Annotated in this window: 101 protein-coding genes, 4 tRNA genes, 1 other RNA gene, 3 pseudogenes and 1 riboswitch (1 of these 110 running past the window's edge); of the genes and pseudogenes, 26 read left to right on the top strand and 83 right to left on the bottom strand. The window is 58.9% G+C overall.

Annotated features, from left to right (window positions below; genetic code table 11):
• Positions 1-1,332 carry the 3' portion of a transglutaminase domain-containing protein gene (locus DXC90_RS04975; protein ID WP_117735015.1) on the top strand. It extends 393 nt beyond the left edge of the window, so the window shows 1,332 of its 1,725 coding nt (coding positions 394-1,725); its start codon lies off the left edge, out of view; it ends in the stop codon at positions 1,330-1,332.
• A 68-nt stretch (positions 1,333-1,400) separates the two neighbouring features.
• Here the strand turns inward: DXC90_RS04975 and DXC90_RS04970 are convergent, their stop codons facing one another.
• The 13 genes from DXC90_RS04970 to DXC90_RS04910 form a co-directional block, all read right to left on the bottom strand.
• Entirely contained in the window at positions 1,401-2,447 is a 1,047-nt protein-coding gene (locus tag DXC90_RS04970; RefSeq protein ID WP_255413367.1) for an NAD(P)H-binding protein, read from the bottom strand.
• Between the two features lie 18 nt (positions 2,448-2,465).
• The gene (locus DXC90_RS04965) at positions 2,466-4,205 is read right to left on the bottom strand and encodes a thiamine pyrophosphate-binding protein (RefSeq protein WP_117735013.1); all 1,740 of its coding nucleotides are present in this window, start codon (positions 4,203-4,205) and stop codon (positions 2,466-2,468) included.
• Positions 4,206-4,218: 13 nt separating this feature from the next.
• Positions 4,219-5,730 (bottom strand): lipopolysaccharide biosynthesis protein, encoded by a 1,512-nt coding sequence (locus DXC90_RS04960; RefSeq protein WP_117735012.1) that lies wholly within the window; start codon positions 5,728-5,730, stop codon positions 4,219-4,221.
• Entirely contained in the window at positions 5,723-6,778 is a 1,056-nt protein-coding gene (locus tag DXC90_RS04955) for a polysaccharide pyruvyl transferase family protein (protein WP_117735011.1), read from the bottom strand. Before DXC90_RS04955 ends, DXC90_RS04960 begins: the two co-directional genes overlap by 8 nt.
• Before the next feature lie 230 nt (positions 6,779-7,008).
• Entirely contained in the window at positions 7,009-7,983 is a 975-nt protein-coding gene (locus DXC90_RS04950; protein ID WP_158550222.1) for a glycosyltransferase, read from the bottom strand.
• Entirely contained in the window at positions 7,968-8,927 is a 960-nt protein-coding gene (locus tag DXC90_RS04945) for a glycosyltransferase family 2 protein (protein WP_158550221.1), read from the bottom strand. Before DXC90_RS04945 ends, DXC90_RS04950 begins: the two co-directional genes overlap by 16 nt.
• Before the next feature lies 1 nt (position 8,928).
• Positions 8,929-10,074: an EpsG family protein gene (locus tag DXC90_RS04940; RefSeq protein ID WP_117735008.1), complete on the bottom strand. Its 1,146-nt coding sequence runs from the start codon at positions 10,072-10,074 to the stop codon at positions 8,929-8,931.
• Positions 10,075-10,076: 2 nt separating this feature from the next.
• Entirely contained in the window at positions 10,077-11,318 is a 1,242-nt protein-coding gene (locus DXC90_RS04935; protein ID WP_117735007.1) for a glycosyltransferase family 4 protein, read from the bottom strand.
• A gap of 18 nt (positions 11,319-11,336) precedes the next feature.
• Positions 11,337-12,422, bottom strand: a complete 1,086-nt coding sequence (locus DXC90_RS04930; protein ID WP_117735006.1) for a glycosyltransferase family 1 protein — start codon at positions 12,420-12,422, stop codon at positions 11,337-11,339.
• Complete coding sequence (locus tag DXC90_RS04925) at positions 12,423-13,124, bottom strand: sugar transferase (protein ID WP_199406621.1); 702 nt, start codon at positions 13,122-13,124, stop codon at positions 12,423-12,425.
• An 84-nt stretch (positions 13,125-13,208) separates the two neighbouring features.
• Entirely contained in the window at positions 13,209-13,799 is a 591-nt protein-coding gene (locus DXC90_RS04920; RefSeq protein ID WP_117735005.1) for a hypothetical protein, read from the bottom strand.
• Between the two features lie 326 nt (positions 13,800-14,125).
• The gene (thrS, locus tag DXC90_RS04915) at positions 14,126-15,889 is read right to left on the bottom strand and encodes a threonine--tRNA ligase (protein WP_117735004.1); all 1,764 of its coding nucleotides are present in this window, start codon (positions 15,887-15,889) and stop codon (positions 14,126-14,128) included.
• Positions 15,890-16,106: 217 nt separating this feature from the next.
• Positions 16,107-16,538, bottom strand: a complete 432-nt coding sequence (locus tag DXC90_RS04910; RefSeq protein ID WP_055251579.1) for a zinc ribbon domain-containing protein — start codon at positions 16,536-16,538, stop codon at positions 16,107-16,109.
• Positions 16,539-17,103: 565 nt separating this feature from the next.
• Here DXC90_RS04910 and DXC90_RS04905 point away from each other — a divergent pair.
• The 4 genes from DXC90_RS04905 (at position 17,104) to DXC90_RS04890 (ending at position 21,827) form a co-directional block, all read left to right on the top strand.
• A complete protein-coding gene (locus DXC90_RS04905; protein ID WP_117735003.1) occupies positions 17,104-18,558 on the top strand; it encodes an NAD(P)/FAD-dependent oxidoreductase in 1,455 nt (484 codons plus the stop codon).
• Position 18,559: 1 nt separating this feature from the next.
• The gene (locus DXC90_RS04900; protein WP_233502177.1) at positions 18,560-19,939 is read left to right on the top strand and encodes an NAD(P)/FAD-dependent oxidoreductase; all 1,380 of its coding nucleotides are present in this window, start codon (positions 18,560-18,562) and stop codon (positions 19,937-19,939) included.
• 4 nt (positions 19,940-19,943) lie between these two features.
• The gene (locus tag DXC90_RS04895; protein WP_117735002.1) at positions 19,944-20,336 is read left to right on the top strand and encodes a DUF1667 domain-containing protein; all 393 of its coding nucleotides are present in this window, start codon (positions 19,944-19,946) and stop codon (positions 20,334-20,336) included.
• 402 nt (positions 20,337-20,738) lie between these two features.
• Positions 20,739-21,827, top strand: a complete 1,089-nt coding sequence (locus tag DXC90_RS04890) for a Xaa-Pro peptidase family protein (protein ID WP_117735001.1) — start codon at positions 20,739-20,741, stop codon at positions 21,825-21,827.
• A 151-nt stretch (positions 21,828-21,978) separates the two neighbouring features.
• On the opposite strand, the gene DXC90_RS04885 is transcribed toward DXC90_RS04890, so the two are convergent.
• The 19 genes from DXC90_RS04885 to DXC90_RS04800 form a co-directional block, all read right to left on the bottom strand.
• Positions 21,979-23,322, bottom strand: coding sequence for a folylpolyglutamate synthase/dihydrofolate synthase family protein (locus DXC90_RS04885; protein WP_117735000.1), 1,344 nt, complete (start codon positions 23,320-23,322; stop codon positions 21,979-21,981).
• 276 nt (positions 23,323-23,598) lie between these two features.
• Positions 23,599-26,295, bottom strand: coding sequence for a valine--tRNA ligase (locus tag DXC90_RS04880; RefSeq protein WP_117734999.1), 2,697 nt, complete (start codon positions 26,293-26,295; stop codon positions 23,599-23,601).
• A gap of 287 nt (positions 26,296-26,582) precedes the next feature.
• On the bottom strand, positions 26,583-27,992 hold the full coding sequence (clpX, locus tag DXC90_RS04875) for an ATP-dependent Clp protease ATP-binding subunit ClpX (protein WP_117734998.1): 1,410 nt from the start codon (positions 27,990-27,992) through the stop codon (positions 26,583-26,585).
• A 1-nt stretch (position 27,993) separates the two neighbouring features.
• Positions 27,994-28,614: an ATP-dependent Clp protease proteolytic subunit gene (locus DXC90_RS04870; RefSeq protein WP_022095182.1), complete on the bottom strand. Its 621-nt coding sequence runs from the start codon at positions 28,612-28,614 to the stop codon at positions 27,994-27,996.
• Positions 28,615-28,777: 163 nt separating this feature from the next.
• Complete coding sequence (tig, locus tag DXC90_RS04865) at positions 28,778-30,079, bottom strand: trigger factor (protein WP_233502175.1); 1,302 nt, start codon at positions 30,077-30,079, stop codon at positions 28,778-28,780.
• A gap of 89 nt (positions 30,080-30,168) precedes the next feature.
• Positions 30,169-30,252 (bottom strand) — tRNA-Leu (locus DXC90_RS04860).
• Positions 30,253-30,309: 57 nt separating this feature from the next.
• Complete coding sequence (locus tag DXC90_RS04855; RefSeq protein WP_255413366.1) at positions 30,310-30,846, bottom strand: FAD binding domain-containing protein; 537 nt, start codon at positions 30,844-30,846, stop codon at positions 30,310-30,312.
• A 254-nt stretch (positions 30,847-31,100) separates the two neighbouring features.
• A complete protein-coding gene (gdhA, locus tag DXC90_RS04850; RefSeq protein WP_117734995.1) occupies positions 31,101-32,456 on the bottom strand; it encodes an NADP-specific glutamate dehydrogenase in 1,356 nt (451 codons plus the stop codon).
• A gap of 263 nt (positions 32,457-32,719) precedes the next feature.
• Positions 32,720-32,817 (bottom strand) — tRNA-Sec (locus DXC90_RS09525).
• 62 nt (positions 32,818-32,879) lie between these two features.
• Positions 32,880-33,314: a SelB C-terminal domain-containing protein gene (locus DXC90_RS09520; RefSeq protein WP_158550219.1), complete on the bottom strand. Its 435-nt coding sequence runs from the start codon at positions 33,312-33,314 to the stop codon at positions 32,880-32,882.
• A 391-nt stretch (positions 33,315-33,705) separates the two neighbouring features.
• A complete protein-coding gene (locus tag DXC90_RS04840; protein WP_117734993.1) occupies positions 33,706-34,473 on the bottom strand; it encodes a GTP-binding protein in 768 nt (255 codons plus the stop codon).
• On the bottom strand, positions 34,470-34,835 hold the full coding sequence (locus DXC90_RS04835; protein WP_117734992.1) for a hypothetical protein: 366 nt from the start codon (positions 34,833-34,835) through the stop codon (positions 34,470-34,472). Before DXC90_RS04835 ends, DXC90_RS04840 begins: the two co-directional genes overlap by 4 nt.
• A 78-nt stretch (positions 34,836-34,913) precedes the next feature.
• Complete coding sequence (locus tag DXC90_RS04830; RefSeq protein ID WP_117735101.1) at positions 34,914-35,750, bottom strand: formate/nitrite transporter family protein; 837 nt, start codon at positions 35,748-35,750, stop codon at positions 34,914-34,916.
• A 323-nt stretch (positions 35,751-36,073) separates the two neighbouring features.
• Positions 36,074-36,147: transfer RNA gene (locus tag DXC90_RS04825), tRNA-Gly, on the bottom strand.
• Between the two features lie 6 nt (positions 36,148-36,153).
• Positions 36,154-36,230: transfer RNA gene (locus DXC90_RS04820), tRNA-Pro, on the bottom strand.
• A gap of 91 nt (positions 36,231-36,321) precedes the next feature.
• Positions 36,322-37,680 (bottom strand): branched-chain amino acid transport system II carrier protein, encoded by a 1,359-nt coding sequence (brnQ, locus tag DXC90_RS04815; RefSeq protein WP_117734991.1) that lies wholly within the window; start codon positions 37,678-37,680, stop codon positions 36,322-36,324.
• Between the two features lie 118 nt (positions 37,681-37,798).
• A complete protein-coding gene (locus tag DXC90_RS04810; protein WP_117734990.1) occupies positions 37,799-38,299 on the bottom strand; it encodes an MBG domain-containing protein in 501 nt (166 codons plus the stop codon).
• A gap of 5 nt (positions 38,300-38,304) precedes the next feature.
• Positions 38,305-38,643: a molybdenum cofactor biosynthesis protein B gene (locus tag DXC90_RS09715; RefSeq protein ID WP_233502172.1), complete on the bottom strand. Its 339-nt coding sequence runs from the start codon at positions 38,641-38,643 to the stop codon at positions 38,305-38,307.
• A gap of 10 nt (positions 38,644-38,653) precedes the next feature.
• On the bottom strand, positions 38,654-38,965 hold the full coding sequence (locus DXC90_RS04800; RefSeq protein ID WP_233502170.1) for a hypothetical protein: 312 nt from the start codon (positions 38,963-38,965) through the stop codon (positions 38,654-38,656).
• 312 nt (positions 38,966-39,277) lie between these two features.
• Between DXC90_RS04800 and DXC90_RS04795 the strand changes: the two genes are divergently transcribed.
• Positions 39,278-40,699, top strand: a complete 1,422-nt coding sequence (locus DXC90_RS04795; RefSeq protein ID WP_117734989.1) for a chloride channel protein — start codon at positions 39,278-39,280, stop codon at positions 40,697-40,699.
• Between the two features lie 87 nt (positions 40,700-40,786).
• Entirely contained in the window at positions 40,787-41,749 is a 963-nt protein-coding gene (locus tag DXC90_RS04790; RefSeq protein WP_117734988.1) for a diacylglycerol kinase family protein, read from the top strand.
• 21 nt (positions 41,750-41,770) lie between these two features.
• Here the strand turns inward: DXC90_RS04790 and DXC90_RS04785 are convergent.
• The 5 genes and pseudogenes from DXC90_RS04785 to DXC90_RS04770 form a co-directional block, all read right to left on the bottom strand.
• Positions 41,771-42,079, bottom strand: a pseudogene (locus DXC90_RS04785) (peptide chain release factor-like protein); the annotation flags it as partial.
• Between the two features lie 156 nt (positions 42,080-42,235).
• Positions 42,236-42,814, bottom strand: a complete 579-nt coding sequence (locus DXC90_RS04780; RefSeq protein WP_022095227.1) for a xanthine phosphoribosyltransferase — start codon at positions 42,812-42,814, stop codon at positions 42,236-42,238.
• Between the two features lie 156 nt (positions 42,815-42,970).
• Entirely contained in the window at positions 42,971-43,444 is a 474-nt protein-coding gene (locus DXC90_RS09710) for an MFS transporter (protein WP_370446331.1), read from the bottom strand.
• Positions 43,378-44,274 carry an MFS transporter gene (locus tag DXC90_RS04775; protein ID WP_233502163.1) on the bottom strand — a complete coding sequence of 299 codons (897 nt, stop codon included), beginning with the start codon at positions 44,272-44,274 and terminating at the stop codon, positions 43,378-43,380. Before DXC90_RS04775 ends, DXC90_RS09710 begins: the two co-directional genes overlap by 67 nt.
• A 142-nt stretch (positions 44,275-44,416) precedes the next feature.
• A complete protein-coding gene (locus DXC90_RS04770; protein ID WP_117734987.1) occupies positions 44,417-45,700 on the bottom strand; it encodes an O-acetylhomoserine aminocarboxypropyltransferase/cysteine synthase family protein in 1,284 nt (427 codons plus the stop codon).
• A gap of 233 nt (positions 45,701-45,933) precedes the next feature.
• Here DXC90_RS04770 and DXC90_RS04765 point away from each other — a divergent pair, with 233 nt between their 5' ends.
• Positions 45,934-46,380 (top strand): C-GCAxxG-C-C family protein, encoded by a 447-nt coding sequence (locus tag DXC90_RS04765; RefSeq protein WP_117734986.1) that lies wholly within the window; start codon positions 45,934-45,936, stop codon positions 46,378-46,380.
• A 67-nt stretch (positions 46,381-46,447) separates the two neighbouring features.
• Here the strand turns inward: DXC90_RS04765 and DXC90_RS04760 are convergent, their stop codons facing one another.
• From DXC90_RS04760 to rpsA, 3 genes are all read right to left on the bottom strand, one after another.
• A complete protein-coding gene (locus DXC90_RS04760) occupies positions 46,448-47,086 on the bottom strand; it encodes a YigZ family protein (RefSeq protein WP_195403962.1) in 639 nt (212 codons plus the stop codon).
• 81 nt (positions 47,087-47,167) lie between these two features.
• Positions 47,168-47,529: RNase P RNA component class A (gene rnpB / locus DXC90_RS04755), an RNA gene on the bottom strand.
• Positions 47,530-47,872: 343 nt separating this feature from the next.
• Entirely contained in the window at positions 47,873-49,039 is a 1,167-nt protein-coding gene (gene rpsA, locus DXC90_RS04750; RefSeq protein ID WP_022095232.1) for a 30S ribosomal protein S1, read from the bottom strand.
• Positions 49,040-49,354: 315 nt separating this feature from the next.
• On the opposite strand from rpsA, the gene DXC90_RS04745 reads away from it, so the two are divergent.
• Complete coding sequence (locus DXC90_RS04745) at positions 49,355-50,113, top strand: HAD family hydrolase (protein ID WP_117734985.1); 759 nt, start codon at positions 49,355-49,357, stop codon at positions 50,111-50,113.
• An 87-nt stretch (positions 50,114-50,200) separates the two neighbouring features.
• On the opposite strand, the gene DXC90_RS04740 is transcribed toward DXC90_RS04745, so the two are convergent.
• Positions 50,201-50,590 (bottom strand): hypothetical protein, encoded by a 390-nt coding sequence (locus tag DXC90_RS04740; RefSeq protein ID WP_118098410.1) that lies wholly within the window; start codon positions 50,588-50,590, stop codon positions 50,201-50,203.
• 298 nt (positions 50,591-50,888) lie between these two features.
• Here DXC90_RS04740 and trpS point away from each other — a divergent pair.
• The 3 genes and pseudogenes from trpS to DXC90_RS04725 all read left to right on the top strand — a co-directional run bounded on the left by trpS (position 50,889) and on the right by DXC90_RS04725 (position 53,494).
• Positions 50,889-51,937 (top strand): annotated as a pseudogene (trpS, locus tag DXC90_RS09820) (tryptophan--tRNA ligase).
• A 124-nt stretch (positions 51,938-52,061) separates the two neighbouring features.
• Complete coding sequence (locus DXC90_RS09815) at positions 52,062-52,937, top strand: HAD-IIB family hydrolase (RefSeq protein ID WP_117734983.1); 876 nt, start codon at positions 52,062-52,064, stop codon at positions 52,935-52,937.
• A gap of 194 nt (positions 52,938-53,131) precedes the next feature.
• A complete protein-coding gene (locus DXC90_RS04725) occupies positions 53,132-53,494 on the top strand; it encodes an MGMT family protein (protein WP_195838530.1) in 363 nt (120 codons plus the stop codon).
• Positions 53,495-54,901: 1,407 nt separating this feature from the next.
• On the opposite strand, the gene DXC90_RS04715 is transcribed toward DXC90_RS04725, so the two are convergent.
• Positions 54,902-56,152 carry an MFS transporter gene (locus DXC90_RS04715; RefSeq protein WP_117734982.1) on the bottom strand — a complete coding sequence of 417 codons (1,251 nt, stop codon included), beginning with the start codon at positions 56,150-56,152 and terminating at the stop codon, positions 54,902-54,904.
• 394 nt (positions 56,153-56,546) lie between these two features.
• Between DXC90_RS04715 and DXC90_RS04710 the strand changes: the two genes are divergently transcribed.
• From DXC90_RS04710 to DXC90_RS09800, 5 genes and pseudogenes are all read left to right on the top strand, one after another.
• The gene (locus tag DXC90_RS04710) at positions 56,547-57,566 is read left to right on the top strand and encodes an SPFH domain-containing protein (protein WP_117734981.1); all 1,020 of its coding nucleotides are present in this window, start codon (positions 56,547-56,549) and stop codon (positions 57,564-57,566) included.
• A gap of 64 nt (positions 57,567-57,630) precedes the next feature.
• A complete protein-coding gene (locus DXC90_RS04705) occupies positions 57,631-57,822 on the top strand; it encodes an Arc family DNA binding domain-containing protein (RefSeq protein WP_117734980.1) in 192 nt (63 codons plus the stop codon).
• Between the two features lie 346 nt (positions 57,823-58,168).
• Positions 58,169-58,789 (top strand): helix-turn-helix domain-containing protein, encoded by a 621-nt coding sequence (locus tag DXC90_RS04700; protein WP_117734979.1) that lies wholly within the window; start codon positions 58,169-58,171, stop codon positions 58,787-58,789.
• Between the two features lie 100 nt (positions 58,790-58,889).
• Positions 58,890-59,243: a hypothetical protein gene (locus tag DXC90_RS04695; protein ID WP_117734978.1), complete on the top strand. Its 354-nt coding sequence runs from the start codon at positions 58,890-58,892 to the stop codon at positions 59,241-59,243.
• Between the two features lie 196 nt (positions 59,244-59,439).
• A pseudogene (locus tag DXC90_RS09800) lies at positions 59,440-59,574 on the top strand (helix-turn-helix transcriptional regulator); the annotation flags it as partial.
• Positions 59,575-59,976: 402 nt separating this feature from the next.
• Here DXC90_RS09800 and DXC90_RS04685 read toward each other — a convergent pair.
• Positions 59,977-61,290 (bottom strand): serine dehydratase subunit alpha family protein, encoded by a 1,314-nt coding sequence (locus DXC90_RS04685; RefSeq protein ID WP_117734977.1) that lies wholly within the window; start codon positions 61,288-61,290, stop codon positions 59,977-59,979.
• 267 nt (positions 61,291-61,557) lie between these two features.
• Between DXC90_RS04685 and rpiB the strand changes: the two genes are divergently transcribed.
• A complete protein-coding gene (gene rpiB, locus DXC90_RS04680; RefSeq protein WP_055251633.1) occupies positions 61,558-62,025 on the top strand; it encodes a ribose 5-phosphate isomerase B in 468 nt (155 codons plus the stop codon).
• 234 nt (positions 62,026-62,259) lie between these two features.
• On the opposite strand, the gene ndk is transcribed toward rpiB, so the two are convergent.
• The 4 genes from ndk to DXC90_RS04665 all read right to left on the bottom strand — a co-directional run bounded on the left by ndk (position 62,260) and on the right by DXC90_RS04665 (position 66,230).
• Positions 62,260-62,664 (bottom strand): nucleoside-diphosphate kinase, encoded by a 405-nt coding sequence (gene ndk, locus DXC90_RS04675; RefSeq protein WP_055251725.1) that lies wholly within the window; start codon positions 62,662-62,664, stop codon positions 62,260-62,262.
• A 386-nt stretch (positions 62,665-63,050) separates the two neighbouring features.
• Positions 63,051-64,481 (bottom strand): argininosuccinate lyase, encoded by a 1,431-nt coding sequence (gene argH, locus DXC90_RS04670; protein ID WP_117734976.1) that lies wholly within the window; start codon positions 64,479-64,481, stop codon positions 63,051-63,053.
• A gap of 118 nt (positions 64,482-64,599) precedes the next feature.
• Positions 64,600-64,770 (bottom strand): hypothetical protein, encoded by a 171-nt coding sequence (locus DXC90_RS09515; RefSeq protein WP_158550218.1) that lies wholly within the window; start codon positions 64,768-64,770, stop codon positions 64,600-64,602.
• Positions 64,771-65,003: 233 nt separating this feature from the next.
• Positions 65,004-66,230, bottom strand: a complete 1,227-nt coding sequence (locus DXC90_RS04665; RefSeq protein WP_117734975.1) for an argininosuccinate synthase — start codon at positions 66,228-66,230, stop codon at positions 65,004-65,006.
• A 553-nt stretch (positions 66,231-66,783) separates the two neighbouring features.
• On the opposite strand from DXC90_RS04665, the gene DXC90_RS04660 reads away from it, so the two are divergent.
• Positions 66,784-67,611 carry a Cof-type HAD-IIB family hydrolase gene (locus DXC90_RS04660; protein ID WP_117734974.1) on the top strand — a complete coding sequence of 276 codons (828 nt, stop codon included), beginning with the start codon at positions 66,784-66,786 and terminating at the stop codon, positions 67,609-67,611.
• 343 nt (positions 67,612-67,954) lie between these two features.
• On the opposite strand, the gene polA is transcribed toward DXC90_RS04660, so the two are convergent.
• The gene (polA, locus tag DXC90_RS04655) at positions 67,955-70,705 is read right to left on the bottom strand and encodes a DNA polymerase I (protein WP_117734973.1); all 2,751 of its coding nucleotides are present in this window, start codon (positions 70,703-70,705) and stop codon (positions 67,955-67,957) included.
• A 166-nt stretch (positions 70,706-70,871) separates the two neighbouring features.
• On the opposite strand from polA, the gene DXC90_RS04650 reads away from it, so the two are divergent.
• Both DXC90_RS04650 and DXC90_RS04645 read left to right on the top strand, forming a co-directional pair.
• Positions 70,872-72,269 (top strand): aminopeptidase, encoded by a 1,398-nt coding sequence (locus tag DXC90_RS04650; RefSeq protein WP_117734972.1) that lies wholly within the window; start codon positions 70,872-70,874, stop codon positions 72,267-72,269.
• A 103-nt stretch (positions 72,270-72,372) separates the two neighbouring features.
• A complete protein-coding gene (locus DXC90_RS04645; protein WP_117734971.1) occupies positions 72,373-73,182 on the top strand; it encodes a YaaA family protein in 810 nt (269 codons plus the stop codon).
• Positions 73,183-73,221: 39 nt separating this feature from the next.
• Here the strand turns inward: DXC90_RS04645 and DXC90_RS04640 are convergent, their stop codons facing one another.
• Entirely contained in the window at positions 73,222-73,743 is a 522-nt protein-coding gene (locus DXC90_RS04640) for a hypothetical protein (protein ID WP_117734970.1), read from the bottom strand.
• A gap of 62 nt (positions 73,744-73,805) precedes the next feature.
• Positions 73,806-73,922: riboswitch (TPP riboswitch) on the top strand.
• Between DXC90_RS04640 and thiC the strand changes: the two genes are divergently transcribed.
• Together thiC and thiD are read left to right on the top strand one after the other, a co-directional pair.
• On the top strand, positions 73,914-75,248 hold the full coding sequence (thiC, locus tag DXC90_RS04635; RefSeq protein ID WP_117734969.1) for a phosphomethylpyrimidine synthase ThiC: 1,335 nt from the start codon (positions 73,914-73,916) through the stop codon (positions 75,246-75,248). It overlaps the preceding riboswitch by 9 nt.
• A gap of 180 nt (positions 75,249-75,428) precedes the next feature.
• Positions 75,429-76,259, top strand: a complete 831-nt coding sequence (thiD, locus tag DXC90_RS04630) for a bifunctional hydroxymethylpyrimidine kinase/phosphomethylpyrimidine kinase (protein ID WP_117734968.1) — start codon at positions 75,429-75,431, stop codon at positions 76,257-76,259.
• A gap of 61 nt (positions 76,260-76,320) precedes the next feature.
• Here thiD and DXC90_RS04625 read toward each other — a convergent pair whose 3' ends face one another.
• The 5 genes from DXC90_RS04625 to DXC90_RS04605 all read right to left on the bottom strand — a co-directional run bounded on the left by DXC90_RS04625 (position 76,321) and on the right by DXC90_RS04605 (position 80,138).
• The gene (locus DXC90_RS04625; protein ID WP_233502162.1) at positions 76,321-76,926 is read right to left on the bottom strand and encodes a pentapeptide repeat-containing protein; all 606 of its coding nucleotides are present in this window, start codon (positions 76,924-76,926) and stop codon (positions 76,321-76,323) included.
• A gap of 85 nt (positions 76,927-77,011) precedes the next feature.
• Positions 77,012-77,671 carry an SGNH/GDSL hydrolase family protein gene (locus tag DXC90_RS04620; protein WP_158550217.1) on the bottom strand — a complete coding sequence of 220 codons (660 nt, stop codon included), beginning with the start codon at positions 77,669-77,671 and terminating at the stop codon, positions 77,012-77,014.
• A 75-nt stretch (positions 77,672-77,746) separates the two neighbouring features.
• On the bottom strand, positions 77,747-78,883 hold the full coding sequence (locus tag DXC90_RS04615; protein ID WP_117734965.1) for a TIGR02452 family protein: 1,137 nt from the start codon (positions 78,881-78,883) through the stop codon (positions 77,747-77,749).
• A gap of 138 nt (positions 78,884-79,021) precedes the next feature.
• Positions 79,022-79,717 carry a Bax inhibitor-1 family protein gene (locus DXC90_RS04610; RefSeq protein WP_117734964.1) on the bottom strand — a complete coding sequence of 232 codons (696 nt, stop codon included), beginning with the start codon at positions 79,715-79,717 and terminating at the stop codon, positions 79,022-79,024.
• Positions 79,718-79,799: 82 nt separating this feature from the next.
• Positions 79,800-80,138 carry a hypothetical protein gene (locus DXC90_RS04605; RefSeq protein WP_147351590.1) on the bottom strand — a complete coding sequence of 113 codons (339 nt, stop codon included), beginning with the start codon at positions 80,136-80,138 and terminating at the stop codon, positions 79,800-79,802.
• Positions 80,139-80,387: 249 nt separating this feature from the next.
• Between DXC90_RS04605 and DXC90_RS04600 the strand changes: the two genes are divergently transcribed.
• The 3 genes from DXC90_RS04600 to DXC90_RS04590 all read left to right on the top strand — a co-directional run bounded on the left by DXC90_RS04600 (position 80,388) and on the right by DXC90_RS04590 (position 83,028).
• Positions 80,388-81,437 (top strand): inorganic phosphate transporter, encoded by a 1,050-nt coding sequence (locus DXC90_RS04600; protein ID WP_117734962.1) that lies wholly within the window; start codon positions 80,388-80,390, stop codon positions 81,435-81,437.
• A gap of 67 nt (positions 81,438-81,504) precedes the next feature.
• Positions 81,505-82,128, top strand: a complete 624-nt coding sequence (locus DXC90_RS04595) for a DUF47 domain-containing protein (protein ID WP_117734961.1) — start codon at positions 81,505-81,507, stop codon at positions 82,126-82,128.
• Positions 82,129-82,497: 369 nt separating this feature from the next.
• The gene (locus tag DXC90_RS04590) at positions 82,498-83,028 is read left to right on the top strand and encodes a nitroreductase family protein (RefSeq protein ID WP_117735098.1); all 531 of its coding nucleotides are present in this window, start codon (positions 82,498-82,500) and stop codon (positions 83,026-83,028) included.
• Positions 83,029-83,203: 175 nt separating this feature from the next.
• Here the strand turns inward: DXC90_RS04590 and DXC90_RS04585 are convergent, their stop codons facing one another.
• The 29 genes from DXC90_RS04585 to argF all read right to left on the bottom strand — a co-directional run bounded on the left by DXC90_RS04585 (position 83,204) and on the right by argF (position 115,205).
• On the bottom strand, positions 83,204-83,878 hold the full coding sequence (locus DXC90_RS04585; protein WP_117734960.1) for a DivIVA domain-containing protein: 675 nt from the start codon (positions 83,876-83,878) through the stop codon (positions 83,204-83,206).
• A 61-nt stretch (positions 83,879-83,939) separates the two neighbouring features.
• Positions 83,940-84,185, bottom strand: coding sequence for a YggT family protein (locus DXC90_RS04580; RefSeq protein WP_199406628.1), 246 nt, complete (start codon positions 84,183-84,185; stop codon positions 83,940-83,942).
• 57 nt (positions 84,186-84,242) lie between these two features.
• The gene (locus tag DXC90_RS04575) at positions 84,243-84,968 is read right to left on the bottom strand and encodes a cell division protein SepF (RefSeq protein ID WP_117734958.1); all 726 of its coding nucleotides are present in this window, start codon (positions 84,966-84,968) and stop codon (positions 84,243-84,245) included.
• A 60-nt stretch (positions 84,969-85,028) separates the two neighbouring features.
• Complete coding sequence (locus DXC90_RS04570; RefSeq protein WP_117734957.1) at positions 85,029-85,766, bottom strand: YggS family pyridoxal phosphate-dependent enzyme; 738 nt, start codon at positions 85,764-85,766, stop codon at positions 85,029-85,031.
• 120 nt (positions 85,767-85,886) lie between these two features.
• Positions 85,887-86,744, bottom strand: coding sequence for a PhoU domain-containing protein (locus tag DXC90_RS04565; RefSeq protein ID WP_117734956.1), 858 nt, complete (start codon positions 86,742-86,744; stop codon positions 85,887-85,889).
• Positions 86,745-86,836: 92 nt separating this feature from the next.
• The gene (gene pstB / locus DXC90_RS04560; RefSeq protein ID WP_117647229.1) at positions 86,837-87,640 is read right to left on the bottom strand and encodes a phosphate ABC transporter ATP-binding protein PstB; all 804 of its coding nucleotides are present in this window, start codon (positions 87,638-87,640) and stop codon (positions 86,837-86,839) included.
• Positions 87,641-87,652: 12 nt separating this feature from the next.
• Positions 87,653-88,558 (bottom strand): phosphate ABC transporter permease PstA, encoded by a 906-nt coding sequence (gene pstA / locus DXC90_RS04555; RefSeq protein ID WP_117734955.1) that lies wholly within the window; start codon positions 88,556-88,558, stop codon positions 87,653-87,655.
• Between the two features lie 3 nt (positions 88,559-88,561).
• Entirely contained in the window at positions 88,562-89,488 is a 927-nt protein-coding gene (gene pstC / locus DXC90_RS04550; RefSeq protein WP_117734954.1) for a phosphate ABC transporter permease subunit PstC, read from the bottom strand.
• A gap of 1 nt (position 89,489) precedes the next feature.
• A complete protein-coding gene (locus DXC90_RS04545; RefSeq protein ID WP_117734953.1) occupies positions 89,490-90,326 on the bottom strand; it encodes a phosphate ABC transporter substrate-binding protein in 837 nt (278 codons plus the stop codon).
• Positions 90,323-91,123, bottom strand: a complete 801-nt coding sequence (locus tag DXC90_RS04540) for a polyphenol oxidase family protein (protein WP_117734952.1) — start codon at positions 91,121-91,123, stop codon at positions 90,323-90,325. Before DXC90_RS04540 ends, DXC90_RS04545 begins: the two co-directional genes overlap by 4 nt.
• Positions 91,124-91,332: 209 nt before the next feature.
• Entirely contained in the window at positions 91,333-92,487 is a 1,155-nt protein-coding gene (gene ftsZ, locus DXC90_RS04535; RefSeq protein ID WP_117734951.1) for a cell division protein FtsZ, read from the bottom strand.
• A gap of 199 nt (positions 92,488-92,686) precedes the next feature.
• A complete protein-coding gene (locus DXC90_RS04530; protein ID WP_233502158.1) occupies positions 92,687-93,943 on the bottom strand; it encodes a cell division protein FtsQ/DivIB in 1,257 nt (418 codons plus the stop codon).
• On the bottom strand, positions 93,900-94,811 hold the full coding sequence (gene murB, locus DXC90_RS04525) for a UDP-N-acetylmuramate dehydrogenase (protein WP_006234257.1): 912 nt from the start codon (positions 94,809-94,811) through the stop codon (positions 93,900-93,902). The genes DXC90_RS04530 and murB overlap by 44 nt, the downstream gene beginning before the upstream one ends.
• Positions 94,812-94,816: 5 nt before the next feature.
• A complete protein-coding gene (murC, locus tag DXC90_RS04520; protein WP_117734949.1) occupies positions 94,817-96,235 on the bottom strand; it encodes a UDP-N-acetylmuramate--L-alanine ligase in 1,419 nt (472 codons plus the stop codon).
• Between the two features lie 97 nt (positions 96,236-96,332).
• Positions 96,333-97,448, bottom strand: coding sequence for an undecaprenyldiphospho-muramoylpentapeptide beta-N-acetylglucosaminyltransferase (gene murG / locus DXC90_RS04515; RefSeq protein ID WP_117734948.1), 1,116 nt, complete (start codon positions 97,446-97,448; stop codon positions 96,333-96,335).
• The gene (gene ftsW, locus DXC90_RS04510; RefSeq protein WP_117734947.1) at positions 97,438-98,931 is read right to left on the bottom strand and encodes a putative lipid II flippase FtsW; all 1,494 of its coding nucleotides are present in this window, start codon (positions 98,929-98,931) and stop codon (positions 97,438-97,440) included. Before ftsW ends, murG begins: the two co-directional genes overlap by 11 nt.
• 36 nt (positions 98,932-98,967) lie before the next feature.
• Entirely contained in the window at positions 98,968-100,374 is a 1,407-nt protein-coding gene (gene murD, locus DXC90_RS04505) for a UDP-N-acetylmuramoyl-L-alanine--D-glutamate ligase (RefSeq protein ID WP_117734946.1), read from the bottom strand.
• Positions 100,375-100,383: 9 nt separating this feature from the next.
• A complete protein-coding gene (gene mraY / locus DXC90_RS04500; protein WP_089571579.1) occupies positions 100,384-101,403 on the bottom strand; it encodes a phospho-N-acetylmuramoyl-pentapeptide-transferase in 1,020 nt (339 codons plus the stop codon).
• Between the two features lie 3 nt (positions 101,404-101,406).
• Complete coding sequence (gene murF / locus DXC90_RS04495) at positions 101,407-102,831, bottom strand: UDP-N-acetylmuramoyl-tripeptide--D-alanyl-D-alanine ligase (protein WP_117734945.1); 1,425 nt, start codon at positions 102,829-102,831, stop codon at positions 101,407-101,409.
• 127 nt (positions 102,832-102,958) lie between these two features.
• On the bottom strand, positions 102,959-104,659 hold the full coding sequence (locus tag DXC90_RS04490) for a peptidoglycan D,D-transpeptidase FtsI family protein (protein ID WP_369831393.1): 1,701 nt from the start codon (positions 104,657-104,659) through the stop codon (positions 102,959-102,961).
• A gap of 182 nt (positions 104,660-104,841) precedes the next feature.
• Positions 104,842-105,312: a hypothetical protein gene (locus DXC90_RS04485; RefSeq protein WP_022094483.1), complete on the bottom strand. Its 471-nt coding sequence runs from the start codon at positions 105,310-105,312 to the stop codon at positions 104,842-104,844.
• A gap of 90 nt (positions 105,313-105,402) precedes the next feature.
• Positions 105,403-106,368, bottom strand: a complete 966-nt coding sequence (gene rsmH / locus DXC90_RS04480) for a 16S rRNA (cytosine(1402)-N(4))-methyltransferase RsmH (RefSeq protein WP_117734943.1) — start codon at positions 106,366-106,368, stop codon at positions 105,403-105,405.
• A gap of 20 nt (positions 106,369-106,388) precedes the next feature.
• Positions 106,389-106,823, bottom strand: a complete 435-nt coding sequence (locus DXC90_RS04475) for a division/cell wall cluster transcriptional repressor MraZ (protein WP_006234269.1) — start codon at positions 106,821-106,823, stop codon at positions 106,389-106,391.
• Between the two features lie 462 nt (positions 106,824-107,285).
• Positions 107,286-108,227, bottom strand: a complete 942-nt coding sequence (gene xerD, locus DXC90_RS04470) for a site-specific tyrosine recombinase XerD (RefSeq protein WP_199406619.1) — start codon at positions 108,225-108,227, stop codon at positions 107,286-107,288.
• Positions 108,228-108,229: 2 nt separating this feature from the next.
• Entirely contained in the window at positions 108,230-109,891 is a 1,662-nt protein-coding gene (locus DXC90_RS04465) for a CTP synthase (protein WP_117734941.1), read from the bottom strand.
• A gap of 178 nt (positions 109,892-110,069) precedes the next feature.
• Positions 110,070-110,408, bottom strand: coding sequence for a hypothetical protein (locus DXC90_RS04460; RefSeq protein WP_117734940.1), 339 nt, complete (start codon positions 110,406-110,408; stop codon positions 110,070-110,072).
• 212 nt (positions 110,409-110,620) lie between these two features.
• Positions 110,621-112,102, bottom strand: a complete 1,482-nt coding sequence (locus tag DXC90_RS04455; RefSeq protein ID WP_117734939.1) for a DUF1846 domain-containing protein — start codon at positions 112,100-112,102, stop codon at positions 110,621-110,623.
• A 481-nt stretch (positions 112,103-112,583) separates the two neighbouring features.
• The gene (locus tag DXC90_RS04450) at positions 112,584-114,071 is read right to left on the bottom strand and encodes a YfcC family protein (RefSeq protein ID WP_369833992.1); all 1,488 of its coding nucleotides are present in this window, start codon (positions 114,069-114,071) and stop codon (positions 112,584-112,586) included.
• A gap of 138 nt (positions 114,072-114,209) precedes the next feature.
• Positions 114,210-115,205 carry an ornithine carbamoyltransferase gene (gene argF / locus DXC90_RS04445; RefSeq protein ID WP_006234279.1) on the bottom strand — a complete coding sequence of 332 codons (996 nt, stop codon included), beginning with the start codon at positions 115,203-115,205 and terminating at the stop codon, positions 114,210-114,212.
• Positions 115,206-115,343 lie beyond the last annotated feature (138 nt).

The following is a 115,343-nucleotide window of genomic DNA, read 5'->3' as shown; positions in this document are numbered from 1 at the left end:
AGCGGCCTCACGCGCCACCAGGGCACCTGCGAGAGCTACCAGCGCATCTACTCCAAGCTCCTTGACGCCGCGGGCATCGCCAACGGCCGCATCACCGGCAACGGCCACACCTGGAACGCCGTAAAGATCGACGGCAAATGGTGCCAGATGGACCTAACCTGGGACGACACCAGCGACAACTGGTACGGGGACCTGGACCAGCGCCATCTGTACTTTGGCCTGACCGACGAGCTCATGGCAATCGCCCACTCCGACCACACGGCCAACTACCAAAAGGCCGACTACGCCTACCGCTCGACCGACCTTTCCAACAATTACTTTGTGCGGGATGGCAAGGCCGATGAATGGGCCGAGAAGTATGCCGACCGCATTCAGCAGCACCTGGATGCCAAAGAAGAGAGCTTTTCCATCGATGCCGACAATCAATCCTTACCGCCGAGCATCTCGGGGATTCAAAATGGGATCGTTGCCTATGCGATGAACCAGAGAGAATGGAAGACCGATGGATACAAGGCCAACCTGACGGCCACGTCAAAGGTCGAGATGACGTCGAGTAAAAGCTGGACAGCGAAGTATATGTTCAAAGCGAAACACGCCGAGTCGGTCGAACCATCGCAAACAAACTATTCAAATACTCCCGAAGGCTATGCGCGGATGCTATATGCAGAGTGCTTTAACACGCCAGAGCCAACAACGCATCAAATAAGTTACTGGACAGGCGTACTCAAGCAGGAGGATGGGCCGCAAAGAGCAGTAAAGGAGTTCTTTACCAGCAGCGTTATAAAACAAAAGAATGCAGTGGAAATTACTCGTTTACTATATCGAGTAGTCGCCGGAATCAATAACCCTACAGAAGCGCAGCTTGCATACTGGACGCAACACATCAAAGCAAATGGGGTTAACGGAGCGATTGCCGAGTTTAGCAACAGCAAGTTCTTTATATCTCAATGCATGAACTATGGGCTATGCAACAAAAACAGCCAAGGTTCGCAATCACCCTCTGTCTATGCCTGGCTACTCTACGAAAAGTGTCTCGATACTCCCGATCCAGGACAATGGAGAATTGATTATTGGGCAAACGTGCTAGCTAATAACGGTGGATCGGAAAAGGCAATCAAGGAGTTCTTTACCTCAAGCACATTTAGGGCAAAGAAACCAGAAGCGCAGGCGAGGCTCCTTTACAACATTGTCGCAGGCGTTTCCAATCCAACGGAATTCCAAATCGCCTATTGGACAAATATCATCAACTCAAATGGACTCATTTGCGCGATAGAAAATTTCCTAAATAGCGACCTATTTACCAAACAAAAGCTTGCCTACAACATTCTTTAAGCAAATATTCCCAACGATTTGACAACGGGCCTACCGATGAATCCTCAATCGATAGGCCCGCCTGATATTTACTTAAGCACCCTTCTTACCAGGTACTTAGAAGCGCCCACGAATCCTGAAGTCGCTGCAACAGCGGCAAAAGACGGGACGCCTCCGGTAAGGCGATCAAGCTTCCCCTGAAATCCCGGTCTACTGGGAAGCGAAGGCTCAGAAGCAAGATAAAGCGCAAGCTCTTCGGGCAATGTTTCGCGCATTCCCTTCAAGCCTTCCTGCGTCATCCCCGTAACAGATAGGATTTTCGAATTATCAATAACCCTATTAAACATACGGTCATAGCGAATCTGATAGACACCGCCTCTATGACGTTCAAACTCACTAAGTTCACAAGGAACAACTTCAAGCGACGGTAAAACCTCCCGATACGCATCGGCAACTTGGCTCCACGTCATATGGTCAGATCCAGAGACAGTAAAGACCTCGCCTAGCGCCATAGAGTTACCAACGAGACGAGAAATCATCTCGGCAACATCGCCGCCCCAACTCATAGTCGATTGCTTCTCAAGCATTGCCGCGGGAAGCGGAACGGAAATCTGATGAAGGGCCCTCCAGAGCCATTCATCAGATTCCAAGACCGCAAGCTGCAATCTGCCAACCGCGCCATCGTAAGTTACCGCAGGGCGAATAATTGTCCAGTTACAGCCGGGCTCAGCCAAAAGGAGGTTTTCGCAACGTGCTTTGGAAAGCGCGTACTCATCGGTCGCAAGATATTCATCATCGTCAACGGCATCAAGCAAGCGAGGAGACTCTTCTGTAATAACGGAGGAGTCAGCATAAACGCGATATGAAGAAGTAAAAACGTATTGCTCAGCCGCCGAAAGAAGCTTTTTATATCTCTCGCTGAATTCAGCAGTCGACCAAACCATGAAATCAACAATGGCGTCCCATTTAGAATCAAGTAAGCAGTCCAAAAATACCTGATCATGCGCATTGCCGACAGCAAAAGAGATGTGCGGGCTACCGGACTCCCTCGGTCGCCGTGTGGTAACAGTGATGTCCCAACCACGATTCGCTAGCTTTTCGCACACATGAGAGCCCATGGCCCCCGTGCCTCCCAAGACAAGCGCCTTCAACGTCTACCTCCCCAGCAATTTTTTGACTGCCGAGACGCCTTTGTCTCCAAGGGCGCCTTTGATTGCCGCCTTAGCAGCATGTTTTACATCAACCTCGATTTGCGAGACAGCCTTAAGAGCATCGCTCTCGGCTTGGCTGTCGGTAAAAACCTCCAAAAGAAGCGGGCGGTCGTGCATCTCAGAATCCGTAAAACGATCAACAACCGACGCAAACTCTTCCTTGTTTGATGCGCTTAGATACTCAAAACCTAGATCCTCGGCATAATGATGCATGAGATCGGGAGATTGGGCACCAAAATGACCGCGCGCAGCCATAAAGGCATCGGCGTCTTCGCCAAACTGCGCAGCCTTGTGGCTATAGTTTTTAAACTCTGTGCCAACACCGTTATTAATCAGCATGATGCGCAAGTTTGAACCGACATGACGATTGCCCATGGAGTTAAGGTCGTAGAAGCACGCGAGGTCTCCCACAACGCCAAAGAACAACTTTTCAGGCGAAGCAAGCGAAGCGCCTATCAAAGTGGAAACGCAGCCATCGATACCAAATCCGCCCGTGTTGCAAAAACAAGAAACGCTGTCTGGCGTCTCAAAGAAATTCCAGCTCCGCAGCGTGTTAAGAATGCCAAGATGAAGCACCGAATTCTCCGGAAGCCTAGGCGCCATCTGTTCAGCGCACCAGATGTTGGAAAAAGGAAACTCCGGCATACGTTCACGAAGAGATGCGTCTGCAGCGTTCCATTCATCAGAAACGTTGAAGGTTGCCACCGAATCGACCTTCGCGGCATAAGACTCAAAGAACTCTTGCTCGTTCATCTCGAAGACATAGCGCAGGGTGCCAAAGGGCTCACGAATCCGCCCATCAGGGTTAACACGCCACACTTCACAGGCGGGAAGATTGAGATATGCACCAGAGATATCGCCGATGTAGACAATCACATCGGCATGGTTGCAGGCAATCTGGCCGCATTCTTGCTTTGAAACAAGCGCTGCAAGAACACGATAAGCGCCACGATAGTTACTCGTTTGATCGCATAGCACAGCAGCGCCATACGTAGCGCAGAACGAATCAACAGCAGCGGCCAACTTTTCGCTCCACGGGCGATGGGCGCCAACAAATACCTCTACCCGCTTGCCCTCGAGTGACGGAAGGGCATCGCCCGGGAAGATACGATCGATTTTGCGTGCAACAGGCAAACCGTCAGCAGAAAAACCATCGCTATAGGTAGTGACCAAATCGATATGAACCGGTCCACCTCCGTGGCGCGTGAGCTCCAGAAGAGCCTCATTGGTGCAAAGTTCGCACTCAAGACGATCGTCCGCAGATGCGATAGAACGCGACTGGAAGCTATAAACACACACATCGTTAAGCGGGCTGCGTCGATCCATCACCTGGGGAACGTTGCGTCCGATACGGCCAGGATGCTGAGTAGACGTAACAGCTAGAACGGGAAGTTTGCGGTAAAAGGCCTCAGTCAAACCAGGCAGGTAATTACGAGAAGCGGTGGCTCCCGTGCATGAAAGAACGACGGGTTCTCCGCTCTCCGCGGCCATGCCGCAGGCCATATAAGCAGCAGATCGTTCGTCAACGGATGAAAACACTTCAAAGAACGGGTCGCTCTGAAGACACTCGACAAAAGTAATGTTAGTAGTGCCGGGGCTTGCGATAATCCGTTTAATGCCATACTGCTTTAATAGCGAAACAAGAATTTGAACATTACGTTCATCGGTGTATATATTTTTCATTATCAACCTTCCTTTATTGGCGATGCAAATAGGGCAATCTCGCAAAAACGGCTTTGCGCTCTCGAGAATCGAGAAGGAACTTCCAGAAACAAACGACCATTGCAAAACTATATAGCGCACCCCAGAGCAAAAAAGATAGCCAGCTGGATACCGGCACCAAGGATGTTCCCGCAAGGCAAACAACAACAACAAGCACAGTGACAAACACAACCGGAAGGATCCTCTTCCAAAACTTGAACATATCAAGCCCGATACAGCGTTGGTAATACCAGTTCATAAATACACCGCAGCCAAGAAATATGTAAGTCACATAACCAATAGCGGGCGCCCAATAGCCAAAAGATCCAGCTAGCACCGCTGTCAAACCGAGATTTATGGCCGCCATACAGAGGTAGGCAACGCTTCTGGCCTTGTGTCTGTTTTTAGCTCGTTGAATCTCGATTCCTGTATTCTGAGTCAAAGGGATAATCAACGGCGCAACCATAAGCATGATGAGCCAATATGCATCGGAGAAACCCTCTCCAGCCCATTTAACGATAAAAAACCGCCCCAATAGGACAAAACCGCCAAAGACGTAACAAAACAACAACGCCTGGTATCTACCGACACGCGTCATAAGAGAAGTTAGCTGATTGTTATCGTCACTTTCCGCAACGATACGGTTGATAAGCGGAACAAACACGTTAGACATGGTGGTAGATAAAGAATAAAAAACTTGCCTTATCTGCAAAGAAACGGCAAAGACGGCAACAGTGCTTGCGCCCGACAGCGCGCCGAGCAGCATGTTTGGAACACTCTGATTAATGAGTTCACAGACCTGATTAGAAAAAATCCAAGCACTAAAAACTGCAATAGCAGCAAATAGTGAAAAGTCAAAGCGACGAACATCAAATCTCATGTCAAGCTTAAAGATGGCAAATCTCGCATTGAGCACTAGCAACGTCAAAGTAACGCCCAGCTGGGCAAAAGCAACGCCAACTGCACCCAGACCAAGATTAAGAAGGACGAATGCCACACCGGGCGTAGCTAATGAAGTAAACATCTGTCGCGTCTGCTGAAACTTAAACTGCTCATGGGCGAGAATATAGGCGTCGAAGACCGTGGAGAAAAGGGTGGCCGTAACATTGAACGCCATAATCCCCATAAGCTGCCCAGCAAGGCCAACCTGCTCGGACGTAAAGCTCCCGGAGAAGAAGAAATCAACGTTACCTGCAAATAGAAGTCCGAGAAACAGAGCAATAGCGCTGACTATAACGTAAAGAATTAGATACATGCCGTTAAGCCTGCGAATATCAGACTCATCCCCAGTCGCACGCCTTTGGGTATAGAAGCGAATATACGCCTCGGAAAAACCAAAGGTCAAAAGCGTCAGCGAAAATACAAACGAGTTAGACGTTTGGTAAACGCCATAGTCAGCCTGACCGACAAATGCCAGGAGCATGGGCGTATAGACCAGGTTGACGAGGTTTTTAACAACAATATTGAGGTAACCGAGCATTACGCCGGCCTTGCGCTGGCTAGCCACGAGTCTCCACCTTAGACATAGAATTTTTAAGCCAGTTAAGCGAATCCTCACGCAGCAAGGTTAAACGAGACTCAAAATCATCCCAATCAGTTCCAAAAATGGTCCCTTCGCTAAAAATGTCCTCAGACGAACGATGCCCAACCAAGCCAAAAGACGTGCACAGGGCATCAAAACGAGAAGACATATCAGCATCAGAGCTAACACGCTCAAAGATTGCCAGCGGTTTATGATGAAGAAGGGCAAATACACTTGCATGGAACGAATCGGTGCATACAAGCTCACCATGGGCAGCAAGCCAAACAAATTCTGCTGGGCCGAGAACAAGCGATTCGTCCATCACATCGACTATCGCAAGCCCATGATAATCCGCAAGTTTCTGGATTTTTGCCTCGTTAACGTCGTTGCCAAGGACATATTTGAAAACAAAAGGAGCATCGCAGTTAATCTCCTTGGGTTTCTTAGCAACCTTGGACCAATCTGAAGCAGTAAGGAGCATAGTCGGATCGAGCACGACAGGGACATCTCGACCAGTAAGGTCTTTTACGATTTGTGCGCCCGCATACTCGCGCACAGAGATAAACGGAATGTCATTTAACAATTCGGCCGTACGACAGCGATTAACCGTAATCTCAGAAATGCCAAAACTAGCGGCATAAGCGATTTTCTTATGGTTGGGCACCATTGGTAAATATTCAAGCTCACTATTAAAATCGAAATCTGGATTCCAGACTTGATCGGAACCGATTACAAACAGGTCATACTTAGAAAGATCGTTAGAAACATATTCTTTGGACACAGTGGAACTGGAAAAGATAATATTCTCCCGATCAAAACGATCGAAAGCTCCGATACTGTCATTACGGTGTTTTACCCGGCCGAATTGATGTTTAACAGCCCTCAAGCGAGATTTTAAAGGGCCATTAAAACTGTAACCTCGCCGAAGAGACTCAACATTATTATTAAGACCACTCAATACCGTTTGCAGAGCATAATTCTGAAGACGATTTCCGTAGTTAATGCTCTGAATTGTCATTATTGCTGAATTCATAAGGAATCTATCCAATCAATATAGCTCAGGGGAAAGCCGGAGATGATTAAACATAACTCAATGCGGGTCTTCACAATGGAAACCCCCTGCAGATTTTCAGAGCAGCAATACATTAATGCAGCAAGGAACAATAAGCAGGACAAGCATAAGTATGATTTGGCCGGCAATTAGACAATAAGAGTCGATGACATAGACTCGGCAGTCATAGTTCTCACCCCACAGCAGAATTATTAACGTTTCAAAAGGTGCAACACGCGACACGAAGTTATGAAAATGCTCTCACTGGCATAGAGGAGCATGTATTTTATTAGAACAGCACCACGTAAGCAATGGCGTAAGGAGTCATAACGTAAGACGCGTTTCCTTAGATCCTGAAACAAGCCGCACGAACACCCCTCGTTCACAATCCTCGCAAGCAGACTAATCGAACGCTGAATAAAAATTACATAAGCCTCGGTAGGACGATTTAATTCGATTTCCTTTTTAAGGATATACTCATGAACACTAAGGGAGGCAATATCATCAGCCAGACTTAATGTATTTACAGCCGAATCAGATCGGGTAAATAAATAGCGGTAATAAAAATCACCTGATACTAAAATGTTGTCTGACGAAACGTCAAAAACCCGGTAAGCAAACAAGCGATCTTCACACATGTTTAGAGACACATCAAATCTGATATCGCCAATTTTGCTACGCTTAAATACATGAGAGAACAGGTACAGCTCATCACCGCACTGAATGGGACCACGGGAAGCAGAAAAATTATCCGAAGGCGACGAAATTACACCAATCTCAAAATCATTTTTATCAACTTTTATAGCACCAAAACATAAGATATCTGGAGAACAGTTTTCGAGCGTCTTACAGATAGCTGTTGTAGCTCCGCTTACGACACAATCGTCACTATCGCAAAACCAAAGATAATCCCCTTGTGAATTATTAATACCCGTATTGCGAGCGCTAGATACGCCTTGGTTTTTTTGATGGTAGCATCTGACTCTCGAATCGCTCAAAACCCATTGATCACATTTTATTGAAGACGAATCAGTTGATCCGTCGTCAATAAGAATGATTTCAATATTTGATTCACTGCCGTCCAATATACTCTCAAGACACTGATCAATATAACCAGCTGTGTTGAATACAGGAATAATTATTGAGAGCAACGGACGAGATCTATGATTTGCTATTTTTTCAGACAAGCTAGAATCCTTTTCCCAAAACCTGTGCGCCTCAATAGGAGCTTAATTGACATAATCAAATTCTTAGAAAAATTTATTGCTCGAAGATTAAACAGATTGTTAAATTCTGCTTCTAGCTCTTTGCGTATGGCAAGAGATTCTTCCGTGGGGTCAAGCTTATTCACAAGACGAATGAGAGAATATAAGATCGAGAGAACATAGAAGAGCTGAGCATCAGACATACCCAGGCCCTGCATTGATATATGCACTTCGCGATAACTCGCATAAAAATCCTCAACATTTTTAAGGCTAAAAGTACGCGAGATTCCGCTTAAATTTTGCCTATAAAAGTAGAAAGGATATTCGGTATATGAAATATGATTTGCATTCAGCATCAACTTATAAGTTGTTGCTACATCTTCATATGCGCGGCCTACGGGAAACCGAATAGCGTTATCTTCAAACAGTGAGCGTTTATACAGCTTCGCACAACTGTGGTTCGATACAATTTGATAGTAGAAATCATTAATAGTTAAGTGTTTAAATCCATTAAAGACACGTTTACGTTTAAATTCGATCCATTCGTTTTCAGAGAAAAAAGAGCCGTAACTCGAGACAACGATGTCGGATGAAGATTGAATAGACTCACGAACCAGCTCCTCAATTGTTTCAGAGGAAATCAGGTCATCAGAATCAAGGAAGAATACATAGTCCCCGCGAGCACAATCTAGCCCCGCATTTCGAGCAGCAGATAATCCTGCATTGCTTTGATTAATAATCTGGGCACGGACATCTGAAGATAAAAGATGATTGGCAATATCAGCACTCTTATCAGTGGAGCCGTCATTCACACAGATAATCTCAAGATTTCTATAAGATTGATGAAGCACACTTTCTATTGCGCTTGCTACATAATTCTCTACATTGTAAATAGGGATTATGACAGAAACGACTGTATTCTGCATATCAGTTCCACCAATACAGCTTGTGAACGTAACGATAATCGAATCCCGAATAGGGACTGGGATTACGACCGACAATGGTCGAATATGGAATAACCTGGTGATCCTTAAGGACAGATATGTCATAAAAGGAATAAATTGTAAAAATTATCAATATTGCAGATACAGCAACCAATCGAAAAGATTGAGAATCAATCTTTTCGATAACTAGCGGCAAACCTATCATTGAATGAAATGAAAAACTCCAGTAAATTCGCTCAGCATTCGGAATAAACGGCAAGAAAAACGTAACACCCACAGCCGCAATCTGTAGATACAGAAAGCATCTATACCACCACTCATTTTTACATTTGAGATAATTTTGATAATAGAGACTGAGGATGAATAGATTTAGACAGATTGTTCCAATAATAAACAAACTTCCTGCCGTGCTAAAGCCATTCAAAATTGCAGCGTATTTAGATGATCCCGGGAGTAGCTTTGCCACAACTGGAAAAGAAACGGTGCCAATTGCAGCCATTAAAACCAACAGCCCTGTCGCTCGTTTTGGATTCCATTCAATATTCATCAGCCAATATGTGGGAAACAAGACAATAGAAGAATAGTGGAAAGAAAAAGCAAGAAAACAAAGTAAAAGATATGGACGCAGCTCACGTTTAATTGCGAAATAAATCGCAAGAGAAAAAATTGAGCATGCAAGCATCTGTCGAATTGCATTCATGCTAATAAAATAATAACGAAATAAAAACAAGAGAAGAATACTGAAAGGAATATTAGGCGACATCTTCTTGAATGAAGCAAATACAAAAAAGATAAAAATTGCACTTGTCACGAAAAATAAAAGAAAGACGTTTGTAGAAAAAAATTGAATAAATTTATTTAATAAAACATATCCAAACTCAAAGCCATCGAAGTAGTTATTTTCGTAAATTCGATAAAATCCCGAATAGTACGTCGTGAAATAATCAGTACCGACGTTGTATCGAATTCCAGACACAATAATAAGGGGAATAGCCGAAAGAAAAAAAGGAAGAACTGAACGGGCCCTATCACCTGAAACCAGGACAAGATCGGATGATGCATGAACTCCGCGGCTAAAAACCAAATACAATCCAATTGACAGGCCAAAAGCTAATACGTAGACAAGCATCCCTAACCCACCTTTAAACACTTTATAAAGTTATCTAAATAAACGCATGAATCAAACTGTTTAGCTCTCAATTGAGCATTGGCCCCTAAATCAGAACGAAGAACGTCGTCATCAAAGAGTAATGACATTGCCCTTGCAATCGACTCGACAATATTCTCATCGCGTTCAACAAAAATCGAAGTTGAATTACTTGCATATTCCGGCATTCCGCCTGAATTTGTAACAATAGTAGCCTTACCTGCAGCCATAGCCTCTAATAATGAGAGGCATGCAGGTTCTTCCCAAATTGAGGGAATTACGCAAACATCAGCTATACCGTATATGTATTGAATTGCATCATGGGGGATAAATCCCGTGAATACAACCTTGTCACCAAGCAATGCGGCAAGGTCTTTAACCTTTGCCTCGTATTCGCTAGTAATATCGGAATCAAAAAATGCTGAACCGGCAATAAGCAGTTTTGACTTTGGCACGACATCTTTTATTAACGAAAAGGCTTCAAGTAGCTCCAATACACCCTTTTCGGGAGTAATCCTTCCATTAAACAAATACACAAAAGAGTCTACTTCGACCCCAAGATCATCTTTAATTTTAGATTTATCCGCATCTGATAATCGCGCGTCAAGAGCACTACAGTCAACACAATTCTTAAAAACAGAAATCTGGCCGGCTTTTAGCCCTTTAACCTGATTCACATATGAATCGGCAACAAATTCAGAAATGCAGAGAGCTGAGTTTACATTTGCGGCAATTTTTTCACATCCGTATAGCTCAGAAAAGACATTATGGAGATGATAGTAGTATCTACCGCGATACTTTCCAGCATTTCCGTAGCTTTTAAGCGCTAAAAAAATACTAGGATGATTCTCAACAATGAGAGTGCCAAAATCATCAGAATGAAGCAAATGACCCATTCGCTTCAAAAACCACATGCGTTGAAAAACAAAACGACATGAAGAAATATTTCGACTAAGCGTTAGCTTTTTTGCAATAGCAAATACAGCCTTATCCAATTCTTCGATCATCTTAGGAGGTTTAAGAAATATGCAATTACAATGCTTATAAGAAACGGACTTGCGATATGCCGATTCACTCCAAATTGAAATGACATTAAACTCAAAACATGGGTTTAATTCATTATTTTCAATTAAAGTTTCAACAAGTGCCTCTACAGCACCGCCTTCAGTTGCTGGAACAGGCAAAATTCCCGTTGTAAGGAAGGTCACCTTCTTTAGCTTTTTCAACCTACGCTCCTCTCCAAGCTAAAGCGACTCATAAAAAGCAGATAGTGCTTTTGCCGCAAATTCGATGTCATAATTCCTAAATCTAGACAAGTCAATAGACCTATCAACTTTTGGATGAATAGCAGAAATTTCTTTAACCCAGACATCCGACTTCTCTATTGACAGGAATTTGCTTTCGCCTGTAACATCAACCTCACGTGTGATCGCATCACTAAACAGGCATGGCAAACCCGCCACCTGTGCCTCGACGCCGACGAGGCCCAGGCCTTCGTAAAGGCTTGGCAGAACGAACGCATCAAACGCCTGGTACAAACGACTGACATCACTTCTCTGTCCCAGAAATTTAACGCGATCCGTGAGACCGCGTTCGTCCACCAAGGCCTTTACGGAGGCCCCGGCTTCGCCGGTACCGACAAGCAACAGGACGGCGTCGTCGCGGCGCTTCGCGACCTCAGAAAAAACATCAATCAAAAACGAATGGTTCTTCTGGGCAGTAAAGCGCCCCACATGTCCAATGGCAAACTGGTTGCCGACGAGGCCCAGGTCGGCTCGCGCCTTCGCGCGAGCCTCCGCATTGAAGCTGAAGCGAACCAAATCAATTGCGTTATATACAACCTCGAAGTTTGCATCTTTACCGAAAAGCCATTCACCGGCGAATTTACTGCATGCAAAACGATGCGTTGGATAACGATTTGACTGCGTTTTTAGCACGGCCTTCAGAATATTCTTGGCATACTCGCCCTTACCACTCGTAGAGTGGCTATGGGCAATCCGCACTGGAACACCCGCCTTCTTTGCCGCACGGAGCGGAAAAACTGAAAGCGCGTTAATGTGACTGTGCACAACCTTCCAACCCTCTTGTTTAAAGAGGCGCTGAAGCTCTCGCTGGTATTCAACTACATGCTGATAGGGCGGTATTTCAAAGACCCTGCCACCGAGCGATTCGATTTCTTCTCGCGGAATAAGCGTCGAATCTGAGTCGACAAGGAAATCGAACTGCACCTTGCTACGGTCAATATGACGGTAGTAGTTCATAACAACAGCCTCGACGCCGCCGCCATTCATTTTTCCGACTATCTGAGCGACACGAATCGAATTAGCCATTTATCGCCCCGTCCTCTTCTTGCCGAACATGGCACCAAAAGTGCCGGTGAAACATTTCCAGTCCATGCGGAAGCAGCGATTACGCACATAGCGAAGCTCAATCTTCTGTCGTAAGCCACTGTTGAAGGTTGCCTCGTTACGGTCAGTCGCCTGCCACAGGCCAGTAATACCGGGCTGGACAGAGAGCAGCTCAGCTTTTTCCTCGTAGGAAAAATGCTGCTCAAGCTCATCCCTTGTAATGGGACGGGGGCCAATGACTGAAAGATCGCCGTTCAGCACATTGAGAAACTGAGGCATCTCATCGATGGAGCATTTACGAATGAATTGACCAATCTTGGTAATGCGGGGGTCGTCGTCAACCTTGCGCTCGACTTCCCACTGATGCAGCTGCTCAGGACTCAAATACTTCTGCACATCACCCGCATCGGCGACCATACTGCGAAGCTTAAAAATCCTGATTGTCTTTCCGCCCTTACCAACGCGCTCTTGCGTATACATAGGACTGCCAGGCGATTCAAGGCTAATGAGCGCACACACGATGGCGATAGGGATAAGCAGCAGCACGCTCATCAAAAGACTGAATACAAGGTCAAACAGTCTCTTAATAAAGCGGTAGCCAAGCGTACCGCTCGGTTTAATCTCTTTAATAGCCAGTGCATCCCCCACAGATACACAGCTCTCTGTTACTTCTTTAGCAGCCACAATAAAACTTACGTCCCTGTCCCCAGGAACCCCCCCCCGTCTATGAATCCAAAATGCGAACGAATAGCTGGCGCAACGTCTCCCTTACGTTTTGCTGGGAACGTCGAGCGCAAGCAGCTCCCTAAATGTGGAGTCACCCTCGCCCACGTCTACCAGGCACCAGCGCTTATGACGGTCGATCTTTTTTACGCGGGCCTCTTGCCCCACCAAGGGCCCCTGTTCTATGTGCAACACGCCGTCTTCTATGCGCGCAACGCTGTTGCGCACCACGCCGTCGTCGTCCAGCACGCTGCGGTACCAATCCTGCGCATCGTCCGGCATGGGCATGTACGCCCGGTCCCTACTACCGGCGATGCGACAGCCAAAGCTCAACTGGGCCAGGGCCCTATCGAGCGCGGCGGCATCGTGCGTGGCGACGAAGAAATATTCCTTGTACATGGGTTTGGTTTGGAGCGACCAAGCGCCGTCCCGCTTAAACCAGAACTCCTTTTGCATTACAAAAGCGTCCTGCATAAGGTTGTGCGGGATAATGCGGCGGACCTTTTCGCAGGTCTCGCGCTCTTTTCCATTGGGGGTGTGGACCAGATACCAGCGGACGCGGCCGTGCTGGCTGTTGGTGGTGGCGCCGTTAAATGCGCCCGGCAGTTGCTCTTGGCGCCGTGCCGTCTGTTCCAAGTTCTCGCCCCCTCTTTTGGCTTTGCGATGCACGCAAATGCAGGGGCGTTTAGAACAGGCTTCTCGCTCGCAGCTAGGCGCAGTCGCAAAAGTACAGGTTTTTATAGAGGGGTATGGAGATGTACCTACTAGCAGTACATTTTGCGTAATCTGGGCAAACGCTGATTAATTGCTCGTATAATATCGTCTGTCGAAAGATACAAAAACCTGTACCTTTTTGTGCAACAAAAAAAGCCGCTCAACCAGCGGCTTTTCTTATTTCGGTATGAAAAAAGGCAACCGCCCATTGTGGACGGTCGCCTTTGTAAGTAGTTGTGAAGTTTGCCTTAGGCGCGAGTCTTGATCTCCTCGAACACCTTGGCAACAAACTCGTCAACGCTCATCTGAACGGTCTCGTTGGAGCGATCGCGGACGGAGATGTTGCCGGCCTCGACCTCCTTCTCGCCCAAGATAAGCATGTAGGGTACGCGATCGATGCTGCGGGCCTCGCGGATCTTGTAGCCGATCTTCTCGTCGCGATCGTCGCAGACCACGCGAATGCCGGCCTCCTCCAGCTTGGCGCACACCTCGTGGGCGTAGTCGCGGCTCTTCTCAGAGACGGGAAGTGCCTTGACCTGCACGGGAGCCAACCAGGTGGGGAATTTGCCCGCAAAGTGCTCAATCAGAATACCGATGAAGCGCTCGATGGAGCCAAAGCATACGCGGTGCAGCATAATGGGGCGCTTCTTGGTGCCGTCGGCGTCCACGTACTCCAGGTCAAAGTTGAGCGGCATCTGGAAGTCGAGCTGAACAGTACCGCACTGCCAGGTACGACCGAGCGAATCCTCCAGGTGGAAGTCGATCTTGGGGCCGTAGAAGGCGCCGTCGCCCTCGTTGACCTCGTAGTCCATGCCCAGCTTCTCCAGAGCGGTGCGCAGGCCCTCCTCGGCGCGCGCCCAGTCCTCGTCCGAACCCATGGAGTCCTCGGGGCGGGTGGAAAGCTCAACGTGGTACTTAAAGCCAAACTTCTGGTACACGGAGTCGATGAGGTTGACCACGCCCACGATCTCGTCGGTCAGCTGGTCGGGGCGCACAAACAGGTGGGCGTCGTCCTGGTTAAAGCAGCGCACGCGGAACAAGCCGTGCAGGGCGCCGCGCAGCTCGTGGCGGTGCACCAGGCCAATCTCGCCGGCGCGGATGGGCAGCTCGCGGTAGGAGTGCGGCTTGGAGGCATACACCAGCACGCCGCCCGGGCAGTTCATGGGCTTAATGCAGTACTCTTCGTCGTCAATGACGGTGGAGTACATGTTGTCCTTGTAGTGGTCCCAGTGGCCCGAGGTCTTCCACAGCTGTTTATTCATGATGAGCGGCGTGGAGATCTCCACGTAGCCGGCCTTGTGGTGGATCTCGCGCCAGTAGTCCAGCAGCGTATTCTTAAGAATCATGCCGTTGGGCAGGAAGAACGGGAAGCCGGGAGCCTCGTCGCGCATCATAAAGAGGTCCATCTCGCGGCCGATCTTGCGGTGGTCGCGCTTCTTGGCTTCCTCCAGCATGTGCATGTGCTCGTCGAGCTCTTCCTTGGTGGCAAAGGCGACGCCGTTGATGCGGGTGAGCATCTTGTTGTCCTTGTCGCCCTTCCAGTAAGCGCCCGAGACGCCGGTGAGCTTAAAGGCCTTGAGCGCCTTGGTGTAGCAGATGTGGGGGCCGACGCACATGTCGATGTAGTCGCCCTGCTGGTAGAAGGTGATACGGGCGTCGTCGTCCAGGTCGCCGATGTGCTCGACCTTGTACTTCTCGCCGCGCTCCTCCATAAGGGCGATGGCCTCGGCGCGGGGCTTCTCGTACACGGAGAACTTGAGGTTCTCCTTGACGATCTTCTTCATCTCGGCCTCGATCGCGGGGAAGTCGTCCTCGCTGATCTTGACGCCCTCTGGCAGGTCGACGTCGTAGTAGAAGCCGTTGTCGGTCGCGGGACCGTAGGCAAAGTCGGCCTGGGGGTACAGGCGCTTGATGGCCTGCGCCATGATATGCGCGGCAGAGTGGCGGATGACGTGCGTGACCTCGTCCTGCGGGAGCTCGGCCACCGAACCGTCATTGTAGAGTGCCTTCATGGGTATGTTTTCTCCTCTCGGATGCCTGATGCAAGTGCGTGCGATGCGCTCGGCGTTTTAACTTGCATCATTATAGGCAGGTTGCCATGGTATACAAGCGCCCGCCGCACCTTAATGGTACGGCGGGCGATTTTCTACGCATGCTTCATCGTGTGGGGGCGGGGTGCGCGTGTTTGCGGCGTGCCCGTGGCTTGCGGCCGGCCCTGCGATGGATGCGTTACTGGATGCGAGTTCGGCAGTAGGGGCAGACCTTCCAGTGCGCATCGAGCGGGCGATGGCAGCTGGGGCAGACGTTGCGAACCTGAGTGTCGCACACCGGGCAGACAACGAAGTCCTTCTCGATGGGCGCGCCGCACTGCGGACAGGTGCCGTACTGGGCAAGCTGGCGCTCGCGCAGAGCCATGTCCAGCTCCTGCTCCTCGCGGTCGGACGCATAGGAGTGCGGGCGCAGAACCAGGTAGGCGATGAGGCCTACAAACGGGATGAGGGCGATGATGCCCCATGCCACGTAGGCGCTGGCGCCGCGGCGGCGAGCGTCGATGAACACATAGACGACCGACAGCACATACAGGGCGATGATAAAGCCAACGAAGGCATAGACGACGCCCATAAGCTGCGGCGACATGAGTTCGGAGATGTACTTGGACATTACGGGTACCTTTCGGGATATTAACACTCCGGTCAAGTTTACCACGGGGTTTGTTTATATGGGACTACGGCTGGGTACGGGGCCGGCGCGGACACAAACATCTCAATCTGTAACAGGTGGGAGCGGAATCCGGGTCTAGATGTTACAGAACGAGACACAGGGGGCCCTCCCCGACTTCAATCTCGATCTGTAACATCTTGGGCCCCAAAACCCCTCTTACTGTTACAGATCGAGACATTCAAAATCCGCCGGAAGGTTTGTCTTGATCTGTAACATCTAAAACCCAAATCATCAGCTAACTGTTACAGATCGAGACGTAGAAAACCGTCCGAACCGAATATCTCAATCTGTAACAGTTACTCGGCAAAAACAGTCCCAGGTGTTACAGAACGAGACAAACCTCTGACGCCAGGGGCGGCAGACGAGGTTATCGACGTTACTGGGTCTCCCCTCGCCTGCCGTTGGCGGGTGTTGCGGGGCTGTTCGCCGCATTGCCGCCGCACTGGGGGTGTGTAGACCATAGGATAGTCCTATTGACAGCCTGTCAACTCGTCTGGGAGGCACTGTGGCAGAAACGTTTGATATCGCGATTGTCGGCGCGGGCATCACCGGATGCGCTATCGCGCGGCAGCTCGCGAGGTTTGACCTTTCCATTTGCGTGGTCGAGGCGGCTAACGACATCGCGCTGGGCGCGTCGAAGGCCAACGGCGGCCTGGTGCACGCCGGCTACGATCCGGCGCCGGGCACGGTAAAGGCGCAGGTCAACGCCCGTGGCTGCGAGTTGTACAGTACATGGGCGCAGGAGCTGGACTTTCTGTTCTGCCGCACCGGGTCGATGGTATTGGGCTTTAACGACGAGGACCGCGCGCATCTGGAGCAGCTGCGGTGCAACGGCCATGTCAACGGTGTGCCCGAGCTGTCGATCGTCGGACCCGACCGCATCCACGAATTAGAGCCGCGCGCCAGCGCCGATGCAACGTGCGCGTTGTGGTGCCCCTCGACTGGATTTGTCGACCCGTTTGAGGTTGCCATCGCCGCGCTGGAAAACGCCGTGGCCAACGGGGTGACGTTTATGCGCTCCGCCCCGGTGGAAGCGATTGAAGTCGCGGGCTCGGGCGACGACACGTGCTTTACGCTGGCGACCCCCGCTGGCAACGTGCGCTGCCGCTACCTGATTAACGCCGCGGGCAACGGCGCCGCGAACATCTCGCATATGGCAGGCGCCGAGGAGTTCCAGATGGTCTGGCGTCAGGGCAACATCGTGGTGCTGGATAAGGAACCGCGCACGCTCATGCCGCTCTACCCTGTTCCCACGCCAGTGTCCAAGGGCGTTATCGTCACGGGTACCGTACATGGCAACACCGTGATTACCGCGACGGCTGCCGTGCGCGAGCCAGGCGACACGCAGACCTACGCGACCGATGTCAACGCGCTCTTGACCGGTGCGCACAAGCTGGTGCCCGATCTGGACACGCGTCGCGTGGTGCGCGCGTTTGCCGGCGGTCGACCGGTCATTAAGGGAACGAACGACTTCTTTATTGGGCAGTCGGCCGTGGTGCCGGGGCTGTTCCAGGCGGCAGGTATTCAGTCGCCGGGCGTGGCGAGCGCGCCGGCCATTGCCGAGCGCATGGAGCGCGTGATGCGCGAGGCGGGCGTTGCTTTGCGCGAAAGGGCCGATTGGGACCCGATTCGCCGCGCGCCGGACGACTTTGACCGCGTGCCGCTTGCGCGCAAGGAAGAGCTCATTGAATCCGACCCCGCTTGGGGGCAAATCGTCTGCCGCTGCGAAACGGTGCCCGAGGCCGAGATTGTTGCCGCGATCCGACGCCACCCGGGCGCGGTTTCGGTCGAGGGCGTCAAGCGCCGCTGCCGCGCCGGCATGGGTCGGTGCCAGAGCGGCTTTTGCCAGAGCCGCGTGGTAGCGATCCTGGCGCACGAACTGGGCTGCGACCCCAGCGAGGTGTTGTTGGAGGATGCCGGATCTTGGCTGGTCCAGGGACCGCTGAAGGGGGTACGTTAGGATGGCGACGTTTGATATGCGCGACGAACGCGCGGAGGCTCGAACCGCAGAGGTCGGAGCCTCAGCGCCCGTGCAAACGCAGGCGTTCGACGTGGTCGTTATCGGCGGCGGACCTGCCGGCATGGCGGCCGCGCTTGCCGCTCATAAGGCCAGAGCACGCGTGGCCATCGTGGAGCGCGAGCAGCACCTGGGCGGCATCCTCCGCCAGTGCATCCACCCCGGCTTTGGCCTGTCGCACTTTAAGCAGGAGCTCACCGGTCCCGAGTACGCGCAGCGCTTTATCGACCAGGTTCGCGCGACCGACATTGCGCTGTTCCTGAACAGCATGGTGCTTGGGATTGATTCAGGCGAGCCTGCGGAAGACACCGCGGTCCATACCGTCACGCTCATGAGCCGTGCAGGTATGCTACAGCTCACCGCACGCGCGGTCGTCCTTGCTATGGGATGCCGCGAGCGCACACGCAGCGAGATCAAGATCCCCGGCAGCCGTCCCGCCGGCGTGTTTACGGCGGGCCTGGCGCAGCGATACATCAATATCGAAAACCTCAAGCCCGGCTCGCGCGCTGTCATTTTGGGCTCGGGCGACATCGGTCTTATCATGGCGCGCCGCTGCACGCTTGAGGGGATTTCCGTCGAGGGCGTGTACGAGCTCATGCCGTACGCCAACGGTCTGCGCCGCAACGTCAAGAACTGCCTGGACGACTTTGGAATTCCGCTGCACCTGTCCACCACGGTCACGCGCGTGATCGGGCACGACCGCGTGAAAGCCGTCGAGGTAAGCCAGGTCGACGAGCGCCTGGCGCCCATTCCGGGGACCGAGCGCATTGTTCCGTGCGACACGCTGCTGCTTTCGGTGGGATTGATTCCCGAGAACGAGCTTTCGGTTGCCGCAGGCGTAGAGCTTGACCCGCGCACGCGCGGTGCCGTAGTTGACCAGAGCCTCCAGACAGGCGTGCCGGGCATCTTTGCCTGTGGCAACGTGCTGCACGTGCACGACCTGGCCGACAACGTGACGACCGAGTCCGAGCGCGCCGGTGCAGCCGCGGCGGCGTACGCGCTGGGTGGCGGAGCCGAAACGAACGCGGTCGCGGACACGAGCTGCGAGCTCACGGTCTCCCCTGCCGGCATTGCGGGCTACGCGCTGCCGGGACGCATTACGGCTGTGGCGCTCACCAAGCTCAACTTCCGCGTACGCCGACCGGTCGATACCGCTCGAGTACGCATCTTGGCCAACGGCGAAGAAGTGTTTGCGGGCAAAGTCCGCGCGTTTAAACCGAGCGTCATGGAAAGCTTCCCGCTGCCGGCAAAGGTGATTCAGCAAGCGCTCGACCTAGGTGTAAGCGAAATTATCCTGTCCGTCGACCCCGTTGAGGAGGCGTAAAGCCATGAGCATGAACGCGATCGAGACGCTCAAGTTCAACTGCACCACCTGCCCATCCGAATGCCTTCTGACCGTAGAAATCGAGCGCGACGCCAATGGCGCCGTGGTGGAAGTGCGCTCCGTAACCGGCAACAACTGCCCACGCGGTGATAAATTCGCACATCAGGAGCTCACCTGTCCCATGCGCGTGCTCACGACGACCGTGGCCGTCTCCGGCGGCGACGAAGCCCTGCTCCCCGTGCGCACCGCCGAAGCCATCCCGCTAGAACTCCACGCCCAGGCCATGGACCTCATCCGCGGCGTGGTCGTCGAGGCCCCCATCCGCATGGGCGACATCGTTCTGAAGAACCTCCTCAACACCAACATCGACCTCATCGCCAGCATAGACATCGAGTAGCTAATTTGGGACGGGCTCTTTTATCTGGCCCTTCCCTTCCCCTCGCTAGCGAAAATGCTCTCTCGGCCACTATCGGATTTGTGCCATTTCAAAACTACCCCGGATTACGGGGCTGATTCGGAGGCCCCCATCCATACCGGCAATTTTCGATTTTTGATAAGCCGTCTACCTGCGGTTTTAATTTCGCGATTTTTCCCATGGTCAAGTAATACAGGTCCAGCCCCGTAATCCGCCATACTATTGAAACCAGCCCATTTGGGGCGGGCCTCTTATGACTACTTTTGCCAGAACGTCCGCTAGACTGGCCATACCATGGAGTGTCCCGAAGTGTCGGCATAAAAGGAACGTCCCTATGTGCCGGGCTTGGGATACCATGGTGGCAGCCTAGCGAAAGGATGTTTCATGGCACATGTCGATGACCAGCGTGTGGCGCGCGTGCTCGATGCGCTCGAGGCTCAGCACCCCGGCGCACAGCTGCTCGTAAACGACCCGTGGTCGATCTATTACCTGACCGGCTTTTATGCAGATATGTTCGAGCGTTTTTGCAGTGTGCTGCTCGCGCGCGATTGCGAGCCAGTGATCTTGGTCAACGCGCTGCATCAGCTGCCCGAGTATGACAATGCCCGCGTCGCCTATCACACCGATACCGATGTCGTGACCGACGCCATCGCGCGCGAGGTCAATCCGACCAAGCCGCTTGGCATCGACACCGTCATGCGCTCCGGCTTTTTGATGCCGCTTATGGAGTGCCACGCCGCCAGCGAGTTTTTCCTGGGTGACTTTGCCGTCACCGCCGCGCGCACCTACAAGGATGCCGCCGAGCAAGAGCTCATGCGCGCGTCCTCGGCCGCTAACGACGCTGTGATGGCCGACGCCATCACGCACGTCCACGAAGGTGTGACGGAGCGCGAAATTGCTGACCAGATGCTCGGCCTGTACCGCAAGCACGGCTGCGAGGGCTTTAGCTTTCCGCCCATCGTGAGCTTTGGCGCCAACGCCGGCGACCCGCACCACGAGCCCGACGGCACCGTGCTCAAGCGCGGCGACGTGGTGCTATTCGACATTGGCGGACGCCATCGCAACTACTGCTCGGATATGACGCGCACGTTCTTTTGGGGCGAGCCGGACGAGGAGACGGCACACATCTACGAAATCGTGCGCCGCGCTAACGAAGCCGCCGAGGCGCTGATCGCACCGGGCGTTCGCATGTGCGACCTGGACCGTGCCGCGCGCGACGTTATTGAGGATGCGGGCTACGGTAAGTACTTTACGCATCGCTTGGGCCACTCGATTGGTCTGCAGGACCACGAGCCGGGCGACGTCTCACTGGTCAACGAGCAGGTCGTAGAGCCGGGCATGACGTTCTCCATCGAGCCGGGCATCTACCTCCCCGGCCGCACCGGCGTCCGCATCGAGGACCTGGCCCTGGTGACCGAGAACGGCGTCGAGATTCTCAACGCCTACCCCCACGACGCCATGCGCCTGGACTAGGCTCATCCCCAACTGAAGAGGAAACTTGGGTAGCTAATTTGGGACGGGGCTTTTTTAGCTGCCCTATGTCAAATGTGGTTTCCTGCTTCGAAGACTCCGGGTAGGGTAGCTAAATTAGCCCCGTCCCAAATTAGCTACCCTCCAGGATGGGTTAACGGAGCAGACCGGCTACTTCGCCGGCTAGGGTGATGGTGCCGGCTGCTACGAAGGACTCGCCCGCGGCATCGAGGGCCGCGAGGGCCTCAGGCACGCTCGCGTACACGCCCGCGAGCTTATCGGCGTCCACCAGGGCGGCAAGCTCCTCCGCCGGCAGGGCGCGATCGGAATCGGTCTGGGTCACGACCACGCGGGGGAACGCCGGAACCAGAACGTCAACGATGCCCGCCACGTCCTTATCGGCCAGCGCGGCACACAGCAGCGTGGGGCGGTTCTCCACGCACGGATCGATCTCGTCCAGCGCGCTCACAAAGTTCTCGCAGCTCTGGGGATTATGGCAGGCATCAATCAGCTTGAGCGGATCGGTTCCCAGCACATCAAAGCGACCCGGTGTGGGGCAACCCATAAGCGACGCATCAAGCGCATCGTGGTCAAGCTCGCGGCCCAGATAGCCCTCGCACAGCATAATCGCGCACGCGGCATTCTGCGGCTGGTATGCCGGCTTGACCATAGTCGACGTATAGATCGCACGCGGCGTGGTGCAGCTGAACTCCACTGTATCGCCAACGTGCGCCGGCACCTTAGTCGTGGCGTGGCTCACCACGAGCGGCACGATGCCGCACTCGCGGCAACGGGCATCCATCACGCGCTGAACGCTCGCCTCGTGCGTGCCCTCGCCCAAAACAACCAAGCGCCCGGGTTTGATAACCGCAGCCTTCTCACCCGCAATGGCCTCAAGCGTATCGCCCAGAATGCGTGTATGGTCGAGCCCAATGCCCGTAATGGCAACGGCGACGGGATCGGTCGCACTCGTGGCGTCCCAACGTCCGCCCATGCCGACCTCGAGCACGGCAACATCCACCGCGGCCTCGGCAAACACCACAAGCGCAGCAGCCGTCAGCAGGTCAAACGGCGTGATGGTATAGGCGCGCTCCCCCGCCGCCACACGGTGCGCATTCACCCGACGCCCCGCCTCGACAGCCGCCGAAACGCCACGGGCAAAGGCCTCGTCGCTCACAACGCGCCCGTCAACCTCCATGCGCTCGGGATAGCGAATAAGCTGCGGCGACGTATACAGTGCGGTTTTAAGCCCTTCGCCACGAAGAATAGCAGCCGAAAAACGCGTGGTCGAAGTCTTGCCATTGGTACCAGCAACCTGAATGCAATCGTAATACTCATCCGGACGCCCCAACTCATCGAGCATATCGATGACCGTCTCGAGCAACGGACCAGCATCCCCCGAAATCCGCCCTGTATCAGCAGCCAGCCCAACAGCCTCACCAAACGAAAGCAACTCAAACGAGAAAGGAACGACATACGACCCAGAACGCTTAGCCATAACCCAAAGTCCCCCATAACAGAAAAAGAGGCTCATCAAAAAGAATGAGCCCCTCGCGTTGACAATTTCAGCCTTTACCCGCTTGCAGCAAGATCAAGGCCACAACCAAGTGACCTCACCAGGCAGCGGACGCCCCCGTAACCGCTATGGGAGCGGTTTGGGGCTTTGCTCGATACAAGTTCCGCACGCAAAGGACAGCACTTAATGTGCTGTCCGTCTTGCGCAGGACTGTCCGCAGTAGCGAGCAAAGCCCCAAACCGCGTCCCCCAGTACCGCCTACGAGAAGTCAGCAACCTGAGCAGTCAGCGCCGCCAGGGTCTCCTTGAGCTCAGCTGCACGGTCCCTCTTCTTCTGGACCACCGCAGGCGCGGCCTTAGCCACAAAGCCCTCGTTGGCGAGCGTCTTCTCGCAGCCAGCGAGCTCCTTCTGCGCCGCGGCGATCTCCTTCTCCAGGCGTGCCTTCTCGGCCGAAAGGTCAACCTTGCCCTCGAGCACCACAAAGACCTCGACGCCGCTATCGACCACGGCGATGCTCGCGGCCGGCTTCTCAACGTCGGTACCCATGACCAGCGAGGTGGTGTTGGCCAGCGGCTCGATGGTCGAGCGCAGGCTCTCGAGCTTCTCGATATCCTCGGCACCGGCGCGCACGACCACGTCGAGCTCGGCCTTGGGGCTCAAGCGATAACGCGAACGGGTGGCGCGGGCGGCGGAAACGACGGTACGGCACAGCTCAAACGCGCGCTCGGCAGGCTCGTCGACGTACTTGGCGTAGTCGGCGGGCTCCGGCCACTTGGCGATCATGAGCGCCTCGGCGCGGTTCACATTGCCCTCGGCGTCCAGATCGAGCACGCTCGCCGGCATGTTGCCCCAAATCTCCTCGGTGACAAACGGCATAAGCGGGTGCATCAGGCGAATGGAGGTGTCGAGCACAAAGATCAGGTTGCGCTGGGCCTGCAGACGGCCTTCGCCCTTCAGGCGGGCCTTGGTGACCTCGACGTACCAGTCGCAGACCTCGTTCCAGAAGAACTGCTGCACGCCGCGGGCCATATCACCAAAGGTGTAGTTCTCAATACCCTCGGTGACCATCTTCACGGCCTTTGCCAAGCGACTGAACATCCAGGCGTCGGCCGGCGTCTCAACGACGGGCTCGCCGGGCGTGTAGCCCTCCATGTTCATGAGCAGGAAGCGGCTGGCGTTCCAGATCTTGGTCACAAACGACTTGGCCTGGTCGGTACGCGGGCTGTCGATAAGCTGCTTGGTCTTCTTGTCGATGTTCGCGTCGAACTTGACGTCCTGATTGTTGGTGCACAGCGTGAGCAGGTTGTAGCGCATGGCGTCGGCGCCGTACATGCCAATAAGGTCCATGGGGTCAACGCCGTTGCCCTTGGACTTGGACATGCGGCTGCCGTCCTTGGCAAGAATCGTCGGGTAGATGACGACGTCCTTAAACGGCACCTCGTCCAGGAAGTACAGCGAGCTCATGACCATGCGGGCAACCCACAGCGCGATGATGTCGCGTGCAGTGACGAGCGCTGTCGTGGGGTGATGGCCCTCGAGCAGCTCCGGCTTTTGCGGCCAGCCCTGCGTGGCGAAGGTCCACAGCTGCGAGCTGAACCAGGTGTCCAGCACGTTCTCGTCCTGATGCACGTGATGGCCGCCGCACTTGGGGCACACATCGGTGTCCTCGGTGAGGGCGTCCTCCCAGCCGCAGTCCTCGCAGTAGAACACGGGGATGCGGTGGCCCCACCACAGCTGGCGGCTGATGCACCAGTCCTTGAGGTTCTCCATCCAGGTAGTGTAGGTCTGCGTCCAGCGCGCGGGGTGGAAGGTGACCTTGCCGGAGTTGACGGCGTCGAGCGCCGGTCCCTTGAGCTTGTCGACGGCGACGAACCACTGCTCGGACAGCCACGGCTCCAGGGCGGAGTCGCAACGGTAGCAGTGCATGACGGAGTGATCGTGCTCGTCGACGTGGTCGAGCAGGCCGTGCTCGTCGAACCACTTGATGACGGCCTCGCGGCACTCGTCGCGGTTCATGCCGGTGAACTCGCCGTAGCCCTCGACGACCACCGCGTGCTCGTCGAAGATATTGATCTGCGGCAGGTCGTGGGCCTGACCCATGGCGTAGTCGTTGGGGTCGTGGGCCGGGGTGACCTTAACGAAGCCGGAGCCAAAGTTGGCGTCGACGTGCCAATCCTCAAAGATGGGGATCTCGCGGTCGACGATGGGGAGCTTGACGGTCTTGCCCACAAAGGCGGCCTTCTCGGGGTCCTTCGGGGAGACGGCAACGCCCGTGTCGCCGAGCATGGTCTCGGGGCGCGTGGTGGCGACGACGATGTAGTCCTGGCCGTTGACCGGCTCGGTCAGCGGGTAGCGCAGGTGCCACAGGTGGCCCTTCTCGTCCTTGTACTCGGCCTCGTCGTCCGAAATAGCGGTGGTGCAGTTGGGGCACCAGTTGACGATGCGCTTGCCGCGGTAGATCAGGCCGTCGTGGTACCAGTCGCAGAACACCTTGCGCACGGCCTGGGCGTAGTCCTCGTCCATGGTAAAGCGCTCGTTGTCGAAGTCGACGGAGCAACCCATGCGCTTGATCTGCTCGACGATGATGCCGCCGTACTCGTGGGTCCAGTCCCAGCAGGCGTCGACAAACTTGTCGCGGCCAATCTCCAGGCGGCTAATGCCCTCGCTCTTGAGCTTTTTGTCAACCTTGGTCTGCGTGGCGATACCGGCGTGGTCGGTACCCAGCACCCAGCGCGTGGACTTGCCGCGCATGCGGGCCATACGGATGATGGCGTCCTGGATGGAGTCGTCGGTAGCGTGGCCCATGTGGAGCTTGCCGGTCACGTTGGGAGGCGGAATGGTGACGGTACAGTCGCCCACGCCCTCGCGGCGCTTGTAGTAGCCGCCGTCGAGCCACTTCTGCAGGATCGCCGGCTCGTTGGTCGACGGATCGTAGTTCTTGGGCATCTCTTCCATATATCTCTCCCTGTCCCGCCGGGGAGGAATGTAGGCCCGATTTTCGTTCGGTCAGGTCCTGGGCTCGCTCGAAGACCACATTAAGTGGTCTTCGGCTCGTGCGGAATCTACGAAAAACGGGCCTACATTCCTCCCCTTAGGTATCGATTACTTCAGTCTGAATTGACTTCGCTTTGGCTTAAACAAACACACAGAATAGCACAGGTAGTTGGGGTTATTGCGTATATATAAAATAGCCTCCGACCGCGGGTGGTCGGAGGCTATTTGCAAGCACGTATTTGGCTGGTTTAGCCGTAGATGCGCTGGGGTTGCTCTTCGCCCTTTACGGAGGCTTCGGTCACGATGACCTTGGAAACGCCCTCCTCGCTGGGCAGGTCGAACATCGTCTGCTGCAGCACGTCCTCGCAGATGGAGCGCAGGCCGCGGGCGCCGGTCTTGCGGGCGAGCGCCATGCGGGCGATCTCATGCAGGGCCGCATCCTCAAACTCAAGCTCAACGTCCTCGAGCTGAAACATCTTGCGGTACTGACGCACCACGGCGTTCTTGGGCTCGGTCAGGATCGACACCAAGTCGTCCTCGTCAAGCGCCTGCGTCTGGGTGACGACGGGCGTACGTCCCACAAACTCGGGGATCATGCCAAAGGCGTTGAGGTCCTGCGGGAGCACCTGACGCAGCAGGTCATTCTCGTCGACCGAAGTGGGGCCGGCGATCTCGGAGTTGAAGCCCACGCCCTTGTTGCCCACGCGATCGGCGATGATCTTATCCAGACCCACAAAGGCACCGCCGCAGATGAACAGGATGTTGGTCGTGTCGATCTGCAACAGCTCCTGCTGGGGATGCTTGCGGCCGCCGGTGGGCGGAACGCTGGCCACCGTGCCCTCAAGGATCTTCAGCAGCGCCTGCTGAACACCCTCGCCCGAAACATCGCGGGTGATGGACAGGTTCTCGGCCTTGCGGGCGATCTTGTCGATCTCGTCCACATAGATGATGCCCACCTGTGCGCGCTCGATATCGCCATCGGCAGCGTTGATGAGCTTGAGCAGGATGTTCTCCACGTCCTCGCCCACATAGCCGGCCTCGGTGAGCGCGGTGGCGTCGGCGATGGCAAACGGCACCTCGAGAATACGCGCGAGCGTCTGGGCAAGCAGGGTCTTACCGGTACCGGTGGGACCGAGCAGCAAAATGTTGGACTTGGCGAGCTCCACCTCGTCCATATCGTCGTCGAGCTGCGCGTCCGAGCCGTCGTCATAGGCCGAAAGCGCAGCGCCGCCCTCAATCACGCGGCGGTAGTGGTTGTACACGGCAACCGACATGGCGCGCTTGGCGTCTTCCTGGCCCATGACATAAGCCGAAAGCTCGGCATAGATCTCGTGCGGCGTCGGCACGCGCGTAATGACCTGACGCATATCGTCCTCGAGCTCAAAGCCCTCGGCCTCGGTATCCACAGCGGGCTGAGACGCAGCCTGGCCGTGGTCGTTGAGGAAGCCCGGCAGCTTGCCGTTGCGGGCGGCGTCCATAAAGTCCGAAGCCAGCGACTCCTCCAAAATCTCGGAGCAGGCGGCAACGCACTCGTCGCAGATAAAGATGTTGGTCGGACCCTTAACAAGTCGGCGAACCTGACCCTGCTCTTTTCCACAGAAGGAGCAGCGGATGGGGTTTCCGTTCTCGTCGAAGTTATCCTGCATGTTACCTGCCATCCTAGGCATCCTTCGCGGCGAGATCGCGCGAGGTGACGATACGATCGATCAGACCGTAGTCGAGGGCCTCGGCAGCGGTCAGGTAGTTGTCGCGCTCGGTATCGGCCTGGACCTTCTCGATGGGCTGGCCCGAGGCATCGGACAGGATCTGGTTGAGCTCGCGACGGGTCTTCTTGATCTCCTCGGCAACGATCTCAATCTCGGTCTGCTGGCCCTGGGCGCCACCGCTGGGCTGGTGAATCATGACCTTGGAGTGCGGCAAGCAGAAGCGCTTGCCCTTGGCGCCGGCAGAAAGAAGCACGGCGGCCATAGACGCGGCCATACCGACACAGATGGTGGAAACCTGCGGCTTGATAAAGTTCATGGTGTCAAGAATCGCCAGGCCGGAGTATACCTCGCCACCGGGCGAATTGATGTAGAGCGAGATATCCTTCTCGGCATCCTGGCTCTCAAGATGCAGCAGCTGGGCAACGACCAGGTTGGCACTGACAGAGTTGATCTCCTCGCCCAAGAAGATGATGCGGTCGTTGAGCAGGCGCGAATAGATATCGTAGCTGCGCTCACCGCGCGGCGTCTGCTCGATAACGTATGGCACGAGGGCGGAATCGAACTTAGCGATCATACGCATCTCCATTTCTCTCTTGCGGACCAAATTGGTTCTAGATAAACGTACGGTGCCCGCATGCTATGCATTGGCTGGCACCGTACGAAGCAACCGGATAACCGGTGTATAACTTTACCCCATCACGGGCACACGCATGCGCTCGCGGACAAGGTGGCGAGAATTACTCGGCGTCCTTGGCGGTCTCGTCGACCTCGGTCACCTTGGCGTTCTCGACCAGGTGATCGACGGCCTTGGAGCGACGGATGGACTCGCGGACGGCGGGCATGCGGCCATCGGCGATGAACTCGGCCTTGGAAGCCTCGACGTCCTTGACGCCAGCCTTCTCGAACTCGGCGTTGATGTCGTCCTCGGTGACCTCGATCTTGAGCTCACGGGCGAGGGCGTCGAGCGCCAGGGACTCACGGGCAACGTCGTTGGCCTGCTTGTGCAGGTCGCCGATGAACTGCTCCATGGTCAGACCGGAAGCGGGCAGCCAGGTGTCCAGGGTCATGCCGCGGGCAGCGAGGTTGGACAGGAAGTTCTGGCCAAGCTCCTCAAAGACGGATTGCTCGTAGTCGGCGTCCATCTCCTCGAGCTGCAGACGCTCGGCGAGAGCGGAGACGCAACGGTTCTCCTTCTCGGCCGGGAGGCGGGAAGCCTTGTCCTGCTCGATCTCGATCTTGATGGCGTCGTGCATGGCGTCGATGCTGTCGAAGCCAAAGTCGGACTTGACGAGCTCGTCGGTGAGCTCGGGGGTGTTGCGGACCTTGATGCCCTTGACGGTGACCTCGACGGTGTGGGTCTCGGCCTCCTCGCCCTCCTCGACCTCGTCGGTCCAGGTGACGGTCTTGACGTCGTCAACGTTAGCGCCGATCAGGGCCTCGTTGAACTCCTTGGGATTGCTGTCGCTACCGGCGATGAGCATACGGCCCTCGGCGGCGAAGTTATCAGCGTTCTCGACGGCCTTGAGGTCGACGGTCACATAGTCGTCAGCCTCGACGGCGCGGCCCTCGACGTCCTCGAAGGTGGCGCGGTAGTTGAGGAGCATCTCGACCTGGTTGTTGATCTCGGACTCGGTGACCTCCGCGGGAGGCATCTCGATCTCGACGGCATCGAAGGAGGAGAGCTCAGCGGCAGGACGCAGGGAGAACTCGACAGTGTAGGTGTAGTCCTCGTGATCCTTGGCGAGGTCGAGCTCCTTGTAGTCACCGTTCTTGGTGGGGACGATGTCCAGCTCGTTGAGGACGGCGGGCTCGTTGGCGGCGATCAGGTCGTTAGTGGCCTGAGCGAGGGTAGCCTCGGCGCCAAGAGCGGAGTCGATAACCGGACGGGGAGCCTTGCCGGCACGGAAGCCCGGGAAGCGGTACTTCTTGGCGGTGTCCTTGTAGGCCTTCTTGATCGCGGCGTCGACGTCGGCGGCCGGGATGGTGACCGTAGCGGTGAGCTTGGCGTCCTTGACGTCAGAAGCGGTGATGTTCAACACGTTCCTCCTCATACTGCCCAGCTTATCTGAGGTGCTGGTACCTTTTATGCAACAAAGAGTCGCGACGGCGGGAGCCGACGCAGGTACGTTGGTGCGGGCGAAAGGACTCGAACCTTCACGGGAATCCCACCAGAACCTAAATCTGGCGCGTCTACCAATTCCGCCACGCCCGCATGAACGCACAGACTAGGAATGATAGCAGATACGAACGGCAAGCGCACGCACACGTTTTACAGGCTCACGACCTCACCACGAGTTGCCGATGGCTCAGGGTAGCTAATTTGGGACGGGGCTATTTTAGCTACCCCACCAAGGCGTTCGAGCTCGGAGCCGAATTCGAAGTGTGGGTAGCTAAAGCGTAAGGCCTCGTAGCTCGCGCGGTAGTCGTGTTTGACGACCACGATGTGCTCGATCACGTCGCGCACGTAACCCATGTCCACGAACTCGGCGAGCGGCACGCGGCCGGCACCCGTCAGCTCAACATAGGAATCGAGCGCGAGGAAGGCGGAGAGCACGTCCGAGAAGCCAAAGCGGCCGTAGATGCTGCCACCCACCGTGGCGGTATTGCGCAGCTGCACGCCCACAATGTCGTGGACGGCAAACTCAAACACATTGTTGACGAGCGCGTTGAGCTCGGCATGGCGCTCGAGCTGGCGCAGGGTGCACATGGCACCGATGCGAAACTCGGTCTCGGTCTCCTCGATCTGGTCGAATCCGCAGGCCGAAAGGTCAATCGCCGTCGCCACGTGACGCGATCCCAGGCGCATCCAGATGCCGCCGCCCACAATCTTGTTGTTGCGGTTTTACTGCAAGAGCTCATAGGCTTCGGCCGCGTTTCCAACACGGACGTAGGTACCGAACTTGAGCAAGTTCTCCCCCATCTCTTTACTTGTCCAGTACCTCTAAGTGTACCAAACGAGGGCGCACGACCCTCGCCACCATAGAAAAAGGCTCCCGGCCGATATGGTCGAGAGCCTTAGGTGCATCAGCTGGTGCTGAACGGAGCTATGTTGAGCTGGATTTAGCAGACGCCCTGAGCGAGCATGGCGTCGGCGACCTTCAGGAAGCCGGCGATGTTGGCGCCCATGACAAAGTTGCCCTCCTGGCCATACTCCTTGGCGGTGTCGTCCACGTTGTGGAACATGCCGCGCATGAGCTGCTCGAGCTTACCGTCGACCTCCTCGAAGGTCCAGGACAGGTGCTCGGCGTTCTGGCTCATCTCCAGGCCGGACACGAGCACGCCACCGGCGTTGGCAGCCTTACCAGGCATAAAGGCGACGCCGTTCTCCTGGAAGTAGGTCGTGGCCTCGATGGTCGTGGGCATGTTTGCGCCCTCGCCGACCACCTTGCAGCCGTTGGCGACGAGCGCCTGGGCGTCCTCGAGCAGCAGCGTGTTCTCGCGAGCGCAGGGCAGCGCGATGTCGCAGGGCAGCTGCCACACGCCGCGGCCGTCGCCCTCGTGCCACACGGCGTTGGGCTTCTCGTCAACATACATGGCGAGCGTGACGCCCTTATCGTGACCGGAACGCTTCTGGTTGTAGACGTGCTCGAGCACGGAGTAGTCGATGCCGTCGGGATCCTCGACCCAGCCGTGAGTATCGGAGCAGGCCAGCACCTTGCCGCCGAGCTGGGAAACCTTCTGGACGGCGTAGATAGCGACGTTGCCGGAGCCGTGAACGACGACGTTCTTGCCCTCGAAGGAGTCGCCGCGGCTCTTGAGGTACTCGTCCACAAAGTAGACCAGGCCGTAGCCGGTGGCCTCGGTACGGGCGAGCGAGCCGCCAAAGGAGAGGCCCTTGCCGGTGAGGACGCCGGTCCACTCGTTGGTCAGGCGCTTGTACTGACCGAACATGTAGGCAACCTCGCGGCCGCCAACGCCCAGGTCGCCGGCGGGAACGTCGGTGTTGGGGCCGATGTGGCGATAGAGCTCGGTCATGAAGGACTGGCAGAAGTGCATGATCTCGTTGTTGGACTTGCCCTTGGGGTCAAAGTCGGAGCCGCCCTTGCCGCCGCCCATGGGAAGGGTGGTCAGGCTGTTCTTGAGGATCTGCTCCAGACCCAGGAACTTGAGCATGCCCAGGGTGACCGTGGGGTTAAAGCGCAGGCCGCCCTTGTAGGGTCCAATGGCAGAGTTGAACTCGACGCGGTAACCGCGGTTGACCTGAACCTTGCCCTGGTCGTCGACCCAGGGAACACGGAACATGACGATGCGCTCGGGCTCGACAAGGCGCTCAAGCAGGGCGGCCTCCTCGTACTCGGGGTGGGCGTCGAGCGCCGGCTGGATGGTGCCGAGGATCTCGGTCGCGGCCTGGATGAACTCAGGCTGCTCGGGATAGCTGGCCTTGAGCTCTTCGAGAACTTTCTGCGTGTAGCTCATGCTTCCTCCAATGATGGGAAACGAAAAGTGTCGGTCGCGGCACCCTATGCGCCGCGAGCTTTATCGTGTATGGATAATATCGCACTGTTGCGGCAAAGTTACGAATAAGACCGCGGGCGGATGTTTCATTTTGATTACGATGCAGGTAGATGGGTTTTTGACCGCCTGACGTGCAAATCGCGTGTTTCAAAGCTGTTTCTCGCACGTTTCGAAACCACCACAAAGGGGACAGGCACCTTTGTGGTGGTTTTGGCCCGATGCGTTGGCGGGAACGTATGTGAATCGAACACATCCAAGACGTTTTGCACGCCTCGCAACGGTTTTGAGGACCGCGGGGCCCACCGGGGGCACATCCGTTCCCAAGCGTGGCGGTATTTTACCAAACCGAACAGACCATAACCGAAAAGAGCGATGCGGAGGCCGCTAGCGCAGCGATCTCAGACCGCCGGCCTCCTTGTCGAGCACTGTAAAGCGCACGGCATCCAGATGCTCCAAGATGCTGATGGTTCGCTTGCGAGACACGCCCAGAGCTTCACGCAGCACACTCGTGGTGGCGGCACCGCCAGCAGCCTCGATAGCCGTCGCAACAACCTCACGCGCATGAGCCTCGGCGGCGGCGGACAAGGCAACGTCACGCTCGACCTTAACGATCGAGCGGTTGAGCGAAAGCTCGCGCAGGGCGCGCGTCATGGTGTCGCGATCGAGCTGAAGCTGCTCGCCCACCTCGGGAAGCGTCGGCGCATTAAGACCAGCCTCGTCCAGCAGGGCAACGATACGCTGGCCAGCCTCGCGTACCACGCGTATCGCCGCAGCAGCGGAATGCGGGTCGAACACCTCGGCGCCGTCGACGGCGCACACGCCGCGCGCTCCCCCGCCGACAGAGCCCGCGCGCGGCGACAGTGCGAAAGCAGGACGCGTCCGCCACCAAGCAGCGAAACTGGCGAATACGACAGAATGACGGCCTGATCGCCGACGCGCAACGGCAGCGGCCGTTCCAGGCGCACCTGCACCACACGCGTCTCGCCGACCGCGAGGGGCGGCTCGTCGTCCAAAAGCATAATGCGGCCGAGCACCTCGGCCGTGCCCGCCATGACGTGCATGCGCGTACCCGAAGCAAGAACGCCGGATCGCACGCCATCGCGCCCCACATATGTCAGTTGCATCAAAAAGCGCAGCGTCTGGCCCACGCGACCCTCGACGCCGAGCATCTCGCCGCGCTTGAGGCCCGCCACGCCATCGCCCACCAGGTTCAGGGCGACGCGCTGGCCGGGAACCGCGCACTGGGTATCCCCGTGAACCTGCCCCCGCGCACGCGACAGCGCGTTTGCGACGGCAGCGCAACGAGCTCATCGCCAACCGAAACGGGACCGTCGTGCAGCGTACCCGTCACGACGGTTCCGATGCCGCGGATGCTAAAGCAACGGTCGATGGGAAGACGGGGCGCGGCGCCCGAGCCAGTGGTCGCCTCCAGGCGATCCGACCAGCACGAGCAAACCGCGTTATCGAGCGCCGTAAGCAGCTCGTCCAGGCCCTCGCCCGTCTTGGAGGACACCGGCACTATCAACGCCCCCGCAAACACGGTCCCGTCCAGAAACGCCTCGACATCGAGCTCCGCCAGCGTGGCAATCTCGTCGTCGGCCAAATCGCGCATCGTGAGCGCGACGACCATGCGCGTCACACCCAACAGCTCCAGAACCCGAACGTGCTCGCGGGTCTGCGGCATCACGCCCTCAACGGCCGAAACCACCAGCAACGCTACGTCCACGCCGGTGGCGCCCTGCACCATGGCGCGCAGATAGTGCGCATGCCCGGGCACGTCGACCAGGCCGACAATCTTGCCACCGGGAAGCTCGAGCTCGCCAAAACCGAGCTCTGTAGTCATGCCTCGGCGGCGTTCGACCTCCAGACGGTCGGGATTTTTGCCGGTCAGTGCCTCGATAAGGGCCGACTTTCCGTGGTCGACGTGTCCTGCTGTTCCAACGACAACGGGACACTCGACAAGCTCGCTCGCAGTCATCGACGCAAACCTGCCCGCACGGCATCCACCAACGCAGACGCACACAGATCAAGGTCGGTGTCGCGCAAAAGCGTGCGAACGTCAAACAGCACCTGGTCGTGGCGCACGCGCGTCACAACCGGCGTATCGGGCTCCTGAACCAAGGCGCGCTTTAGGCCATCGGCGGATAGGCGCCCATCGACAGGGCAGACGGCAACGCAAAATGTTGGGGGCTCGACAGTCGGCAGCGATCCGCCGCCGGGAGTAGAGGCGCCCTCGACAACCTGCAGCTCCACGGCCTCTTCGCACTGAGACTCGCGAAGCTTGCGCAGCAGACGCGCGGTGCTCTTTGCGGCCCCCACGGGCACAGGTCGCGACGTCATACTCAAGCGTGCTGTAGCCTCGTCCAAAACCTGCCAAAATAAACCTGTCCCTTTTTGGTCGGTTATGGCTTGGGTCCTTTAGGCCTCTTTATTGGCGTAAATAAACCAGTAGCCCAGCGCCACGATCAGGGCGCCGCCCACGATATTGCCCAGCGTGGCGACCGAAAGGTTGAGCGCCAGCCCAGCGGCGTTGAGGGCATCGGCGCCGGCGACATCGGCTCCATAGCCGCAGGAATGCATCAAAATGCCCATGGGCAAAAAGTACATGTTGGCAACGCAGTGCTCAAAACCGCAGGCCACAAAGGCAGCGATAGGCAGCAAAATGCCCACGACCTTATCGACCACGGTCTTGCCGGCAGTGCCGATCCATACGGCCAGGCAGACAAAGATGTTGCACAGAATGCCGCGGAAGAAGATGGTAACGGCGTCGATCGTAACCTTACCGGCGGCGACGCTCACCATGGTGTTGGCGACGGCCTCGCCGTTGAGCTTATAAATAGCTGCCATGTAGATCAAAAAGACAACGAACAGGGCGCCGGCAAAGTTGCCGATCCACACAATAGCCCAAGCCTTGAGCATCTGGACGAGCGTGATCTTTTTGCTCTTAAGCGCGCAGACCATAAGCGAGTTACCGGTAAACAGCTCCGCGCCGCAAATGAGCACGAGCACCAGTCCCAGGCAAAAAGCAAGACCGCCCACGAAGCGCTGGGCGCCCCAGCCAAGCGTGGGGTCGCTCAGAAAGACCGTGAAGAACAGGCCGCCGAAGGCGATAAACGCGCCGGCGAACATGGCGAGCAAAATGGCCTTCGAGACCGGCAGGCTGGCCTTGGCAACACCGGCAGCCTCGGTCTTGGCCTCGATCGCGGCGGGCGCCAGGCAGTCGGGAGTGGGATATTCTGCCTTACTTTGTGCCATGGCAATCACTACTTTCGTACGATGTGGGACAAACGCTCCTGGTTCATTTGCCCCGCGAGGTCGGACGGTATAAAAATAAACGCGAGCCAAATTAGCATATTGGCCTGCGATTATATAGCTTGGAGCGGGCGACGGGAAGTCCAAGGATTTGCTTCGCAAATCCTTGTTTCGCTGCGGGCCTTCGGCCCTTGCGTGCTGCGCTGGAAAATGCTCACGCATTTTCTCAGCTCCGCACCCTGACGGGTTCGATTCCCGTCGCCCGGCGCGTAAACGAAAACAGCTCTGATTCCCAAAGGAAACCAAAGCCGTTAAAACAATTCTTATGGAGCGGGCGACGGGAATCGAACCCGCGTCATCAGCTTGGAAGGCTGGGGTTCTACCATTGAACTACGCCCGCAAGATATGGTCGGGACGACAGGATTTGAACCTGCGACATCCTGCTCCCAAAGCAGGCGCGCTACCAAACTGCGCCACGTCCCGAAGGTGTTGAGCAGCTAAGGTCTAAACCTTGCGTGTCCCAAAGCGAAGGAAATTATAGGGGAGACTCCCCGCCTGTGCAAGTGACGATACCCTAGCTCCTCGAATGTGCGACAAACCGGCTGTGGAGCAGGCCGATCACAAACGCCACCACGGCAACCGGCGTCCACGCGGCTCCAATGTCTGCCAGCGGCAGCGCATCGAACGGCAGCCACGCGCCCGTAAAGAACGCATCGCGGACCGAGGTGATCACGCTCTGGACCGCGACAACGCCGCCGACCCAGACCCACACCTGCGGATGCGCGTCGCAAAAACCGTGCACCAGACCCATAAGCACCAGCACGATGGCGACGGGGTACAGGGCGTTGAACATGGGCACCGAGAACATGAGGATCATGTCGAGACCCACGTTGGAGAGCACGCACGAAAACGCCGCGAACACAAAGGCGAGAACCGCAAAGGGACGGCGCATGGCCTCCTCGGAAGCCTCCGCTCCCCCTTTGACCACATACGTCTCGCAGAAATAGCGCGAACAGCAGCTGATGAGCCCGATGCACACGTTCATGCAAGCGAGGAAGAAGATCGCAAAGACCACGACCGTGCCGGCAAGGCCAAAATGCATGGAGGCAGAGCGAGCGAGGATGGCGGCGCCATTGGTGGCATCGGGCATCACGGTGCTGAGTTGCGTGCCGGCAAGTGCTAGGCCGCAGTAGATGATGGCCATGAGCACACCGGCGATCACGCCGGAGCGCGAAATCTCGAAGGCAACGCGCTTGTCATCGGTAACGCCCAGCTCGTGGATAGTCTCGGCGATGATGATGCCAAAGGCGAGCGAGGCGAGCAGGTCCATGGTCTGGTAGCCGGTCAAAAAGCCCTGCACGGCAGCGCCGGCATTATAGGGAGCCTGCGGCGCGGCAGCGGGACCCAGCGGCGAGACCACGGCAGCACCCACGACCAACACGATAAGGGCGATGAGCGCGGGGCCCGTAATGCGGCCGAGCACGCGCGTGATGACGCCGGGACGCAGCGTGAGCGCAAATGCGACGATAAAGAATCCGACGGCGAACACCAGGCGAGCCGTGGCGAGCGAGACGCCCTCGGGCAGCAGCGGCACCAGCATCTCGAAGGCTGTTGAGCTCGTGCGCGGAATGGCCAAGCACGGGCCGATGGCCAGATACACCGCCGCGACAAAGAATTCGCCAAACTTGGGGTGCACGCGGCCGGCAAGCTCGCGCGCCGTTCCGGCAAGTGCCACGGCGATAAAGCCCATGACGGGCAGGCCGATGGCGGCGATGAGAAAGCCGAGCATGGCGACCGGCGTGGCAGAACCTGCCTGTAGCGCCAGCAGCGGCGGAATAATGAGGTTGCCGGCACCAAAGAGCATCGAGAACAGGGCAATGCCGACAGTGAGGACATGGTCGGAGCGCAGGCCGCGGGGAGCGGATGAGGCCATGGGACCACCTTTCGAGTCGAGACAAAAACGGGACGGGCAAAAGACCCGTCCCGCAAGTATATATGCTTTAGCAGACTAAATCGTGAAAAGCTTCAATCTAGCCACCCCTTTTGAGCCGTTACGCGTCCGAGCGACGACGACGCAGCAGCTCGAGCGCTATTGCGATAAGCGCAACGGCGCCCGCAGCCACGGCGGCTGCCAATGGCGCGTGATCGCCCGTATCGGCGAGCTGCTGAGCGCCCGACTTGGACGAAGCCTTCTGTCCGGGGTTTTCCGCACCATCGCCCCTTGCCTTATCGGCTGCGGAGTCAGCCGAACTACCTGGTTTTGCCGGATCCCCAGAATCCGACTGGTCGGAATCGGGCGTCCCGGGCTTATCCGGGTCCGGGTTGCCGGGCCCCGGCTTCTTCTTCACCGTCAGCGTACCGGGCTCAACCGTGACATCAAAGTTCGGGTCGATGACCGTCGCCTCGATCTGGCACTCGCCCGCCGGAGAACTCTCATCGGCGACGCAGGAGTACTCGACCTTCACGCCCGAAGTGTCAACCGCACTCTCCAGGCTCGAGGTAAACGCTGGGTTCGTCTCTCCCTCGAAGCGCTCGGTGTCGTCAACCTTCACCGTTACTAGATTATGCTTTCGCGCGAATAATGTTTATGATAAATATCTCTCGCCTGATAATTTTCTTTTACCAATAACCACGAGACGGCCCGCACTGTCGCTGCATAAAAAGGCGGAGCAGCCCGTAAGGTTACTCCGCCGCAGGTGAGCACGACATTGGCGTGGCACTCATCGGCGGCTTCCACAATGGCATCACCGATTTCGCTGACGTCGTCGCGCACGACCACATGTGAGGCGACCGTCCATCCCTGCGCCTCGATAAGCTCCTCGAGTGCGGCACCTGCCTCGTCCTGGGCAAGGTCGCGCGTATCCGAGCACGTCACGATCGATATCTTCAACTCCATAGCATTCCTCCTATAGCACCGTTCCCTCGGGCAGGTCGACGCGCACAACGTCCACAACATCTCCCGCCTTGAGCTCACACGGCCCTTCGTCAATACGCAGCAGGCAGTTGGCCCGCTGCATCGTGCCGAGTAGCGCCGAATTCTGCGTCTTGGCCTCGGTCACCAGCAGCTCACCGGTCTCGGGGCCGCGCAAAACCGTGGCGCGATCGAAGAAGCGTCGGTCCTGGCGCTTCTTCACGCCGTGCGTCAATATCGCCTGCTGCACGGGACGCGTACCCTCGGCAAAGCCGCGCATCTTGCGGATCGCGGGGCGGGCGAGCATCTCAAAGCCCGCATACGCCGCCGCGGGATTACCCGAAAGCCCAAAAACGGCTTGTCCCCAAGCAGGCCAAACGTGATGGCCTTGCCGGGACGCATCGAGATGCGATCTTACATGCCACGGCGCGCAACGGCGGCGCCGATTCTTAATGTTTGGTTCAGTATAATCCCCCGCTGCCCGCTCAAGACATGGCCCGCAACGGCAAATACACCTGTCGGCTACGCGCCTCTCGTAACAGATCCGAAACCTGCCAATCGCCTTGAGACTGAGGGCGCCGTCCTATAATGCATGCATCACAACAAAAAAGAGGACGTTATGGCTTTTATCGATAAACGTGAAAATACACTCGACCCGTCTGATGACGCCCGTCAGGACAAAGACGGCAGAACCTTCTCTCCGGCCGACTTGATCATCAGCGGTCGCAACCAGCTCACCCGCTCTGAGCAGCTCTTGGCCGCCGACACGCGCCGCAATGCCCGCAACATGCTCGCGAGCGCCAAGTTGCTCGTGCTCGTCGTCATCGTCTCGCTCGCCATGGGCGTTGCCGCTTGGGCGTTTTTAGCCTCGCTGAATATCGCGACTGACTATCGCGAGCACCATGAGTGGATTTACGCGCTGCTTCCCGTTGTGGGCCTTGCCACCGCATGGGTGTACAAAAACCACGGTCTCGCCGCCAAGCGTGGCAACAACCTGGTCATCGACTCCGCTCTGGGCACACGCCTCATCCATATGCGCATGGCCGTCCTCACCTTCGTCTGCTCCACGCTCACGCACCTAACGGGCGGATCGGCCGGTCGCGAGGGAGCCGCAGTGCAGATTGGCGGCACCATCGCCAGCAACATCTCGAGCCTCGCCCACCTCAAAAAGCATGACCACCACGACCTCATGCTCGCCGGCATCTCGTCGGCCTTTGGCGCCGTATTCGGTTCGCCCCTTGCCGGAGCTTTCTTTGGCATGGAGATGTGCTTTATCGGCAAGATCGACTACACCGCGGGCATCTACTGCCTGGTCGCCTCGTTTACCGGCTACTTTACGTCACTCGCTATGGGCACCCAGTACGAGAGCAACGTCATCGCCAGCGTTCCCAACATGACGCCCAGAACGGTTGCCATCGTCGTTATCGGAGGCATTATCTTTGGCCTGACGGCACGTCTCTTTGCCTGGTCGGTTCGAACCGTCAAAAGCCTGTACGGTCGCTTTATCACCAACTACCTTGCTCGCGCACTCGTGGGCGCGCTCGTGGTGCTCGCGGCCTACGCGATACTCGACGCCTGGAAGTATGCCGGCCTTGCCACCTGGCTCTCGGGCGCCGGTTTCGCCGGCAACACGACCCTTGCCGATGCGGCCATCAAACTCGTCGTGACGGCGCTCACCCTGGGTGCCGGCTTCCAAGGCGGCGAGGTCACGCCCCTGTTTGGCATCGGTGCGGCACTCGGTGGCTGGATCGGTTGCCTCGCTGGACTCGACCCGAGCTTTATGGCGGCCCTCGGCATGCTCGGCGTCTTCTGCGCCGGCCTCAACGTGCCCATCACCACCTGCATGATGGCTATCGACCTGTTCCATGGAACGGCCGCAGGCTTCTTTGTCATCGTGGCCTTTATCAGCTACCTAACCGGCGGCCACCGTGGCGTGTATCCCGCCCAGCGCATTGTGTCCCCTAAGTGCCGCTCGCTTATCGTGGACGAGGGTCACACGGTGGCAGAGGCTATCGAGCGCCACAACGACCTGATAGAGTAGACGTTAGTATTCGCCGTGCAGCCACAATCGGGGGCAATTCGACCCGAGCGCGGCAGCACCGTCACGCCACACGCTGGGAGTCGCCCCATGCACGCAACTGATTTTGGTCGCACGCTCATCATCGCCAACCCCGCTGCCCAGTCGGGCGCGGCGCGCGAGGTTGCCGAGCGCCTGCAACGCTTTTTGGACATGACGGCGCGCGCGTCCCAGTTTGACTTGGTGCTGACCGAGCGCACGGGGCATGCCAAGGAACTTGCCGCACAGGCCCAGGGCTACCGCACGGTTATCGCACTCGGCGGCGACGGCGTGATCCACGAGGTTGTCAATGGGCTCATGGCGCAGGAAGAGGCCATCCGTCCCGCCCTTGCCGTCCTGCCCGTGGGCTCCGGCAACGATTTTGCCCAGACACTCGGAATCGACGATTTCTCCGGTAAGGATTTTGGCGCGCTGCTCACCTGTGAGCTGCAACGTCAGGACATCGGGCGTATTCGCTCATGGAATCCCGCAAGCGGAAGCGGCGAGGCCTCGGTGGAGTACTACGACCAGACGCTCTCGGTCGGCATCGATGCCGCCATCGGCCTGGGCACCACCGAGTTGCGCAAGAAGACCGGCTTGACGGGTGCTCCGCTCTACACTCTCTCAGGGCTTGAACAGTTTGGCCTGCGCTATCGCAACTACCCCATGACGGTCACCTTTGACGGCGCCCCCGCCGAGCGCGTGCGGGCGATTATCATGGCGATTCAGCTGGGCCCCACCTATGGCTCGGGCTATCGCATCTGTCCCGATGCCGACCCCTGCGACGGCATACTCGACGTATGCTACGCCTGCGGCCCCGTCCCCCGCGCGGTTGCCCTACCCATGTTCCTTTCGGCCAAGGACGGCCACCACACCAAGTTGCCGCCGGTTCGTATGCGCCGCTGCCGCCATGCCGAGCTCACCTTCGAGCAGCCCGATTACCCCATCCAAGCTGACGGCGAGCCCGTTGTCGCCTCGCGCATCGAGGTCGATGTCCTCGGCAGCGCCCTCCAAGTTTGGCACCCCACCCGCTAGCAAGGCCAGTGGGGCAATCGACTACTCGTCGCTGCCCGGCTTGCGTCGGTTGGCCTTTTTAATGGCATTGAAATGCTTATCGTTGAGCCTGCGCTGGCGAGAGCGCTGGGGCACCTTGGTCTTTACGCGTCGGCGCGGTGGACGCCCGCGACGCTCAAGCTCGGCGCGCAGCTTGCGCAGGCAGCTCGCGCGATTTTGGAACTGACTACGGCTTTCGCGCGCCGTCACGGTAATCCCTGTGGGCACATGCTTCATGCGCACCGCCGAGTCCGTCGTGTTCACGCCCTGACCGCCCGGACCTGTCGCGCGAAACACCTGCACCTCGCAATCGCGCGCCAACTCCTCAGCCGACATCGCGGCATAGCCCGCATACTCGCGCCATCCCATCTTGTTCTCATCCATATCAACACCTCCCCTCATACAAAAAAATGTGACAAAGGGACAGTCCCTTTGTCACATCGCATACCAATCGCTTGTGTTGCGCGCTTAGGCGAAGGTGATCTCGCCGGTCTCGCAGTCCATATCGGCGATACGGGCCAGGCTCTCAACGCGGAAGCCACGCTCGCGGAGCTTATCGCCACCGCCCTGGAAGCCCTTCTCCACCGCAATGCCAATGCCGGATACCTCGGCACCCGCAGCCTCGCAGATCTTGATAAGACCCTCAAGCGCGCAGCCGTTGGCCAAGAAGTCGTCGATGATCAGGACCTTGTCGCCCTCGGACAGGAAACGCTTACCAACGATGACCGGGTACTCCTTTTGCTTGGTAAAGGAGTAGATGGTCGTGGCATACTGCTCGCCGTCGAGGTTGATGGACTGCGCCTTCTTGGCAAAGACCACCGGCACACCGCCAAAATGCTGAGCCGCGATGCAGGCCATGCCAATGCCCGAAGCCTCAATCGTCAGGATCTTGTTGATCTCGACGCCCTCGAACAGACGGGCCCACTCGGCGCCCATGTGGTCAAACAGCTCAACGTCGCACTGGTGATTGAGGAAGGCATCAACCTTAAGGACGTTACCGGCCTTTACGATGCCGTCATGGCGAATACGATCCTCAAGCTCCTGCATGAGGCAACCCCTTCTCGCGGCAAGGATGCCGCGCGATTAATAAACGTTGTTCGGTAGTCTACCACGGACCGACCCCCGCCCGCCCCACAAGCCACATCGCACCACAAACCAGTCTTTTGGGACGGCGCGAATCGTGGCAGACAGCCCCTCAACACACTAATGGCGGGCGCGTATCCTCACCAAACGCACCATGGCGAGCACAAAGCCCGCTGCCGCCACAGCCATGAGCACGTAGAATACCGAGCGAAAACCAAACAGGAACACATCCGGACGACCTGCAACAATACTGGTCACGGCCTCGCCCATCGCCACGCTCATCTGCCCATACAGGATATGCGATGCCGCTGTAATGCCCACTGCCATACCCGCATAGCGCGCCAGGCTACCCAGGCTGCCCGCAAAGCCGAGCGCTTCGCGCGGAGCCGAGCCCATATACAGCGAGTTATTGGGGCTCTGGAAAATCGACGTACCGCACGACATAAACGCGACGCAACACACGATCACAGGGATGGAAGAGTGCTCGTCGAGCGTGCTTACCGCAAAAAGACCGCATACGTACACGCCTAGGCCGACCGCCGTGGGACCCTCGCAGCCAACACGGTCCGAAACCGTACCCGAAAGCGGGCCGATAAAGGCATTACCATCGGCAGCGCCAAAAAGAGCAATCCGGAAATGTCGGAACCAAAGCCGTGGGCGTCCTGAAAATAGAACGGCAGGATAAACTCTGATGCGCCAATACCAACGAACACGATGAGCATGCAGGCGAGGTTGATGGTGAAGGCCGAATTTGCAAAGCAACGACAAGCGGCCTCGATCAGGGACATGGGGCGCTCGCCAGCCTCCGGCTTAACATGCGGCAGCGTATAGAGCCCCACGATAAATGAGATGACGCCAATGGGCAGGTTGATGAGGAAGATACTCTCCCAGGGAAAGCTTGCCACCAGAATGCCGCCGAGCACGGGGCCACACATCATGCCGAGGGCCACGAAGGTCGCGAGAATACCCATGGCACGACCGCGCTCGCGCGCCGGAAACGACTCGGTGATGATACCCATGTTGTTGGCCATTGCCGCCGCGCAGCCGACGCCCTGCACAATGCGTGCCAGAATAAGAACTTCGAGCGAACTCGAAAGGCCGCAAAGCAGCGAGCCGGCCGTAAAAACGATTACACCCAGCTGGAATACGCCCACCTTGCCGCGCACGTCGCCCAAGCGGCCAAACGGCAGCATAGCCACGCATGTCGCAAGCAGGTACACCGAGCTCACCAACTGGATGTGGTCGAGGCCCACGCCCAGCTCCTTTTGCATCACGGGCAACGCCACGGTCACGACGGTCGAATCCAGACACGACATAAACGTCATGATGAGCACGGTAAACAGAATCGCCCATTTGTTCTTGCCATGGGTGTCGCCTTCTAGGGCAATGTGCTCGCGGCGCAGCTGCCCTGCAGTTTTCTCCATATCCATCCTTTCGAGTGGCCCAACGCAAAAAACGGGGCCCCGATCGCCTGCAAACAGCCGCGATTGGGGTCCCGCCTACGGAATCGGAACGAAAGGTCGCCGAAGCTTTCTGCCAGTATCGGCGACTTATGCGAACGCTAGCCTAGCACTGCTCGAGCGCCTGCTCAAGGTCGGCAATCAGATCCGCCGTGTCCTCGAGGCCGCACGAAAGGCGCACCATGTCGGCGGAGATGCCACAGGCGATGAGCTCCTCATCGTTCATCTGACGATGCGTGGCGTTAGCGGGATGCAGGCAGCAAGTGCGGGCGTCGGCCACGTGCGTGGCAATCTGGGCGAGCTTGAGGCTCTTCATAAAGGTCTCGGCCGCCGCGCGACCACCGTTAAAGCCAAAGCTCACGACGCCACAAGTACCGTTGGGCATGTACTTCTGAGCCAGGTCATAGTACTTGTCGCCCTCCAGACCCGGATAGCTCACAAAGCGCACCTTGGGATGGCTCTGCAGGAACTTAGCGACCGCTAGGCCGTTCTCGCAATGACGCGGCATGCGCACATGCAGGCTCTCGAGCGAGCTGTTCAAGAAGAACGCCGCTTGCGGGTTCTGCATGGGGCCAAGGTCGCGCATGAGCTGCGCGGTGGCCTTGGTAATGAAGGCACCCTCGCGACCGAACTTCTCGGCATACGTCACGCCGTGGTAACTCTCGTCGGGCGTGGTGAGACCCGGGAACTTGTCCGCATGGGCCAACCAGTCAAACTGGCCGTGGTCGACGATCACGCCGCCCAGGTAGGCAGCGTGTCCATCCATGTACTTGGTGGTAGAGTGCGTAACGATGTCAGCGCCCCACTCAAAGGGACGGCACATCACGGGCGTCGGAAAGGTGTTGTCGACCATCAGCGGCACGCCATGGTCATGCGCAGCCTTGGCAAAGCGCTCAATATCGAGCACGGCAAGGGCGGGGTTGGCGATCGTCTCGCCAAAGACGAGCTTGGTGTTGGGCTCAAAAGCAGCCTCGAGCTCCTCGTCGGTGCAATCGGGAGCGACGAAGGTGCAGGTGACACCCATACGACCCATGGTATGGGCGAGCAGGTTGTAGGTACCGCCGTAGATGGCAGAACTGGCGACCACGTGATCGCCGGCGCCGGCCACGTTAAAAATCGCAAGGAAGTTAGCAGCCATGCCCGAGCTCGTGAGCATCGCGGCGGTACCGCCCTCCATCTCGCAAATCTTGGCGGCAACCAGATCGCACGTGGGATTCTGCAGACGGCTGTAGAAGTAGCCCGACTCCTCCAGGTCAAACAGCTTGCCCATGTGCTCGGACGTGTCGTACTTCCACGTGGTTGACTGGTAGATAGGCACCTGACGCGGCTCCGCATCACCCGGGCGATAACCGCCCTGAACACATGTAGTACCGATGGTCTGCTCGCTCATATCCGACTCCCTTACTTGGGTTTTGTTTTATTCGGTTCACGATACCGCTACCCCGCACCCCTCTCAACCCATCCCGCCGATAGGTTATGGGACAAATTAATCAGGTTTATTTGTCCCAAATCTTAAGAAAGCGTTCGATGGCGAAAAACAATAAGATATGCGCTGGGGTCTCGATGAGTGCGTGCGCCAGCAAGGGTACCATAGGCAGGTACACCGTGATCAAGGAGACAACGATGAAGCAAATCGATACTGCCCAGCTCGACGCCGCCGCCTGCCAAGCTCAGGCTGCCGAATACCACGCCCGCGGTTTTAACTGCGCACAGGCCGTCGCCTGCACGCTCGCGCCTGCCGTCGGACTCGACCCCCAGGTCGCCTTTACCCTCACCGAGGGCTTTGGCGCCGGCATGGGCGGTATGACCGAAACCTGCGGCGCCATCTCGGGCGCCGTGGCCATCATGGGCTTTGTAATGAGCGACGGCATGGAAAACCCCAAGTCCAAGGGCAAGACCTACAAGCTGTCGCGCGAGATCGCCAAGCGTTTTGGCGAGAAGAACACGACGACCGTCTGCGGCACGCTCAAGGGCATCGGATCGGATAAGGGTCCGCTCCGCAGCTGCCCCGGCTGCATCGACGATGCCGTCGAGATCGCCTGCGATATGCTAAAGCAGCTCGCCGAGTAAACGGCAGCGACATAAAACGACAGCCGGCGCGCTTGGGATTCATCCAAATGCACGCCGGCCGTCGTCGTTAGAACTCAGCAAACTCGGGAGCGCTGACCTCAATCTCCTCGCGCCCCGCCATAAGCTCGCGCATCTTAGCGCAAAACGGCTCTTGCTCCCCCGCTTTAAACACCAAGTGAAGTGTCACAGCATCCGCGTAATCGGTATCCGAAACCTTGGCACCCGAATCCTGCGCCAAGCGAAGCACCTGCTCATACTGTGGATAGGCCACATGCACATCAACCGGCACGACGCTCGTCATCTCGACGATCTGCCCGGCCTCCTGAGCCGCGGCCACCGCCGCCTGCGTCGCCGCGGTATAGGCGCGCACCAAACCACCAGGCCCCAACAGCGTGCCACCAAAATAGCGTGTCACTACGCAGCAAACATTTTTGAGCCCCGCACCGCGCAGCACCTCGAGCGTCGGCATACCACTCGTGCGGCTCGGTTCACCATCATCGCTCTGGCGCTCGCGTCCATCGACCAAAATCCACGCGGGAACATTGTGTCGAGCGTCATAATGACGCTTGCGAACCATCTCGATAAAGGCATTCGCCTCGTCCTCGGACTCAATATGGACCAGCTGGGCAATAAACCGGCTCTTGCGGTCCACAAACTCGCCCGAAACCTCAATATTCGATTGCAGAGTAAAATAGCTGTCCAACAAAGCCCCTCAACAAAATAAAGCGCAGCAACAAACAGCCTCAATAATACGGCAAAGGCCGTACCGATTGTCAGGGTAACAAAAATGCCAAGTGGGCCTGTAAGCCGGGTTCTGTCGTGAACGGTCATTTATCTTGCCTGCACGTTACCGTGCAGCTCCACGCACGCTACCCGAACGCGGACCGGGCCGGCCCATAGCGTTCCTATTCGCGCTTGCTCCGGATGGGGCTTGCCAAGCCGCCGTGTTGCCACGACGCTGGTGGTCTCTTACACCACCGTTTCAGCTTTTCCCTTTACGCCTTGCGGCGCAGGTGGGAGTCTTCTTTTCTGCGGCGCTTTCCGTCGGATCACTCCGCCCGGCCGTTAGCCGGCATCCCGCCCTCTGGAGCCCGGACTTTCCTCACGCGTGCTGCAAGCAGCACATCGCGCGACCGTCTGGCCCACTCAGCAGTGCAAGAGTGTAGCACACCGTCAGCATAGGCAGCGGCACAACACAAGCGCTCGACACGATAAACCAAGAACCATGTCATGCAGTACAATAGGAACGCCGATGGGCAACGTCGTCAGTCGAGACGCGACCGCGCTCCGCACCCCTCCGTCTACTCGGTGCGTTCCCGCCTCCTCCCCGAGGCGGGATGTCGGCGTTTTTTCATGCACCGACAACTCAATAGCAAGCGAATAGCCCAAGCAGCGTTACGCGCAGGCACTACCGAACATCTCGGCAGTAAATGCAAAAAGGGACCCGTCCATTACGGACGGATCCCTTAAAACAAGTGATCGTCAAACCGATTTACTCGGCGTCGGTCTCCTCGTCCTTCTTCTCGGAAGGCAGCGGGGTAACCTCGATCTCAACACCCAGAGTCTCAGCAGCGGACTTCATGGACAGGGAGATACGACGACGGTCGAGGTCGATCTCCATGACCTTGACCTGAACCTTGTCGCCCACGTGGGTGACCTGAGAAGGCTGATCGACGTGCTTGTTGGCCATCTCGGAGATATGCACCAGGCCCTCGATGCCCTCGCCCAGGTCGACGAAAGCGCCGAACGGAACAAGCTTGGTCACCGTGCCCTCGACGATAGCGCCGACGGGGTACTTCTTGACCAGTGCGCGCCACGGATCCTCGGTGGTCTGCTTGAGACCCAGGGAGATGCGCTCGCGGTTGAGATCGACGTCGAGAACCTCGACCTCGACCTCCTGGCCGACCTTGACAACCTCGGAAGGATGGTTGACGTGGTTCCAGGAGAGCTCGGAGATGTGGATGAGGCCGTCGATACCGCCGAGGTCGACGAAGGCGCCGAAGTCGACGATGGAGGAAACGGTGCCCTGGAGACGCATGCCAGACTTGAGCTTGGACAGGATCTCGGAGCGCTCGGCCTTACGGGACTCCTCGAGCACGACGCGACGGGAGAGGACGACGTTGTTGCGGTTGCGGTCCATCTCGATGACGCGGGCCTCGATGCGGGTGCCCATGTAGGAGGTGAGGTCCTTGACGCGACGGAGGTCGACGAGGGAAGCGGGCAGGAAGCCGCGCAGGCCGATGTCGAGGATCAGGCCGCCCTTGACAACCTCGATAACCTCGCCCTCGACGTTCTCGCCGGAGTTGAACTTCTCCTCGATGCGGTTCCAAGCACGCTCGTACTCGGCACGCTTCTTGGACAGGACCAGACGACCGTCCTTGTCCTCCTTCTGGAGAACCAGGGCCTCGATGGGATCACCGAGTGCAACGATGTCTGCAGGGTTAGCGTCCTTGCGGATGGACAGCTCGCGGACCGGGATAACGCCCTCGGACTTGAATCCGATGTCAACGAGCACCTCGTCATGCTCGATCTTAACGACAGTGCCGTTAACGAGATCGCCCTCATCAAAGTCGGTAATCGTACCGTCGATGAGGTTGTTCATCTCCTCCTCGTTGACATCGTCAAGAGAGAAAATGGACGAGTTCTGAATCTCACTCAAAGGTGGACCCCTTTCGAACTACGGGGCCCCGATTGCTAGGACCTACAGATGGGTGCGACAAGCACACAACGTTTAGGAACACTCGGGAGCCGACAGATACTGATGTGACGCTTATGCAATCACGTCCGTATAGATTACGGGGAAATCGCTTCGATTTCAAGCGTGAACTGCGATTTTTTACTCGTATGGAGACTTTTTCGCAATCTTGTGAACGACTGTCTCCACAAGTTGACGATGAGCAGCTAGGCACACTGCTTTGGGGTAAAGTATCCCAGACATACGATTCTGGAACGATTTTTCGAGAAAGGTGCCCGCGTGCTCAAAGCAGTCGTTTTCGATATGGACGAGACGCTTCTTAGCATCAACCTCAACGCGTTCATCCTTCGCTATTTTAAGGATGTCTCGTCGATGCTCGCGGATATCGGACGTCGCAGCCGCGGGGGCACGATGGCGCGCCTCGGCACCATCCTGGTCGACCTCAACGCCAATCGCCGCAACAGCACGGACAATCGCACCAATCTTGAGTTTTACCAGACCGAGGTCGAGCGCCGGTGCGGCATTTGCCTCTCGGACCCACTTATCTACGAGGCGTTTACCTGCTACGATCACGAAGTTCTACCGTACAAGAACGATGACATGATCAACGCAAAAGCCATGCCGGGTGCGCACGCCGCGCTTCAAGCCGTACAGGACGCAGGGCTGCGCTGCGCGCTCTTCACCAACCCCAGCTTTCCTCAAGGCGCCATCGAGTGCCGTATGGGCTGGGGCGAGCTGACAGACGCGCCCTTCGAGCTCGTAACGCACATGGGCAACGCCACGCGCTGCAAGCCCGATGCCACATATTATCTAGAGCAGCTGCAGGTCATGGGGCTCGAGCCACATGAGGTCCTCATGGTGGGCAACGACCCCAAGCGCGATTTCCCCAGCCCCGACTGCGGCATTCAAACCGCCTATGTGGGCCAAGGAAAGCCCGGCCGAGCCACCTGGCGTGGAACCATGGAAGACTTCGCCCGCGACTTTAACGCCGTAGTAGAAGCCTTCTACGAGCACCAAATAGCCGACGAACTAAGCTAGTCCCCAAATCAGGAATGGGGCGCACGTTTGCCCCACGCTTCGTTACGTGGGCAACGGCTTGAGGGCAAGATGCGATGCCCCAGTGTCCTAGGCCGTGATCATTTTGACGCGTTCGCCGATTTTGGCGTCGCGCTTGTCGGAAATAACAGTAAAGCCCTCCAGGTCGCACACCTTTACATTTGAAAACACGTGGAACTTGGAGCTATCGGCGAGTACGTAACTCGCTTGGGAATTCTGCATCACGATACGTTTTTTGATAGCCTCGGGATAACCTGGCGTCATGATGCCGCGGTCCTCGTCCACCGCGTTGACACCTATAAACGCCCGGTCAAAGTACAGCTCGCGCAGCGCGCTCTCAACCATAGGACCGGTGAGCGAGCAGGTAACGGGGTTGAAGTCGCCGCCAATTACCACCACCTTAGCAGCAAGCTCGCCCGTAAACCGACATGCATAGCCGTTGGTGGTGTAGATAGTCACCGGCTTGTCGACGAGCAGGCTCAGGAGCGCCGTCGCGGTGGTACCGGAGTCGACAGCGAGATGAGACCGTCACGCCCGAAGACCCCGCTTTCGCCGCCGAGGAACGCGCGGCGCACGTGGCCCATGAGGAGCGGCTCGAGCATATCGAGGGGCTCCTTCCCAAGAAGGGAAACGACCCTGCGGGACGACACGGCGAAAACCATCGTTGATTCCGGCAAGAGACGCCGTTTCTCTGGTAGCTTCATCTTCAACCAAGACCGACAATGCCGGCCAGGCACTCAGCCCAAAAGGAGACAGCATGCCCAACGAGCTCAGCTATGAGGTCAGCCTCGAGCGCAGCAACCAGATCCGCGCCGACCTGCCGCAGCACCCCGAGAAGTTCACCATGCTCACCGGCGACCGCTCCACCGGCCGCCTGCACCTCGGCCACTACTTCGGCACGCTCAAGAGCCGTGTCGAGCTGCAGGACATGGGCGTGCACACCAACGTGCTCATCGCCGACTACCAGGTCATCACCGACCGCGACAGCACCGATAACATCCAGGACAACGTCTACAACATGGTCATCGACTACCTGGCCTGCGGCCTGGACCCCGACAAGACGATGATCTACACGCACTCCGCCGTGCCCGCGGCAAACCAGCTCATGCTGCCGTTCTTGTCGCTCGTCTCCGAGGCCCTGCTGCAGCGCAACCCCACCGTCAAGGCCGAGATGGAGGCCAGCGGCCATGAGCTCACCGGCCTTTTGCTCACCTACCCCGTGCACCAGGCGTGCGACATCCTGTTCTGCAAGGGCAACGTGGTGCCGGTCGGGCGCGACCAGCTGCCGCACATCGAGCTCACCCGCACCATCGCACGCAAGTTCAACAACCGCTACGGCAAGGTGTTCCCCGAGGTCGACGCGCTGCTGTCCGACACGCCGCTGCTGCCCGGCCTTGACGGGCGCAAGATGAGCAAGTCCTACGGCAACGCCATCAACATCTCCATGACCGCTGAGGAGACGGCCAAGCGCATCAAGAAGAGCCAGACCGACGGCGAGCGCATGATCACGTTCGATCCCGAGGCGCGCCCTGGCGTGTCCGGCCTGCTCTCCACCGCCGCCATCTGCACCGGCCGCTCCGAGGTCGAGATCGCCGAGGAGATCGGCATGGGCGGCGCAGGCGCGCTCAAGAAGTACGTCACCGAGAGCGTGAACGAGTACTTCGCCCCCATCCGCGCGCGCCGCGAGGGCTCGTGCAGGATATGGACTACGTCAAGGACGTCCTGCGCGAGGGCAACCGCCGCGCCAACGAGGTCGCCGAGGCCACGCTCGCCGAGGTGCGCGAAGCCATGGGAATGGTGTACTAAGCCATCCGGCTCGCGGAAACGCGCCGCGACACGCGAATGGGCCATCTTCACGTGTCCACGCCTTCGACATAGCCAAGGTCTTACGAGGTGGGCGATAATAAGCCCGCCTCGTTTTTTACGTTGTATGGGGGATTGCATGTACCGACTTGTTGCCAGCGATATGGATGAGACGTTTCTCGATGCCGACCACGCCATCCCGGCGTCCAATCTCCGAGCACTCAAACGCATGAGGGAGCTCGGTGTGCTGTTCGTCCCTTCGAGCGGGCGATGGTATTCCTCTATCATGGACAACTTCTCGGGGGAGGCCCGCGAGCTGATCGAAGACGGCTATGTGCTCTCCTATAACGGCGGCTTCATCAACCGCGTGGGAGACCCCACCCCGCTCACCACCTGCGGCCTTTCCAACGAATGCGCGAACGCGATCTATGCAAAGGGGCTCGAACTCGGACTCTGCATGCACGTCAACGTCGCCGACGGCCACGTGTTCGTGAATGACGCACCCACACGGGAGCGCGACTATCTGGAATCGATCACCGGGGTCACTCATTTTCGCGGATCTGACCATCCCGACCTCTCATTCCTTGAAGGCCGTGGCATCGTGAAGATCCTGTACGTCGACTGGGACTTCGATGAGCTGCAGGAATTGGGCCGCAAGCTCGCGCCGATGGCCGAGCGACTCGGCGTTGACATCACCTTCTCCTCCAAGCGCTACCTCGAACTCATGCCCGCAGGCGTTGACAAAGGGACGGGGCTCACGCGCCTTGCCGATATGCTGGGAATTCCGATGTCCGAGGTCATCGCCGTTGGCGATTCCGCAAACGACCTCTCCATGATCAAGGCGGCGGGACTGGGCGTCGGCGTGGCGAATGTCACCGACGACGTGCGGCCGTATTGCGATGTCGTCCTTGAAACGGCTGGGACTGAGGGTGCGTTCTCCGAACTCATCGAGCGATTCCTTGAACCCCAACGACCACATGTCACTGTGTCTTTCTATTTGTAACCCTTGATTAACTTATGGAGAGGCTGTGTGCTCGTCGGTCTACGACTTGGGTCTCAGAGAATTAGCTATAGTTAACTTAATGAAGGCACAGGCGAATTAAAGACCTTCGACACGAACGTTGCGCCTTCCCTCCCCTCGCGCAACACCTCTTTGGAATGGCGCCCCGCGCATGTGGGGCGCCTTTCTTGACTACAATGGCGATATCGATTGAAAGTGAGGGCGGCATGGCAGACCGGGACACCGACGGATTCTTCAACCGCGTATACGACATGGTACGCCAGGTGCCCTGCAGCATGGTTGCCACATATGGTCAGATCGCCAAGCTCGTTGGTGAGCCCCGTCGAGCCCGATACGTGGGATACGCCCTGCACGTCAATCCGGAACCCGGCACCATCCCCTGTCATCGCATCGTATTCGCCGACGGACGCCTCGCGGAGGGGTTCGCCTTCGGTGGGCCCGAGGCGCAGCGCACACTGCTCGAGGACGAAGGCGTTGCCTTCCTCGCCAACGGACATGTCGACCTGCAGGCCTCTCGCTGGCCAGCGGGCCTGGTATGACAAGGGGCGCCGACAGCGCCCCTTCCCGTTTTGGATCCTTGGCAGGCAACCCAATCAAACGGTCGCCTCGAGTGCGTCCCCCGCGCGGTCGAGTGTGCTTCTGACCTTGGCACCCTGTTTGAACCACGTGCGCAGGTCCTCGAGCGTGCTGCCCGCTTGCATACACCTTGATTTTGCGACCACCCCTCGTGGTCACCGTGCAGCGGTCGCCGCTCTCGCTGTTCTCGTGCGCCGTGATCTTCTTGAGGTAATCGCGGCGAAACGCCACGACGCGGGCGTTGCTGATCTCGATGAACCAATCGTCATCGACAAGCGAAGTACCCGTGGCACCTCGGCTTGCCATCTCCTCGGAGAAGGAGAAACCGAGCGCGCGCTCCTGCCTGCCGATCTCGAGGATGCCGCGGGCCGGCATGCCGAGCATGAGCAGGGGCAGGAACCCCCCTATGAACAGGAACAGGAACGGGATGAGCACGAGCAGGCGCGCACCCTCGTCGGTGAAGACCGCCATGAAGGCGAGGACGAGCGAGAAGACGAGGGCCATGCCGTTGAAAACAATCGTCAACGGCTTGATGGCAGACCAACACAGGCCCGCCTTGGTCATGGGACCGTCGACGGCGTCCGAGACTTCGATGCCCTCTTCCTCCAGACGGGCGAGGAGGTTGAGCGAGCACACCCCCTCGAGGCTTATCGAGCAGAACTTCCGGTCGCCCTCGAACAGGTCGATCCTCATCATCTGCGCGTGAAGCGTTGCACGGGTGATGTTGCCAAACGTCGTCTCCTTGCGGATGCCGAAGGCGTTACGCGAGAGAATGCGCCCACCGTCCACGTCGATACGCGGGATGCTCAGCAAGGCCCAGATAGCCATACCCGCGAGCGCCATGGCATGACCGAACCACACAAGTTCGTGGTCCCACTCGCCCAGCGAGACGCCCTGCCAGACGTAGACACCCAGCATGAGCAGTTCGAACGCGACGGCGCAGCAGGCGATGATCGTGCGGATGGCTGCGGGCATGCGCACCGTGAAGCAATCGAGGCTGTCCGTTGCCTCGCTGCGCTCGCGCGCGCCGCGGCGGGCGACCCATGCAGTGAGCGGGCCGACGATGAACACGGTCATACCGACGCGCAGAATGGATTCGAGCAGATTACTCATAGGGGCCACCGCCTCGGGCTCTGGAGATTAACTGCAGGAAACGCTGCCAGAACGATGGGATGCGCACAACGTAAGGAGCCGCGTATCGGCAAGCGGCGGCATCGCAATCGCCCGGCGAACAGATGATGATCGGCGCCGGGCCAGACGAATTAAACAAAAGGGTGGTCGACGGCGCCCTCGCAGGCGCACCGTCGACCACCCTTCACGTCGCAGCGACCCTACGAGCCGTCCGAAACGAAACGCACTCCGCCAGAGCGCTACCCAATCTTGCGGATGCTCGGGATCGCCCAGGTGATGCCTGCTAGGATCACCATTGCAGCACCGATGAGCACGAAACACGCGCTTACGCCGATGGCGTCCGCGAACAAGGTCGATGCGACGAGCCCCACGGGCATGGCCCAGCTGCAGACCGCTCCGTACAGGCCGAAGACGCGGCCCATGCACTCGGGATCGACGCGCTCCTGCATGAGCGCCATCTGCGGCGCGCTGTACAGCGGACTCGAGACCCCCATCGCGAACGTAAGCCCCAGAAACACAACGAGCGCGGAAGGGGGCACGAGGCCGCCCGCGAGCGTGCCCGCTCCGAAGAGGCCGATGGCCAGCGTGCACGAAAGCGCGCGGTTCTTAAGGCCACCCGTCGCCCCGATCCAGCCGCTCGCCGCGATCATGCCGACCGAGAACGCGATCTCCGCGATAGCCGACTGCGTAGTGGTACCCCCAAAATGGTCGAACACCATGAGCGGGAACAGCGCGGATATGGGCGAGAACAGGACCGAGAAGGCGAAGCCGATCCAGAGCATGGCGAACAGACCGTGATGGCGTTTGAGCTCGCGGTACCCGTTGGCCGTCTCCAATAGGAAGGCCCGCACCGCGTGGTGCGACGCCTCGGCGTTCTCCTCGGGCGTATGGCGCTCGGGCGCCGGCGTCTTGATGCCGGAGGTCGCCACCGCGATGCTCGCGAGCACCGCGCCGGCGACATCGAGCGCGATCATGAAGGTCAGACCAAACGCCGGGTAGACCACCGCGGCGATGGCGTTGCCGATGATATAGCTACCCGACTGCATGAACTGCAGCATGCCCGCCAGCTTGCCGAGCACCTCGGGCGGGGCGATGAGCGGTGTGAGCGCGTTGAAGGCGGGCGTATGGAGCGTGCTGCCCAGCGCACGGACGAACAGCACCGCCGCCACAACGGCGACAGAGAGGTCGCCCCGAAGCGAGCCGAAGACAAGCGTGAGGCTCACGGCCGCGATGAAGAGATCAGCGCCGATCATGAGACGCTTGATGGACGTGCGGTCCACGATGGTGCCCGCGAAGGCGCCGAGGAGCGCCATGGGCAAGAAGGCCGCCAGGCTCACGAACGACAGGGCGCTCGCGGAGCCGGTGGTGAGGGTGACGTGCCAGATGAGACCCATCTGCAGAATGGAGCTCGTGAGCACGGAGAAGAACTCGCCGATCCAGACGATGGCGAGCGAGCGCTTCCAAGAAGCGCAGGGATTCGGTTGTGTCATGGAATAATCCTTTGATGCGATCGGTGGTATGCAGCGAAGTACCGGTCGCTCACGCGACCGTGGCTAGAGCCAAATCCTCATGGAAGCAAGCATGGTGCAGCTCCCCTTTCCAAATCTCGAGGTAAACCTTCAGCCGTGAGTGGGGCTATTATAGGGACTTGCGAGCCAAGATGCAACAGGAAGACCTCTACGGAGCGTAGATGCCGGGCGCCCCGAACCACTTATGCCATGAGAGACGGCATCCGATTCTCCTTGACTTGGTCTCAATGTGATATCACAATGCAATCAGCAGCCGCACGGACTGCTCGGGGACTCGCCTCCTCCCCATCGCAATCTGGAGCGCGGCGCCGGGGACGTCACGCAAACGCCGGCGCAGTCGTGAAAGGAACTCACAATGAGCGTGGAAAAGCAACTCAAGGCCAAGTCGGGCTACGGCATGCTCGTCGCCGTGGCGGTGGCGCTCATCGCCATCATCGGCCTCTTTATCTGGAGCACCATCGGGCTCGCGAGCACGCCCGACGGCGTCGACGCGCCCGCAGTCTACGGATGGGGGCTCGGCCTCAGCATCCTCGCGTTTTGCCTGTGGTTCATCCCACTCAACGGATTCTTCTCGCTGCAGCCCGGCCAGGCGCGCGTGTGCATCCTGTTCGGCAAGTACGTGGGCACCGTCCGCGACGAGGGCTTCTTCTGGGCCAACCCGTTCTTTAGCAAGAGCATGGGCGGATCGGCCGGGATCGGCGAGATGATCGAGCTCGAGATGAGCGATTCCAAGGCCGCCAAGGCCGCGGCGCAGAAGGCCGCCAAGGGCAACCCCACCACCATCTCCACCCGCGTGCGCACCCTGAATGGCGAGCGCCTGAAGGTCAACGACAAAATGGGCAACCCCATCGAGATCGCAACCGTCGTGGTGTGGCACGTCGCCGATACCGCCAAGGCGCTCTTCGACGTCGACGACTACCAGAGCTATGTCGCCATGCAGGCCGAGACGGCGCTGCGCCACGTGGCGAGCGTGTACGCCTACGACCACCTGGAGGACGAGTCCGATGCCGCCGGCGCCATCACGCTGCGCGCCAATGTGGAAGAGGTCTCCGAAGCCCTGCGCCGCGAGCTCGCGATGCGCCTGGCGCCCGCCGGCGTCGAGGTCGACGATGCACGTCTCACGCACCTCGCCTACTCCCCCGAGATCGCCCAGGCGATGCTGCGCCGCCAGCAGGCCGAGGCCGTCATCGCCGCACGCAAGAAGATCGTCGAGGGCGCGGTCTCCATGGTCGACATGGCCGTGAAGGAGATGGCTGCCGGCGGCACCATCGAGCTCGACGACGAGCGCAAGGCGCAGATGGCCAGCAACCTCATGGTGGTGCTCTGCGGTGAATCCGAGGCGCACCCGGTGCTCAACGCAGGCTCGCTGTACTAACCCCAACACCAATGAGTAATTTGGGGACGGGTGCAAAATTGCACATTCGACAAGAAGGCACGTCATGGCACGCAAGCAGTATCCACTCCGTATAGACCCCGCTATCTGGGAGGCCGTCCAACGCTGGGCGGACGATGAGATGCGCAGCGCCAACGGTCAGGTGGAATGGATCTTGCGAGACGCCCTCAAACGCGCGGGAAGGCTGCCAAAGAAAGAGCCCTCGTTCAAGGGCACGCCCAAAGGCGAAGAGGGCTAAGCCGGGAAGACAGGGCTCGGCCGCTGCCGACGTCGGGGCAAAGCCGCGCTCTGCCTCGCCAGCGCCGAGGCAGAGCTGAGCCCCGCCGCTCCAAAGTCGAGCCGAGCGGCGGGGCCAACACCAACCCAAAGCAAGCTCGCCCCCTCTATACGCACCAACCGGTCCCCGGAGGCATCCGCCTTTGGGGACCGTTCTTTTCCCAGCTAGATGTCGTATATAAAGCCTTTTGACAGCTCGATTTTGCCCCGTGGGGGTCAAATATAAAGACCTTTGATGGTACGATGCTCGCGTCAATGACATGGTGGCTCTCGACAGGGGTCACCCCGACCCTCTAGGGAGCAAACGCATGGAGCTGGGCTCGCACATCAAGGAGCATCGCACGGAGCTCGGACTGTCCCAAGACGATCTGGCGGAGCGCATCTACGTGTCGCGCCAGACCATCAGCAACTGGGAGTGCGGCCGTACGTATCCGGATGTCCAGAGCCTGCTGCTGCTTTCCAACGTGTTCGGGGTGACCGTGGACTCCCTCATCAAAGGAGATGTGGAAACCATGGCACAGGTAATGAACGAAGCGGTCAAGAAGTACAACGCCCTCTCCACAATCACGGTCGTGAGCGCGGTCGTGTTTTTGGTGCTGAGCGCGTGGGCGGCGTTCCAGTTCGAATGGGGCTGGGGCATGCACATCGCGCCCACCGCGGCGTTTGCCGCCGTGGCGCTCGTCGTGATGCTCGTGGCGTTCGTGTATATGGAACGCATGAAGAAGCAGCACGACCTCGTCACGTACCGCGAGGTGTTGGCGTTTAGCCGCGGCGAGCAGGTCGATCGCGACACGCTCGAGGGGCGCCGTGAGCGCGAGATGGACCCTTGGGTCAAGGGCACGCGCAACGCGGCGCAGATCATCATCGGCGCCATCGCCGGCGGACTGGTGGGCGCCGGCATCGGCATGCTCGCCAAGATGCTGAGTTAAAAGCGCGGGTACGCGCCCGTTCCCCGAAATGGTATCCCCCTTAGCCCCCATTCTGAAGATGTATGCCAGAATGGGGGCGATTCCCGTTAGGAGGTGCCCCATGAACGTCACCGTACGCGCGTCCCTCATCGCATTGATCGCAATCGTTGGCGCCTGCTGGGCAATCCCCGCCCTCCTGGTGAGGGTCGTCCCATCCGATGCCGGTATGATCGCCATGATGGCGCTGATCTACCTCGTGCTCCCCGTAACTGCGATCGCCCTCGGCCTGCTCGCCGCAAACTCCGCGAGGACGCTCTTCTGGGTACCCGCGGCGCTCGGAATCGGACCCGCGGTCCTGTTTCCCCTCAAGGTCGAGGGCAGCCAGGACCTTGCGTTCCATGGGGTTGCCTATACCGCAATCGGCTACGCCGCCATGGGCCTGCGCACTTGGACGATTGCTCGACAGCATCGCTAAGCCATCGCCCCGCAAGCCTCCACAAGCCAAATCTCCCCGCGGCGATGGCACGCATCGCAGCAACAATCATGCAGGTAAACCCCGTGCAAAACAGTTTTTGCAGCGCCCGGCAAGCCTTGCCGCATATGATGTACAACAGATTCGATAGCGCACCCTACGTGTTCGCGGGACGCTCCTTCACGACCGGGAGGTGACGATGGACATCAGCAACCAGATTAAGACGAGGCGCGAGGCGATGGGGCTCTCCCAAGAACAGCTCGCCGAGAAACTCTACGTGTCGCGTCAGACGATCTCGAACTGGGAGCGGGACAAGACGTATCCGGACGTCCAGAGCCTGCTCATGCTGAGCATCCTATTCGGCACCTCCATAGACACGCTCGTGAAGGGAGACGTGACCGTTATGGAAGAGGCAGTCGAAAGGGATCGCAAGCGCATGGGAACGCGGATGCTATGGCTGGCCGTGCTGATGCTCGCGTTGCTGGCGGTGGCGTTCGCACTGATACTGTCGCCGGCGTTTAACTGGATGGAGGGCACCTGGGGCGCCGGCGTCGCCGCGGCTGCGGCGTTCCTGCCGACGATAGCGGCGCTTGTTGTCGCGACCGTCCTCGAGCGCATCAAGCGCGAGAACGACCTGGTGACCTACCGCGAGATCCTCGCTGTCCGCAATGCAGGCAGGTGCTTTACGGCCACAAGCGCGATAGTTTCAACAACAAGATGCAGTGCCCCAGAGCCCCTAGCAGTCGACGATGGTCTTGCCGATCATGATGTTGAGGATCTCGACGTCGGTATCCTTCATGCCAACGCGGCCCACATAGCCCATGCTGGCGATCGTCTCTTCCACCGTATCCTGAATCAGGCCCTCTCCGGCACGGAAGCCGCGGCCCTGCATGGCCATATCGTGGCCCAGAATCGCCGCATCAACGGCAGCGGAAATCTTGGCGGCGCAGCTTGCCTTGGCGCCATCGCACACGATGCCGCCCACGTTACCGAGCGTATTGGAGACCGTCGCGCCGATCTGCTCGCGCGTGCCACCGCACAGCCAGGTAATCGCCGCGCCGGCACCGCACGCAGCGCAAATAGCACCGCAAAACGCCGAGAGCGCACCAATATAGCTCTTGATATGCACGGCAATAAGATCAGACAGCATCACGGCGCGCACCAGGCGCTCGTGGTCGCAGCGCAGGTAATCGGCATATTCCATAACGGGCAACGCACAGGTAATACCCTGGTTGCCCGAGCCGCACACAATGGCGACCGGTAGCGCACAGCCGTTCATACGGGCGTCAGACCCGGCGGCCGCACGCGCACGCGCACGGCAGGCGACATCGTCGGCGCGAGCGCCCAGCAGCGTACGGCCCACCTCGGCGCCCCAAGCGTTCACCAAGCCCTCGGCGCTAATAGCGCCGTTCAGCTCAATCTGACGCTCAACGGCAGCGCGGGCGCCCTCGATGTCGCCGTCCTCGATAAAGTCAATGATAGACTCAATCGACATGGGCGTATCGGCGGCACGCTCGGCCACGATGCGCTCGGCGCAGGCGGCACACTCCCCCGCCGACTTGCCACACATCGGAATGCCATCGAGTGTATGGCACGTAACATTGGTGTGATGGTCGGTGATCTCGACGATCGCAGTATGACCTCCGGCCGTGGCAGTCACCTTAATGTAGAGGTTGGGCACACCCTCGACAAGCGACACATCGCAGTAGTCGGCATCGGAGAGCAGCTCGGTCACGCGAGCACGGTCTGCATCGCCAACACTCTCGAGCACCTCGAGCGCGTTCTTGGCGTCACCGCCCACGGCACCCAGCACGGCCGCGGCCTCAATACCGTGCATACCGCCCGAGTTGGGCACGGTCACGCTCTTTACGTTCTTGATGATGTTGCCTGAGCAGGCAACATCCATATGTTCGGGTTCGCAACCGAGCGTCTGGCTCGCCAGCGCCGCCGCATAGGCAACGGCAATGGGCTCGGTGCAGCCGAGCGCACAGACAAGCTCGCGGTTCAAAACATCACAAAACGCGGTATCACGGATGGAATCGGTAGGCATAGGTATCTCCTACATGTATAACGGGTTGCTCTCGCAAGTATCAACTTCTCTATTTGATAACAAGGCACCAAAAACCGCAAGTCGAGTTCCGGCAGACGGCCGCCAGAAGCAAATTGGCGGCATTTTTCGTGATGGGCTGATGTTCGCGTCCGCTAAAGCGTTTGACCAAAAAACGCCCGAGTGTTTAGGCAAAAGACGCGCTATCATGCAGTCGAACGCGGTAAAACCTTTAGCAATTCCGCCGCACGGACCAGAGAGGAACCACTCATGAAGATCGGTATCGGCAACGACCACGCCGCCGTCGAGCTCAAGAACATCATTTCCGAGCACCTGAAGGAGCGCGGCTGCGAGGTCGTGAACTTTGGCACCGACACCTCCGAGAGCTTTGATTACCCCATCGCCGGCTACAAGGTGGGCAAAGCCGTAGCCAACGGCGACGTCGATCTGGGCATCCTGATCTGCGGCACCGGTGTCGGGATTAGCTTGGCCGCCAACAAGGTCGAGGGCGTTCGTGCCGTCGTGTGCTCCGAGCCCTTCAGCGCCAAGCTCTCGCGCATGCACAACAACACCAACGTGCTCGCCTTTGGCGCCCGCGTCGTGGGCTCCGAGCTCGCCAAGATGATCGTCGACGAGTGGCTCGATGCCGAGTTCGAGGGCGGCCGTCACGAGCGTCGCGTCAATCTCCTCAACGAGATCGACCAGACCCGCGGCCTCAAGGTCGTCGACGAAGCTTAAAGACCTACAACGCCATACGCCAACGAAAACCCCCGTCCGGAACGCAAATCCGGGCGGGGGCTCTTTATTAGATTTTTGGGGCATGCCTAGAAATCTACCTTTCGCAGTCCATGTGCGACAAAAGGTAGATTTCTAGCCATGTCCCAAAAATCTACTGGGATAAAAAGGGCGCCGCGGATGGAGTTCCGCGGCGCCTAAGCCACACGCTAACAGCTTTAAGGAGTCAAAGCTGGTTTAGCCAAAGAAGCGCTTGATCTCAATCTCGGCGTTCTCCAGGCAGTCGGAGCCGTGAATCACGTTGGCGTTGACATCGACAGCGAAGTCGCCGCGGATGGTGCCGGGGGCGGCATCAAGCGGGTTGGTAGCGCCCATAAGAGTGCGCATCTTGGAGACAGCAGAAAGACCGGAAACGACCATCTTGACGACCGGACCGCTCGTCATAAAGTCGCAGAGACCGCCAAAGAAAGGCTTGTCGGCCAGATGAGCGTAGTGCTCCTCGACGGTAGCGCGCTCGAGCGTGGTCATCTCCATGCGCTCGATGACAAGGCCGCTGCGCTCAATGCGAGCAACGATCTCGCCGATCTTGCGATCGCGCACGGCGTCGGGCTTAATCATGATGAAGGTCTTCTCGATAGCCATAAGGTAGCCTTTCAAGTAGGTTCGCGCGTGCCCAAGTCCCATTCCGGCACTCGCCTGGACTGCATCGTAACAGAGTTTTAGCTGCAGTTAAACAAAAAGATGTTTATTGAATCGCTGCAATTAATTGAAGCGTTCCATATGTGTCACTTCTGTTTCGAAGCCCGACTAGAGTACCATCCGACTGCCCATCAACCGCACCGAACCGAGCGGACGGTCGGTTGCCGCCTGTGAACGTACCCCCTTTCACAACCTGCCCAAAGGTCCTACAGAAGTTCTCGACAAGCCCCTTCCCCATTACAACAAAATACAGACGCCCACATCAGCAGACGCCCGTAAGAAGCAAAAACGATTTATCAATAAATGGCCAATAAGCCTCAAGCAAACCCTTACTTTGCCTCGTGGCCCATCTCGACGACCTTGGTCAGCGACCCAAACACGCCCTCGTCGGCCACGAGCTGTACCTCGGCACGCTCCAGCTGGACGGCAACGGCGGCAGGAGCGGTACCGCCCTCGGTCGTGCGCGCAGCAACAATCGACGGGATATCGAGCGCCTCGGTAATATCGCGCTCAAAAAGCGGGCTCGCCTCCTGGAACACCTCAAACGGCAGGTCCTCAAGATTGCAGCCGCGCTTCTCACACATCAGGACCAGGTGCCCCACCACAGCGTGCGCCTCGCGGAATGGCAAGCCGCGCTTAGCCAGGTAGTCGGCAACGTCGGTGGCGGCAAGGTGCCCCACGCCGCACTCGCGCGCCATGGCATCCTCGTTGACGGTCCAAGTCGAAATCATGCCGGCCATAACGGACAGGCACTGCATGAGCGTGTGAGCGGTATCGAGCGCACCCTCCTTGTCCTCCTGCAAGTCCTTGTTATAAGCAAGCGGCAGGCCCTTCATGGTTACAAGCAGCTGCACCAGGTTGCCGTAGACGCGGCCGCTCTTGCCGCGGATCAGCTCGGCAAAGTCGGGATTTTTCTTCTGCGGCATGATGGACGAGCCGGTGGAGTAAGAGTCGGAAAGCGTGATAAAGCCAAATTCGGAGCTCGACCACAGCACGATCTCCTCGGAAAGACGCGACAGATGCATGGCCATAACGGAGCCAGCGTAATGCAGATCGAGCAGGAAATCGCGATCGGAAACAGCGTCGAGCGAGTTAGGGATCACACCCGCAAAGCCAAGTTCGGCAGCCGTCATCTGGCGATCGAGCGGATAGCTCGTGCCGGCAAGCGCGGCAGCACCCAGCGGGCAGTTGTCGGCGGCATCAAAGGCGGCCTTCAGGCGCGTAAAGTCGCGCGCGAACATCCAGGAATACGCCAGCAAATGATGCGACAGCAGCACGGGCTGAGCATGCTGCATGTGCGTATAGCCAGGTAGAATCACTTTGTCGTACTTCTTAGCGGCATCCACCAGCACATGGCGAAACGAAAGATTGGCCTCCATGAGCTCCTTGGCGAGCGCCTTGACGCCCAGGCGCGTATCGGTCGCAACCTGGTCGTTGCGCGAACGTCCGGTATGCAAGCGCTTGCCCGCCTCGCCGATGCGACGCGTCAGCTCGCTCTCGATGGACATATGAATGTCCTCGTCGTTGATGTCGAAGGTAAAGTTGCCCGCATCGATATCCTGCTCAATTCCGATCAGGCCCTCGGAGATCGCCTGCTCGTCCTCGGCACTGATGATGCCCTGGGCGGCCAGCATCTTGGCATGTGCCTTAGAGCCGGCGATATCCTGCTTATAAAGATGTTTGTCGACCGGCAGCGACGCGCCAAACTCCTGCGTGACCTCGGCCACGCCCGCCTCAAAACGACCGCCCCAAAGAGCCATGGAACCGTCTCCTTTCATCAAATACCTAAACAAGCGCCCAAAGCAAGGCACCCTGTCCCTAAAGCGATTTATCAACCGCTAGTTTTGCACATCCCCCACCGTGTGCGGAGCCATGTAGCTAATTTGCAAAGAAGTGACGCGCCATGCACTTGGCGCCCAACGTCTCCCTCCGGATGTTGCCCTGCGAACCATCGATCCAGGCCTTCAGGCTCATAGGGACGTCCTCGACCCTTGCAGCATCGAACTCGGGCGCGAGGGCAAGTAAAGCATGCGCGATAGCATTGAACATAATGGATACTCCTCATATATATAGGCGCAGAGCCGCCAAATTGATAGAAGGAGCCCCGCCGGACAACCCCGGCGGGGCTCGGACTCAGCCGCAGACGCGGCATCATATATGCGGGCGGAACGTAGGGGCCACCGATGTTAAGAAGTGTCAGCAAGCATAACGAAAGGTAGGGACCCCGTGCGCCCGTTATGTATCACGCGGATGGGCCGCGCGGATACCGAGGGAAGGAGGCGCTAGGCCTGGGCGGCAGCAGAGCTGGGGCCCTGGACCTTTGCCCACGTCTTGAGCGACAGCGTATCGATCTCGATAAAGCCGGCGCTGGCCTTCTCGTCAAACGTGGTGTCGCGGTCGTAGGTAGCCAGACCGTAGTCGTAGAGGCTGAAGGGGCTCTTGCGGCCGACAACGTGGCAGTTGCCCTTAAAGAACTTCAGACGGACGGTGCCGGTCACGAACTTCTGGGTGTCGGCCATAAAGGCGTCGAGCGCGTTTTTGAGCGGGCTATACCACTGGCCGTTGTACACGGCGGTAGCCCAATCCTGCTCGAGCTTGATCTTGGTCTTGAGCAGATCGCCCTCAACGCAAATGTCCTCGAGCGCCTTATGGGCGGTGATAAGCGTCAGGGCGCCGGGAACCTCGTAGCACTCGCGGCTCTTGAGGCCCACCAGACGGTCCTCGACCAGGTCGAGACGGCCAAAGCCGTTGTCGCCCGAAATCTTGTTGAGGGCGATGACGATCTCGGAGAGCTTCATCTTCTTGCCGTCGACGGCGACGGGCTTGCCGGCCTCAAACTCAATCTCGGTGTAGGTCGGGATGTCGGGCGTGTCCTCGGGATTCTTGGTCATAACCCAAGCGTCGTCGAGCGGCTCGTTCCAGGGATCCTCCAGATGGCCGCACTCAATGGCGCGACCCCACAGGTTGTCGTCGATGGAATAGGGGTTGTCGTTGGCACCCTCGGGAACCGGCACGTTGTGGGCGTGGGCATAGGCGACCTCGTCGGGGCGGCACTTCAGATCCCACTCACGAACCGGAGCGATAACCTTAAGCACGGGATCGAGGGCCTTGACGGCAGCCTCAAAACGAACCTGGTCGTTACCCTTGCCGGTGCAGCCATGGGCAACGTAGGTCGCACCAAACTCGTGAGCGACCTCGACGAGCTTCTTGGCGAGCAGCGGACGAGACAGGGCGGAGAGCAGCGGGTACTTGTTCTCATACATGGAGTTGGCGGCGATGGCCTTAGTCAGGAACTCATCGGAGAATTCGTCGCGCAGGTCGAGCACCTGGCAATCGAGAACGCCCAGGTCGAGTGCCTTCTGCTTCTTGGCGTCCAGGCCGGTCTCCTCCTGGCCCACGTTGCCGCAGACGCAAACGACATCGAGATTCTTCTCGTCTTGGAGCCACTTGACACATACGGATGTATCAAGGCCACCGGAATATGCGAGAACGACTTTTTCCTTGCTCATGGCTGTTTCCTTTCGCCCTTGGTAGCTAGTTAGAACATCGGTCAGTTGCAAGTCATTTCAAGGTCAAATACCGTGCAATATCAGGTTAAAAAGCAAAATCAGCACATACATGCCCTAGAAACATGCAGCAATGTCGTGCTAAAACCCAACGACCTCAAAATGACTCTGTTGAGGCAATTCGCCCCATGCGGACAGAGACGATTGTTATCGTCGTCGGGAAATTGCGCGCTGGCGTCGGATGGCATTGTCTGCAGTGGTGATAATCTTTACGAACTGCATCTGCCTCTCCTTTCACATATCGCCGGGCGCAATTCAAATATCGCAAACGGTACCTTTTCCTCGGTAAGCGGTTGTTTTTCCGTCTCCGTTTTCGATGGTCGCTATATTACGCTAAAGTGCCCGCAGTACAAGCGACAAATTCAAATTTCTGAAAAGTTTTTTCATTACTTTGTGAATCGTGATGCAAACAGGCTTCGTTCCTGCGAAAATACGCTCGATTACCAACCGGAGGGTTATTCCGCCCGAAACAATTTAGAAACGGAAAGGCGCTTTTATGCAAACTTACGAATCGGACGCCGCTATCGGCAACATCAAGATCCTTGCCGTCGATATGGACAAGACATTGCTGACCGACGAGCGCGTACTGCCCCAGGGCCTCGATGAGCGCCTGGAAAAGCTCGCCGAGGCTGGCATCGTGTTCTGCCCCGCCAGCGGACGTCCCGCCCCCAAGCTCGAGGAGATGTTCGAGGGCATCAAAAACCGCCTTGCTTTCTGCCCCGATAACGGAGCCTGCGTGATCTACCGCGGCAACTATATCTATAAGAGCACTATCGATGTGGCGCTGTATCAGCAGGTCTTGAGCCGCGCCTCGGAGGATCCGCACGCTGTCCCCGTCCTGTGCTGCTTCGACGAGTTTTACGTGCTTGCTCGCGACCATCAATACCACGACGAGCTCAGCGTTTACTACAACACGATCAACTACGTCGATACCTTTGAGGGCCTCGACGTCGACTCCAACAAGATCTCGATCTTCTTCCCCGCCTACGATGCCGAGCCCGCATTTCGCGAGGACTACAACCCCGCGTTCTCGGATCAGCTCTATGTCACCAATGCCGGCCGCGAGTGGATCGACTTTATGAACCTGGGCGTCGACAAGGGTTCGGGCGTCGCGCACCTGTGCGAGCAACTCGGCATCGATATCGCCGATGCCGCCGCCGTGGGCGATACGTACAACGACATCCCCATGCTTGAGCGCGTCGGTCACAGCTTTATCGTGGACAACGCCGAGGAGCATATGAACGCGCATGCTAAGTGGCGCATTCCGAGCAACAACGACGGGGGCGTACTGACGCTCATCGATGCCATCTTGGCGGCTCGGTAGCCGTCCCATCGGGCCTGACCGGGCGGCACGGGATAACTTTTCGCTCGGTCAGGTCCTGCGCAAGACGAAAGCCACATTAAGTGGCTTTCTTTGCGTGCGGAATCTACGAAAAGTTATCCCGTGCCGCCCGGCCAGGCCCTAGGTTTACTTTCCTGCCGCCAAGATGGCGTCTTGAGTGTCTAGATACTTAGCTGAAATGATTTGAGCAGAGGGGAGCTCCTTGTTGGGAGGGGCTCCCCTCTGTTTTGGTTACTGTGGGACAAATTAATCAGTAGTGTTTGTCCCAAATCTTAAGTATGTGGGGGCTTGCGTCTTGGGCGAGCTTGCCTTACGGAGCGCTTTCCTATTTGGCGTCGGCCCAGGTTATGCCGGTGCTGGCTTCGGCGATTAACGGTACGCGGAGCTCCACCACATGCTCCATGACGTCGCGGACCATGGCGGTGAGGCGCTCGACTTCGTCGACGGGGCACTCAAAGTCCAGTTCGTCGTGTACCTGCAGAATCATGTGGGCGGCAAAGCCCTCTTCTTCCAGGCGGCGGCTTACGCGGGCCATCGCGATCTTGATGATGTCGGCCGCGGTTCCCTGCATGGGGTGGTTCATGGCCGTGCGCTCGCCAAAACCGCGGAGCTGCGGATTTTTGGCCTTGAGCTCCGGAATATGGCGACGGCGGCCGTACATGGTCTCGGCGTAGCCCGTCTGCTTGGCACGTGCCACCACGTTGTCGAGGAACGTGCGCACGCCCGGGTATGCCTCGTAGTAGCGGTCGATCATGTCACGTGCCTCGGCCATCGAGATATGCAGCGACTGCGACAGGCCGTAGGCCTGCTGGCCGTACACGATGCCAAAGTTCACGGCCTTGGCGCGGCTGCGCAAATCGGGCGTTACCTCGGACACCGGTACGCCAAACACGCGCGCGGCTGTCTCGGCATGGAAGTCCTCGCCCTCGTTAAAGGCGCGCACCAGGTGCTCGTCACCCGAAAGATGCGCCAGCAGACGCAGCTCGATCTGCGAGTAGTCCACCGCCAAAAAGACGCTTCCCTCGCCTGCCGAAAACGCCGTTTTGACGGTGCGGCCCAGCTCCGAGCGCGTCGGGATGTTCTGCAGGTTCGGGTCGCTCGAGGACAGACGCCCCGTTGCCGTGATGGTCTGGTTGTACGTGGTGTGCACACGACCGTCACCACGGCGCAGCGGGCCCAGCGTGTCCAGATAGGTTGACTTGATCTTGGACTTCTCACGCCAGTCCAAAATCAGGCGCACGATCTCGTGGTCGCGGGCAAGATCGCTCAACACCTTGGCATTGGTCGAATAATAGCCGCGCTTAGTCTTCTTGAGGCCCTTGGTCGGAAGCCCCATCACATCAAAGAGCACGTGCGACAGCTGCATGGGACTACCGATGTTAAACGTCTCATCACCCGCCAGGTCGCGAATGCTGCGCTCGACCTCGGCAATCTGGGTCGCCAGACCCTCGGACAGACTGTGCAGGCGCTCGGGGTCCACGAGCATGCCCGCGCGCTCCATCTTGGCAAGTACCGGAACGAGCGGCATCTCGATGCCATCGAACACGTTGGCGGCGTTCTCGCGGGCCATGCACTCGCGCAACGGCGCCACGAGCGCCAGCGTCAGAGCCGCAGTACGGGCGGCAGGTGCCGGAGCGTCCTCGCCGGCACCCTCTGCGCCGCGCGCCGCAGGCAGCGCCATCTGCAGATACGTATCGGCAAGATATGCCTCATCGAACTCGGAGCGGTCGGAATCCAGCAGGTAGGCGGCAACCACGGTATCGAAGATGCGCGTAGAATCGACTGCCAGCGGATCCATGAGCTCGGGCTCAGAAGAATCGATGGGCGAAAGCTCGTGCAACAGCACCTTCATATCCGGGCTCGCCACGCGACCCTCCATAAACAGACGCGCGAGCACGCCAGCAATCACGCCGTGGACGAAGTTGAAGCCCTCAACCTCAGCCGCCGCGCAGCTGTCGCCCTCCTCGAGCGCGAAGAGGCCCTTGGACGTCGCCAACCACAGCGTGCGCGTCAGTCCAAAGAGCGCGCCCTCTTCCTTGTCATCGTCCACCACGGTGGCGACCCACTCGCCCGCCTCGATCGCACGCGAAACCTCGGACGCCACGTCAGCAAGCGCCTCGGCATCGCCGGCAGCGGTGCGCTCAATCGTGGGCATCTCAAACGTTCTAGCAGCGGCCGCAGCCCCGCCCTCGCCGCCAATCAGCGCCAAAAAACGGTTCTGCATGGCCGTAATGCCGAGCGTGCCCAGCGCAGCGGACACCTCGTCGGCAGAAAACGCCGGGAAGGACGTCGCATCAAAGTCGAGCTCGACAGGCGCGTCGGTACGAATGGTTGCGACCTTGCGGCTCAGCAGCGCGTCGTCGATATGCGCGCGCAGGTTCTCGCCCATCTTGCCCTTGACCTCGTCGGCATGTGCGATGACCTCGTCCAAGCTGCCGTACTGCGCGATGAGCGCGCTCGCCTTTTTGGGGCCGATGCCCGGCACGCCGGGAATGTTGTCGGAAGTATCGCCCTTCAGGCCGTAAAAATCGGGCACGAGCGCCGGTGTAATGCCGTGATACAGGTCGTCCACGCTCTCGGGCGTCATAATCGCCACGTCGGACAGGCCTTTGCGGGTCGAGACCACGTTGACGTGCTCGGTCACGAGCTGATACATGTCGCGGTCGCCGGTCACCAGCAGCATGTCGCAGCCGGCTTCCTCGCCCAGGCGCGCCATGGTGCCCAGGATATCGTCGCCTTCCCAGCCCTCGGACTGCAAAATCGGCACGTTGAGCGCAGCGAGCAGCTCCTTAATCATGGGGAACTGCGCGTGCAGGTCGGGGTCCATGGGCGGGCGCTGCGCCTTATACTGCGGCAGCATCTCCATGCGCACGCGCGGCTTGCCCTTATCAAACGCCACGACCACACCGTCGGGGTTAAAGGCGTCGATCATCTTGAGAAACATGTTCAGAAAGCCAAAGATCGCGTTGGTGGGGCGACCGTCCGGCGCGTTCATGGTGGGCGGCACGGCGTGGAAGGCGCGGTGCATGAGCGAGTTGCCGTCGATAACGGCAAAGGTGCGGCGCTTGTCAGACATATTGAATACCTCGCTTTGGGCTGGGCACGATTTGCTCCCACCAGTTTACACGCTCCCCGCCTCGCGGCCACCGCACATCAAGCTCCCCCGCCACCGCGCGCCCGCGCATGATACGATGGCTCACGGTACATTAACCAGCACGATCGATCCGAAAGGAGCCTGCGTCATGGAGCGTCCCTGCGCATGGAAAAAGTACACGCCACAGCAAATCGAGGAGCTCGAGGAGCTTTGCCGCGGCTATAAGAAGTTTTTGAGTGAGAACAAGACCGAGCGCCTGTGCGTCAAGACCGGCATCAAGATGGCCGAGGAGGCGGGCTACGTCAACCTGGAGACCGTGATCGCCGAGGGCCGCGAGCTCAAGGCAGGCGACAAGGTGTACGCCGCCAACCACGGCAAGGACCTTATGCTCGTCAACCTTGGCACCGCCCCGCTCGAGCAGGGCTTTAACATCCTGGGCGCCCACGTGGACTCGCCGCGCCTGGACCTCAAGCAGAACCCCGCCTTCGAGGCCGGCGACATGGCCTACCTCGACACGCACTACTATGGCGGCGTCAAGAGCTACCACTGGGTCGCTTCCCCGCTCGCGCTTGTGGGCGTCATCTGCAAAAAGGACGGCACCACCGTCGACATCAACATCGGCGACAAGGCAGACGACCCGGTCTTTACCATCTCCGACCTGCTGATCCACCTCTCGAGCGAGCAGATGTCCAAGCCCGCCAAGGACGCCGTCGACGCCGAGATCCTCGACGTGATCGTGGGCGGCCGCCCCGTCAAGTTTGACGAGGACGACAAGGACGCCCCCAAGGAGCCCGTCAAGCAGATGTTCCTGGATATCCTCAAGGAACAGTACGACGTCGAGGAAGAGGACTTCCTCTCCGCCGAGATCGAAGTCGTGCCCGCCGGCCCCGCCCGCGACATGGGCCTCGACCGCTCCATGATCTTGGGCTATGGCCACGATGACCGCGTCTGCGCCTACCCCTCCATGCTCGCCCAGATCAACGTGGCAGACGTCGAGCGCACGAGCATCACGCTCATCGTCGACAAGGAGGAGATCGGCTCCGTGGGCGCCACCGGCATGACGAGCCGCTTCTTCGAGAACACCGTCGCCGAGATCATGACGCTCGCCGGCGAGAGCAGCCCGCTGGCCCTGCGCCGCGCACTCGCCCGCAGCCGCATGCTCTCCTCTGACGTGTCCGCCGGCTTTGACCCGGGCTATGCCGGTAAGTTCGAGACTAAGAATGCAGCTTTTATGGGTCGCGGCCTGTGCTTTAACAAGTACACGGGCAGCCGCGGCAAGGGCGGCTCCAACGATGCCGACGCCGAGTATGTGGCCCTCATCCGCGACATCATGGACGAGGCCGGCGTGGACTTCCAGACCTGCGAGCTCGGCCGCGTCAACGCGGGCGGCGGCGGCACCATCGCCTACATCATGGCCGAGTATGGCATGAACGTCATCGACTCCGGCGTTGCCGTCCTGTCCATGCACGCCCTGTGGGAGGTCGCCAACAAGGCCGATATCTACGAGGCCTATCGCGGCTACAAGGCCTTCATCGAGCGCGCCTAACCAGCCCTTCATCAGTTGCGGTGAAATACGGACTAAACTGGCCCATAAACGGCCCAAACAGACTGTATTCCACCGCAACTTCCTTTTTGGCAGAGGAGAGTCCATGCTGCAGATCATCATTTCGCCCGCCAAGCAGATGCGCGCGGCCCAAGATGCTTTTGAAGTCCTGGGCATTCCACCTTTTGCGCACGAGACGGCTCGCCTCCACTGCGCACTGCTAGATATCGAACGAAATGAAGGCAGCGGCGGCCTGCAAGCGCTATGGAACGTGAGTGACAAACTGCTGGGGCCTTGCCTCAACACCCTGCATGAGTTCGGGCCCATCCTGAAAAACGGCGATCTCGACAATCCCGAACTCGCCCGTCACCTCTCCCCTGCCGTCATGTCCTATCACGGCATTCAATACCAGAGTATGGCGCCCGAGGTGATGGATTCCGCGCAGCTCGCATGGTTGCAAGACCATTTGTGGATCCTCTCGGGCCTTTACGGATGCGTTCGTCCCTTTCATGCCGTCGAACCGTATCGGCTGGAGATGGGCGCGAAGCTCGCCGTTGACGATGCCCGAGACCTCTACGCGTTTTGGAGCGACAAGCTCGCGCGGGCTATCGCCCCGGCGGACTCAAACACCACGATCGTCAACCTCGCCAGCGTAGAGTATGCCAAAGCCGTTCTGCCCCACCTCGCGGGCGACGCCACGGCCGTCACATGCCTCTTTGGCGAGGGTATCCACAACGGGAAGCCCATCCAACGGTCGACCGCCAGCAAAAAGGCGCGCGGCTCCATGGTGCGGTGGATGGCAGAAAACAAGCTCGAGGATGTAAGCGGGCTCACCGCGTTCGACGTTGGTTATCGTCACTTTCCCGAGCTTTCAAATAAAAACACTTTGGTCTTCCTGAACGAACAGGCCTTGTAGGACCACCGCTACTTTGAATGTGCTACCTAGGCACGGCGTCTATTCCGCCAAGCCGTCGGCTTTGGCAATTTCATTTGTCAAGCCGTCCTGATAGGTAATCTTGACGTGCTCCACCTCGGACACTTTGGCGCCCGACGGGGGCTCCAGGCGCCATTCCGCCAGCGCGATATCCATCGTCGTGGGAACGTCTCCTTGATTTTTGAGCTTCACCGTCAGCGTTTTGAGCGCCGCATCAAACGTCACGCGTTCGATTTCTTCACCTGGAATGGATCCACCACTCAGCTGCAACTGCACAAACTCATCGCGCGGGTACCAATAATCGCCCGGAACGGCGAGCGTATTGGCATTACCGCCAGTACTCCTCACCGTCATAATCGGTAGGCTATCATCAGCCTCGAACTCCCATGCAGCGCCGCCGCGACCACCAAACGTCCAGATACAAAAGGCAATCACCAGCACGGCAAGCACCGCAAAACCAATCGCGACAAGGCCATGGTGCGCACGGCTTTCCTCGGCCGATACATCCCATTGCGTCTCTCGATATAGATGCTTGTCTTCCATGTTCGCCTCCCCGCAAGCACGCTCGTTGGCCCAATCGTACCCATTCAGGCTATACTTGAGCCCATGACATAACGGGGGGCTTGCAGGACAAGACGGCAGGCTGAGATTGGGCGCGCCCGCCCTGACCCGCAAACCTGATATGGGTAATGCCAACGAAGGGAGCCGTGCCAATGAGCACACAGACCGAGCCCAAGCTCGTCACGCAAATCGACTTCGCCCGCGCCGGGCAGATCACGCCGCAGATGAAGGAGGTTGCCGAGCGCGAGCATCGCGACCCCGAGTACATCCGCGAGCGCGTGGCCGACGGCCGCATCGCCATCCCCGCCAACATCGTGCATATCAAAAAAGGCATGCGCGCCTTTGGCGTCGGTGAGGGCCTGTCCACCAAGGTCAACGTCAACCTGGGCATCTCGGGCGATAAGGCCGATGCCGCCGAGGAGTGGAAGAAGGTCAAGATCGCCGAGGACTTTGGCGCCGACGCCATCATGGACCTCTCCAACTCGGGCAAGACGCGCCAGTTCCGCCAGCAGCTCATCGACGAGACACCGCTCATGGTGGGCACCGTCCCCATGTACGATGCCATCGGCTACATGGAAAAGCCGCTGGTCAAGCTGACCAAGGACGATCTGCTCGAGGTCGTGCGCGCGCATGCCGAGGACGGCGTGGACTTTATGACCATCCACTGCGGCATCAACAAGTCGGTCATCAAGACCTTTAAGGAGACTGGCCGCCTCATGAACATCGTCAGCCGCGGCGGCTCGCTGCTGTTTGGTTGGATGGAGGTCACCGGTAACGAGAACCCCTTCTACGAGTTCTACGACGAGGTGCTCGAGATCTGCCACGAGTACGACGTGACGATTTCGCTCGGCGACTCCTGCCGCCCGGGCTGCCTCTACGACTCCAACGACGCAACCGAGACCGCCGAGATGATCGAGCTGGGCAAGCTGTGCAAGCGCGCCTGGGCCGCCGGCGTCCAGGTCATGGTCGAGGGTCCGGGTCACATGGCGCTCGACGAGATCGCCGCCAACATGAAGCTGCAGAAGCGCCTGTGCCACAACGCCCCGTTCTATGTGCTGGGGCCGCTGGTGACCGATATCGGCGTGGGCTACGACCACATCACCGCCGCCATTGGTGGCGCCATCTCCGCGAGCTCGGGTGCCGACTTTTTGTGCTACGTGACGCCGGCCGAGCACCTGTGCCTGCCCAACGCTCAGGATGTGCTCGATGGCCTCATGGCCACCAAGATTGCCGCACACGCCGCCGACATCGCCAAGAAGGTACCGCACGCCCGTGACATGGACGACAGGATGGGTCAGGCACGCCGCAAGCTCGACTGGGACGCCATGTGGAAGTGCGCCCTCGACCCGGTCACCGGCAAGAAGCGCTACGAGGAATCCCCCGCCGCCACCGAGGGCACCTGCACCATGTGCGGCAAGATGTGCGCCGTTCGCACTGTCAACAAGGTGTTCGAAGGCACGACGATCGACCTCGGCATGGAGGACTAACTCGTCGCCACGATTGCTTTTGGAAGCACCGCGACGTCGACCGTTGTTGACGTGTGAACATTTTCTTGCATTTGCGTAAAGATTGCACCGCCCGCCCGGGTTCGACATAGAGTCGGCCCGGGCATCTTTATAATGCTAGCTTAAAGACCCATTTGATTCCGACCGAACAAGGGAGCGAACATGGATCGCAGCAAGGTACCTGCCGTCCTGTCCATCGCAGGATCCGATTCCAGCGGTGGCGCCGGCATTCAGGCCGACATCAAGACCATTACGGCGCACCGTCTGTATGCCGAGACGGCCATAACCGCCATCACGGCGCAAAACACCCTGGGCATCACCGCCGTGCAGAATATCTCGCCAGATATCGTCGCCGCGCAGATCGACGCCGTCTTTGACGACATCCGCCCGAGCGCCGTCAAGATCGGCATGGTTTCTTCTGTCGAGATTATCGAAGTCATCGCCGACCGCTTGAGCGCCTGGAACGCAACGAACGTGGTCGTGGACCCCGTCATGGTAGCCACCTCGGGCGCTCGACTCATTGCCGAGGACGCGGCCGAGGCGCTCACGCGTCGCCTGTTCCCGTTGGCGACCGTCATCACACCCAATATCCCCGAGGCCATGGCACTGCTCGACTACGAGGTCGATTCCGAGCGCACGCAGCAAAATGCCGCCATGCTCCTCACCCGCCGCTTTGGATGCGCGTCTTTGGTTAAAGGCGGACATCTTGTCAACGAGGCCAACGACGTGCTGGCGGAGCCCGCGCCGCTCGATGACGAGGGCAACCACCTGGGCGATCCGCTCACCACATGGTTCCGTCACAAGCGCATCGAGACCGGCAACACGCATGGCACCGGCTGCACGCTCTCGTCCGCTATCGCCTGCGCGCTGGCCCAGGGCATGGATCTTGCCGACGCCGTCAACGCCGGCAAGGCCTACCTAACGGGCGCCCTCGCCGCCGGCTTTGACATGGGCAAAGGTTCCGGCCCCGTCAACCACATGTGGAATTACTAGCCCTGCAGCAAAACCACCACAAAGGGGACAGGCACCTTTGTGGTGGTTTTTCTTTTACCACTTAATCGTCTGCGAGTTGGATGCCGAGCAAGCCCGAAAGCGCGAGCGCCTGTTCGGCATTGACTGTCAGGCCTCGCAACTCACGGTAGTCGCCCGAAACAACGGGAGCCTCAAACGTGCAGCGCGATACATCAACACCACATAGCGGTGTCTTGAACACATCAACTCGCGTCAGGTCGCAGCTATCCAGGCGCAGCTGCCCCAACTTGGCCCCCTGGAGCGCCGCCTCGGTCAGGCGCACATCGCACGCCGTGATGGGGCCAATGCGTCCCTCCGAAAGGTTCGCGTAGCTCAGGTCGCATGATGCAAACGAAACGTTCGACAGGCGCGCCTTGACCAAGTTGAGCCCCGGCGCCGAGCAATCAACAAAGTCGCATCGGTTGAGCCAGCAGCCTTCCATATTGCAGCGGATAAAGCGACAACCGCGAAATACGACGTCACGAAACGTCGAACCACTCCAGTCGACGCCATCGAATACGCAGGAGCGGAACACGATGCCGTCAAAGGTCGCACCGTTCGCCACGTCATAGGCGAGCTCCAGCTCCTCAAAAGCGGTATTTAAGACAAGCTCATCCCCCTCGGCAAACAGGTCAATGAGCTCATCCATGCCCATATGGCAGCCAAGCCGCTCGTTTACCCGGGCAAAACCACCACAAAAGTGCCTGTCCCCTTTGTGGTGGTTTGGGGCTGCGCTACTCACCGAGCATCTCTTGGAGCTTGGCTGCCACGGCATGTCCCAAGCTCTCGTGGCTTTCGGGCATCATATGCAGATAGTCGATATCGCCCGGCTCGGCAAAGTCGGCGGCATTCAAAAAGTCGCAGCCAAGCTGCTCGGCTACGTGCGCGTAGTACTCGGCAAAATGCTCCGAGGCCTCGACGGAATGCTCGTCAAAATCGGTCATATACACATCGGCGATTTGCGGCTTGATCTTGATGGGAGCCATCAGCAGAATGCGCGGACAAGGCGCAGCGTCGGTCCACGAAAACGCGCGGACGGCGCGAATCAGCGCCATGGCGCCACGGGCTATATCGGAAGCCGTCACGTTAAAGACCGTCTTGCAGTCGTTGGTGCCCAGCATGATCACAATGGCGTCCAGCGGCTTATGGGCCTCGAGCAGCATCGGAAGCGCGCGAATGCCGTTGAGGTTAGTGTCCAGGTGGCACATATCGTCGCGCACCGTCGTGCGGCCGTTGAGCCCCTCCTCGATCACATGCCAGCCCTCGCCCAGGTCACGCTGTGCCACGCCGCACCAGCGCACATCCTGCGCATAGCGCACCGCGGTGCCGTCGCGCATACCAGCCGGATCGTAACCATAGGTGTTGCTGTCGCCAAAGCATAGAACGTTTTTCATCGTAAGCTCCCCACTCAATAAAAAGCCGACGGGAGCGGCCCACGTCGGCTCGGCATGTCGCATCACGCGCACAGTTTACAAGTATTTGCGCCAGTCGTCGTCATCCTCATCGTCCTCGGCAGCGGCCCGAGCCTGCTCGGCGGCACGGGCGGCCGCAGCGCGGGCGGCAACCTGGGCATAGGACTCCTCGTTGCGCTCGGGGAAGTTTGCCAACACGTGCTCGAACTTGGCGAAGTCCTCGTCCCAGCGCGTAGAGGGCACAGCAAAGAAGACCTGCTTGACCTTGAAGTCGCCCGATGCGAGCTCCTTGCGGAAGAGCTCAGCCACGGCCTCGGCGTCAAAGCCGTTGTTGTCGCAGCCCCATGCGCCCAGCACGAGCTTCTCGCGACCCAACTTGTCGCAGATGGCGAGTACAAAGCGGATGCGGTCGCGCAGGGCATCCAGCAGAGCATCGTCGCTCACGCGATACTCCTGGCGGGCGCGCTTAACGTTGGGCGCGGCGGCAACGATCACGTCGGCATACGCATGCACATGGTTGCGGTCAAAACGCACCGCGGGCACCACCAGCGCGCGGTTGCGGTACAGCTCACAGTTGATGTTGCGGCGACGGTTCTCGCCGTACCACTTACGCTGCTTATCGAGGACATTGTACAGATACGAATCGGCACAGAGCGCGGCCTCCTGGCCCAGATAGCCCTGGATGTAACCTCCGCCCGGATTGGTAAACGAGGCAAAGGCAAGCACGGCCATATCGCAGAACTGCGCATAGCCGCGGCCGTTATCCAGAATGGCCTGCGTGGCGGAGGCATCAAGCACGGTGACCTCGGGCAGGGTCGGAGCGGGCTCCTCGGCAGGCGCGGGCTCGGTCTCTGCGGGTTCCTCGGCAGGCGCCAACTCGTCCGTGACCTCGGTCTCGACGGACGCAACCTCAGCGGCCTCGACCTCGGCAGCGTCAGCCTCCACAACCCCGGCAACCTGCTCCTCGGCAGCCGCAGCCGCCTGGGCCTTGGCCTTCATCGCCGCGACAAAACCGGCAGGCATACCGTCGAATTCGTGCACGCCGGCAAGCGAGCGCTCGATATCCTTGGCACACGCCTCGGACACAGTTGCCACGTGACGCTCGGCGGCCTTGGCACGGGCCTCGCGCTTGGGGTTGGGCTGCCCTGCGCGGCCGGTCCTGCGGTTACGGTTCCTGTTGTCGACGTCTGCCATAAGTGGTCACCTTTCCTGTCGCTGCCGTTATCGGCTTTTTCCCATCCATGATACCCCGCCGCGTACAAAAAAGACGGCCCCGAAGGACCGCCTTTCGCATTGATTTACGCGCGCGGCAAGCACCGCTGCAACTCGCCGCTAGTCGCGACGACCAAGGATATTCAGGATGCGCAGGAACACATTGATGATATCCACGAACAGGTTGGACGCCATGAGCACCGCATTGGGAAGCGTGGGCGGCACCGTCGTGGCCACATAGGTGTCGTAGCCAATAAAGCCGGCGAACACCACAATCACGATCAGGTCGGTGATGGTTTGCGAAACGCCCATAAACATCAGCACGATCTCAACCAAAATGGTGGCAAGCAGAATACCAAATCCGATGCCATACACACGCTGGAAGAACTTGGGGAAGGTCACGCCCAGCGCGCCAAAGACAAAGGTAATGGCGGCGGTGGCGATAAAGGCGGTGTTGATGGTGGGCAGGTCGTAGTTGGCAAGGCCAAACGACGCGGTCAGGCCAAAGGTGCTCGCAAAGATCACGTAACCCGTGAGCGACAGGCCCACAGACTGCTTGCCCGCGGCAGCCGACATCATGACAATGCCGACGATGGTCAAAATAAACGAGCCAAAGACCAGCGGCAAAGCGGCGCCACTCATCATCATGCGGGCAAACGCCATGGTGCTCGTAAAGTAGGCGCCGGCACCCATGGCGCAAAAGCCCAAAAAGATCAGGGCGGACATGACAAGGTTGTACGCACGCGGCGACATCTCCTTGGCACGGCTTGCACCGGTCTCGATGGGGCCGTTCTGATAGCCCTGGATATCATTCATGCTTTCGTCCTTTCAGATAGCGCCGCGACAGCAGCGCCTTAAGCGACAAGATTTCTGCCATTGTACCCAAATGCCACACGTTTTACCTGCGGCGCCCACCCTCGAGCGTGCAGTCAAACGCCCAGACCCACCAACGCATCACGTGGGTCTGCAAGCCGTCCGGCCGTTCGCGCGCCTGGTCCTCCAGATACAACTCGGTCGCATGACCGCCAAAACGAACCTTATAGGTTGCCGTACGAATGCCGTGAACCGTCAGGCCAAACCCAGTGGTCGAGACAATCTCGTCAATCGTAAAGCAGCGACCGTCAACCCAGCAGACGGTGACCGGCACGACTTGTCCGCCCGCGAGGATGCGAGCCACGACGTCCACATACTGCTTGTGCACGCGCCGAGTTTTGCCATCTGTCTGTCGATATTCCATGCCCCTATTATCGAACGCATGTTTGCATATTGTAAAGCGAACAGGCTGTGGTTTTGGCGTGTCGGACCGCATGCGCACGTCCGCACGACGTGTTAGCAAAAAGAACACCGGAGGTCAACAGGGCTAATATTCAATTTTAGTACCCAAAAATTCACTTCTCCCATCAGAACTCGGTAAAGAAACCCGCAGGAGGTGATACGATTTATCATGTTTTTGTAACGTTTCTGCAAACTTCGAGAAAGCCCATATATGGACGTAACGTTCTCAACCTTCCTCGGCCAACTTGTGTCGAACCCAGTCCTTGCCGTCACCGTGATTCTCGCGCTCGGCGCCATCTTCGTCAACGGATGGACCGACGCGCCCAACGCCATCGCGACCTGCGTCACTACGCGTTGCATGCCCGCCCGCGCTGCCATTCTCATGAGCGCCGCATTCAACTTCCTCGGCGTGCTCATCATGACGCACTTTAACGCGAGCGTCGCCAACACCATCTCACATATCGTCGACTTTGGCGGAAATAGCACCATGGCGCTCGCGTGCCTGTGCGCGGCGCTGTTCTCCATCGTCGTCTACGGCGCCACAGCGTCGCGTTTTGGCATCCCCACCTCGCAAAGCCACAGCCTTATCGCCGGCCTGACCGGTGCCGCTATCGCCCTCGGCGGCGCGAGCAGCGTCAACGTCCACGAGTGGATGAAGGTCATCTACGGCTTGGCGCTCTCCATCGGCCTGGGCTTTGTCATGGGCTGGGTCCTGTGCAAGCTCGTCTCGATTCTTTTTGCCGCCGCCAACAGGCGACGTGCCAACGTCTTCTTTAAATACGCTCAGATCGCGAGTGCCGCGGCCATGAGCTTCATGCACGGCGCGCAGGATGGACAGAAGTTCATCGGCGTGCTCTTTTTAGGCGTGGCCTTCGCCAACGGCCAGACGAGCGTCGGCGATGCCGGCATCCCCATCTGGATTATGCTGCTGTGCTCGGCCACTATGGGTATCGGCACCAGCGTGGGCGGCGAGCGCATCATCAAGTCCGTCGGCCAGAGCATGGTTAAGCTCGAGAAGTATCAGGGTTTCTCTGCCGACCTCGCGGGCGCCGCGAACCTGCTACTTGCCACCCTTACCGGCATCCCCGTGTCATCCACGCACATCAAAACCTGCGCCATCATGGGCGTCGGCGCCGTCAAGCGCCTCTCAGCCATCAACTTCGGCGTCGTCAAGGACATGATGTTCACCTGGTTCTTCACCTTCCCCGCTTGCGGACTCATCAGCTTTTTCATGGCCAAGCTGTTCATGATGTTCCTCTAGTCAAACCGAGTGTCCATCCGGACCGCAACACTTCGCCTACCCGTCTTCGCCTCGAAAGGACCCACCCATGGCAAAGAAACCCAATTCGTTCTACTTTGACAACTACGTCGCCTGCGCCGACCTCGCCGTCCAGGCCGCCGAGCTGCTTACCCAGATTTTTGAGAACTTCGATCCCGCGAAGATTCACGATATGCTCGAGGAGATGCATGCCATTGAGCATGCGGCAGACAAGAAGCACCACGAGCTTGAAGACGCCCTGCTCACCGCCTTTATCACCCCGCTCGAGCGCGAGGATCTGAATCTGATGAGCTGCTCACTCGACACCGTGCTCGACCGCATCGAGGGCGTCGTGCAGCGCGTCTACTTCACCAACATTCAGAGCATCCATCCCGACGCCATCGTCATCGCCCACAAGGTGACCGACGCTTGCCGCGCCATGAAGGACCTGATGGTCGAGCTGCCCAACTACCGCAAGTCCAAAACGCTGCGCGAACTGGTCATCCAGATCAACACCATCGAGTCCGAGGCTGACGAGCTCTACATCAACGCCATGCGCAACCTGCACGTCAACGGCAAGGACCCGCTCGAGGTCATCGCCTGGCGTGACGTATATGCCTTCCTGGAGTACTGCGCCGACTGCTGTGAGAATGTGGCCGATGTCGTGGATTCGATTGTCATGAAGAACAGTTAATTGGGGGTACATGTCCCGGCGGCGAAGGGCCGGCCACGGTTTGCTTTCTCACTCCGGCTGCTTTGCAGAGTCGTTCGAAAGCGGTTAATTAGTGGTACCCGCCCCACCGGCGAAGGCCCGGCACCTATTTGCTTTCTCACTCCGGCTGCGTAGCAGAGTCGTTCGAAAGTAAATAGGTGTTGGGCCTTCGCCTTGCGTACCACCATTGGGAACCTCGGCTGATAGTTTGGATGCGATGGGGCTTTGGCTGATGCGGCCTTTTATGCCCGAATGGGTACTTTGGGGCTGTGTTGGGCGTTTGGCTGGATGGTGCTTTGGGTACCCTTTATTTTGCTTTGGATCGATTCGTTGACTTTGGAGGGCTTGGTTATGGGTTATTTGGATTTGGCTCGTGGTCGGTATTCTTGTCGTTCTTTTGAGAATCGGGCTGTGGAGCAGTCGGTGGTGGATGCTGTTGTTGAAGCTGGACGGATTGCTCCTTCTGCTTGTAATAATCATCCTTCTCGTGTAATGGTGCTGGATACGCCCGAGCTGTTGGAGAAGGCTGCTGCTTGTCAGCCTCGGTTTGCTCGTGATGGGTCTATCTTTGGGGCTCCGCTTGTCTTCCTCATTTGCAGCGTTACCGATGATGCTTGGGTGCGCCCGTATGATCAGATGAATTCCAGTGAAATCGATACGTCCATCGTGTGTGATCAGATGATGATGGAGGCCACCGAGCAGGGCCTGGGAACGTGCTGGGTGTGCCATTTTAAGCCTGAGGTGGCCCGTGAGCAGTTCGACCTGCCCGAGGGTGTCTATCCCTATCACATGCTCGTCTGTGGCTATCCTGCCGACCATATCACCGACCCCGAGCATCGAGAGGCCCGCACCATTCCCCTCTCCGACTTCCTCCTCAAGTAGATTTTTGGGACATGCCGCAAACCTACCCTTGACCGCTCACCCGTTCACCGAGTTCTGCGCCACTATGTGCAGGGCTCGGTTTTTTATGTTGCGCACCCCTGCACACCCTGCACAGTCATAAAAAAGGACCCGCAAGCTGCGGGTCCTTTCTAGGCACTAAATTGTAGACCGAATGTTAGTCCAGGTCGTCGGCAGCGAAGTTGTCGATCGGGGCGAAGGGATCGGCCACGGGGACAACCGGATCGGCGACGGGCAGCGGCTCGGCGGGAACAGTCACCGCAGGAGAAGCGGCAGAACCAACCGGCGTGGAGGCCATGAGGTCGGCCGGGAAGGAGTTCTGGGCGTCGTCCATAAAGTGCTGGATGAGCTTGAGGTACTCGGCCTTGAACTCCTCGCGGGAAGCCTTCAGACGGTCGATTTCCTCGAGCTCGGCCTGCTTCTCGGTCAGAGCCTGGCGGATAACCTCGCGGGCCTTGGCGTCAGCCTCGTTGCGGATACGCTCAGCGTTCTCATTGGCATCGTTGACGATGGTCTCAGCGGTCTGCTGAGCAGCGATCAGGGCAGCGGAAATCTGGCGCTCCTGAGCGGAGAAGTCAGGGGCGGGAGCGGCCACGGGGGCGGCAGGGGCGGCCTGGGCGGCGGTATCCTGAGCCTGGGCAAGCTGAGCCTGTGCATCGGCAAGCTGCTGCTCAGTAGCAGTCAGACGGCCCTTAAGGTCGACGATCTTAGCGAGCATAGCGTCAACCTCGGAAGACAGCGTCTCCAAGAAGACGTCGACCTCGGCAGGATCGTAGCCACGCTTGGCCTCAGAGAAAGTCTGAGCCTGGATGTCTGCAGGGGTAATAGCCATAACAAGTCTCCTTTTTCATCGCCTCGGCGCTACACGCCCGACGTAAGTTACTAAGTCAGTTCTATACGAGTATACCTATAAGAAGCTGCAGAACCAGTCTCTGCACCAACTGCAACGCAATAATCGCAACGACCGGCGAAAAATCAACGCCGCCCATCGGCGGGATAAACCGACGAAAGAGGTTGAGCCACGGGCCGCAGACGCTATCGAGCACTGCAGCGATATCCTGCAGCAGGCCGCCCTGCTTCATGGGAATCCACGTCATAAAGCAATAGACCACGATGAGCGTGGAGTAGAAGTTGAACAGCGTGTTGACCAGCTGGACAATGGTGTAGATGTTGATGAGAATCTCCTCGTCTTGGGTTTACTTAAGGTAGCCGTCGGCACGAAGCTTCTTGAGGTCCGAATCCTTGACCTCGCAGCCGGCGGGCAGCACCATGAACACGCGGTCGCCCACCTCCTTGACCGTAGCGCCCAGGCCACAGGCAAAGCCATAGCTAAAGTCCAGGACACGCTTGGCGACCTCGGTGCGAACGCCGACAAAAATCAGCGCGACGGGCTGTTTGGTACGCACACGACGGACAACGGTCTCAACGTCATCATAGCTCTCGGGACGCAGGACATAGGCAGGCAGCTGCGGCGTGGCGTTGATGATGTTGCTCGCATAGGCCGAGGCGTCGCTCGGCGCAGGGGCGGGCGCAGGCGCCGCGGCGCGAGCACGGGCGCTCTCGGCATAACTCGACGGCGTGTCGTAGGCGCCGGGACGATAGCCACCGGTGACCGTATCCTGAGAACGCGACGGCGGATTGTACGTCGTTGCATGACGCGAGTCATCGCCGACCAGCTGACCGGAGCGCGTATACACGGCAACCGACTCAGCTTCACCGCGGCGCGTCTGGCCCAGCAGGCCGTTGCTCGGCTCGTCCTGGGTATAGAAGCCCTCGCCCGAAGCACCACTGTAGCCGCCGCCCTGATAGCCGTCGTCGTAGCCGTCATCGTAGCCGTAGTCGTCATCCTGGCTATAGCCCTGGTCGTAACCCTGCTGGCCGCCCAGGTGCATCTTATTTTTAATCTCGTCAAGGAAGCCCATGGTTGTGTCCTCTCACGGTTTAGTGCAGGCGCTCTGTAAACCAGTGCGCACTTCAGAGCCCTATTTTACTGCAAACTCCGGGCTAAATACTACCCTGCCCAGGCGAACGAGCGTAGAGCCCTCCTCAAGGGCAGGCTCAAAGTCCTCGCTCATGCCGCAGGAAAGCTCAGGCAGGTTCAAATCGGGATGCGCTGCCTCCAGCTCATCCCTCAGCTCACGAAGCCCCGCAAAGGTGCGGCGTGCCACATCCTTATTCCCCCGGGGCGCCATAGTCATAAGCCCCTGTACGCAAATTCCCTCAAGCTCTGCAAGCTCACCCGCGGCGGCGCGAATCTCATCGGGCGAAAAACCGCCCTTGGACTCCTCGCCGCTCACGTTGACCTCAATCAGCACCTGCTGGGGAGCAACCAGCTCGCCCGCTTCGATCTTACGAGTCGCACGGCTCGAGATAGCCTGCGCCAGATGAAGCGACCCCACCGAATGGATTAGCTCGGCTGAGCCCAGCACCGCATTGATCTTATTGGTCTGCAGGTTGCCGATCATATCGAAACGCACCTCGGGCAGCTCCGGATGCTCCGCCAGACCCGTAAGCTTGCGGACGAGCTCTTGCGGGCGGTTCTCGGCAAAATGGCGATACCCCGCCCGAATGGCAGCGATGGTCTCGTCAACGCCGACGGTCTTGGACACGGCAATCAAACGCGCGGCATCGTGGGGCCTCCCAGCGCGATCGAGCGCGGCATAAAAGCGCTCGAGTATCTGCTCGCGGCGAGCGCGCATCAAGTCTAAATAGTTATCCATGGCAAATCGCCTCCGCAGACAGCACAACAAGTAGTCCCATGCTAACGCAAGAGCGCGGCCCCGCATCCGCAAGGCCGCGCTCCCTCAGGTATTTACAATCTCTCAACGAGCGGAGCTACCCTACTCCTCGTCGTCCTCGCCATCGTCTTCATCCTCAAGATGATCCAGCAGGTAGCGCAGGCCCTCGCTAACCTCGTTAGCAGGCACCTTGGCAACATAGCGAGCATCGACGGCGGGCCTCATGATAACACCCTCGCCCGAAGGAACGCGCATGCTCTCGAGCTCATCCTCATCAGTGCGGGCGATATCGCCGGCGTTCATACGCTGACCAGTCAACAGGAAGGTCAGACGGCAAGCGGCATCGATGGAAATCGAAGCGATGCGATCGAGGTAGCGTGAAACCATGATGGCGCGACGCAGGTCGTCATAGTTGCTGTCGTCGTCCATAAAGTCGCCCGTGTCCATACGGTTAAAGGTGCGGAAGAACTTCTCGTAGGCAGCGTGCACTGGCTCGTCCTCGACGGCCAGGTTGCAGATGATGGACATGTCATTGGTGACAAGCGCAGAAAGCGAAGAGCCCAGCACCTGGTAGACGGCCTCAGCCTCGGCCTCGACCGTGCCGACAAGCTCCTTGGGCAGCGAGATGTCGGCCTTGATCATATGACGCGTGGCGCGGCAAATCTGACGGACCTTATCGGTCATGCGCTGCAGGTTAAAGTCAACATAGATGATCGTCTGAAGCAGGCGGAAGTCGGAGGCGACCGGTGACTGCGTGGCAATCAGGTTGTAGCAGACGGCCTCCAGGTTGGCGCAGCGTGCGTCAATCGAAAGCGTGCGCTTCTTGGTCTTGGTGGCGAGCTTGCGGTCGTCGGTCACATAGGCCTTTACGGCATCGTGGAGGGCCAGATCGACGGCCTCATAGATGCTCAGCATCTCGTGACGGGCCTCGATGAGCTGACGGGAAAACAGTTTGCGCATGGTTCACTCCAATCAGTTGGGTGCGGTCATGCCGCCCGCACAGTGAATACGCACCGGACCAGGTCCGATCGGCTTGGGACTAGTCGCACCGATCAGCCAAAGCGGCCGGTGATATAGTCTTCCGTACGCGAGTCCACCGGGCTGGTGAAGATCGCGTCGGTTTGACCATACTCGATGAGCGTGGCGGGCTCGCCGGCAACTTCCTGCAAGAAGAATGCGGTGTAGTCGCTGATACGAGCTGCCTGCTGCATAGAATGCGTGACGATGATAATCGTCATCTCGGGCGCCAGCTCGGCCATCAGATCCTCGACCTTAGAGACGGACGTGGGGTCGATGGCGGAGCAGGGCTCGTCCATCAGAAGGACATCGGGTTGCACCGCAAGCACGCGGGCGATGCACAGACGCTGCTGCTGACCGCCCGAGAGCGCCAAACCATCCTTGTTGAGCTGATTGGATACCTCTTTCCAGAGGTTGGCGCGCTTGAGCGATTCTTCCACGATGTCATCGAGGTCGCTTTTGCTAGTCACGCCCTGCAGACGAGGGCCAAAGGCGACATTCTCGTAGATGGATTTGGGAAACGGGTTGGGCTGCTGAAAGATCATGCCCACGCGACGACGGAGGTCGACCGGGTCGACACCCTCGGCATAGATATCATTGCCGTCGAGCGTCATGGTACCCTCGACGCGGGTACCCTCGATAAGGTCATTCATACGGTTGATGCAACGCAAAAACGTTGACTTGCCGCAGCCTGAAGGGCCAATGAAGGCGGTGATGGCGTTTTTTGCGATGTTGAGGTCGAGCCCCGTCAGCGCATGAAAGTCACCGTACCAAAAGTTGAAATCCTTGGCCGTGATGGCTGCTTGCTCCGGCGTGGGAGCGGACTGATAGACGGACATGGGACTCCTTAATTAGCGGCGTTTGCGCGACAGGTAGCGCGCAAACAGGTTGAAGGCCAGAATAATCGCCATCAGCAAAAGCGCGGTGCCGTAGGCCGCGTTCATGTTGATGCCGTCGTTGGCAAGCAGGTACAGGTGAACCGTCATGGGGCGGCCGGAATCGAGCGGCGAAATAGGTAGATTGATGGCCTGGCCCATGGTGTAGAGCACCACGGCGGTCTCGCCGATGGCGCGGCCGATGGCAAGGACGATGCCGGTGGCAATGCGACCAAAGGCCGAAGGAAGTACGATCTTGGAGACGACCTGCCACTTGGTGGCGCCCAAGCCGTACGCGCCCCAACGGATATAGCGCGGAACGGCGCGAATGGCCTCTTCGGTGGTGCGCATGACGATAGGCAGCATCAGAAGCGCCAGCGCCAGAGCGGCAGAGACCATCGAAAGGCCCAGGCCCATGGCCTCGACAAACAAGGCGTAGCCAAACAGGCCCATAACGATGGAGGGCACCGACGCCAAAGCGTCAGCAGCGTAGCGTATGAGCTCGACGACCTTGCCCTGCTTGGCGTACTCGGCCAGATAGACGGCTGCCAGCACAGCGATCGGCGTGCAGATAAGCATGGCGAGCGCCGTCACGTAGACGGTCGAGACGATCGTGGGCCAAATGCCGCCCTCGGCGTTGACGCCCTGGGGCCAACCGAAGATAAAGTCGAACGAGATATGCGGCAGACCGTTAATGACCACGTAGGCGATGATAGCGACCAGCACCAGCGTGGTGATGTATGCTGCGGCACGGAACACGCCAAGCATGATCTTATTGGACAGGTCTTTGTTGATGCGGCCCTTCTTGCCGTGGGAAAGGGCACGCTTGATGCGCTCGCGCGACGAGGTCGCATCGACCGTCGTGTCAACGGAATCGGACATAGCCTACCCCCTCTTCTTCTTGGAAATCAGACGGACGATGCCCACCAGCGCGGCGGAGATGATAAACAGGACCACACCCATGCCGAACAGCGCCGAGCGGTGCAGACCCGAGGAATAGCTCATGTCGAGCGCGATCTGGCTCGTGAGCGTCGAGATGGGGCTCGCAATGCTGTCGGGAATAACCGGAGCGTTACCCACGACCATGAGCACGGCCATGGTCTCACCGATGGCACGGCCCATACCCAGCACGATGGCATCCACGATACCCAGCTTGGCGGCAGGTAGCACGACCTTATAGATGGTCTGCCACTTGGTGGCGCCCATGGCATACGATGCCTCGCGAATGCCCATGGGAATGGAATTGAGAGCATCGATGGTGAGCGTGGTGATGGTAGGGACGATCATGATAGCAAGCACGAACCACGCCGTCAGCGCACCAAAACCAAGACCGCCGGTCAGTTGCGCGATAAACGGACGGATGATAATCATGCCAAAGAAACCGTAGATGATGGAGGGAATGCCCGCCAGCAGGTCGACGGCGGGGCTGATGAGTTTGCGCACGCGCTTGCTGGCGATCTCGACCAGATACACGGCCGTACCCACACCTAGCGGCACACCCATGGCGAGCGCACCGACAGTCACGAGACCCGAGCCGGCCAGCAGCGACATAATGCCGTAGTGGCCCTCGGAGGGCGCCCACGTAAAGCTGAAGAAGTTCGCCAGGCCAATGTCGGTAAAGACGGGCAGCGCCGAGTACGTGGTAAAGACAAAAATCAGGATGACGGTAACGACCGCCAAGAACGCGCAGGCAAAGAAGATCCACTGCAGCGCCTTCTCCTTGATATAGGTACTGCGCGATACGAGCGCCAGCTCGCGCTTCTTGGGCGCCTGAACATTCTGCTCAGTCTGGGAGTTTTCCTGTGCTTCCATGCTACTCACTCCCCTTCTCGTCGTTGGTGACGGGGATAAAGCCCGCCTCGCGAATCTGCTTGTCCATCTTTTCGGACGTCACGTAGTCGATGTAATCCTGCGCCTGCTGCGAAGGCGCACCCTTCACAAAGAAGTACAGGTCACGCGAGATGGGATAGCCGCCGCTCGCGACCGTCTTCTCGGACGCCTCAACATGATTGACCGAGGCGGCCTTGACCGAGGTCTTGGCGTTGAGGCTATCGACGAAGCCCAGCGAAATGTAGCCAATGGCACCGCGCGAACGAGATACCACGTCGCGCACCTGACCCGTGCCCGAAAGAACGGCCGAGCGACGATCGAACGGGGTGCCGTCCATCACGATGGTGCGAAATGCCTCACGCGTGCCGGACGCCTCATCTCGGTTGATGACCTGGATCTTCAGGTCCTCTCCGCCGACTTCCTTCCAGTTGGTGATCTTGCCGGCGTAAATATCGCGGAGCTGCCCGGTCGAGAGGTTATCGACCGGGTTATCGTCGTTCACGATGACCGCGATGCCGTCGTGCGCGATCACAATCGGGGTCAGGCCCAGATCCTGCTCGTCGGCATTGAGGCCGCGAGATGAGCTGGCGATATCGGCCGTGCCGTTGCTGACGGCCTCGATGCCCGCAGAGGAGCCCAGACCGGAGACAAGTACGTCGATGCCGGTCTCTTCCTTAAAGCCCTCGGCCGCAATCTCGGCAATGGGTAGGCAGGTGGTCGAGCCGGCGACGGTAATGGAAGAAGTAGAAGATCCCGAAGAACAGGCGCACAGCGTAAGCGTAAGCACAGCGGCGCTCAGGACCGATACGATCTTTCTCATAGCATCACGCCGATCGCAGCATGGCGCCCACAGGTGCCGTTCTCGTTACGGTAGGAATAAAAGCGGTCGTTCTGACGCACAGTCGAAAGCTGGGTATCCACGATATTATCCGCGTCGACACCGACATCTACCAGTGCCTCGCAAATGGCAGCGGAAAGATCGAGCATGCGAGAGATGCTCGCATCGATGCACGAGAACTCGGCAGCAAAGCGATCCATGAGTTCCTGGGACACCTCATATTCGTCACCCAAGATATGGGGACCGATATAGGCGGAAACGTCGCTCGCATCGCAGCCGGCAGCATCGCAAAGCGCCTGGCACGCCTTGGCGGAAATACGTGCAATCGTGCCCTTCCAACCGGAGTGCACCACGGCAAATCCGCCGGGGGCCACCAGCACCACGGGAACGCAGTCGGCGAAGCAGAGCAGCACGGGCACGTTATGCGCCGTACAGACGATGGCATCGCAGCCCTCGGCAATCTGCTCGCGAACGTCCTCAAGGTCATCGGCGCCGTTCGAGGTCACCGCAACGATATGGTCACCATGGATCTGATTGGGAACGAGCAGGTTGTGCTCGCACTCGGCGGCGCCCATAGCCTCGAGCGCGCGACGACGATTTTCTTGAACAGCAAAGGGATCATCGCCAACATGCGAGCCCAAGTTGAGTGAGGAGTACGCATCTTCGGAAACACCACCGACGCGCTCGGTGAAGGCAAAGCGAACATAGGATGTCGCGCCCTCCACCAACGTAACTCCATCATGGTCGACACGCGAAACTTTGTCCGCACGTGCTGCCATACCAAAGCCTCCTAATAACACAAGTACGCGGCATCGCCGCTACAGCCCGCGTTTATACGGCTGTCATACTTCCTTAAAAGGATACCTGCTGCACTGGAGGCAATCGTAAAGGGAACGTAAAGAGATTAGAGGTTCTAGTTTACAAAGTCGAAATAAAAAGGGCGCATCCATACGGACACGCCCCTGTGCACAACAATGCAAAGAACGACTTAGAAGCTACCGCGCTTCAGGAAGTCGGGAAGCTCGAACTGATCGTTGCCGAAGTTAGGAAGCTCGGTGCCACCGACGTTGCGGGTCGGAGCGGCCTGAGCCGGGCTGGCGGCAGGAGCGGTGCGCTGCGGCTCAGCGGAGGCAGCGACCTTGCTCTGAGACTGCTGAGCAGCAAAGAGCTCGTCCTGACGGTTGACGTTGGAGTCGGAGAAGCCCGTAGCGATGACGGTGATACGCACCTGATCGCCCAGGGACTCGTCGACAACGGTACCGAAGATGATGTTGGCCTCGGGGTCGACGGCGTTGGCGACAACGTCGGCGGCGTCGCTGATCTCCTGGATGCCCAGGTCCTTGGAACCGGCGATGGAGAGCAGCACGCGCGTGGCGCCATCGATGGAGCTCTCGAGCAGCGGGCTGGAGATGGCCTGCTGGGCAGCGTCGACGGCACGGGTATCCCCAGAAGAGGTACCAATACCCATCATGGCGGTACCGGCCTGCTTCATGATGGTCTTAACATCGGCGAAGTCCAGGTTGATGATACCGGGGACGGTGATGAGGTCGGTGATGCCCTGGGTGCCCTGGGAAAGGACGCCATCGGCAATCGCGAAGGCCTCGAGCATGGTGGTCTTCTTCTCGGCGATGTCGAGCAGCTTATCGTTAGGAATGACGATCATGGTGTCGACGCAATCGGAGAGGGTCTTGATGCCCTCCTCGGCGCTCTTCTTGCGCTTGCGGCCCTCGAAGGTGAAGGGCTTGGTCACGACGGCGACGGTCAGTGCGCCGACCTCGTTCATCGCGATATCGGCAACGATGGGAGCAGCACCGGTACCGGTGCCACCGCCCTCGCCGCAGGTGATGAACACCATGTCGGCGCCAGCGAGCGCCTCGGCAATGTCGTCGCGGGACTCATCGGCAGCCTTGCGGCCAACCTCGGGGTTGGCGCCGGCGCCCAGGCCGCGGGTAAGGTCGGTGCCGATGTGCACCTTGATATCGGCATCAGAGATCGCGAGTGCCTGAGCATCGGTGTTGATGGCAACAAACTCGACGCCGCGGATGCCCTCTTCGATCATTCGATTGACCGCGTTGGTACCGCCGCCGCCGACGCCGACCACCTTAATGACGGCAAGGTAGTTGTTGATCTCTGTCTCGTGCATGTCGGTCCTCCGAACAAAGGTTATAGCCATAGCATGGGTCGACCCCTGCGCACATTAACCTTCAGGTTGAAAGTAAATGCAAAGGTAAACCGTATTATGTTTGCACATTATGAACGTATCAGTCAAATAATTGACCGTGAAAACCAAACAAACCAGATAAACGGCGTGGCATGGCCCCTCAACAAAGCATCAACCAGCGCTACGAGGTCGGAGCGTTCCTAAATGTGTAGTTGCCCGGAGAGCGCACGTTGATATACGTTACGCCCTCTACCTGCGAAAGCAACTTAGTGACTACGCGTTCTTTCTTGGCGATATCGTCCGAATCGCCCAGCGACACCTCAATGCCGTTATTGAGGTTTGCCGAGATGGCTTCGACCGAAGGCGTGGAAATATCCTTGACTTGTCCCAAGAACTCGCTCGAAAAACCACGCACATAATCCAAGCCAGCCTTAACGGCCTTGGAGCTCACCGCCTGGCCGGAAACCGGAGCGACATCCGCCGAGACATCAGTCAGCAACACCGCGCCATAGTGCTTAGCGAGCGCCAGTGCGGCATCAATGCCGGTCAGGGTATTTGAGCCCTGCCCTGTCGTGATGACGTTGCCCTGGTCGTCCACTTCGACCGACGTCGACAGCGGGGCGATCCAGGTGTCATCATCACCGATGGCCCAGGCAAGGTCATCGGAGCTGATATAGGCAATTGCAATGACCTTGCGCTCCATCGGCGTAATGATGAGCGTATGCGGGAACTGACGCTGGACATCCACGCCCGAGACCCACGGGTTCTGCTTGAGGTCCTCGGTAATCTGGTCGGGATCGACGTTAAAAAGCGACGTTCCCTCGGGCAAATCGATCAGCTGGACAGCATCGTGCTTCGTCACATGCTCGCTGCCTTGAATCTGAATATCAGTGGCGGTAAACAATCCAGAGTTGATCACCACGATGGCAACGACGACGAGCACGGCCAAGACGGCCAGAACGCCGCCCAGGATTTTGCCTTTGCCTGCAACGACAGAAGCGGCGTCTGATGTTTTATTTGCCATCGCCCCAAGTGAAGACAACGGGTTGACGCCTTTTTTACCCGAAGGCTTCTCGGCGGTAGCCGACACCGATATCAGCGAGCGCGGTTTCGATGTGCCTAGCATGCGACCCGGACGCGCCGCTTTAGTTCCCGTCGAGGGCTTAGGAGCTGCCATGGGACGGGCAGGCTTGGCGCCCATAACAGGCTTTGACGTCACCGAGGGACGCGAGGACTTTTTTGCGGCCGGACGATTACCGAGCTGCGAGCCGACGACCGGACGACTGGCCTGTCGAGCATGCCCGACAGACTTAGAGTGCGCGACGGTATTGCGTTGAGGTTTGGCAGGCGCGCCGGAACGCCCTCCGGCGCGGCGGAAGGTGGGTTTCGATGCTCTAGAAGCCGAGGAATTTAACTTCCGGTCTGAGCTCGATGCCATACGCCTCCCTCACCTTTCCGTGCACATGTCTGATAACCGCGGCAACGTCATCGGCCGAGGCAGTTCCGTTATTAACGATAAAATTAGCGTGAACGGGCGATACTTCCGCGCCGCCAATCGAAAAACCCTTTAATCCACAATCCTCGATAAGCTTGCCCACACTCGCATCGGGCGGGTTGCGAAAGACCGACCCGCAGGATGCGCGACCCATGGGCTGTGTACGCTTGCGCCTCGTCAGGTACCGCTCCATGCGCTCGCGAATGTCGGCCTTGGGCGCCGGTTTAAGCTTGAGCACGCACTCGAGGATAATCTCATTGCGGGGAAGGCTACATTCGCGGTAGCCCCAAGTGATCTCGGACCCCGCATAATGCTTGATACCGGATGCCGGGTCAAACGTTACGACATCCTCGACCAGCGAGCCAATCCACTCGGTCCGTGTGCCGGCATTCATAGATATCGCACCGCCGACCGAACCAGGGATGCCAACGGCAAACTCAAGGCCCGAGAGGCTACGCGACAGGGCATCGTTGACCAGGCGCGCAAACATCACGCCCGCACCGACCGTCAGCGTACAGCCGTCATCGGCAACAACCGTGCGCTGAAACTCACGTCCGAGCGAAATGACGGCACCGCGATAACCACCATCGGCAACCAGCAGATTGGAGCCCTTGCCGATGATGACCCACGGCACCTGCTCGCGATCGAGCACCGCCACGGCGCGGCGGAGGGCATGATAGCTATGGCACGTCACGAAGAGGTCGGCCTTGCCGCCGATACGATAGCTCGTATGACGCGCAAGGCGCTCGTCCTCGATCACATCCGTGTCGATCATGCCCGAGAGCGCCATGACGGCGTTAAACAGACCCATTTGACTTAAGCGTCTTTCTTGGCAGTCAGATACTCGATGAACTCGGGACCGACGGTCGTAACGTCACCGGCACCCATGGTGAGCAGCAGGTCGCCCTCGCCCACCATCTGCTCGAGCTCCTGATTGAGCTCAAGACGGCTGGAGCAGTACACGACCTCCTTGCCAGGATGCTTGGCGCGCACGGTATCGGCGAGCATCTTAGAGGTGACACCCGGAATGGGCATCTCGCCAGCCGAGAACACATCGATCAGCAGCAGTTTATCGGCATTGGCAAATGCATCGGCAAAGTCGTCGCACAGGGCCTGCAGGCGCGAATAGCGGTGCGGCTGGAATACGACGTCGACGTGCTTGTAGCCCAGCGACGAAGCGGCAGCAAGCGTCGCCTTGATCTCAGTGGGGTGATGGCCGTAATCATCGACCACGGTGATGCCATCGATATCGCCCACGTGGGTGAAACGACGGCGGACGCCCTCAAAGCTCGAGAGCGCCTTGGCGGCGGCGTCGATGTCAAGGCCCAGGACATGGGCGACGGTGAGCACCGCCGTGGCGTTGAGCATGTTGTGGCGACCGGGATTGCTCTTGATCTCCACAGCGTGCTCAGTGCCGTCCTCAAAGCGAACGATAAAGTCACTCTGGATGCCCTTGACATCCGGATGCACGCAGACGACATCGTTGCTCTCGGCAAAGCCGTAGGAAAGCACGTGACGGCCCGTCGACTTGGCGAGCTCGACCAGATGCGGATCCTCACCGCAGACGATGACGGTGCCGTCCTCGCCCACCAGGCTCATGAATTTGGCGAAAGTTGCCTCGATCTCCTCGATACCCGAGTAGTGATCGAGGTGGTCGGCCTCGACGTTGGTCACAATGACCACGTTGGGGTTCAGGAACAGGAAGGAGCTGTCGGACTCGTCGGCCTCGGCGACAAAGTAGTCGCCCGAGCCGTTCTTGCCGTTCGTGTCATAGCCCTCGACGATGCCGCCGATCAAGAAGCTCGGATCCAGGCCCATGCGGTCGAGCATGGTGGCGCACATCGAAGACGTGGTGGTCTTGCCATGCGTGCCGGCAACAGCGACGGTGGTGTAGCCGTGGCCCAAAGCAGAGAGCATCTTGGCACGGGGCCACACGGGAATACCAAGCTCGCGAGCGCGCACAAGTTCAGGGTTGGACTCCGGAATAGCGGTGGAGACAACAACCACGTCGGGCTTGACCTCGTCGATCGTGGCGGCCTCATGGCCCACATGCACCTTCACGCCAGCGCGGGTAAGCTGGCGGATATAACGTGACGTCTTAAGGTCAGAGCCGGTAACGGCATAACCGCGCTCGTGCAGAACGAGGGCGATGCCGCTCATGCCGGCGCCGCCGATACCGATAAAGTGGGCGCTCTTAAACTTGGGCGCGGAGGTTGCAGTCTGGGAATCAGCCATGTGCTCGTGTACTCCTTGCGTAAACACTGCCTGTAACCCGTTAACTGTACCGCACCTACCGCATCAGCGCGAGGGCGACCGACGATATCCCGTCTAACTAACGCAAACCCTCTACCGCATCCGCCAGAAGAGCGGCGGCCCTATCCTGAGCCAGACCACGCGCCGCCTGACGCATGGCGTCGCGCGCCGACGCATCATCGACCAGGTGCAGCAGCTCATCGGCAAAGGCAGAACCGTCGATATCGGCATCGGCGCAAAGTACGCCGGCCCCGGCGTCGACCAGATAACGGGCATTGGTGGTTTGGTGGTCGGCCGTCGCATGCGGATACGGCACGAGCACCGAGGGCACGGCAAGCGCAGCGATCTCGGCCACGCTCGATGCGCCCGAACGCGAGAGCGCCAAATCGGCAGAAGCCAGCATATCGCCCATGTTGTCGATGTAAGGCTGGACGCGGTAACGCTTCGCTTCCTCGGGCGTCAGCGCCAAAGCGCGCTCGGTCTCCTCAAAGCCGTCGGCACCCGTCGAATGCAACACATAGAGGTTCTTGCGCGAAAGCAGCTCGTTTTTGAGCGAAACCACGCGCTCGTTGAGGTGCTGGGCGCCAAGTGAACCGCCAAAGACGAGCAGCAGCGTAGCGTCCTCGGGAACGCCAAGTGCCTTGCGGCCGCGAGCGCGATCGCCCTCGATCACCGAGCGACGTACGGGGTTGCCGGTCATGAGCACATGGTCAGGGTCGCCTTCGCGCTCAAAGACCGCGCGCGCTGCCGGCACCGAGATGCACACGCGGGCGGCGTGGGAGTTCATCATCTTGTTGGCCAGGCCCGGAACAGAGTTCTGCTCATGCAGCAGATACGGAACGCCCGCGCCCTTGCACCACCCCAGCAGCGGAACCTCGACATAGGCACCAAAACCGATGCCGGCATCGGGCTTGCCGACCTTTGAGAAATAACTGGCGAGCGCACGCTTGGCCTTGTTGACACGCCACAGCGAGGTCAGCGCCGTCCAAGGACGGGAGCGGTCGAAGCCCGTGACCGTAATGGGCACAAAATCAAACCCGGCCTCGGGGACCAGACGACCCTCGAGCTTGCGCGACTGGCCCACGAACACAACGTAGTGACCACGGTCACGCAGCTCTTCGGCCAAGGCGAGCGCAGGGTTGATGTGTCCTGCCGTGCCGCCGGCCGCAATAGCAACGGTCATCTTATCGGTCATGGTAGTCCCTTCGTACACGCGGTCCCTGGTCGTCGGTGCGCAGACGCGCCGACGGGTCCGAGTTCAAATCGATTCGATTATATCCGCCGCCCGCGTTGCGAGGGCTGGGGCGCTGCGGACGACCTTGCGGAGCCGTTCGCGGGCGTGGACGGGCTACCGGCTCGGATGCAGAACCATCCAGAACGGTAAAGCCGCTACGCGAAGGTCGTTCACCGCGCACATGGGCAACGCCGGCGGTGCTCTCGTCCATAACGGCAAAGCTCTCACGGCGGCGGTCATGCTCATCGCGGCGGGCGCTCTCGTACGAAACGCGCAGGATCAACCCGACGAGCATAAGCGACACAATAATCGACGAGCCGCCGTAGCTAATAAACGGCAGCGGCTTGCCCGTCATGGGAAACACATTGAGAATGCCCAGCGCGTTGATCAAAAACTGCACCGCAAGGATGACCGCGGAGCCAGACGCCATAAGCGCTCCGCGACGGTCGGTCGCCTGCTCGGCAATGCGAAACGCCGAGTAGATCAGCATCGCAAACACCAAGAAGAACAGCACGGTTCCGACAAAACCGGCCTCCTCGCCAATGATGGCCAGGATGTAGTCGTTGTGCGCCTCGGGCAGATACGAGTACTTCATGGTTGAGTTGCCGATGCCACGGCCGAACAGGCCGCCCGAGGCAAAGGCCATGATGGCAAGCGTGGCCTGATAGCCGTCACCATACTCGTCGGCCCAAGGGTTCAAGGCAACCTGAATACGCACCATACGGTACGGCTCTGCAACAAGCGCAATCACGATCACGAGAATGCCGAAGATTATCACGCCGAGGATGAATTTGGGGTCGAGACCCGCGAACAACGCCATGCACATGAGGGTCAACAGGATGATCAGGACGGTACCGAAATCGGGCTGGATAAAGATCAGAAAGAGCGAAATGCCCAGGTAGATGCCCATCTTGCGAAGGAATTCGTTGATGTTGCCACCGGGCGAAAAGAAGCGGTCGAGCATGATGGCCGAATACGCGATGGCAAATGGCTTTAAAAACTCGGAAGGCTGGAACTGAATGCCGGCGATGTTGAGCCAGCGCGTGGCGCCACGGCTGCCGCTGCCCACCAAGAAAACCAGCAGAAGCAAGAGCATCATGCCGATAAGGAAGATCCTGAGCACATCCTCCCCAAACCAGCTGTCCGGCAAAACGCGCACGATGGCAATCAGCGCTAGAACACCGATCGCGGTAAACGCGGCCTGTCGACCCAAAAAAAACGTCGCCGAGCCATTCTCGTGCAGTGCCTCGACCGAAGATGCCGAGTACACCATCAGCAGGCCAAAGCACACCAAGGTAAACAGGCAGGCCATGAATATCAAACGGGGGCGCATGATACGGGCGGGAACGCCGGCAATATAGCGTTCGCTAAACGTCTGCCCGCCGCGACCGGAACGCGGATTGCTGCGCCGCGAGGAAGCACGGTCCGAGTCGGGCCTCCTCATACCTTGTCGGGGGCTCTCCTCTCTCACCGGCAGCCCCTATTCCATTTGCGATTTCGCCGCAGCGGCAAGCTGGGCCACATAGTCCTTAAACACGCGGCCGCGCTCCTCATAGCCCGAGAACTCATCGAACGAAGAGCAGGCAGGAGAAAGTAAGATCACGTCGCCACGGCTCGACAGCGAGCGGGCAACGTCCACGGCGTCGCGTAGGTCATCCGCCTGGGCGATATCCACATCGCCATCGACATCGGCCTCGTCCATAGCGGCGGTGAAGCGCTCGCGTGCATCGCCAAAGCAGACGACCGAGCGTACGTTATCCATAACGACGCGCGCGAAGTCCGTGAGCGGCGTGCCCTTATCGTGGCCGCCGAGCAGCAAGATCACGTCGTCATCGGGAAATGCCGTCAGGGCCTTCTCGACCGCATCGGTGTTGGTCGCCTTGGAATCGTTGACGTAGCGCACGCCGTCAATCTCGCCACACGGCTCCACGCGGTGCTCGAGCGGCTGGAACGAGGCCAGGCCGCGGCAGACACCATCGACATCGGCACCGACTGCCAGGGCAGCCGTGGCAGCGCACAGGGCATTGATAACATTGTGATGACCCGAGATCTTGAGCTCGGATGTAGCGATGAGCGGGGTCTCGACGCCCTTCAGGCGCACGATCATCTTGCCATCGCGCACAAAGGCGACATCCTCGCCCTCAGGCTCGTCAAAGGCAACCTTGCAGATGCGACGACCCGGCGTGTAGATGTACTCATCGAACTCGTGAATGCCGGCGTCTTCGACGTCGACAACCACCAGATCGTCATCGCCCATATTGTCAAACAGTTTGACCTTGGCAAGCGCGTAGTTCTTATGGCTCTTATGCCAGCCCAAGTGGTCTGGAGTGATGTTGAGCAGCACCGCCACGCGAGGGTGGAGCTCGGTGGTCGTAGCAATCTGATAGCTCGAGAGCTCAGCCACAAACCACTCGTTGTGGGCTCGGCCGTCAATCTCGTTGACCGGCGGCTCGCCGATGTTGCCGACAGCTACGCTGGCCTCGCCGGCAGCCTTGAGCAGATAATCAGTCAGCGACGTGGTGGTCGTCTTGCCGTTGGTGCCCGTAATGGCAATCCAGTTATCGGGCGACAGGCGATAGGCAAACTCGGGCTCACCCATAATCTGGGCGGCATGCTCGTGCCCGGCCTTAAAGAAGCCCGAGAACTCCGAGATGCCCGGGCACGTCACGCATACGTCATAGGCGCCCTCGACCTGTTCGGTCCCATAGACAAACGACACACCAGCAGCCTCGAGCGCACGCGTGGCGTCATTGGGCTCAGACGTGCCACCGCCATACACGGTAACGGCGCTTACGCGCTCGGGATGCGCCAGCGCCCAGCGGGCGACATCGAGACCGGATTTGCCCTGACCCAAAACGAGCAGGCTAAAGACATCAGCAAGAGGCATGAAAGACCACTATCCCAACTGGAAGAACAGAGCAAGGCCAACGGCACCAAAGGCCGCAGCGATAATCCAAAAACGGATGACGACCTTGGTCTCGGCCCAGCCCTTCTTTTCGAAATGATGATGGATGGGCGCCATAAGGAAGACGCGCTTGTGCGTAAAGTGGAAGTAGACAACCTGAATCATGACCGAAAGGGTCTCAACGATAAACAGGCCGCCGATGATGAGGGAGACGACCTCGGTGTTGGTCATGATGGACGTGCAGGCAAACGCGGCGCCCAGGGCAAGCGATCCGGTATCGCCCATAAAGATGCTCGCCGGATAGCAGTTGAACCACAGAAAGCCCAAGCAAGCACCGGCACACGCGGTGCAGAAGATGGACAGGTTCACGTCTCCGTGCAAAAACGCCATGGCAGCCATGGCGAGCATGGCGATCATGGAGGTGCCGCCAGCAAGGCCGTCAAGGCCATCGGTCAGGTTCACGGCATTAGAAAGACCGGCAATCATCAGCCAGCAAAAGACAATATAGAGCCACGGGAACGAATAGCCGCAGATGGTAGTCGAAAGCACGCCAAGGTCGATCGTCAACCCACCGGGAAAACGAATCTCGGGGGCGACGCCGCACCAGTTGACGGCAAGTACCGTAAAGGTGACACAGATAATGGTTAGGCCGATCATCTTGGCATGGGGCGTCAGACCGAGCGAGCGCCCATGCGTAACGGAAGTCAGGTCGTCGATCAGGCCCAGCACGCCGGTCGCCAGCGTGGCGAGCAGCACGAGCACGAGTTCGGTGGTGAGCTTGCCCATCAGCAGGCAGGTCAGCGAGATCGCGACGAGGATGACAACGCCACCCATGGTGGGCGTTCCCTGCTTAACCAAATGACGCTTGGGGCCGTCGGCACGAACCTGCTGGCCGATACCCTCAACCTTGAGCAGCTTGATCCACCACGGCATGAGCAGCAGCGCAATGGCGGCGGCGATGCCAAGCCCCAAAAAAGCCTGATACGTTGGATACGAGGGATTGCCGAACATGGGCTAGCACACACCTTCCACAAAGCGGTCGAGCTCAACAAAGCGGGAACCCTTGACCAGTACAACATCATGTTTTTCAAGCGCGCCGCCCATGCGGTCGAGCACCTGCTGATAATCGGAGAACACCTGGATGCGGTCCTCGTCCATGCCCATCATGCGCGCGGCATCGGCCATAAGCTGGGCCAGCTCACCACCCACGCACGCCAGCATGTCGAGCTTTTTGGCGGCGGCATAGGCGCCCACGAGCTCATGCATGCGAGGAGCCTCATCGCCCATCTCGCCCATCTCGCCCAGGATCGCCATGCGAGACCCCGTGCACGAAAGCGAGCACAGTAGATCGAGACCGGCAGCCATCGATTCGGCGCTAGCGTTATAGGAGTCATCGATGACGCGGGCACCGCTCTTGGCGCGCTTGATCTCCTGGCGGTGACCGGTGATTGCGAGGCCCCTAAAGGCAGCATCGATCTGCTCGGGCGTCACACCCAGGCGATAGGCAACCGCGGCGGCCTTAACGGCATTTGGAACGGACTGCACGCCGGGGATGGCAAGCATGGTATCGATCGTCTCGCCCTGGCCAAAATCGAGCGTAAAGACCGGACGGCCCTCGTCATCAACACGAATGTCGCGGGCACGGATCTCATCATCGTCCGAGACGCCGGCCAGCATCACGTCGATACCAGCGGGCTGGGCGAACGTATCGCGAATGAACGGCGTAAAGTCGTCCTCGCCGCCCAAAACCAGCAGCGGCAAATAGTCGCCGGCGGCGCACATGCCCTGGACAATCTCGGCCTTAGCGCGGGCGATGTTCTCGCGGCTGCCCAAAATACCGATATGAGAGGTACCGATCTTGCTCACAATGGCAAGGTTGGGATTGGCGGACTGGGACAGGCGCTCGATCTCGTGGAAATGGTTCATGCCCATCTCGAGCACCAGGACCTCGGTATCGGCCGGGGCGGAAAGCACCGTGAGCGGCATGCCGATCAGGTTATTGAAATTGCCCTTGGTGGCCCAGACACGATAGCGCTTGGCGAGTACAGCGGCGAGCACGTCCTTGGTCGTCGTCTTGCCGATGGAACCGGTAATGCCAACGACCAGGCAGCCAAGCTCCAGGCGATACGCGTGCGCCAAACGGAGCATAAACTCCTCGGGATCATCGGTCCGCAGGATGGCACAGCCCTTGTCTTGCGCCAGCGAGACCAGCTCGGCCTCGGGCTCGCGCGTCATCACGACGGCGCCGGCACCCGACTGGACGGCACGGGAAGCAAAATCATTGCCGTCGACGTTTTCACCGGGAAAGGCGACGAAAATCGTCCCTTCCTCGACCTGGCGCGAGTCGATAACACACCCGCGGCATACCCGATCGACTTCTCCCGTCACGGTTCGGGTCCCTGTTGCGGCCGCGAGGTTGTTGACGGCGATCTCTATCATTGCAGCTCCCCTGTAAACCTAATAATGCTATCGGCGTATTGTATCCCAGCGCCGCGCATGCGTGGTGCAGGGCATGTGAACACCCCTCATATGGGACAACAAACCACGCCCCAAAGATTGTAACCCCCTACTTCGTGCGCGGGATACCCAGCACGTCGAGCGCGTTGGCCATAATGGACTGGAACGGCACAGCAGCGGCATCTGAGCCGCTCGGCGTTCCGTCGAGCGTGATATAGCACAGCACCTTGGGCGATTGCGCCGGCGCAAAGCCCATAAAGGACGACATGTAGTTCTCCTTGAGGTAGCCGCCGTTCTCGTCGGCACGTTCGGCCGTACCGGTCTTGCCCGCCACGTCATAGCCGTCAACCGCGCCGCCAACGCCCGTTCCCTCGGACACGACCGTCTGCATGCACGATGTCACCTGCGATGCGGCGTCCTCCGAAATCGCGCGCTCGCCTTCGCCCCAGTCCTTCTCGTCGCCTTTGCTGGACTTATAGAAGTGTGGGGTCATCATCACGCCGCCGTTGGCGATGCCGCCCACGGCACGTGCGATCTCAATCGGCGAGACAGACAGCGCCTGCCCAAAGCTCATCGAGCCCAGCGTGGCGCCGTCATACTGGTCACGCTCCTTGACGATACCCAGGCTCTCGCCCGGAAAATCGACACCCGAGCTGTGACCGATGCCCCACTTGTCCACATAGGCGGCAAAGTCGTCGGCACCGATTTTGCGCCCCACCAGGACAAAGCCCACGTTGGACGAACGGCGCATCATCTCGCGCACATCCATGGTCATGGCATAGTCGCGCTTGTCGGCATCGGTGACGGTATCGTCGCCCACCTTGATACTCGCCGGCACCTCAAACGACGTACTCGATCGCACTACGCCCAAGTCGAAGCCGGCGCCCGCCACGAGTGTCTTAAAGACCGAGCCGGGCTCGTAGGCGTCGGTTACCAGGCGCAGGTTCATATCCTCGGTCTTGGCGTTTTCCAAATCGGTCTGGTCGTAGGTCGGATACGAGCAGGCGGCGAGAATTTCGCCGGTCGTGGGGTCGGTGACCAAAGCCGAGCCGTTCTTGGCCTTTGTCTTCTCGACAGCCTCTGCCAGAGCGTCCTCAGCCGTACGCTGGATATTGACATCGAGCGTCGTCACGATATCAACGCCGTCGACCGCAGCCACCTTTTTATAGGCACCGCCCGCGATATAGCTGCCGTCCCTCGCGCGCTCGCGTACGAGAGAACCGTTCGTGCCGGTCAGAAGCTTGTTGTATTGCTTTTCGAGACCCGTCAAGCCGTCGTTGTCTACATTCACTACACCCAGCACCTGCGATGCCAGATTGCCGTATGGATATACGCGCTTCATGGCCTGCTCAAAAAGCACGCCGGGCAGGTTCTTCTTCTCCAGCGCCGCAGCATCGTCTTCGTCCACCTGGCGCTTGATATACACCCAGGTTCCATCGGACTCGACGAGCTTACGGCAGGTCTTTTTATCGATTCCAGTTGCCTTGACCAGCGCCGACACCGTCTTGTCAACATCCTCGACAAGCTGCGGGTTCACGGCGATGTTGCGACATTCGACCGACGACGCCAGCACGTTACCGTTGCGGTCGTAGATGGTGCCACGTTTGGCATAGAGGGTCTGCGCAAGCAGGCGCCGCGCATCGGCACGCTCGCGCAGTTTATCGGCTTCGACAATTTGATAGTCGGCAAGGCGAAAGACGCCCAAGCCCAAGCCAAGCCCAATGAATCCCATGACGGCTTTGCGGCGAGGCAGCGGCGTGCCTGTGAGCCATTCGGTCGACGAACTCTTGCGCGACCTGGTGTTATGCACTTGAGGGCCGCCCGAGCCGCGAAGTCGCGACGCCGGGTCGTTGCCACGGGACCGCCCGGCGTTGTAAGATTGCCGACCCGTTCCTTGATAACCAGAACGTCCCCGCGACGAGGGACGTCCAGAACCGCGGCCCCCATCGGAACCGCGGCGATAGTCATTTGTCATACTCAGCTACCGTCTTGCTACTGAGCGGTCGCGGTCGCGTTGGCGCCCGCGGCTGCATCCTGCGAAAAGTCAAGTGTAACGCTCTCGCTGGGCTCCACCATGCCATAAGCGCCCGCAAGGTCGCGAATGCGCGTGTCGGCGCCATAGACCGAATGCATGACCTCCAGGTCGGAGCTCTCATCGGTCGCCTTTTCGAGCGTGTTGGTTAGCTCGGCGTTGCTGTTGAGCACCTGGGCCGTAACGCCGGCGAGCGCCACGCGGGCGACGCCGATCGTCATGAAGATAGCCGCAATGATGCAAAACGTTTTAAGAACGCTCATGAAAACCGGGCTTACCGCCTGGTTTGCCTGACGGCCCGCGCCCGTGTAGACATCAAAGCGCGGCGTGCGCTGCTCACGGGGAGCAACGGGGGCCTGCGGCGTCTCACGATAGGCGGGCATGGCGTTCATATCATAGGCAAGTGCTGCGCTTGAAGTGTTGTAGCCCATGATATGCCGCCTCCCATCCCGAGTACGTTGGTAGTGTGTTTAAGCTTCGTTTATGGTGCGAGCGGGAGGTCCAATATCGCGCGGTCGCGCCTACAGACGCTGCGCCACGCGGATTTTGGCTGATCTCGCCCGAGGGTTGCGCTCAACCTCATCAGGCTGGGCAACCAAGGGTTTGCGGGTGATGGCCTTGAGTATCGGCACGTTGCCGCACACGCACACCGGAATCTCCGGCGGACACGTGCACCCCTGGCTCATCTCCTTAAAGTGGTTCTTTACGATACGGTCCTCGAGCGAGTGATACGAGATGACGCAGATACGTCCGCCCGGGTTGAGCCACCTGGTGGCGGCATCAAGCCCTCGTTCGAGCACATCGAGTTCGTGATTGACCTCGATGCGAATGGCCTGGAAACTTTTCTTGGCCGGGTGTCCGCCATGCCGACGAGCGGCGGCCGGGATACCCGCCTTGATGATCTCGACAAATTGGCCGGTGGTTTCGATCGGTTCTTGCTCGCGGCGGCGCACGATCTCGCGCGCGATCTGCGAGGCGAACTTCTCTTCGCCGTAGACGCGTAGAATCCGGGCGAGGTCGTGTTCGTTATAGGTGTTGATGACCTCAGCTGCGTTTAAGGTGTTATTACCCGGATCCATCCGCATGTCCAATGGGGCGTCCTCGTTATACGAAAAGCCCCTGCCAGGGATATCGAGTTGCGGTGACGAAACGCCCAAATCGAACAGGAAGCCATCGACCCCGGGCACCTCGGCCGAGCAAAGCAGCTCGTCCAAGTCGCCGAAGTTGCCCTTCAGCAGCTGGTGCGGAACGCCGGGAACCTCGCGGTCCAGACGGGCGCCAGCGGCCTCGAGGGCCATGTCGTCCTGATCGACGCCGAGCAAAAGGCCCGTCTCCCCCACCTGCGCAGCCATCTTTACCGAATGGCCGGCACCGCCAAGGGTGCAATCGCAGACAACGGAGCCGCTCTTTAGCCGCAGCGACTCAAGCACTTCGCCGAGCATGACAGGTTCATGCCGATATTCTTGTGTCAAGATCCCACGCTCCATCCGTTACCCGTGCCTTGCCCTTACGAGAAGAAGAGGTCCAGCAGGGCCTCGTCGTCATCGTCCTCATCGGCCGCGGCGCGATCCCAAACCTCAAGGTGGTCGTAGTTGCCCACAACCGTGACCTCGCGGTCGAGGTTCGCCTGCTTGCGGAGAGACTCGGAAAGACCGATACGACCGGCGCTGTCCACGTCCATCGACGTGGTGCGCTTGTTGATCGCCCTCATGAGCTTCTGGTCGTTGATGTCGCGCGGGTTAAAACCCTCGTGGCCCTCACGACCCGCGAAGAGTCCTTCGACCCACTTATCGAAGGCCTCGGCAGAGAACACGTACAGAGCATCGACATCCAGGGCTTTGAACACGCGAACGTGCTCTCCAAGCTCCTCGCGAAGGGGTGCAGGCAGGGACAGACGGCCTTTTGCATCGAGATTGCGCTCGTATGCGCCAGTCATTCCCATGTGCGCCCTCCCCTCGGTTACTCAGATGGCACGTACGCGGGGAACCACCCCGCCTGTCGACGTCATTAATAATATGGGGAACTGCCCCATTTTTCAACACCTTTCCCCACCTCTTCCCCCACTCCGCCCCACCACTCCACCCACCATATATTGCAAAACACCCCCAATCATATGTTCGAAAACACAATATGTTGTGTTTACAGCAACGGCGGGATGCCACCTGTGGCACCCCGCCGTTCATCCTCAACCTTCAAGTTGACCTTGAGGCGATTTTTGCGTCCCTTTACATGCCGTTCACATCGCCCCCAAACTCCCCCACCCAAGGCACGTGCGGCCCACCACCGCGACGACATGTGGCGAAAAATAGAACGGGCCCCAGATTGCCCATGCACGCGCAAAAGCACGCCGCGGCAATCTGGGGCCCGTTCCCAAACACCTATTAATTTGCAGGTCAGCGATGTGCTAACGATGCGCCAGCGGATGCGCCGCCAGATAGACCTCGGTCAGTTGCGTACGATCGACATGCGTGTAGACCTGCGTGGTCGATATATCGGCATGTCCCAAGATCTCCTGTAGCACACGGAGGTCTGCGCCGCCAGCAAGCATATGGGTGGCAAAGGAGTGACGCAGCGTATGGGGATGGAGCCCCACCAGCCCCACCTGGCGCCCATAGCGCTCACAGATGGCATGGATGCCCTGGCGCGACAGACGGCGGCCGTTCTTATTTAAAAAGACCGCCGAGGTCTCGGTTCCGCGGGCATGGGCCGCCAAGCGAGAACGCCCCTCAGTTACATAGAGCGTCAGAGCTCGCGCCGCGCTTCCCACCAGCGGGGACAGGCGTTCCTTTGAGCCCTTACCGCGAACGAGCACAAAGCCATCGTCGATATGGATATCGCCCACATCGAGCCCCACCAACTCGCTCACACGCAAACCGCATCCGTAGAGCACTTCCAAGATGGCATGGTCGCGCAAGCCCATCTCGCCCTCGGGGAAGTCTTGATCGAGCAGCGCCGAGACATCCTCCACCGATAGATACTCCGGCAAACGCTCAGCCTTTTTAGGCAGGCGCAACGCCGCCGTTGGATTTTGGGCCACAGCCCCATCGCGCACCAAAAAGGCATGCAGGCCCTTCACTGCCGCAAGCGCACGCTCCACCGAGGCATCGGAATAGCCCCCATCGCGACGGTCGGCGACAAAGCCCTCCACGACCTGACGGGTCACCTCTTCAAAAGACATGATGCCCGCCCGCTCCAGATAGACGCAGTACGTCGTCAGGTCACGACGATAGGCCGCAATCGTGTTGCGCGCCAAACCCCGCTCGACCGCGAGGTAATCGAGATACTCCCCCGCCGCCACGGCGAGCGACGAGGGAGTAGCTCCGGTATGTTCTTTGTTCGCCGGCACCCTTAGTCCGTAGCGAGGTTCATGGGCGTCACCTGCAGGCGATCGACACCCTCGTGCCGACCGATCGAGGCACGCACGAACTCTCGGAACAGCGGCTGCGGGTTGGTCGGACGGCTCTTGAACTCGGGGTGAGCCTGGGTTGCCACATACCACGGATGCACATCGCGCGGCAGCTCGACCATCTCGACCAAGCGCTCGTCGGGCGAGAGGCCAGAGATAACCAAGCCGGCGTCCTCGAGCTGGTCGCGGAAGGCGTTGTTGAACTCAAAGCGGTGACGGTGACGCTCGTAGACGAGTTCCTCGCCATATGCCTCGCGAGCAAGGGTATCGGCGGCGAGCTTGCACGGATAGGCGCCCAGGCGCATGGTGCCGCCCTTCTCGGTCACGTCCTCCTGCGAGCTCATCAGATCGATGACGCTAAACGGGCCGTCCGGATCGAACTCAGAGGAGCTGGCGCCGGCAAGGCCGACGACGTTGCGGGCGAACTCGCACACGGCCACCTGCATACCCAGGCAAATGCCCAGATACGGAATCTTGTGCTCACGGGCAAACTCGGCCGCGAGGATCTTGCCCTCCAGGGCGCGCTTGCCAAAGCCGCCGGGGACCAGGATGCCCGAGGCGTCGCCCAGAACCTCGGAGACATTCTGCTCGTCGAGGCTCTCGCCGTCGACCAGCTGGACGTCCACATGGCGATCGTAGAAGACGCCCGCATGGTGCAGGGCCTCGATAACCGACAGGTACGCATCGGGCAGCTGCGTGTACTTGCCCACGACGGCGATCTTTACCTTGTCGGCGTGATGGTTGGCGTGATTCTGTTTGCGCAGGAACTCGTTCCACTCGCTCATGTCGCGCTCACGCGGATCCAGACCCAGGCGCTCGCAAATGCGCAGGTCAAAGTCCTGCTCGGCGAGCAGCTGCGGAACATCGTAAATGCTCGCGCAGTCCTCGTTGGTAAAGACGCAGTCGGTGTCGACGTCACAGAAACTCGCGATCTTGCCGCGGATGGCGTCGTCAATATGGTGATCGGAGCGTAGCACGATGATGTCGGGCTGGATACCAAAGCTGCGGAGCTCTTTGACGGAGTGCTGTGTGGGCTTGGTCTTGACCTCGTGGGCGGCGGCAATATAGGGAACGAGCGACACGTGGATATAGCAGACGTTCTCGGGGCCGGCCTCCTTGCGGTACTGACGGATGGCCTCGACAAACGGTTGGGACTCGATGTCGCCGATCGTGCCGCCTAGCTCGGTGATGACTACATCGGAGCCGGTCTGCTCCTCGATGCGGCGAAACTTGTCCTTAATGGCATTGGTGACGTGAGGAATCACCTGCACGGTACCGCCCAAAAAGTCGCCGCGACGCTCGCGGGCGATTAGGCTTTTGTAGATGGCACCGGTCGTAAAGTTGGAATCGCGGGTCAGGTTCTCATCAATAAAGCGCTCGTAATGACCCAGGTCCAGGTCGGACTCGTAACCGTCCTCGGTAACGAAGACCTCACCATGCTGGAAGGGGCTCATGGTACCGGGGTCGACGTTCAGATACGGGTCGGCCTTTTGCATCGTTACTTTGTAGCCACGCGACTTGAGCAGACGGCCCAGCGAGGCCGCGGTAATACCCTTGCCCAGGGACGAAACCACGCCACCGGTTACGAACACATGCTTGGTCATATTGAGTTACCTGCACTTCCCGTAGAAGTTGTCCATACACATCTTACGGATCTTCATTGTAATACTCGCCCCGCGGACCGTTCGCAATTTTTCTCGCGTGCGATTGCATTTCTCAATCTTGAAACAAAACGCCGCCCGGTTTCCCAGGCGGCGCTGTTATGGCAAGGACTACACGCTGCTATCGATCAGCAACCTCGTCCTCAAGCATTTCTTGAACGAGCATACCGGTACGGACGCCCTCAAGATACCACTCGCCACGTTCGGTGAGGCAAATGCCATTTGCAAGCTGACCGCCGTCATCGCTATAACGCGAGACGACATCAATCATGCCTTCGGAATCCAAGCGATCGATTGCGGCGCGGGCACGATACGGCGAAACCCCCACGCACTCGGCAAGCGTTTTGCGCGAGAAACCATACGGCCCGCCATTGTCTTCGGTTTGCCGGTCGATCTCCATCAACACCAGCACCTCGACACGCTTCATATCGTTGACACTCGCACGACCCTTGCCCGCCATAGCAGCCTCCTCAAACCGAGCACGAGCATTTAACGCGCCGTGCGCGACCGGCGTATCCCGCAAAGGATGTTACATCAGCGTTATTGTATACCGCTCAAATCACTTATAGGCAGGTAAACGGGCTATTTTTAACCCAAACAAAGGCAATGTTGATTAATTAAGCCGCATAGGGCATATACCCCATGCGGCCCAATCAGACCAATCGTCTCGTTTTAGCGGTGAAAGAATCCACGACGCTCGAATTTAGGCTCGCAGCACACGTTGATGCCCAGCTTGCGCAGCACCGTCTCATCAGTCGGCGAGATGATAACGCTAAAGAAGGCGTCGCAGCCGCGGAGCTGCTCCAGGCCCGAAAGGACACGGGCGGCAGTCTCGCTCGTAGCCGAGGTGATCGACAGCGCCATAAGCGTCTCGTCGGTATGGAGGCGAGGGTTTTTGCTACCCAGGAAATGCGTCTTGAGCTTGCTGATGGGCTCGATCGCCTCGTCGCTGATGACTTCGAGCTCTAGGTCCACGCCCGAGACATGCTTGAGGGCGTTCATGATCAGCGAGCTCGCGGCACCCAGGCGCGTTGAGGTCTTACCGGTCACAACAGAACCGTCCGGCATGACCATGGCGCCCACGGGACCGCCCGTCAGTTGCTCTCTGGTGAGGGCAGCCGAGCGCGCCGGCGAATAGTTCTTATCGATGCCGGCCTTTTTCATGATGAGTTTGAGACGATCGACCTGTTCGTCGCCCACGCCGGTACGGCGCACGCTTTCAACTGCGGCAAAATAGCGGCGCACGATCTCCATCTTGGAGGCATCACGGCAGGCATCGTCGTCGGTAATGGCAAAGCCAACCATGTTGACGCCCATGTCCGTAGGGCTCTGATAGGGGCTCTCGCCCAGAATCTTTTCCATAAGGGCGCGAACAACCGGGAATGCCTCAACATCACGGTTGTAATTGACCGTGGTCTTGTTGTAAGCCTCAAGATGGAACGAATCGATGATGTTGGCATCGTCAAGGTCTGCCGTGGCGGCCTCGTAGGCGATATTGACCGGATGCGTCAGAGGAAGATTCCAGACCGGGAAGGTCTCGAACTTGGCATAGCCAGCGGCGGTACCGTGCTCATGCTCGTGATACAGCTGCGAGAGGCAAGTAGCGAGCTTGCCCGAGCCAGGGCCGGGTGCCGTCACGACAACGAGCGGACGCGTGGTCTCGACAAACTCGTTCTTGCCGTAGCCTTCGTCAGAAACAATCAGATCGACATCGTGCGGATAGCCCTCGATGGGATAATGCAGCTTGGCGGGAATACCGAGCGCGTTCAGACGATTGCGGAAGACATCGGCAGCGGGCTGGCCGGCATACTGCGTGATTACCACGGCGGCAACGGCAAATCCATTCCCTCGGAACAGATCGACCAGGCGCAGGACGTCTTCATCATAGGTAATACCCAAGTCGCCACGGGCTTTGTTCTTCTCGATATGGTTCGCATTGATTGCAATGATGACCTCGACGTCATCGGCGATGCTCTTGAGCATGCGAAACTTGCTGTCCGGCTCAAAGCCCGGCAGCACGCGGCTGGCATGATAGTCATCGAACAGCTTGCCGCCAAACTCCAAATACAGCTTGCCGCCAAACTGCGAGATGCGCTCCTTAATATGAGCAGCCTGCAGCGCGATATACTTCGCATTGTCGAAACCCTGGCGCATGTATGGCTCCCGTCCCGTTTCCATTTAATGTTCTAGGCGATTATAACGGAGCCCGCCCTCCCCGATACCCAGACCATCAACAGGCACCAACCAAACACGCCCACCGCAACCACCGGGGAGCCGAGGTAGCTCATTTGGGACGGGAAACAAGGCACTCAGCACCAACAATGGCAGCGCCGCAGGTTGAGCATAAGCCAGCGAAAGCCCGCCAGAGCGAGCAAGGTGACGTGAAAGAGGAGGGCATAGGCCTTTTGGCCATGCCCGACGATTGAACGTCAGATTGCCGCTCTGGCGGGCTTGCAGCGTCGAGTGGTTCCGGCGTTTGGTAAAACGCCGGAACACAAGAGCGCCTCCCCCCGCGCACGGAACGGGAGGAGGCTAAAGGTAGGAGTCTACCGGTGGGGTTACCCCACCGGACAGACGATGACCAGGTGATCCTTTACAGGATCGTCATGGTTTCCGTGGGGTACCCAAGGGGTACTTAGAGCATCACGCAAGCGATGGTCAGGATGACGGCGCAGACGACGGAGAGAGCGACGATGAGCTTAAGAGCAAACTTGAGCCAGGTCGTCCACTCGATCTTGGCCAGGGCAAGACCGCCCATGATGGCGCCAGAGGTCGGGGTGAACAGGTTCACGACGCCGATGGCGGCGGAGAAGATCATGACCATGACCTCGGGCGAGAAGCCGAGCTTAACAGCCAGCGGTCCCATGATGGGCATGGAGACAGTAGCCATACCGGAGGTCGAGGGGATCAGGAAGGACAGGCCAAAGTAGACCAGGAAGCTCATGGGAGCGAAGATCACGCCGGACAGACCAGCCAGAGCATTGGCGGCAGCGTCGAGGACGTAGACGTCGAGGCCGGTGCTAGCCATGAGGACGGAGATACCACGGGCGAGAGCGATAACGAGGACAACGGACATCATGTCGGCAGCGCCGGTGATGAAGGTGTTGACGATCTGCTTCTCGGACAGGCCACCGATGATACCGATCAGGATAGCCATGAGGAAGAACCAAGTGGAAGCCTCGTCGAAGTACCACTGGCCAATGGGCAGGCCGGTGATCAGGGCAGACCAGCCCTGAACGATGGCGTTACCGTCGGCGTCATAGACAGCGCCAGCATCGAAGAAGTTGGCGACGCCCTCGTTGAGGTCGGCCAGCGGGATGAAGCCGACGATCATGACGACGAAGGTGAAGGCAAAGGCGATCAGAACACCCTTCTGACGACCGGTGAGCTTGACCTCCTTGTTAACCTCGGAAGCAGCCTTGCCGTGAGCCTCTTCGGCGTCCTTGAGCTCCTGCATCGAAAGGATGGTGGAGCCCTTGTCGGCCTTGACCTTCTTGGCATAGCTCATAACGAAGACGATGGACATGGCGGTGGTAACGATCCACAGGACGGCACCGAGGCCGATGATGATGGACTGGTTGACCTCAATGCCAACGCCGGTCAGAGCGTCGACGGCAGCGCCGACGGCGAACGGGTTAACCGTGGAGCCGAGGCAGCCGCAGCCAGCGCCGAGCAGGACGGTAGCGGCGCCGACCATGGGGTCGAAGCCAGCAGCCATCATGGTGGCGGCGAGCAGGGCGTAGAAGGGAACGGTCTCCTCGCACATACCATAGGTGGTACCACCGAGGGAGAAGATGAGCATCAGCACGGGAATGAGCATGATCTCATTGCCCTTAAGCTTCTGCACCAGAACGGCAATGCCGTTGTCCAGGGCGCCGGTCTCGGTCATCATGCCGAGGAAGCCGCCGAGGATCATAACGAAGAGGCAGACGGGCAGAGCGTCAGCGAAGCCCTTGACCGGGGCGGTGCAGAAATCGCTCAGGCGGGCAGCGGTAACCTCGCCACCGGACGTACCGGAGACGATAACGGTAACAACCGCGACGATTGCCAGCAGAGCAAGAAGAATGGTGAACGATGAAGGCATACCGCGCTTTTTCTTAGCGGTCTCAGTCATAGTTCTCATCCCCCCTTCATAAATCATTTACTGATCTCGCCCAAAGCGGCTCTTCCGTGCCGTGCATGTCGCTCGGTGCGAGATTTTTACCAGACAAAAGCGCTCGGGGTGCGCAGCAATGCACCCCGAGCGAGATGCTAGATGCTCTTACTTGAGCGTAGCGTACATGACAGCCTTGATGGTGTGCATGCGGTTCTCGGCCTCGTCGAAGACCTTGGAAGCGGGGCTCTCGAAGACCTCGTCGGTGACCTCCTGCTCGGTGATGCCGAACTGCTCGCACTTCTCAGCGCCAATCGTGGTGTTGGTGTCGTGGAAGCTGGGCAGGCAGTGCAGGAAGATGGCACCCGGGTTGGCCATAGCCATGACCTCGGAGGTGACACGATACGGGGTGAGCTGAGCGATGCGCTCGGCCCAGACCTCGTCGGGCTCGCCCATGGAGACCCACACGTCGGTGTAGATGACGTCGGCACCGGTGACGCCGTCCTTGACGTCGGTGGTCAGCTTGATGGTGCAGCCGTTGGCCTCGGCGATGGGCTTGCAGGCCTCGATGACGTCGTCAGCGGGCATGCACTCCTCGGGGCCGCAGGCCACGAAGTTCATGCCGAGCTTGGAGCAGACAACCATGAGGGAGCGAGCGACGTTGTTCTTGCAATCGCCCATGAAGACGAGGGTCTTGCCCTTGATGTCGTAGTTGAAGTTCTCCTGGACGGTCAGGATATCGGCGAGCATCTGGGTGGGGTGCCACTCAGTGGTCAGGCCGTTCCACACGGGCACGCCGGACTTAGCAGCGAGCTCCTCGACGTCGTCTTGGGCAAAGCCACGGAACTCGATACCGTCATACATGCGGCCGAGAACGCGGGCAGTGTCCTCGATGGACTCCTTCTTGCCCATCTGCGACGAACCCGGATCGAGGTAGGTGACGCCCATGCCCAGATCCATGCCGCCGACCTCGAAGGCGCAGCGGGTACGAGTGGAGGTCTTCTGGAAGAGCAGAACGATATTCTTGCCCTCGAGATAGCGGTGCGGAACGCCAGCGCGCTTCATGTCCTTGAAGTTCTTGGAGAGCTTGAGCAGGTACTCGATCTCCTCGGTGGTGAGGTCGAGGAGCTTGAGGAAGCTACGGCCGGAGAGGTTAACGCCCATGGTTCGAATCCTTTCGAAGAAATGAATTACGTAAGTATTAGTGTTGCCCGTTTGACGGGCGAAACCGGTGCGGTTGTAGGGAGACCGCACCGGAAACTGAAAACCTTAGAGGTCCTCGCGCCAGAAGGGCATGCTCAT

Origin of the sequence: Collinsella sp. TF09-1AT (assembly GCF_003436895.1) — a bacterium.
In the GTDB taxonomy this organism is placed as follows: domain Bacteria; phylum Actinomycetota; class Coriobacteriia; order Coriobacteriales; family Coriobacteriaceae; genus Collinsella.
Note: the sequence above shows the minus strand (reverse complement) of the source record. Positions and strands in the feature narration are given on the sequence as shown.

Bases quoted from the DNA above. Each gene is read 5' to 3' on its own strand.
- DXC90_RS09515 (WP_158550218.1), bottom strand. From the start codon at position 64,770: ATGTTCAATGCTATCGCGCATGCTTTACTTGCCCTCGCGCCCGAGTTC.
- mraY (WP_089571579.1), bottom strand. From the start codon at position 101,403: ATGTTCGGCAATCCCTCGTATCCAACGTATCAGGCTTTTTTGGGGCTT.
- murC (WP_117734949.1), bottom strand. From the start codon at position 96,235: ATGGCTGATTCCCAGACTGCAACCTCCGCGCCCAAGTTTAAGAGCGCC.
- DXC90_RS04830 (WP_117735101.1), bottom strand. From the start codon at position 35,750: ATGGCACAAAGTAAGGCAGAATATCCCACTCCCGACTGCCTGGCGCCC.
- murF (WP_117734945.1), bottom strand. From the start codon at position 102,831: ATGATAGAGATCGCCGTCAACAACCTCGCGGCCGCAACAGGGACCCGA.
- DXC90_RS04625 (WP_233502162.1), bottom strand. From the start codon at position 76,926: ATGGATGAGCTCATTGACCTGTTTGCCGAGGGGGATGAGCTTGTCTTA.
- thrS (WP_117735004.1), bottom strand. From the start codon at position 15,889: ATGAAGGCACTCTACAATGACGGTTCGGTGGCCGAGCTCCCGCAGGAC.
- murG (WP_117734948.1), bottom strand. From the start codon at position 97,448: ATGACCGATAAGATGACCGTTGCTATTGCGGCCGGCGGCACGGCAGGA.
- DXC90_RS04600 (WP_117734962.1), top strand. From the start codon at position 80,388: ATGGACGTAACGTTCTCAACCTTCCTCGGCCAACTTGTGTCGAACCCA.
- DXC90_RS04475 (WP_006234269.1), bottom strand. From the start codon at position 106,823: ATGGGAATGACTGGCGCATACGAGCGCAATCTCGATGCAAAAGGCCGT.
- DXC90_RS04650 (WP_117734972.1), top strand. From the start codon at position 70,872: ATGGAGCGTCCCTGCGCATGGAAAAAGTACACGCCACAGCAAATCGAG.
- DXC90_RS04660 (WP_117734974.1), top strand. From the start codon at position 66,784: ATGCAAACTTACGAATCGGACGCCGCTATCGGCAACATCAAGATCCTT.
- DXC90_RS04565 (WP_117734956.1), bottom strand. From the start codon at position 86,744: ATGCGCAAACTGTTTTCCCGTCAGCTCATCGAGGCCCGTCACGAGATG.
- DXC90_RS04885 (WP_117735000.1), bottom strand. From the start codon at position 23,322: ATGGCTAAGCGTTCTGGGTCGTATGTCGTTCCTTTCTCGTTTGAGTTG.
- DXC90_RS04705 (WP_117734980.1), top strand. From the start codon at position 57,631: ATGGCACGCAAGCAGTATCCACTCCGTATAGACCCCGCTATCTGGGAG.
- argH (WP_117734976.1), bottom strand. From the start codon at position 64,481: ATGGCTCTTTGGGGCGGTCGTTTTGAGGCGGGCGTGGCCGAGGTCACG.
- DXC90_RS04530 (WP_233502158.1), bottom strand. From the start codon at position 93,943: ATGGCATCGAGCTCAGACCGGAAGTTAAATTCCTCGGCTTCTAGAGCA.
- DXC90_RS04855 (WP_255413366.1), bottom strand. From the start codon at position 30,846: ATGCGCCTGGGATCGCGTCACGTGGCGACGGCGATTGACCTTTCGGCC.
- DXC90_RS04685 (WP_117734977.1), bottom strand. From the start codon at position 61,290: ATGCCTACCGATTCCATCCGTGATACCGCGTTTTGTGATGTTTTGAAC.
- DXC90_RS04570 (WP_117734957.1), bottom strand. From the start codon at position 85,766: ATGGATAACTATTTAGACTTGATGCGCGCTCGCCGCGAGCAGATACTC.
- DXC90_RS04615 (WP_117734965.1), bottom strand. From the start codon at position 78,883: ATGGCAGACGTCGACAACAGGAACCGTAACCGCAGGACCGGCCGCGCA.
- DXC90_RS04485 (WP_022094483.1), bottom strand. From the start codon at position 105,312: ATGGGCTACAACACTTCAAGCGCAGCACTTGCCTATGATATGAACGCC.
- clpX (WP_117734998.1), bottom strand. From the start codon at position 27,992: ATGGCAGGTAACATGCAGGATAACTTCGACGAGAACGGAAACCCCATC.
- ndk (WP_055251725.1), bottom strand. From the start codon at position 62,664: ATGGCTATCGAGAAGACCTTCATCATGATTAAGCCCGACGCCGTGCGC.
- pstC (WP_117734954.1), bottom strand. From the start codon at position 89,488: ATGGAAGCACAGGAAAACTCCCAGACTGAGCAGAATGTTCAGGCGCCC.
- DXC90_RS09815 (WP_117734983.1), top strand. From the start codon at position 52,062: ATGGGGGATTGCATGTACCGACTTGTTGCCAGCGATATGGATGAGACG.
- DXC90_RS04585 (WP_117734960.1), bottom strand. From the start codon at position 83,878: ATGGCTATTACCCCTGCAGACATCCAGGCTCAGACTTTCTCTGAGGCC.
- DXC90_RS04610 (WP_117734964.1), bottom strand. From the start codon at position 79,717: ATGAATGATATCCAGGGCTATCAGAACGGCCCCATCGAGACCGGTGCA.
- DXC90_RS04645 (WP_117734971.1), top strand. From the start codon at position 72,373: ATGCTGCAGATCATCATTTCGCCCGCCAAGCAGATGCGCGCGGCCCAA.
- DXC90_RS04895 (WP_117735002.1), top strand. From the start codon at position 19,944: ATGAGCATGAACGCGATCGAGACGCTCAAGTTCAACTGCACCACCTGC.
- murD (WP_117734946.1), bottom strand. From the start codon at position 100,374: ATGCCTCTTGCTGATGTCTTTAGCCTGCTCGTTTTGGGTCAGGGCAAA.
- brnQ (WP_117734991.1), bottom strand. From the start codon at position 37,680: ATGGCCTCATCCGCTCCCCGCGGCCTGCGCTCCGACCATGTCCTCACT.
- DXC90_RS04840 (WP_117734993.1), bottom strand. From the start codon at position 34,473: ATGACTGCGAGCGAGCTTGTCGAGTGTCCCGTTGTCGTTGGAACAGCA.
- pstA (WP_117734955.1), bottom strand. From the start codon at position 88,558: ATGTCCGATTCCGTTGACACGACGGTCGATGCGACCTCGTCGCGCGAG.
- ftsZ (WP_117734951.1), bottom strand. From the start codon at position 92,487: ATGCACGAGACAGAGATCAACAACTACCTTGCCGTCATTAAGGTGGTC.
- DXC90_RS04605 (WP_147351590.1), bottom strand. From the start codon at position 80,138: ATGGAATATCGACAGACAGATGGCAAAACTCGGCGCGTGCACAAGCAG.
- DXC90_RS04910 (WP_055251579.1), bottom strand. From the start codon at position 16,538: ATGTCCAAGTACATCTCCGAACTCATGTCGCCGCAGCTTATGGGCGTC.
- DXC90_RS04965 (WP_117735013.1), bottom strand. From the start codon at position 4,205: ATGAAAAATATATACACCGATGAACGTAATGTTCAAATTCTTGTTTCG.
- rpiB (WP_055251633.1), top strand. From the start codon at position 61,558: ATGAAGATCGGTATCGGCAACGACCACGCCGCCGTCGAGCTCAAGAAC.
- DXC90_RS04715 (WP_117734982.1), bottom strand. From the start codon at position 56,152: ATGACACAACCGAATCCCTGCGCTTCTTGGAAGCGCTCGCTCGCCATC.
- DXC90_RS04640 (WP_117734970.1), bottom strand. From the start codon at position 73,743: ATGGAAGACAAGCATCTATATCGAGAGACGCAATGGGATGTATCGGCC.
- DXC90_RS04695 (WP_117734978.1), top strand. From the start codon at position 58,890: ATGAACGTCACCGTACGCGCGTCCCTCATCGCATTGATCGCAATCGTT.
- DXC90_RS04890 (WP_117735001.1), top strand. From the start codon at position 20,739: ATGGCACATGTCGATGACCAGCGTGTGGCGCGCGTGCTCGATGCGCTC.
- DXC90_RS04700 (WP_117734979.1), top strand. From the start codon at position 58,169: ATGGAGCTGGGCTCGCACATCAAGGAGCATCGCACGGAGCTCGGACTG.
- thiC (WP_117734969.1), top strand. From the start codon at position 73,914: ATGAGCACACAGACCGAGCCCAAGCTCGTCACGCAAATCGACTTCGCC.
- rsmH (WP_117734943.1), bottom strand. From the start codon at position 106,368: ATGGAGCGTGGGATCTTGACACAAGAATATCGGCATGAACCTGTCATG.
- DXC90_RS04835 (WP_117734992.1), bottom strand. From the start codon at position 34,835: ATGACGTCGCGACCTGTGCCCGTGGGGGCCGCAAAGAGCACCGCGCGT.
- DXC90_RS04795 (WP_117734989.1), top strand. From the start codon at position 39,278: ATGGCTTTTATCGATAAACGTGAAAATACACTCGACCCGTCTGATGAC.
- DXC90_RS04945 (WP_158550221.1), bottom strand. From the start codon at position 8,927: ATGCAGAATACAGTCGTTTCTGTCATAATCCCTATTTACAATGTAGAG.
- DXC90_RS04710 (WP_117734981.1), top strand. From the start codon at position 56,547: ATGAGCGTGGAAAAGCAACTCAAGGCCAAGTCGGGCTACGGCATGCTC.
- thiD (WP_117734968.1), top strand. From the start codon at position 75,429: ATGGATCGCAGCAAGGTACCTGCCGTCCTGTCCATCGCAGGATCCGAT.
- DXC90_RS04620 (WP_158550217.1), bottom strand. From the start codon at position 77,671: ATGAAAAACGTTCTATGCTTTGGCGACAGCAACACCTATGGTTACGAT.
- DXC90_RS04590 (WP_117735098.1), top strand. From the start codon at position 82,498: ATGGGTTATTTGGATTTGGCTCGTGGTCGGTATTCTTGTCGTTCTTTT.
- gdhA (WP_117734995.1), bottom strand. From the start codon at position 32,456: ATGAGCTACACGCAGAAAGTTCTCGAAGAGCTCAAGGCCAGCTATCCC.
- DXC90_RS04775 (WP_233502163.1), bottom strand. From the start codon at position 44,274: ATGGAGAAAACTGCAGGGCAGCTGCGCCGCGAGCACATTGCCCTAGAA.
- polA (WP_117734973.1), bottom strand. From the start codon at position 70,705: ATGTCTGACAAGCGCCGCACCTTTGCCGTTATCGACGGCAACTCGCTC.
- DXC90_RS04455 (WP_117734939.1), bottom strand. From the start codon at position 112,102: ATGCGCCAGGGTTTCGACAATGCGAAGTATATCGCGCTGCAGGCTGCT.
- DXC90_RS04540 (WP_117734952.1), bottom strand. From the start codon at position 91,123: ATGGCAGCACGTGCGGACAAAGTTTCGCGTGTCGACCATGATGGAGTT.
- murB (WP_006234257.1), bottom strand. From the start codon at position 94,811: ATGGGTCTGTTTAACGCCGTCATGGCGCTCTCGGGCATGATCGACACG.
- DXC90_RS04955 (WP_117735011.1), bottom strand. From the start codon at position 6,778: ATGAATTCAGCAATAATGACAATTCAGAGCATTAACTACGGAAATCGT.
- DXC90_RS04460 (WP_117734940.1), bottom strand. From the start codon at position 110,408: ATGGCGGGCAAGGGTCGTGCGAGTGTCAACGATATGAAGCGTGTCGAG.
- DXC90_RS04545 (WP_117734953.1), bottom strand. From the start codon at position 90,326: ATGAGAAAGATCGTATCGGTCCTGAGCGCCGCTGTGCTTACGCTTACG.
- DXC90_RS04465 (WP_117734941.1), bottom strand. From the start codon at position 109,891: ATGACCAAGCATGTGTTCGTAACCGGTGGCGTGGTTTCGTCCCTGGGC.
- DXC90_RS04595 (WP_117734961.1), top strand. From the start codon at position 81,505: ATGGCAAAGAAACCCAATTCGTTCTACTTTGACAACTACGTCGCCTGC.
- DXC90_RS04765 (WP_117734986.1), top strand. From the start codon at position 45,934: ATGAAGCAAATCGATACTGCCCAGCTCGACGCCGCCGCCTGCCAAGCT.
- DXC90_RS04725 (WP_195838530.1), top strand. From the start codon at position 53,132: ATGGCGATATCGATTGAAAGTGAGGGCGGCATGGCAGACCGGGACACC.
- DXC90_RS04900 (WP_233502177.1), top strand. From the start codon at position 18,560: ATGGCGACGTTTGATATGCGCGACGAACGCGCGGAGGCTCGAACCGCA.
- ftsW (WP_117734947.1), bottom strand. From the start codon at position 98,931: ATGAGGAGGCCCGACTCGGACCGTGCTTCCTCGCGGCGCAGCAATCCG.
- argF (WP_006234279.1), bottom strand. From the start codon at position 115,205: ATGGGCGTTAACCTCTCCGGCCGTAGCTTCCTCAAGCTCCTCGACCTC.
- DXC90_RS04880 (WP_117734999.1), bottom strand. From the start codon at position 26,295: ATGGAAGAGATGCCCAAGAACTACGATCCGTCGACCAACGAGCCGGCG.
- DXC90_RS04575 (WP_117734958.1), bottom strand. From the start codon at position 84,968: ATGGGCTTCCTTGACGAGATTAAAAATAAGATGCACCTGGGCGGCCAG.
- DXC90_RS04780 (WP_022095227.1), bottom strand. From the start codon at position 42,814: ATGCAGGAGCTTGAGGATCGTATTCGCCATGACGGCATCGTAAAGGCC.
- DXC90_RS04450 (WP_369833992.1), bottom strand. From the start codon at position 114,071: ATGAGAACTATGACTGAGACCGCTAAGAAAAAGCGCGGTATGCCTTCA.
- DXC90_RS04940 (WP_117735008.1), bottom strand. From the start codon at position 10,074: ATGCTTGTCTACGTATTAGCTTTTGGCCTGTCAATTGGATTGTATTTG.
- DXC90_RS04930 (WP_117735006.1), bottom strand. From the start codon at position 12,422: ATGGCTAATTCGATTCGTGTCGCTCAGATAGTCGGAAAAATGAATGGC.
- DXC90_RS04790 (WP_117734988.1), top strand. From the start codon at position 40,787: ATGCACGCAACTGATTTTGGTCGCACGCTCATCATCGCCAACCCCGCT.
- pstB (WP_117647229.1), bottom strand. From the start codon at position 87,640: ATGTCCGTCTATCAGTCCGCTCCCACGCCGGAGCAAGCAGCCATCACG.
- DXC90_RS04870 (WP_022095182.1), bottom strand. From the start codon at position 28,614: ATGATCGCTAAGTTCGATTCCGCCCTCGTGCCATACGTTATCGAGCAG.
- DXC90_RS04665 (WP_117734975.1), bottom strand. From the start codon at position 66,230: ATGAGCAAGGAAAAAGTCGTTCTCGCATATTCCGGTGGCCTTGATACA.
- DXC90_RS09715 (WP_233502172.1), bottom strand. From the start codon at position 38,643: ATGGAGTTGAAGATATCGATCGTGACGTGCTCGGATACGCGCGACCTT.
- DXC90_RS04770 (WP_117734987.1), bottom strand. From the start codon at position 45,700: ATGAGCGAGCAGACCATCGGTACTACATGTGTTCAGGGCGGTTATCGC.
- DXC90_RS04800 (WP_233502170.1), bottom strand. From the start codon at position 38,965: ATGCTCGCCCGCCCCGCGATCCGCAAGATGCGCGGCTTTGCCGAGGGT.